The organism is Pseudoalteromonas sp. T1lg48, from assembly GCF_002964785.1.
GTDB lineage: Bacteria > Pseudomonadota > Gammaproteobacteria > Enterobacterales > Alteromonadaceae > Pseudoalteromonas.
Genome location: NZ_PQCC01000018.1, coordinates 346,029 through 461,371 on the forward strand (window position 1 = coordinate 346,029; position 115,343 = coordinate 461,371).

Sequence of the window (115,343 nt, forward strand, 5' to 3'; positions counted from 1 at the left end):
TTTAAGCCACTGGCTAAGTAATGCAGAACTCATTCTTATATATAGCCTAATGGGGATTGCAGGGGCGTTGAGCGCAATTTTGTTGCCTCGGCTGTGAATATCTTGCAACCTAATAATTATTAAATAATAACTGACGCTTGCCAGTGTTTAAGGTGAGCCCAGTGAAGGACCTAAATTGCCATGTCAGCAAAGTTGCCGCCACCACATTTCTATCGCCTCGACGACACCTGTTTGGTCATTGATTGTCAACACATTAGTCAGTTAGACCATAAACAAAAGCAACGCCTTATCAATTACGTCGCAATGCATCATCACGCTCGCAATGAGGTGATAGACGCTGTCAGTGCAGACGAGAGCCTCACCTTGTACTGCCAAATAGGCACAGACTTAGCCCACCTTGAAGCGCACTGTGCCACTCTGTGGTCGCAGTTTGATGACGGGCATTTGGTGTCACGCCATCACGTCATTCCTGTACGTTATGGTGCTGAACAAGGTATTGATTTAGCGCGCGTTGCAGAGCAATGCAATTTAACCGAGCAACAAGTGATAGATGCCCACTGCGCTGGTGATTACGACGTCGATTTTCTTGGCTTTCAACCGGGATTTGCCTATATCAGTGGTTTGGACTCGCGCCTGCATCTGCCGCGCTTGGCCACACCGCGCACCCAGGTTCCCAAAGGTAGCGTCGCCATTGCCGGTGATAAAACCGCTATCTACCCTGCCAATTCCCCGGGAGGATGGCACATTATTGGCCATACCGAGCTCACTCTGTTTGATCCACTGAGTCAGCCGCCGGCCTTATTCGCCCCTGGCGACACCCTGCGTTTTGTGGAGGCCTAACCATGCTGACTGTAATTAAGCCCGGACCCCAGCTAACCATTCAGGATCTTGGCCGCTTTGGCCAAAGGCACTTAGGGGTATCCCGTTGTGGTGCGCTCGATAGTGATGCTCTGCGCGTCGCCAATTTACTGGTCGGCAATGACGAAAATGCCGCCGCGCTGGAAATCACGCTGGGCATGGCTAAGGTACGTTTTGAGCGGCCAGCCTGCTTTGCCCTTAGTGGCGCAGATATGAGCGCCAATCTAGACGGCCGGCGAATAGAGCCAGGCTGGTGTTACCAGGCCAAAGCGGGACAAACGCTGACCTTTGCCTCCTCGTCCCTTAACCTGCGCTGTTATATGGCCGTCAGCGGTGGTTTTGCGTTAGATCCGGCCTTGGGCAGTTGCAGTACGGATTGCATGGCCGGGTTTGGAGGCCTTGATGGGCAAGCGCTGCAAGAGGGACAACAAATTGCCTTCGCCACCAGCGATTTTCAGTGGCTTAATTGGGGCGCCAAGCTGCCCAAACGCCAAGGCGCAATTCACTATATCGCCGAGCCCAGGGAATTTGGCTTAGCACCGCAATTGAAACTCGCGTTTAGCGAAGCAGAGTGGCAGGTGTCGGCGCAAAGCAACCGCATGGGGTTGCGTCTGCAGGCAGAGCAAAACAGTACAGATCTTAGCCATTCGCTTAGCATCAAAAGCACCGCGGTGGCACCGGGCAGTATACAACTGCCACCGAGTGGCGAGCCCATTGTCCTGTTAAATGACTGCCAAACCACCGGCGGTTATCCGCTGCTCGGCCAGGTTATCGCCGCCGACCTGCCGCGCCTAGGGCAACTCAGGGGAGGCCACAGCGTCTCCTTTACGCCGGTGACCCTGGCCCAGGCGCGACACTTAAATCAGCAACATAGCAATGAGCTTAACCGCCTGCGCCTGGCGATGCGCTATCGCCGCGCGCATAAATAGCAGGTTCAAATCTGATGTTAGAGTCGGCTTTCTCGTACCATGACATTGAGCGCCGACTCCAGCCCTTCGCCAGCTAGGCTGATTAGCTTCTTTCACTCTCTCGTCAAAATGCCTGGCAAACGGGCCTGACCTGACCGTTCTATTTTTGTGATTAATTTAATCAAATAAAACTATTTTACCTATGATTTGTTATGACAAATAATGTTCTGACTGGAACTGGAGAATTGGAACAATAATCATGAAAAAGACAGTCACCTTTGCAACCATGCACTTCGCCATTGCCTTTGGCGTTACCTACCTATTAACCGGTAGCCTGGTGCTCGGCGGCCTGGTCGCCATTGTCGAGCCGGCGGTTAATACCGTGGCATTTTACCTCCATGAAAAGGCCTGGGGACTGGTTGAGCGTAAGCACGCGATGAATGTAGAAGACACAAGTGTACTGCTTGCTTAAAGCAGCGTCTCTATGTCTAGTGAATTTAAATAAAACACTCAATCCTCAGGATTTGAAACACAGGAAGCGTAGGTAGTAAAGCTCGGGAATAAGTGGGGGTTGTCGCTCGTGCTGTTCGGTTCACTGGTGCTCACATAGCCATAACCGAGATCCACATCGTAATAGTAAGAATCATCAGCTGTCACCGACCAGTAAGTGCCATCGGTTGGCCAACCGCGTGCGCTAAACATATTACCGTAACTGTCGTATAACCCCATTAACTCTTCTCGCGTTGGTAAGCGCCAGTTGGTTCGCCCTCCGAGACTTTGGGAATTATAGGTATTACACAGTGCCTTTGCATTATTCCAATTGAATAGGTAGAAAATGCCGGATGGTCCCCGTGTGCCATCCACAGTCCAAGTTGGGTGTGTTGGATGTGTTGGACTTCCTCCAATACTGTCTAGGTAAGCCACTGATGGTGAGTTAGTAAACAATTTTCCACTGCCCGCATCGAAGACATCAATACACCTATTTGCGAGAGAAGCGCAATTGCTGGAGCCACTGGCTGTAGTACTCAATGCAAGTGCTATTACTGCGATTAATTTAAGTTTCATGTGTCTCTGAATTTAGTTAGTCCAGCACAACGCTGTTTATTCTCTATCTAATTAAACATTGCCGCAGCCAATTCAGGCTTAACGCCATGGTAAGCAGCGTCTATACGTGCAGCGAATAGATGCCGATTGCTTGTTCTTTATTTGGGATGTCCAATGTATTTGGCACTTTCCTCAAAAGCCTTGCCCCGGCACGTTCGACTATTTTAATGCTGGCAAAATTGTTTTCTAAACACTGGAATTCAATGGTGCTGATACCCTGCTCGGTCGCTAAGTAGGGGATCATCACCCCTAAGATCTGCCCAACCACCCTATTACCTCGGGCGTTGTCGGCAAGCCAGTAACCGAGCTCACAAACACCCTTATCAGGGTCAATGGATTTAACCCCAAAGACACCACTGAATTGGTTGTTAAACTGTATCGAGAACCACTGCGCCCCATCTAGGCCACTATTTAAGCGACTTTCTATATAGGCTTGAGCACCGGCAACATCTAGGACGCTTTTTTCCCACGCCATATATTGCGATAGGTTTGCTCTACTTAGCTCAACCGCCTCATAAAGTCGTGGCGCATCTGCAATATGTAAATGATCAAGGTGTATGTTATTCGATATCTTAAGGAACATAGGGCCTCTTTTTAAGAATATTACGCCCGCCTATGGAGCAAATTGAGTGGGCTAAACTTGAGCGAAGCGAGGAGCCCGCGAAAATTTGTCCCAGCGAGTTTACGAGCAACAAAAGGCGCTTGTTATGAAACACATTGATCTAGTTTTTCATTATATTTTTGTTTAGTTGCTCAAATTCTTGCATTAATTTGTCGCAAGCAGCTTTTTTGGCCTGACATAGCGCCGACATTTGAATATAAACTTTTCCATCTCGCTCTAAAACTTTACGTTTAACTGCTGCTGGATATGCCGGGTGTGCACTTGGAGTAAACGACCATAAAACCATATTCGACTCTTCTTTATCTTCTACGATAGTCCAGCCGCCTTGAACGCTTAATTTTGTGCCTTGCTTATTTTTTAATGCTTCGAGTGCCAACTCAACGGTTTTATAGCCTATCGAACTCTGTTCATTGGCATAAGCATAAAAGCCAAATAGAGAAAATATTAATACGAGGGTTCCGATTTTCATTTAACTCTCCATGTTTCATAACATGTTTATAAAGAGCAAATTGCGCGTTTTTCTACCACAGCTTGCTCGTTGTTATCCTTTCTCTATTGATAACAAATTCTTATAGCCCTTACTAGTGTGGAACTCAAAGCTGGTAGCTTAAAATAGCAGTCCGACAAAAAGAAGCGATTGGGTCGTTTTCTTGACTATACACGCAACCCAATAATAACTGCATTTAACTGTATTTATATACAGCACACGATTGCTCAAGATGAAAACACCTTCTCCCTACTTAAATAACATCTCAGATTATCTGCTGACTCGCAGTATTTATTGACAACAATTACGACAGAGCAATAAATTCCCAAGCGGTGAAATGCGCCTTCTTATCCCGCCAATAACCAGTTAAATAAAACCAAATACCCCCATCTATAGCCTGCGATTATTTGGTGCAAGCAAACCACCACCAGCGCAATGGGCACAAAGAGTACGGCGCGTAATAAGACCGCTTTTCCCATAAAATTGCGATCGCAGGTCGGAGATTGACCGCCCAAAACCCACCTTAGTGCATAGGGGTGAAATCGCGCACTGAATTGGCGCATAAAAAATCCTCGCATCTCCATATATCTCGGGTGACTTGGCATATTTTTTCTGCTACAACAAAAGCTCGAGAAAGGAATGAGGAAAACAAATATGTGTTCAATTTTTGCGGTGCTCGATATCAAGTCCAGTATTGCGCAATTGCGCGAGCAAGCCATCGACATGTCGAAACTGTTGCGCCACCGCGGCCCGGACTGGTCCGGCGTTTATACCGGCGATAATGCCATTTTAGTGCATGAGCGTCTGGCGATCGTTGGCGTACAAAGCGGTGCCCAGCCGCTGTTTAATAAAGCCGGCAACCATGTGTTGGCGGTCAATGGCGAAATCTATAACCATCAGCAACTCGCCGATGCCCTGACCATAGACTACGAATTTCAAACCCAGAGCGATTGTGAGGTGATCCTCGCCCTGTATGAAGAAAAAGGCAGTGCCTTTCTCGATGAGCTCAACGGCATTTTTGCCTTTTGTCTGTACGATGAAGAAAAGGATAAGTACCTGATTGGCCGCGACCACATTGGCATTATCCCCCTTTATACCGGCCGCGATGAATACGGCAATTTTTATGTGGCCAGCGAGCTCAAGGCGCTGACGCCAATTTGTAACCACATTGAGGAGTTCCCTCCGGGTCATTTCCTTGATAGCGAGGTGGGCGAATACCAGCGCTATTATCACCGCGACTGGCAGGAATTTACGGCGGTTAAAGACAATGATGCCGAGCCGGAAACCCTTAAACATGCCTTGGAAGCCGCGGTAAAACGCCAGCTGATGTGCGATGTGCCCTACGGTGTTTTATTGTCAGGGGGGCTGGACTCTTCGCTTATCTCCGCCATTACCCAAAAATATGCCGCCAAGCGCATCGAGGATAACGATGCCAGCGATGCCTGGTGGCCAAAGTTGCACTCCTTTTCCATCGGCCTTGAAGGCTCGCCGGACTTGGCCGCCGCCGCTAAGGTTGCCGAGCATATCGGCACCATTCACCACCCTATTCACTTTACCGTGCAGCAAGGGATAGACGCCATTAAAGAGGTCATTTACCATCTGGAGACCTATGATGTCACCACAGTGCGCGCCTCTACCCCCATGTACCTGATGGCCCGTCACATTAAGGCCATGGGCATTAAAATGGTGCTTTCCGGCGAAGGCGCCGATGAGCTCTTTGGCGGCTATCTGTATTTCCATAAGGCGCCCAATGCCGAGGAATTCCATGACGAATTAAACCGTAAGGTGGCCAAGCTGCATATGTTCGATTGTCTGCGCGCCAATAAATCCATGGCCGCCTGGGGCGTCGAGGCACGGGTGCCGTTTTTGGACAAGGAGTTTATCGATATCGCCATGCGCATTAACCCAGAGGCAAAAATGTGTAAGGACGGGCGCATCGAAAAGCACATTATTCGCGAAGCCTTTGACGGCTATCTGCCGGACGAAGTGCTGTGGCGACAAAAAGAGCAGTTCTCTGATGGCGTTGGCTATAACTGGATAGACTCGCTTAAAGCCTATGTGGAAGAGCAGGTATCGGACCGGGATATGCAAAACGCCCACTTTAAATTCCCTCTCAACACCCCGGACAGCAAAGAGGCATATTTTTATCGCAATATCTTCGAGCAGCACTTCCCCGGCGGGGTTGCGACCTTGTGTGTGCCCCACGGTAAATCGGTGGCCTGCTCAACACCACAGGCGCTGGCCTGGGATGCGTCATTCCAAACCAATGCTGACCCATCCGGGCGCGCCGCCAATACGCACCAAGCCGCCTACACAGCCGAGGCTGCACTCAAGGAATAACACCTACCCGGCGCAGTCTCGACTGCGCCACCTTCTTGTTGCCCGGACCGCTCTGATGGTTGGAAACATTTTGTAAACGTAAAAAGTTGCACCTAACCCTTTGCTGCGCGACACTGCGTCGCGAAAATATAACAACTAGGATGAAACTATGCGTTTATCTCTTATTGGCGCCGCCCTATTGGCGACGGCCATCAACCCTGCGCTTGCCGACGAAGGCATGTGGCAACCGCATCAATTGCCGCAACTGGAGTCGGTATTAAAGGCAAAAGGCCTGGAAATCGACCCCAAGAGCATTTCTAAGCTGACCGAATTCCCCATGAATGCGGTGATCAGCCTTGGCGGCTGCACCGCCTCTTTTGTTTCCCCTAAAGGTTTGGTGGTGACCAACCACCACTGTGCCTACGGCTCGATTCAATATAATTCGACGCCAGAAAACAATATCCTGCAAAACGGCTTCCTCGCCAAGACCTATGGCGAAGAGTTGCCGGCCTCGCCGGGTTCGCGTGTCTATGTGACCGAAGAAGTCACCAATGTGACCACTAAGGTCAACGCCCAGCTAAACGATTCTATGGATGGTAATGAGCGCTATAAGGCCATTGAGCAGGCACAAAAGGCCTTGGTTGCCGAGTGTGAGCAAGACGGTGGCTATCGCTGTAATGTATATAGCTTCCACGGCGGTTTAGAGTATTACCTGATTAAGTCCCTGGAAATTCAAGACGTACGCCTGGTTTACAACCCGGCACAAGGCATAGGTAAATACGGCGGTGATATTGATAACTGGATGTGGCCACGCCATACCGGTGACTACTCTTTCTACCGCGCCTACGTGGGTAAAGACGGTAAACCGGCCCCATTCAGTGAAGACAATGTACCTTTTAGCTCAGATTCCTTCCTAAAGGTCAGCGCCAAGGGCGTAAAAGAAGGTGATTTTGTGATGGTCACCGGCTACCCCGGTCGCACCAACCGCTACCGTACCAATGCCGAAGTAGAGCACCAATTTACCGATGTCTACCCTAAAGCCAAGGCCTATCGCGAGCAGTCCATGGACATCATTAAGGCCACCGCCGAAGAAGGCTCTAAAGCCCGCATCGCCTATGAAAGCACGCTAGCCGGTCTGGCCAACTACGCGAAAAACTACGGCGGTATGGTCAACTCGTACCAAAAAACCGATATGCAAGCGCGCAAGGACAAGTTGGCTACCGAGCTAAGCGCTTGGATCAACGCCGATAAAGCGCGTAAAAAGCAATATGCCCACGTACTTAAAGAACTTGATGGCTTGATTGCCAAGTCACAAGCCACCAGCGAGCTAGACCTAATTTTAGGTTACATGGGTCGCAGCGCCATGATGTCCACCGCAACTCGCCTATATCGCCTGGCGAATGAGCAACAGTTGCCGGACGCTGAACGAGAGCCTGGCTATCAAGAACGTGATATGACCCGTTTCAAAGCCGGTATGACCAGCTTGTCTCGCCGTTATGACGATGCTGTCGATAAGGCGTTATTTGCGCACTTTGTTGATCTATATGCTCAACTTGAACCAAAGGCACGTATTAGCTCGCTTGATAAGGCCCTTGGCCTGGATAAGGGCTATGATCAGGATGCCATGCTGGCACGCCTGACGAAGATGTACGAACAAACTGCGCTCAATGAAGAACAAGTGCGCCTGGAATGGATGGCAAAATCGGTTGCCGATTTCAAACAAAGCGACGACCCTTTCATCGCCCTTGCCGTTGCAACATACGACGATTTCCAAGCCCGTGAACAAGAGAAGAAAATGCTCAGTGGTGAGTTAAACCGTGTTCGCCCTCAATACATGGCTGCCATCATTGCCTATAACCAAGAGCAAGGCCTGCCGGTATACGCCGATGCCAATAGCACACTGCGTGTAACCTATGGCACGGTGAAAGGCTACAGCCCTCGCGATGCCTTGACCTATACGCCGTTTACCCGACTTGAAGGGATCACCGAGAAATACACGGGTATAGCGCCTTTCGATGCACCACAAGCGCAAATGCAGCAGATTGCTGCCAAGAACTATGGCGAATACGAAATGGCCAGCCTGGGCTCTGTGCCGGTTAACTTCTTAAGTACCGTGGATACCACGGGCGGTAACTCAGGTTCACCGACCCTCAACGGCAATGCTGAGCTGGTGGGTTTGTTGTTCGACGGTGTAAGCGAAAGCATCATCGGTGACTGGGACTATGATGCCAACTTAAACCGTTCTATTCATGTCGATAGCCGTTATATGTTATGGGTCATGCGCCACGTCGATAAGGCCGACAACCTATTGAAAGAAATGGTGATCGTCAAATAAAACTAATTCCACCGCGAATTATTCTATGTATATCAAAGCGCCATCCGGCGCTTTTTTTTATGCTCTAAAAACACCCAAATACTTATCATTTATGGCATTTAACGCGCTTACAATTTACATTTATATTTTAATCTCTAAACTATTGTACATATGTAGGGGTCTAATTTAGTTAGTCTACAAATCATTGGTTTACGTGGACTCACTCAACTAGGCCTTGGCTCTAACGGTCATAACAACTCGAGGTAGGCATGAGTGATTATCATGACAAATACAGTATAGAAAATACCGATTACACCGTCGGCCAGGATAATGTGCAAAAGTGGGGGTTCGATGTCCACAACCCCGTATTCGGCATCAGCGCAGGCCTTATTATCATCTTCTTGGTGGCGATTCTGGTTACCGATCCCGCCATCGCGAAAAAGACCCTGGACGGCATAAAGTGGGACATCATAGGCAATTTTGATGTGTTATTTATGTGGGCGGCCAACCTCTTTGTGTTGTTTTGTTTGGCTTTGATCGTCTCCCCCTACGGCAAAATCAGGCTCGGTGGCGAGTCAGCCACCCCCTCCCACTCACGCATTTCCTGGCTGGCCATGCTGTTTGCCGCCGGCATGGGCATCGGCTTGATGTTCTGGGGGGTCGCCGAACCGGTGGCCTATTACACCGGCTGGTATGAAACCCCGCTCGGCGTCGAAGCCAATACCCCAGAAGCGGCAAAAACCGCCATGGGGGCCACCATGTTCCATTGGGGCCTGCACCCTTGGGCCATTTATGCGGTGGTCGCGCTGTCGCTGGCCTTCTTTGCCTATAACAAGGGATTGCCGCTATCGATACGCTCTATCTTCTACCCTATCCTAGGCGATCGCGCCTGGGGCTGGCCGGGCCATATTATTGACATTCTCGCGGTGTTGGCGACACTGTTCGGTTTAGCAACTTCCTTGGGCTTAGGTGCGCAACAGGCATCGGCAGGCTTTAATCATGTCTTTGGTACCGACGGCGGTGTTGGCCTGCAAATCGGCGTGATCATAGGTGTGACCCTACTGGCCATTATCTCGGTAATTCGCGGCATTGAAGGCGGGGTGAAGGTGCTAAGCAATGTCAATATGGTCTTGGCCTTTGCACTGCTATTGTTCGTTGCCCTCGTGGGCTTTGCCGCAGCCCTAGGCAACTTACCCAATACCCTGCTTGGCTATATCGAGAATATTATTCCGCTAAGCAACCCACATGGCCGTGAGGACGAGGCCTGGATGCACGGTTGGACCGTGTTCTATTGGGCCTGGTGGATTTCCTGGTCGCCTTTTGTTGGTATGTTTATCGCGCGGGTTTCTAAAGGCCGTACCATTCGCGAATTCTTAATTGCCGTGCTGCTCATCCCCACTCTGGTGACCGCGCTGTGGATGTCAATTTATGGCGGTATCGCCATAGATCAAGTGGCCTCGGGCCTGGGCTCGTTAGGCGAAAAGGGCCTTACAGAGGTGCCGCTAGCCATGTTCCAAATGTTCGAACAGCTGCCTATGACCAAGGTACTTTCCTTTATCGCTATTGTGCTGGTACTGGTGTTCTTTATCACCTCGTCGGACTCGGGTTCCTTGGTTATCGACTCGATCACCGCCGGCGGTAAGGTCGACGCCCCGGTACCACAGCGCGTATTTTGGGCCTCCATCGAAGGCGCGATTGCCGCCGCCCTGCTCTGGATTGGCGGTAAGGAAGCCATGGAAGCGCTGCAAGCGGGTGCCGTTTCCACCGGCCTGCCTTTCACCATAGTGCTGTTGCTAATGTGTGTGAGCTTGATTTTAGGCCTGCGCACCGAGCCCAGAAGCTCATAGCCCTGGTTCCACTAAAACAAAACGCCGCATCTGCGGCGTTTTTTTATTGCTTAAGATAGCGTGCTTATCACATCCACAACCGGTTAAGGGGCGTATCGGTACGATAGTGGTAACGCAGCTGTGCCTGTAGCAACTCTGCGGTGGCCAATGCATCCGTCATGGCGTTATGTACGCCATAAGGAGGCAGGTTGTAACGGGCTCGGCAGTCGGCCAAACGTAGGGAGCCTATTTTCTCACCTAGTAAACGACCAATAAAACCACGGCGCGCTAACAGTGCTTGGCGCTCAATGGCCATGGTATCAATCAGCGCAAACTCGATGCGTTCACTGATGCGCCGGAGCAGGCTATTGGCTAAAAACGGCCTCTCTATGGCATGATAGTGCACCACCACCACGCGCCGCTCTAATGCCGCTAATAAGGGCGGTAAAACGGTGATCAAATCCGGCGCATCTTCTACCTCTGAGTGGGTAATACCATGGATAACGATGGACTGCTCGGCCAGGTTGCGCTTGGGCTGGACCAGCCAATGACGCGCCTGACGACAATAAATACGCTGCCAGGTAAAAGGGACCAGGCCAATGCTGACAATTTCATCGCGCTCACTATCGAGCCCCGTGGTCTCAAAGTCCATGGCAACAAACTGGGTTTCGCCGAGCGTTTGTTCGCCCTTAACCATACCGGCCTGATAAAAGCGTTGTAACAGAGGATGTTGAGCCTCACGGGCCAATTGCTGGTAGCGTGCTGGCCAGTCTAGGGAGTTATTTTGCAGCACTAATTCAACCCATTACCGCTTTGATACCGGAATTTTAAAAAGCTTTGTGCTTTTTCTAATATAGCGAATGCTTCTTTTAAATTACGCTGCTCGAACGGCGATAACAGGCTGGGATCTAGGTTGTTATCCGGTTTTTCACCTTGCTCGATTTGCCAGGCCTGATGACGAATTCGGGTCATGGCAATGTACTCTAGGGCATCGCGAAGGTCCTGAGCCCTTCCCGGCGGCAATAACTTGGCATCTATGATGTCTTCTAAACGCTCGAATGAGTTTTGCTTGCGTGAGCCTACCGCCAAGGCGTGCACACGAATTACATCGGACAAGGGTGCCGTGCCGCGTCGTTTGAGGTTCATCGAATGCTTGTGTTCACCTGAGTGCTCCAAAACGAACCCCTTGAAGAAGCCAAGCGGAGGCGTACGGTTACGGGCATTGGCCGCTAGGTTTGCCAGGAAGCGACGGTTAGCCCGGCCTTCTTTGGCGATATAGGACTTAAGTTCATCCGCCCACTTGGTTTTACCCCAGACACCATCCAAATCGAAAAAGATCGAACTATGCAACAGCGCCTGTGGTTTGGGCTCGGCTATCCAGGAGGCGAATTGTTCGCGCCATTGACTACGGGTCAGGCGCCACTTTTTAAAAGAGGCCATGATCTCGCCATCACAATAGGTATAGCCACACGCCGCCAGGCCATCGCTGACAAAATCTGCCAAGGCCTGAAAATAGGCATCGTGTTTATGCTCATCAAATGCATCGTCGAGAATGATGGCATTATCCTGATCCGTAACGATTAGTTGCTCATCCCGCGCCATGGAGCCCAAGGCAATAAAACAATAAGGAACCGGAGGTGGCCCATATTTCTCCTCGGCCAGGGCCAGCAGACGCTGCTTAAAGGTGCGGCCGATCACCGCCATGGCCGTGCCTATCATATGTGAATTGGCGTCCTCGTTGACCATGCGCACAAAGACATTGGGCAATTGCTGGGCAAAATGGGTGAGGTCTTCCACCGTTTGTTGGGCAAGAATACCGCGAACCAGTAGCAAGCTGCTCTGTGATTCGTAGCGCAAGATATCGGACAAGGAGATCACACCTATGGGCTTGCGCTTATGCAAGATAGGCAAATGGTGTACATTGTCCCTGAGCATGGCCAGGACCGCTTCAAATACATAGGCATTGGCATCGAGTAAGGTCAAATTACTGGACATCACCTCATGCGCCGGGGTATCCAGGCTTTTGCCCAAGGCCACCACCTGAGAGCGAATATCGCGGTCGGTAATAATCCCCACCACCTGCCCATCATCTTCTTCTGGGTCGTCGCTAATAGGCTTGTTGGGATCGGTCACCAGCACACTGGAAATATGCTCACCGCTCATCAGCAAGGCCACCTCCTGAATGCTGCTATCCAAGGTCACGGTCACCACATCGCGATGTAGCAAAGCCTTAACCTTAGCCGTGGTTAAATCATTGCTGTCGGCTTGCTCGACGATAGCCTGGTGTAAGCGCACATTACCATCGGCCTCAAAGTAATCGGCAAAGACCTCGAACTTATCGCAGTACTCGGTAAACAGGTCTACATCTATGCAATACACCAGGGTGTCTTCCATGGCGGTCACAGGAAAGCGCACCTTACGATTCATCAGCAGGCCCATTTGCCCGAAAATGCCGCCGCTATCCATGCGATTGTAAAGCTCTCCGCTGCGACGATAGGATTCCACCGCACCGGAGCGGATCACATAAAGATCGGCAATATCATCACCGTAATGAAGAATATCCGTACCGGCACGAAAGTAAGCAACCTCCACTTCCTGGGCAAGGTGGGCCAAGGCGTCTTCGGGAAGTTCGTCGAAGGGCGAATGACTACTGAGGAACTGGGCTATTTCTAGCTGTTCAGCTTGCATGGTGCAACCTCAAAACTGGTGCTAATAGGCTGAAGCTTAATATAAATGACCTTAAAAAAAAATGTCCGCGGGAAATCGCGGACATTTTCTTCATGAGGCTTGTTCTAGCTCGGCGGCCAATTGTTTACTCTCATCGGCCCTGGGTTTGGTAAACCGAGCCAGTCCCAAATACACCACAGGAGTAAGGAATAAGGTAAAGAGCACGGCTAAGGCCAAGCCACCAAAGACCACCCAGCCAATGGCATTACGCGCCTCGGCACCGGCGCCGGAGGACAGGATCAATGGCAAGGCTCCAAGCAGGGTTGATACCAGGGTCATGGTAATAGGACGCAAGCGCACCAAGGCTGCCCGTTCCACCGCTTCACGCACCTGATATCCCTTATCTCGTAACTGGTCGGCAAATTCCACCAGCAAAATGGCATTTTTAGCGATTAAGCCTATCAGCATTACCAAACCAATTTGCGAGAAAATATTCAGGGATGTACCGGTCAAATACAAAGCCAGAATCGCCGAGCTAATACCGAAAGGTACTGTGATCATGACCACAACCGCACTATTAACGCTTTCGAATTGGGCTGCCAGCACCAAAAGTACGATCACGAAGGCCAGTACATAGGTCAGCATTACCTCGTTGGCAGTTTCCTCAAAGGTCAGCGCCTCGCCCTTGAATGCCAAGGTAACACTGCTTGGCAGGGTGTCTTCGCCTATGTCGCGAAGCTGGTTTACCAACTCAGCCATGGCCACATTCTCGGGCAACTGCATATCCACTTCTATCGCTCGGCGCTGAGCATGACGCTCTAATTCCGCGGCGACGCCCTCTTCGCTTATGGTGGCCACCGAGCTCAGTGGTACCAATTGTCCGTTGCTGCCACCCACATAAAGGTTAGCCAGATCACTGGGCGAGTTTATGGTGAGGTTTTGTGCCTGCAGCATAATGGGGATAGACTGGTCGCCCACATTTAAATCGGCCACATCATCACCATTGATCGCCGCCCGTAAAGTCACCGCGATATCGCTGAGCTCGACGCCTAGCTCCTGAGCACGACGACGGTCGATATTAACCCTTAATTGCGGCTGCGATGGTTGATAAGAAATACGCACCGGTGCTACACCTGGGATCGCTTGTTCAACGGCCTTGGCATAGTCTTGCGCAGCGCCGTAGATGGCCTTGTAATCCTGGCCTAATAACGCCAGCCAACACCGCCGCCCTGACCACGCAGATTAAGGCTGTTGGAGCCAAAAGCCCGAGCCGGGGCTCCCGGAATATCACCCAGAGGAGCACGTAATTTGGCAATGATCTCTTGCTGACTAAAGTGGCGCTCATCCCAATGCTTTAAGGGTACCGTGATAAAGGTGATATTTGGGTCCCACTGACCGACCACGGTATAAATCGACTCGATTTCACCGCTTTGCACATAAGGGAGCAATATGTCTTCCATTTGCTTGGCTTGGCGGTCCATAAAGTTCAGGCCAACGCCGTCAGGGCCACGGGCGAAAATACGGATTTTGCCCCTGTCCTCGCTGGGCAATAGTTCGTTTTCAAGCTGCTGATATAAGGCGGCAGAGCTGGCGGCGACAAGTAACGATATCACAAAGGTCATCCAGGCATGATCCAATACCTTGTGAATACACCACTGGTAAGCTTGCGCGAGGGCCTGACCGAATTTAGCAAAGGGGTGACGACCGCCGGACTTCAATTTTAACTTAGAAGTCAAGGCCGGCACTAACGACAAAGCGACAAAGCTGGAAATGATCACCGCGCCGGCGAGCACACCACCAAATTCCCGGAATAGACGTCCGGCGGTTGAAGGCAAAAAGGCGATGGGCACGAACACCGCAGCGAGTACCGCGGTGGTGGCAACCACGGCAAAGAAGACTTCACGGGTGCCGATAACGGCGGCGGCACGGCGTCCTAAGCCCATGCTGCGTTGACGCTGAATGTTCTCACTGACGACAATGGCATCATCAACGATTAAACCCGTGGCCAGAACCAGCGCCAACAGGGTAAGAATATTGATCGAGAAGCCAAGTGCCCAAATAAGCGCTAGCGAGCCAATCAAGGCCACTGGAATGGCAAAGGCAGGCACTAAGGTGGCGCGCCATGAGCCGATAAACACCCACAGAGTGAACACCACCAGCACTATGGTCAGCACCAGGGAGTTAAGCACTTCATCGACGGAACTGCGAATAAACTGGGCATCATCTGACGTGAGGGTAAATTCCATTTGCGGAAAACGCTCACGCATGCGCTCCAATAGCAGCAGCACTTCATCTGAGATTTCTATGGTATTAGACTGCGCCTGACGAATCACTTCCATGCCGATCACCGGCTTGCCGTCTAGGCGTACCATAGAACGCGGATCCGCCGGGCCAAAATACACCGCGGCGATATCGGCAATGCGGGTATCTCCACGAACGATAATGTCGCCCACCTGCTCGGCACTGATGGAGGTAGCATCGGCACGCACGATGAGTTGTTGGTCATCGGATTTTAAGCTGCCCGCCGGCACATCGAACGGAGCCTGGCGCAGCGCTGCGGCGACATCGGGCACGGTGAGGTTAAAACTGCTGAGTTTTAAAGGATTAATACGAACCCGCATCACCCGCTCACGGTCGCCATTAAGGCGCACATCGGCAACCCCTGGGATGGTCAAAAATTGCGGGGCCAGGTCGGTTTCAACCCGCTCGGTGAGAGCTTCAAGGGACAAGCTTTCGCTGCTTACGGTAAGTGATACCACGGCTTCGGCATCATTATCGGCCTTGATAATGGATACTCGCTCTACCTCTTCCGGTAGTTCCCGTTGCACCCTGGAGACGGACTCTCGGGTTTCGTTGGCGGCATCATCCAGGTTTACGCCGGGACGAAATTCAACAACGATACGGGCGCTGCCTTCTTCACTTTGCGCACGAATAGACTTTACACCGCTAACACGGGCCACCGCCCCTTCTAGCTTGCTGGTGACCTCGGTGTCCACGGTTTCCGGCGAGCCGCCGGGGAATGATGCCGAAACGGTAATACGGGGCCTGTCAACGTCCGGTAACTCTCGCACCTCAACGCCTGCAATCGCGGCGATGCCGGCTATGATGATCAAGAGGTTAAGCACCACGATCAGCACCGGGCGGCGTATAGCCATAGATGGCAAATCCTGAATCTGCGTATTGATTTGCTCACTCATGGCTTAGTTCCTTTCCGCCAGTTGGGTTTGCTCGAAACGCACGCTCTGATCTGGACGCAGCCGTTGGACCCCCTCCACAATCAGTAATTCACCTTCATCCAAGGCTCCACTCACCAGGAGGCGTCCAGATAATCGCTGAGCAATTTGGACATCAACACGGGTGGCGATATTATCGACACTTTTCCACACATAAGGGCCCGTCGCTCCCCACAGTAAGGCCGCCTCAGGCACCACCGCATAGGCGTCACCCTGCATACTTAACTGCACGCGAAAACTCATGCCTGGAATAAACTGGGCCTGCGGATTGGCAATTTGAGCCTTAACCCGCAAGGTGCGCGTATCTGCGTCGATGCGCGAGTCTAGCTGTGCTATTTTGGCCTTAATAGCCTGTTGTTGCTGCCATGGCTGGACACTGACCTCGGCGCCAGCTCTGAGCATGGTTAGTGCCGCCTCGGGTGCATTGAAATTAATATACAGTGAGCTGATGTCATCGATGCTGGCAATGGCGGTCTGAGCACTAATGCGATCACCCACTTCGACGTCGGTTAAGCCCATGACCCCGGCAAAAGGCGCCCTCACCTGACGGTCTTCAAGCTCGGCGGAGGCCTTTGTCAATGCTACCTTGGCGAGATCCCGCGCCGTTAATGCATCATCGCGATCGCTTTTTGGAATAGCTCCCTTAGCAAAACTATTTTGCAGGCGCTCCAAGGTTCGCTCAGCGTCGGCTAAACGGATTTTTGCCTCGTCAACGGCGGCTCTTTGCAAACGTGAGTCTAGCTCAAGCAAAAGCTCCCCTGCCTCCACCTGCTGTCCTGGGGTAAAATGAACCGCGGTGACCCTATCGCCCACCGCCGGGTATAACACCACCGAGTGAATCGCTTCGGCACTGCCTACCGCTTGAACCTGTTGTTGGGAGCGCTCCAAACTTACGCTTTCAACCACCACCTTGGTGGCTTTAGCGAACGCTGGCATAGTGATTACTAAACTACAAATAATTGCACTGAAAAGCTGTCGCAACTTGAACCTTCCTTCTCGTTATAAATACGCGTGTCGGCTATAAGGGGTAACTATACTGTTGCATCAGTGTAACAGCCGTTTAGCACTGAGCTCACCCTGACCTCGGTCAACGCCCGTTCTGCCGCGACTAATTACATTAACACATTAAAATACGTACCAATTGCTAGCATTAGATCACAAATCACCGGCCTTGAAAGCTGGTTTTACATAACTTTACTTTCGCTGAACAATGCTCTGGCATTGAGAAGGAAAGAGTATTTTCGCCCGCGATGGCGAAAAGAGAATTAAAAAAGGGGCACAGCCCCTTATCTCGAACAGTTACATTTTCTTGGTCAATAACACGCCATCGACCACCATTTGCCATTGGCCGTTCACTTGATGGGGTGCCTGGGTAACCTCGAAGCGGGTATTAAAAAAGCCCAGACCGACAACAAAGTCATCGCCTTCAAACTCTTGCAAAGGCGCGTTGATGGAGGTTGTGCCACCATTTTTAAGCCGTTTATAATCGACCGTGCCATCGGCGAGTATCAGTAACCTCATCTCAGGACTTTCCCATACACCTACATAAGCTTGCCTATCCGAAGGTAATGGCTTGCTGCATCCAAATAGCAGCACGGCTAAAAAAGCAATCACGAGTCCTTTTTTCACTATTTATCTTCCTTTTTGTTTAGTATTTCGTTAAATACCTTGTCCCTAATTTCTTTATAAGCACTAAAGACATTGTCGTTAGAGACATCATTGCACATCAATGCAAATGACAATTTTAATTGCGGATATCGTGCAAAATAGGTGGTAGTTCCAAGCCACCCCCCAGAGTGAGCAAACTCCCTGTACCCTTTAAATTCACTGATAAACTGACCATTGGCATAGCTCGATGCAGCTGAGGGACCAATATTGGAGTTAGGCGTGTTCATCATGGCTATCAACTGTTCTGGATCCTGACCCAAGCTTGGCGTAGTAAATTGATTATTCCAGATTAATAAATCGTCCAGAGTGGTATGCAGGCCACCATCCCCGACCCAGAATAGGTTGGTCATGTCGGTTACATACGTACCGTCTTGCGCTTGTTTGTAACCCGAAGCTCGGTTTTTTACCACCTCGACGGGGTTATCACTAAAAAAAGTGTGTTTCATTCCCAAAGGGATAAACATCTGCTCTGAAGAAAACTGACGCAGTGATTTGCCAGAAACCTTTTCGACGAGCATAGAAAGAAGAAAATAAGCCAGGTTCGAATATTTGAATTCCTTGCCGGGTTCCTGCGCTAACGGTACGGTTTTTACAACATTATAGAATTCATCAATGGTTAGATAATCTTCATTACCGAGACGAAATTGCCCTCCGGCCGCGGATCTTAACTCTATTGCCTTATCACTTATCTCCCCTTCATAGGAAGGCGCAATAAGGTCATAATCTCCCATTCCCGCGGTGTGCCCTAACATTTGGCGAATACTGACCTTGTTTTGATACTCCCTTAGCGCTGGCAGATAAGTTCGAATGCCTTGATCTAAGTCGATCTTTCCTTGCTGTACCAAGAGCAACACAGCCATAGCAGTAAACTGTTTAGAAACCGATGCCATTCGGTGAACCTGGTTTCCATCCAAAGGAACTTCCAACTCGAGATTAGCCAATCCATATCCGCGTTTGTGAATAAATTGGCCCTGATGGCTTATTCCTAAATTACATCCTGGTGCGTGCTTGTCGATAGCAGCGTCCATGATGCTATCAATCTCTGTGCTAAGCGACGCGCTGGCAGTGTTTAAATTCAATGAAAGTAATATGGCAAGTGGCGTGCGTTTCATTTCGTCCCTCTACCGATAATGCGGTTTACGCTATGCAAACAGAAGCTGCTAACCTTCTGTTAATACGAATCCTTTTCGTAGACTCTAAGCCTTAGCCATAAAAAAAGGAAGCGATAGTCGCTTCCTTTTTTAAGTATATAAAATTAAATTATTTATTCGCTGCGCGTTGCTGCTCTTTAAGTTGCTGCTTAAGCTCTTTACGCTTTTGCAGCATTTCCTGCGCTGCGTGACCGATGTGGCCTTCACCGCGCTCTTTAGCCAGCTCAATCTGCTTTTGACGCTCGGCAAAACGCGCACGCTGCTCATCGGTCAGGCTGCCGTGACAATGATGACAAGAAACGCCCTGCATATACTCCGGCTTTTCTTTATCTTCTTCGGTAATTGGCATACGGCAGGCATGACATTGATCGTACTGACCCTTGTTCAAGTCATGATCAACGGCAACACGGTTGTCGAATACAAAACACTCACCCTGCCACATGGTTTCTTCTTTCGGCACTTCTTCTAAATACTTTAGGATTCCGCCTTCAAGGTGGTATACCTCTTCAAAACCCTGCTCTTTCATGTAGGCGGTAGACTTTTCACAGCGGATACCACCGGTGCAGAACATGGCCACTTTTTTGTGTTTTTTAGGGTCAAGGTTTTGCTCGGCCCAGGCAGGAAATTCACGGAAGGTCTTGGTTTTTGGATCAACCGCGTTTTCAAAAGTACCGATTTCAATTTCATAATCGTTACGGGTATCAACCAGCACCACATCTGGGTCGCTGATCAGGGCGTTCCAGTCTTTAGGCTTGACATAGGTGCCCACCACTTCACGTGGGTCGATACCTTCAACGCCCATGGTGACGATTTCCTTTTTAAGCTTAACCTTGGTGCGATAGAACGGACATTCATCATCGAATGATTCTTTAGACACGATATTATCAAGGTTTGGTTGCTTATCTAACCAGGCTAACAAGGCATCGATGCCTTCGCGTTTTGCCGCGACCGTGCCGTTAATACCTTCATTGGCAAGCAACAATGTACCACGTACATCATTAGCCAGCATGACATCTAAAAGCGGTTGACGAATTTGTTCAAAATTTGGAAGCGCTACAAACTTGTAAAGCGCACACACGACGTACTGTTGTGACATTAAGACACCTTTTCTCTGCTTTAAACTATACCGAATCGCAAATCCGGCGCATTTGGGACGGGTATTTTACTCATAATGGTTCAAAACGCAAAATTAGCTGCCAGCCAAGGGATGCAATACGTTATAATAGCGCTGTATTAACTGTATTTATTGTTGGAGAGTAAATTTGCAATTCAGTGATTTGGGTATCGATACGCGCCTGTGCACACAAATAATGCATCAGGGCATTACCACCCCTACCGATATTCAAGCCCAGGCCATCCCTTTGGCATTAGCAGGGCACGATTTATTTGCGCAATCAAAAACCGGCTCGGGGAAGACGCTGGCGTTTTTATTGCCTGCGGTACAAAGGGTAATGAAGCAAAAAGCGTTATCGAAGCGCGATCCGCGAGTGTTAATCGTAACACCAACCCGCGAACTTGCGACCCAAGTCTATTCCCAATTGCGTTTGCTTATAGCTGGCACCGCCCTAAGCGCGGTGAAGGTACTCGGCGGCGAGAACTACAACGACCAGGTGAAAGCCCTGCGCAAAGACCCCCATTTCGTTGTGGGTACTCCAGGGCGTATCGCCGACCACCTCGAAGACCGCTCTCTGCACTTATCCGGCCTCGAAATGCTCATTTTTGATGAAGCAGACCGTATACTCGATTTAGGCTTTAGTGATCAGGTCGAGCTTATCAATAAAAGCGCCGACCACCGCCTGCGCCAGAGTCTGTTGTTTTCGGCTACCTTGGAGCACGCTCAAGTAGGTGCCCTATCACGCAATTTATTGAAGAACCCTAAGGGAGTGAGCATCAGTGCCGCCACCGACGAGCATGGTGATATCGCTCAACGTCTCTACTTAGCCGATCACTTAGACCATAAAGAAGCACTACTTGACCACCTCCTCGCTAACGAAGAAGGCTTAGGTCAGTGCATTATATTTACCGCCACCCGCGAAGACACGCAACGCTTGTGTGATAAAATCAGCAAGCAGGGTTTTAAGGCTGTAGCGCTTGAGGGTACCCTGGCACAAAATAAGCGCCTGGATATCATGGATAGCTTCAGTCGTGGTCTCTATCAGGTTCTTATCACCACGGATGTGGCCTCTCGGGGTCTTGACCTGTTAAATGTGACCCATGTCATTAACTTCGATTTGCCAAAAAATGCGGAGGAATATATTCACCGTATCGGTCGGACTGGTCGTGCTGGATTTAAAGGCTTCGCTATCTCCTTAGTGGGTCCAAAAGATTGGCAAAGCTATTTGGCAATTAATCAATTTATGCGCCGTCCTCTGCCTTTTAGCGAAATCGACGGTTTGGTTGGTAAATTCAAAGGCTTTACTCAGCCCAAACCTACGGCCAACAAACCTAAAAAAGCAGATAAAGCCGTCTCTCAGGGTGGCAAGCCTGCGAGAGCGAAGCCGCGTAAAGCCGGTATAGGAAAACCGAGAAAGCCTGTCGCGGCTCCCTTTGATCCCAATGCCATGGGTTCACTAAAACGCAAGCCAAAACCGATGCAGGATGAGGAAGAATAATGAGTAGCTTAGGACAATGGCAAACACTGTTTGTTGATGAAGTGGCCGGTGAAGGCCTGTATTTACATAGCCCAGACCTTGGTGAAGTATTCCTACCCGCCGAGCAGGCTCCGGATGAAGTGGAACGCGGTGACAGCCTTAGCGTTTTCGTCTACCTAGACAACATGGGTCACCCAACGGCGACCCGCACTAAACCAAGAGCCCAGGTTGGTGACTTTGCCCTGTTACAAGTTAAGCAGGTGAATAAAGTCGGCGCCTTTATGGACTGGGGTCTGGAAAAAGATCTACTGGTGCCCTTTAATGAGCAAAAGCCGCGCATGCAACCCGAGCGCAGCTACCTGGTAAAGCTTTACCTGGATAACGCCTCAAAGCGTATTTGTGCATCAAGTAACCTCAATAAGTTTGTCGGCCGTACTCAGCCGGATTACAAAACCGGCGATGTGGTCGATATTATCGTCGCTACGAAAACCGACCTTGGCTTTAAGGTGATTGTTGATGAACTGCACTGGGGCCTTATTTTCCACAACCGTGTACACCGCAGTCTGTTTGTTGGTCAACGCCTGAAAGCCTATGTGCAGCAGTGCCGCGAAGACGGCAAAATTGATATCGTGCTGGAAGCTCCGGGGATGGCGAAAATAGATCCGCTAAAACAACAGATCCTCGATGAACTCAATGCCAAAGGTGGCATGTTACCTTTCGGTGATAAGTCGGCCCCGGAGGCAATCAAACGTCAGTTTGGCACCTCGAAGGCAAACTTTAAAAAGGCCATCGGTGGCCTATTTAAAGAAGGGATCATCGATATTGAAGCCTCTCAAATAAAACTAAAAACGCGACCATAAGGTCGCGTTTTTTATACCAGTTACATTAATAAAATGATTGTTATCTAATTGGCTGGTAGGTTAGGTCTTCGTATGGCAAGGCACAGCGTACATAACGCTTAGCATAGTCGACGACCTCATCGCTATCGGTAATGGTAAGCGGTGCCAAACGAAAAACAGCTTCATCACATTGCATATGTTTACTGTCATGGAGATCTTCACAATCGCCAACCGAACGATCGCTTTCCAACAACATGGTAGAGTTGTTGTCACAAATGGCATAAACATGTTTTGTTAGTGCCGCTTTTAGTTCAAAGAGGTCAACCTCACCCTGTCGCTTGGACTCGGCGATGACTAAGGCCAGCGCCTCTGCGTTACTTTGCGCCCGAGTGCGCTCAAGGTAGTAATACCCCGCCGCAGCGAGTGCGACTATCAGCACTAAATATTTCACCTTAGTCTCCTAAACTCTCATTAATAGCCTTGAGCACCGCAACCGGATCTTCGGCTTGGGTAATGGGACGCCCAATAACCAGGTAGTCGCTGCCGCTTTCGATCGCCTGCTTGGGCGTCATAATGCGTTTTTGGTCGCCAGCATCGCTGCCCGCCGGTCGAATGCCCGGAGTGACTAGTTTAAAATCGGCGCCCAGTTGTTGTTTTAGTTCGTGCGCTTCTTGTGCCGAACACACTACACCGTCAAGGCCAGCCTGTTTGGTTAATTGCGCTAAATACAATACTTGTTCTTGCGGGGTCTTTTCAATACCTAATTGTTTTAACTGCATTTCGTCCATACTGGTCAGCACGGTAACGGCGATTAACAAAGGTGCTTTGTCACCATATGGAAGCAAGATTTCCTTGGCCTTTTGCATCATTTCCACCCCGCCGCTAGCATGGACATTCACCATCCAAACGCCTAGGTCTGCCGCCGCCTTGACTGCTTTAGCAACCGTGTTAGGAATATCGTGAAACTTCAAATCCAGGAATACATCAAAGCCCAACTCAACCAATTGCTTGACAAAATCCGGACCAAAATGAGTAAACATTTCTTTGCCTACTTTAAGACGGCAGCTATCCGGTGAAAGTTGTTGTACAAATGCCAATGCCTTGGCTTTATCATCGTAGTCTAAAGCGATAAGTACTTTTTTAGAGTCAACAGCGTTCATGTTTTTCCTGTTTAAAAACCATCAAGCCCGCGGCTTGGTTGCATAGATTCCCAATGGCGACAAGACGGACACAACCAATAATGACTGTGGCTTTGAAAGCCGCAATGCTGACATTGAAAATCTGCTTTGGTATCTATGTATGATTGAATAAGTTTATCTATGGGGTTCAGCGCTTCATCTAGTTGCGCATTTTGCCCGGCAAGTAATTGTAGCAAAAAACGAAAGCCACGAATATTAGGTTGTTTCTTTAAACTCTTAGTAATGAATTCAACCGCCTGCTTACGCTGCCCTGCCTTAACCAGATGCTGGCAATAGTGGATTTTTAGCCCTATGCCGCCTTTGTCGACCAACTCGGCCAACAAGTGTTCGAACTGATGTTCGAGATGCAGATGGGCATAGCTGATGCTTAAACGTTCCAGCACGAGCGGTGAGCAATAAGTAAATTGGCAGATCAAATCACGCCAGTAGTGAATGGCCTGTACATAATCCTCCCGCTGATAGGCCAGTTGCCCAAGCTCATAGAGAGGTCGCACGCTTGGCTCACCAACCCCTAACGCCTGAGACATAAGCTCAGGTGCATTGTCAGCTGCGCCCGCTTCACAATAAAAATTAGCAATAGCAATTCTTTGCTGGCGCTGGGTGAATAAATGGGCGTAACGCTGATGTAGCGCTATGCCCTTGTGCCATTCACGGGTTTGCGAATACAGGGTGATCAGTGGCTCTAAAGCCTGCGGACGTTTTTGCTTAATTAAAATAAGCAGGTGTTCTTCGGCACTGTCTAGTAACCCGGTGAGAATATAGTCCTGGGCTAATTCCAAACGGCAGGTAGTAAGCTGGTCATCGTTAAGATTGGGGTGCTCGAGTAATAATTCATGAATTTTAATGGCGCGGTCAAGCTCGCCGCGACGGCGAAACAAGGTCGCCAAAGTCAGATAATGTTCTACCGAGTCAGCAGATACTTCGAGAATTTGAATCAGGTGCTCTAGACCCTGATCGTCTTCCCTATCGAGAAGAAATTTCAGGCCTTTACTGTATTCTGCGGTGATTTTGCGGCTTTGCTGGTGAGCTTGATTCTTGGCACTGTTTTTACCCATGATCCAGCCGTAACCGGCGGCAACGGGCAAGAGTAAAAACAACAGCTCCAGCATATCTAGTTATCTTTTAGAGGCGCCAGAGCGGTACTTTGTGCTTGCTCTTGGGCGTTACGGGAAAGTTGCTCGTTGCGTTTTTGCAACCGATAATTTTGCCACTTTAACTTTGAAAATAGACGGAAGCTGACAAAGCAGCCGAATATTAATCCAACAATAAAGCAAAAGCTCATTAGCGCGGCTAAAGGCAGGGTGGCGCTGGCTATAAGGTAATTAACCTGGACTAGCTGTGGATTTTGCGAGCCTAATACGAAGGCGATAAAAACACACAGTACAAACAGAATGAACTTTACAACCTTCACTCAGCGGTTACTCCATCCGTGATTATTGAATGCTGGCGTTAACGCGATCGCGTAATTCCTTGCCAGGTTTAAAGTGCGGTACGTACTTTCCGTCTAGTTCAACGGTTTCCCCTGTTTTAGGGTTACGACCAGTGCGCGGAGCGCGGAAGTGAAGAGAGAAACTACCAAAGCCACGAATCTCGATGCGTTCAGCTTCAGACAATGAACCGGCCATCTGTTCTAGAATTTCTTTAACGGCATTCTCGACATCGCGGGCTTGGATATGAGAGTGGCTTTGTGCAAGTTGTTCTATTAATTCTGACTTGGTCATAATGTTTCCTTAAGGGCTTACAAAGGAAGGGCTTGCGCCCTTCCTAAGACTAGACTAACTCTTAGTCTTTCTGTGCATTTTTAAATGCAGCAGCCATTGCATTTTCGAACTGAGGCTCGTCCGCCTTCAATTTTTCTAATGCTTCTTTTTCTTCAGCTTCGAAGATCGCTTTAACAGACAGGCTGATAGCGCGGTTCTTACGATCTACGCCAACAAACTTGGCTTCGATCTCGTCGCCTTCAGAAACAACGGCAGTTGCATCTTCAACACGTTCTTGAGCGATGTCAGCTACACGGATGTAACCTTCAACGCCTTCAGCAAGCTCTACAGTTGCGCCTTTCGCGTCAACAGCAGTCACTTTACCTTTAACAATAGCACCTTTTTTGTTTGCGTCTAGGTAGTTATTGAAAGGATCAGCTTCGATTTGCTTCACGCCTAGAGAGATACGCTCACGCTCTGGGTCAACCTGAAGTACGATAGCAGTGATTTCGTCGCCTTTCTTGTACTCACGTACAGCTTCTTCGCCTGGAGTGTTCCAAGAGATGTCTGAAAGGTGTACAAGACCGTCGATGCCACCGTCAAGGCCGATGAAGATACCGAAGTCAGTGATTGACTTGATCTTACCAGTAACTTGGTCGCCTTTGTTTTGTAGACGAGCAAATTCTTGCCAAGGGTTAGCTTTACATTGCTTAAGACCTAGAGAAATACGACGACGCTCTTCGTCGATTTCTAGAACCATTACTTCTACGTTGTCACCTAGTGAAACAACTTTAGATGGGTGGATGTTTTTGTTAGTCCAATCCATCTCAGAAACGTGTACTAGACCTTCTACGCCTTCTTCGATTTCAACGAAACAGCCGTAGTCAGTTAGGTTAGTTACACGACCAGATAGCTTAGCGCCTTCTGGGTAACGGTTAGCAATTTCTTGCCATGGATCTTCGCCAAGCTGCTTAAGACCTAGAGAAACACGTGTCTTCTCTTTGTCGAACTTAAGAACTTTAACGTTGATTTCGTCGCCAACATTCACGATTTCTGAAGGGTGCTTAACACGCTTCCACGCCATGTCAGTGATGTGTAGTAGACCGTCAACACCACCTAGGTCAACGAACGCACCGTAGTCTGTAAGGTTCTTAACGATACCTTTAACTTCTTGACCTTCAACAAGGTTCTGAAGAAGTTCTTCACGCTCTTGTGAGTTCTCTGATTCGATAACTGCACGGCGAGAAACAACAACGTTGTTACGCTTCTGGTCAAGCTTGATTACTTTGAACTCAAGCTCTTTGCCTTCAAGGTGAGTTGTGTCACGTACTGGACGAACGTCAACAAGTGAACCAGGTAGGAAGGCACGGATAGAATCAACTTCAACAGTGAAACCACCTTTAACCTTACCGTTGATAACACCAGTAACAGTTTCGTTTTCTTCACATGCTTTCTCAAGACGGATCCACGCTTCGTGACGCTTCGCTTTCTCACGAGAAAGGATAGTTTCACCGAAACCGTCTTCGATTGCATCTAGAGCAACATCTACTTCGTCACCAACAGCAACTTCTAGTTCACCAGCAGTATTTTTGAACTGCTCTGCAGGGATAGCACTTTCTGACTTAAGGCCAGCGTCAACAAGAACAATGTTGTTCTCGATTGAGATTACAGTACCTTTAACGATTGAGCCCTGTTGAGCTTCAAAACCCTGTAGGCTTTCTTCAAATAACTGCGCAAAATTTTCTGACATACTTAATACGTCTCTATAAGTTAAATTCTCCACGTCGCGTCACTGCTCAGCGGGGTTATTAATTAAGCACGGGCGTCCTGCTCATGCGTAGGGAATTATTTACTGCTTAGGTTTGCCAATTTACCGTTCATCACGGCATCGTCGAGAATAGACATGACTTTGGCAAATACTTGCTCGGCATTGAGCTCGGTGGTATCTAAGCTGACCGCGTCCTCAGCAGGAACCAACGGCGCTACAGCACGATTCATATCGCGCTCGTCACGAGCTTGAATGTCTACAAGTAGACCACTTAGTGTAACATCCAGACCCTTGGCCTTCAACTCTTTAAAGCGTCGTTCGGCGCGCTCTTCTGCGCTGGCGGTCAGGAAAATTTTCACGTTGGCATCGGGGAACACCACTGTACCCATATCACGACCATCGGCAATCAGCCCGGCATCACCGCGAAAGGCGCGTTGGCGACGCAATAACGCCTCACGTACGCGTGGTAGCGCCGCTACTTTTGATGCCGCAGCGCCCACTTCTTCATTACGAATACCGTGGGTCACTTCCTCGCCCTCGAGGATAATCTTACTGCTTTCACTTTCAGCATCGAAGCTAAATTGCACATCTAAATTTGCTGCAAGCGGGACTAAGGCTTCTTCATTGTCGAGTGCGATCTGGTGATGAAGCGCCGCAAGCGCTAAAACACGATATATCGCGCCACTGTCGAGCACGTCCCAGCCCAACTTTTGCGCGAGTAAACGACACACTGTACCTTTGCCCGAACCACTGGGTCCGTCAATGGTGATCACCGGCATAGATGCCTGCATTTAAACCTCCTGCATGCACAGCAAACATTTTAAAACCGACGTATTATACGTGAACTTTTTTGTAAATTCGCGTTAATAGGTCAGATTTTTACGATTGTTTTGTAACAGATCAATAAATGTATGAATGGATATGCCCGCCTAACCTAGGCCGTAAGCGGGCATGGGGATTAGCCGTGACTGACGCTGGCTAAGGTATCAAAGTAGGTTGGAAACGTCTTAGCGGTACAACCTGGGTCGTTAATGGTTACCGGCCAGCCTCCGACGGCTACCATGGAAAAACACATGGCAATTCGGTGGTCGTTATAAGTATCAATGGCCACATCGTTTAGCTGCGCCGGCGGCGTGATCTCAATATAATCATGCCCCTCCACCACTTCGGCACCGAGCTTTTTCAACTCCGTTGCCATGGCATACAAACGGTCGGTTTCTTTAACGCGCCAGTTGTAAATGTTGCGGATTGCGGTTTTACCCTTGGCAAACAGAGCTACGGTCGCAAGCGTCATGGCTGCATCGGGAATCGCGTTGGCATCGATATCGACACCATTGAGCTGCCCTTTGCGTACCACCAGCTTGTTGTCGTACCAATCGATGTCGGCGCCTACGCGTTTCATCACCTCGGCAAAACCTATGTCACCCTGCACCGACGCCTTACCGACACCGTGAATGGTGATCTCGCCACCATTAATTGCAGCCGCGGCGATAAAATAGGAAGCCGAAGACGCATCCCCTTCTACCATGATTTCACCAGGAGAGACGTACTGCTGCCCACCCTTAACATGAAAACTCTGATACTGGTTGTTGCTGACCTCAACGCCGAACTTTCGCATGACACCCAGGGTGATATCTATATAGGGCTTTGATACCAGCTCGCCCTTAATGGTGATACTTGTGTCACCACTAAACAAAGGCGCGGCCATTAATAACGCGGTTAGAAATTGGCTGGAAATACTGCCATCTATGCTCACTTCACCACCGGTCAGGGTTTGGCCTTTTATGGCCAAAGGCGGGTAATCCTGCGCTTTTAGGTATTCTATGTCGGCACCCAAGGCACGCAAGGCATCGACCAAGTGCCCGATTGGGCGCTCTTCCATGCGCGGCTCACCACCTAATTCAAACTCACCCTGGGTGGCTGCAAGTACCGCGGTTAATGGCCTGTATGCGGTACCGGCATTACCCAAAAATAACGGCTCTTCGGGCGTGTCCAGCGTGCCACCTTGGCCATGTACCAGGGCCTGAGTTTTGTCCTCACTCAGCTCAACGTTCACTCCCATCAATGCGAGCGCACCCAACATATGACGAATATCGTCGCTATCAAGCAGATTCGTTACCTTGGTGCTGCCTTGACATAAGGCGGCCAACAAGAGAATACGGTTGGACAAGCTCTTCGAGCCGGGTAACACCACTTCGCCTTGCACCTTGTTAATGGGCTCTAAGCGTAATGATTCCATTAACTGTGCTCCTGAGCGAATTGCTCCATAAAGGTCACTAAGGCCTCAATACCCGCCACCGGCATAGCGTTATAGATGCTGGCACGCATCCCACCAACAAAGCGATGCCCTTCTAGTGCAAGTAAGCCCGCCTGTTGAGAAAGAGCAAGGAAGCGCTCATTGAGGCTCTCATCATTGAGCCAAAATGGCACATTCATTAGTGAGCGACAGTCTTTTGCAACCTTGTTGCTGTAGAAATCCGACGCATCAATGTAGTCGTATAAAACTGCCGCCTTGTTCTTATTATGACGTTGCATCGCTGGCACGCCGCCTTGCTCTTCAAGCCATTTAAACACCACATCGGCCAGGTACCAGGCAAAGGTAGGTGGCGTATTATACATGCTGCCCTGCTCGGCCTCGACGGCGTAGTCTAGAATACCGGGACGCGGCACACCTGCACGCTCAAACAGAGTCTTGCGTACAATAACTATGGCCAAGCCCGATGGGCCGATGTTTTTCTGTGCCCCGGCGTAAATCACATCGAACTGATTTACATCGATTTCACGGGACAGGATCATGGACGACATATCGGCGACAATCGGTGCCGTTGGGTGGCTTGGCACATCAAATAGCTCTACCCCGTCTATGGTTTCATTAGGACAATAATGAATATAGCTGGCCTTTTCCGGCAAAGGCCATTGCGATACGGGAAGTACACCGAATTGCCCGTCTTTATCATCACGGACGTTTATTTCAACCACATCGGTGTATTTTTTAGCTTCTTTAGCGGCACCGTCGGACCAGATACCGGTATTGATATACACAGCCGGCGCATCATCGAGATGCAGATTCATGGGCACCGCGGCAAACTGGCCGCGGCCACCACCATGCATAAAGAGCACGGCAAATTCATCACTAATATTCATTAGTCGGCGCAAACGTGCCTCACACTGCTGAGCCATAGTCAAAAAAGGTTCGGCACGATGGCTTACTTCCATGACCGAGACACCCAAACCTTGCCAGTCGAGAAACTCTTGTTGTGCTTTTTGCATAACCGCCGGAGGTAACATGGCAGGACCGGCACAAAAGTTATATACGCTCATTACTTCTTCCTCATTCCACTTCGCGTACCCACACAATACTCATTGTGTGGGCTATTTAAATTGAAAATATTTTATACAGGGATTAAAAAAGCGGCCGAAGCCGCTTTTTAGAGATTACTCAGAATCTTGGTCGGGGTTGTCAACAACGACATCTGGCGTTTGCTCGCCCTGCCCTTGCTCTTCCCCCTGATCCAAAGTAACCAACTCATCTTCATCGATTTCTTCGATACGTTGTAAACCAACGACCTGCTCGCCGTCAACCGTACGGATCAAAATAACCCCTTGGGTATTACGGCCCACGGTAGAAACTTCGTTCACACGGGTACGTACCAGGGTACCACGATTCGAAATAATCATGATTTCGTCGTTATCATCCACCTGCACGGCACCGACCACAGAACCATTACGTTCGCTTACCTTAATAGATACCACACCCTGAGTCGCGCGACTCTTGGATGGGTAGTCCTCCAAGGCGGTACGCTTACCATACCCGTTTTCGGTTACGGTAAGAATGGCACCATCTGACTTAGGCACGATTAACGACACCACGCGCTGGTCGTCGGCCATCTTAATACCACGTACACCGGTGGCGGTACGACCCATTGGACGCACACCCTTGAACTTGATTTCCGGGTTGCCCTCTTCATCAAGCACAGGGTTACCGTTTTCATCAACCACTGCAGACTCTTCTGCTTCTTTGAAGCGTACAACCTTACCGGCGTCGGTAAAGAGCATGATCTCATTGCTGCCATCGGTGATATCAACACCGATCAGGCTATCGCCTTCATTGAGGTTCACGGCAATAATGCCGCTTGCACGCTGACGGCTGTAGGCGGTTAGTGGCGTCTTCTTCACGGTACCAAAGGCGGTGGCCATAAAGACAAACTTATCTTCTTCGTACTCGCGCACTGGCAAGATGGCGGTAATACGCTCATCGGCTTCCAGCGGCAACAAGTTGACGATCGGCTTACCACGTGCTGCACGGCTCGCTAGCGGCAACTGATAGACCTTCAACCAGTACAGGCGACCGGCGGTCGAGAAACACAGGATGGTGTCGTGGGTGTTCGCGACCAACAGACGCTCAATAAAGTCTTCGTCTTTCATCTTGGTAGCGGATTTACCCTTACCACCACGGCGCTGCGCTTCATAATCGCTCAGCGGTTGATACTTCACATAACCTTCGTGAGAAAGGGTTACCACCACATTTTCTTCGGTGATCAAGTCTTCCAGGCTGATATCATGAGCCGCAGCACTGATTTCCGTGCGGCGCTCATCGCCATAGGTTTCCTTGATGGTAACCAATTCATCGCGGATCACTTCCATTAAGCGCTCTGGAGAGCCTAAGATGTGCAATAGTTCCGCGATAAGCTCAAGTAGCTCTTGATATTCATCAAGGATCTTCTCGTGCTCTAAGCCAGTTAGTTTATGCAGGCGTAACTCTAGGATTGCCTGAGCCTGCTGCTCGGATAAATAGTACTGGCCATCGCGAATACCTAAGTCATCCGCCAACCAGTCTGGACGTGCAGCGTTGTCACCAGCTTTTTCCAGCATGGCTTTAACATTACCTAGTTCCCACGGGCGAGCAACAAGCGCTTGCTTGGCTTCCGCTGGTGTAGGCGACTTACGGATCAGTTCGATAATCGGGTCAATGTTGGCCAGGGCAATGGCTAAACCTTCAAGGGTATGAGCACGCTCACGAGCTTTACGCAAGTCGAATACGGTACGACGAGTCACCACTTCGCGACGGTGCAAGATGAAGGCTTCCAGCATTTCCTTGATGTTGAAACACTTCGGTTGATTACCGTCCAAGGCTACCATGTTGATACCAAAGACAGTTTGCATCTGGGTTTGGGCGTACAGGTTGTTCAGTACAACTTCACCCACTTCACCGCGCTTGATTTCAATAACAATGCGCATGCCGTCTTTATCAGACTCATCGCGCAGCGCACTGATGCCTTCGATCTTCTTATCTTTAACCAGCTCGGCGATTTTCTCGATAAGGCGTGCTTTATTCACCTGATATGGAATTTCGTGAACAATAATGGTCTCTCGACCTGTTTTTTCATCGACTTCCACTTCCGCGCGAGCACGGATATAAATCTTGCCGCGACCGGTTTTATACGCCTGTTCGATGCCTTTTTTACCATTGATAATGGCCGCCGTTGGGAAATCGGGGCCTGGTATGTATTCCATCAACTCTTCAATGGTGGTTTCTGGCTCTTTGATCAAGGCTAAGCAACCGTTGACCACCTCGGTGAGGTTATGAGGCGGGATATTGGTTGCCATACCTACGGCGATACCCGATGAACCATTGACCAACAGGTTAGGTACCTTAGTTGGCAGCACATCTGGGATCTGCTCGGTGCCATCATAGTTAGGCACATAATCAACGGTTTCTTTTTCTAGGTCGGCTAATAACTCTTGGGAAAGTTTTGCCATGCGTACTTCGGTGTAACGCATCGCCGCCGCCGAGTCACCATCCACGGAACCAAAATTACCTTGGCCATCAACCAACATATAACGCAGTGAAAACGGCTGCGCCATACGTACTATGGTGTCGTATACGGCACTGTCGCCGTGCGGGTGGTATTTACCGATGACGTCGCCCACTACACGGGCAGATTTTTTATACGGTTTGTTCCAGTCATTGCGGAGTTCATTCATGGCGAACAATACACGACGGTGCACCGGCTTTAAGCCGTCACGAACGTCGGGAAGCGCACGCCCTACGATTACACTCATGGCGTAATCCAGGTAGGAATTTTTTAACTCATCTTCAATATTAACCGGAAGGACTTCATTGGCGAGATCAGTCATTGATATCCACTTTCCTTCTTATTTGCGACAGGGTGTAATCTGCACGGACTCAGCCGAGTTTATCACCTGCCCCATTGTCGTTATTATCTCAGCCCATGCTATCACATAATTTTTATTTTTACAGGCGCTAAATCTTTGCGATTTCACAAAATCCCCCCGTATAATGGCCTCAGACAAACGAGGAAGTTTTTTATGACCGAACATCAAAATGTAGATACGGATGAAATTGCCAAATTTGAAGCCATTGCACAGCGCTGGTGGGATCTTGATGGTGAGTTTAAGCCCTTGCACGAGATCAACCCCCTGCGCCTAGACTTTATCGCTCAACATGCCAATGGCCTGGCCGACAAAGAAACACTCGACATAGGTTGTGGTGGTGGCATTCTCGCCGAGAGCATGGCCAAGCTCGGCGCTAAGGTCACGGGTATCGATATGGGTCGTGAGCCTCTTAATGTCGCGAAACTGCATAGCCTGGAGTCGGGAGTTAAGGTTGACTATCAACAAATCACCGCCGAACAGTTTGCCGCCGAGCATCCTGAGCGCTTCGATGTGGTTACCTGCATGGAAATGCTCGAGCATGTTCCGGACCCACAGTCTGTTATTGCCAGCGCCGCCGCCCTGGCCAAACCCGGTGCTCAGGTTTACTTCTCTACATTGAACAAAACCGCCAAGGCTTACTTATTTGCGATTGTTGGCGCCGAGAAGTTGCTTAAGCTGGTGCCGGAAGGTACTCACGACCATAAAAAGTTTATCCGCCCATCGCAGCTTATCCAATGGGCAGAACAAGCCGGCTTAAAAGTGCGTCACAGTGCCGGACTAAGCTATAACCCGCTAAGCAAGCAATACACCCTCGGCCGGGACTTGGATGTTAATTACCTTTTGCACTTTGAAAAGCTGGCGTAAATAAAGCGTAGTAAATCCGACTGGTGTTTTTCAAAAGTACGCATACACTATATCTGGTGGTTTGTTATTTTTTAAACACCAGATATAGTGAAAATGTGAAATTCATATGATGAAAAGATGGTCGACTTGATGATAAAAAACCCAGTCGGTTAGACTTGGAAAAAATCATTAAATTTGTGTTTTTTGACGTTGATTTTCGCCGACCGACAGCGTTAAAAATGTTTGAAGGTTAACGGTTACTAACTGCGGCAACTTATCCACAGATTGTCACAGTTTGAGCCTCTTGCAAATACACGCAGACCCCACTATCTTGTGAATCACAGTGATGAAAACACCATATCTAGTGTTTAAATCTTACACAGCTATAAATGCTTGGTAGCCGTGGGCGATGGCGCAAAGCGAAGGTATGCTTAGACGTAGTAAATACATCGCCTGCTATAGCTGAAAAAGACATCTTTAACAGCTGTGCGCTAATACAATTAATTATAATTACGGGCAATAACTATGACTCAACAGTTATCTGTTAGCAAACGCGATGGACGTAAGGAAGCGTTGGATTTAGATAAAATTCATCGTGTCATTACTTGGGCTGCCGAAGGGCTCAATAATGTATCTGTATCTCAGGTAGAACTTAAGTCCCATATTCAATTCTATGACGGCATTCGCACCGAAGATATTCACGAAACGATTATCAAGTCGGCGGCGGATTTGATCTCAAAAGATACGCCTGACTATCAGTATTTGGCAGCGCGTCTGGCTATTTTCCATCTGCGTAAAAAAGCCTATGGCCGTTTTGAGCCACCTAAGCTGTATGATCATGTTGTTAAGCTCGTTGAAGATAAGCGTTACGACCAGCATTTACTTACCGACTACACTCAGTCTGAATTTGAGCAGATGGATCAGTTTATCGACCATAGCCGCGATTTAAACTTCAGCTATGCCGCCGTTAAGCAGCTAGAAGGTAAGTACCTGGTACAAAACCGCGTCACCGGCGATATCTATGAAAGCGCGCAGTTCCTGTATATGTTGGTAGCGGCCAGCCTATTCTCGGATTACCCAAAAGAAACGCGTCTTGATTATGTGAAGCGTTTTTACGACGCTGTTTCTCAATTTAAGATCTCACTACCAACGCCTATTATGTCTGGCGTACGGACGCCGACGCGTCAGTTTAGCTCGTGCGTCCTAATCGAATGTGCCGACAGCCTAGACTCGATTAACGCCACCTCTTCGGCGATCGTTAAATACGTATCGCAACGCGCGGGTATCGGTATCAATGCCGGTCGTATTCGCGCCTTAGGCAGCCCAATTCGCAATGGTGAAGCATATCACACCGGTTGTGTGCCATTTTATAAGCACTTCCAAACCGCGGTTAAAAGCTGCTCACAGGGCGGTGTGCGTGGTGGTGCCGCTACCCTGTTCTACCCACTTTGGCACCTAGAGGTTGAAAACCTGCTGGTACTTAAGAATAACCGGGGTGTTGAAGACAACCGTGTTCGTCATCTCGATTACGGTGTGCAGTTTAACAAGCTGATGTATACCCGTTTGATCAAAGACGGTTTCATTACCCTGTTTAGTCCCTCAGATGTACCGGGTTTGTATGATGCCTTCTTCGAAGATCAGGAACTGTTCGAGCAGCTTTATGTGAAATACGAGCAGGACGAGTCGATTCGTAAGAAGCGCATTAAGGCCGTTGAACTGTTCTCAATGTTCTTGCAAGAACGAGCCAGCACAGGTCGTATTTACCTGCAAAACGTTGACCACTGTAACACCCATAGCCCGTTTGATGCCAAGGTAGCGCCGATCCGTCAGTCTAACCTGTGCCTGGAAATAGCCCTACCTACCAAGCCGTTAAACGATGTTAACGACGACAGCGGTGAAATTGCACTGTGTACCTTGTCGGCCTTCAACCTAGGTGCCATCAAGTCACTGGATGAGCTTGAAGAACTTGCCGAGCTGGCGGTACGCGCCCTTGATAATCTATTAGATTACCAAGAGTACCCGGTACCGGCCGCCTTCAATGCCACCATGGGCCGTCGTACCCTGGGTGTGGGCGTGATTAACTTTGCCTATTACCTTGCTAAAAACGGCAAGCGTTATTCAGACGGCAGCGCTAATGCTCTTACACATAAAACCTTTGAAGCGATTCAGTACTATCTGATGAAAGCATCAAACGAGTTGGCCAAAGAAAAAGGCGCCTGTCCTAAGTTTAACGAGACCACTTATGCGCAGGGTATTATGCCTATCGATACCTATAAGAAGGATCTTGATAGCGTCTGTGATGAACCGCTGCACCTGGATTGGGATGGCCTGCGCGAGAGCATTAAAGCTTATGGTATGCGCAACTCGACGCTGTCTGCACTTATGCCGTCGGAAACCTCGTCGCAAATTTCTAACGCGACTAACGGTATTGAACCACCGCGCGGCCATATCAGCGTTAAGGCGTCTAAAGACGGTATCCTTAAGCAGGTTGTGCCCGAGTATGAGCGCCTGAAAGATCAATACGAGTTGCTGTGGGACATTCCATCGAACGATGGCTACCTGCAACTAGTGGGCATTATGCAAAAATTCGTTGACCAGACGATTTCGGCCAACACCAATTATGATCCGAACAAGTTCGAAGGCGGCAAGGTGCCGATGAAGCTCTTGCTCAAAGATCTACTCACCGCCTACAAACTGGGTGTGAAGACCCTGTACTATCACAATACCCGTGATGGCGCAGCCGACGCCCAAGACGAGTTTAAGCCCCAGGCCGATGATGGCTGTGAAGGCGGCGCTTGTAAGATATAATAATTAAGCGGGCGGCTTTCTAGCCGCTTCGCTTTGTTGTTCGACCCTGATTTGAGATCCCACGACTATGTCATACTCCACCTTTAGCCGTAATCGTAATGACCAATTAAAAGAACCTATGTTCTTTGGACAAACGGTGAACGTATCGCGCTATGACCAGCAAAAATACCCTATTTTCGAAAAGCTAATCGAAAAGCAACTGTCTTTCTTTTGGCGCCCTGAGGAAGTGGATGTCAGCAAAGACCGCGTTGACTTTCAATCTCTGCCCGAGCATGAGCGTCATATCTTCTTGAGCAACCTGAAGTACCAGACTTTGCTCGACAGTGTGCAAGGCCGTTCACCGAACGTGGCCCTGCTGCCCATCGTTTCTCTACCTGAGCTAGAAACCTGGATTGAAACCTGGGCCTTTAGTGAAACCATTCACAGTCGCTCGTACACCCATATTATTCGTAACGTAACCCAATCTCCGGAAGTCATTTTCGACGATATCGTCACCAATGATAAAATCAACGAGCGCGCAGAAGAAGTAACCCGTTATTATGACGACCTTATTCATCTAACGTCGCTTTATAACCTCTATGGCGAAGGTCAACACACGGTCAATGGCGAGGTGATTGATGTCTCCTTGTACGAACTGAAAAAGCGTTTGTACCTGGCCATAATGTCGGTGAATATCCTCGAAGCGATCCGTTTTTATGTGTCCTTTGCCTGCTCCTTCGCCTTTGCCGAGCGCGAATTGATGGAAGGCAATGCTAAAATCATCAAGTTGATCGCTCGTGACGAAGCCCTGCATCTGTCGGGTACTCAGCATATGCTCAACATTATGCAAGAAGGCAAGGACGACCCACAAATGGCCGAAATAGCAGCCGAATGCCGCGAGCAAGCCATTCAAATGTTCGTCGATGCCGCCGAGCAGGAAAAGGAATGGGCCGAATACCTGTTTAAAGACGGTTCCATGATAGGTCTGAATAAGGACATTCTGTGCCAATACGTGGAATACATCACTAATGTGCGCATGAGCGCGGTAGGTCTGCCGGCTAAGTTTGCTACTCAGAGTAACCCTATTCCGTGGATCAACTCTTGGTTGGTGTCTGATAACGTTCAGGTCGCACCACAAGAGGCAGAGATAAGCTCTTACCTAGTCGGTCAAATCGACTCCGAGGTGGATGCCAACGACTTTGGCGACTTCGACCTGTAAACATATCAGGGCTCGTTTTGAGCCCACTTTTCCTCATACCAATAAGCCCGTGTGCAAAACAACAGCCTCAAACATTATCTTTAACGGCAAAACGCTCAGTCACAGCGCGGATAGCCCGTCTATCCTGCACAGCCTGGAGCGCCAAGGTGAAACCCCTGCCTACCAGTGCCGCGAGGGTTTTTGTGGTGCCTGTCGCGCGACCCTAAAACAAGGCGCAGTCCAATATAGCCATGAGCCTTTAGCCTTTGTTCGCGATGGCGAAATTCTGCTGTGTTGCAGCACGCCCGATGGCGATGTGGTTATTTCCAGCGACGACTTATAGCAAAAATAAACCTCATTATATTAAACCGGGCTTTATGGCCAACTGATCTGCACTTGCGAGCTCACATAGCAATCCGCGGTAGTGATACTGAGCTGATCACGGTCAACACACACATCCCAATGTAAAGAGCGCGCTAAGACCACTTCTAAGGCATTCACAAAGGCCGATTCCAAGGCAATAATTTCAGCACTACCATGACTTAATTGCCAGGCACTGAGCTCATCGGAAATGGGAATGGTGGTGATCACATACAGGGTTTGAGCACGGTTAAAAATCTTCGTTAATTCATCGCAATTGTCATTAAAAACCTCAATGACCAGTTCATAATCGTCATGGAGATCATAGGCGACAATATCGACTTGCGGTTTTTGCTTGCTCTCACACAACACCAGATCATGGCGATAAGCGAATAAGCAAAAGCCGATTAAACGCAGAATAAAATGGTCAAGCAGTTCTTCGTCTCTGCGTGCAGTAGTAAAGTGCTCGTTAAGCTGACAATGATGGACATTGTCGACAATCGCAAAATGAGCTTTAAATACCCGTCCTCTGTCGCTCATGATAAAGCTGCTTACGCTGGCTACTCAATAGCAATAAGTATAGTGTAATCTTCGTCATTCATTTTTTAATTAAGTTATACTATAACATTATTGTGCTGCATTATTTTATAATGTTATAGTATCACCATTGTTAGTTAACGGATTTTAATTATGTTTAAACCAGCCGCATTATCCTGTGCCATCGCCGCCCTACTAGGCTCGGCGAATGCCTTCGCTGGCACTGTTTCTGGCCGCATCATCGACGAGCAACAGCAACCCTTAAGTGACGTGGTCATTCACTACCATGGTAAGCAACATAGTGTACGCAGCGACCTGCAAGGCCGTTTCACCATCGAGTTAGACCAAGCCGGACAATTACATTTCAGCAAAGAAAACTACATAGATAAACACCTGGACGTTAGCAGCGATACGCAGCAACTGGATATCATGCTCAGTGCTGCTGCGATTGAAACCGTGGTGATCTACGCATCCGGTTTAGACAAAAACAACCTCGACATGGTGTCGCCTGTTTCCGTGCTCAGCGGCGATGAACTGCGCGATCGCGCACAACCGACCTTAGGCGAAACACTCAAAGGCTTGCCGGGCATTAATGCCAGCTATTTTGGCCCTGTGTCATCCAGCCCTGTGATCCGAGGCTTAGACGGCCCACGAGTTAAAATCACTCAAAACGGCCTGGACAGTGGTGATGCTTCTCGGGTCGGACCGGATCATGCAGTGGCCACCGAGTCCATCGTGGCCGAACAGATCGAGGTATTACGAGGCCCGGCCACTCTACTGTATGGTTCAGGTGCCATCGGTGGTGTGGTCAATGTGGTCGATAACCGCATTCCTACGGATCGCATCAACGGCTATCAAGGTGCGGCAGAATACAGCCATGACACGGTTTCCAACACCAACACCTATGCCGGTAAATTCACCTCAGGTTATGATGGCTTTAATTTCCATGTCGATGGCAGCGATCGCGTTGGCCATGACTACGAGACGCCAACCTTCACCCTTGAAGAAGATGGCGAACTAGAGCGCCATGACACGGTTGCCAACACCTTTATCGACAGCGCCACCGTTAATATCGGTAGCAGCTATGTCAGCGAGCACTGGACCCTAGGCCTTTCCTACGGGACCATAGAGAGTGACTACGGTGTTCCCGCCCATGCCCATGATCACGGCCACGAAGACGAGCACGCCCATGAAGGTGAGCTTGATGGCCATGATGAAGGGGAGCATGAAGGCGAAGAAAGAGTATTTGCCCGCATGCAGCAAGATCGTTGGCAGGCCCTGGCTAGCTATTCCTTCCATGACAGCTTTGTTGAAGCCCTGACCCTTCGTGCCGGATACAGCGATTATGAGCATGGCGAAATCGAAGGCGCAGATGTAGGCACACTTTTTAGCAATACCAGCCGTGAAGCACGACTAAATGCCAAACATCGCCTTGGTCTGTGGCATGGTACCCTTGGCTATCATTACAGTGATTCCGATTATCGCGCCGATGGTGAAGAAGCTTTCACTCCAGCAACAAAAACCAAGGTGCACGCCCTATATCTATTGGAAGAGCGCGAATTTGCACGCTGGACTCTGGAATTGGGTGCGCGTATCGAAGATTATCAGTTAGACAGTGAGATAAGTGACGAAGCCGGCCATCACGACCATGAAGAAGAAGTGGGCCATGAAGAGTCAACGACCACCTATGAGTACAGCGACACCAACTTAAGCCTGTCACTTGGTGGTATTTGGAATTACCAGGATGGTTACGCTCTGGCATTAAGCCTATCGCGTTCAGAGCGGGCACCTTTAACCGGTGAGCTCCTTGCCAACGGCACCCATATTGCGACCGGCACCTATGAGCTGGGTCTGGCCTATCACATTGAAGATGGCGAAGCCCATTTTAAAGGCGATGATATCGCCCAAGAAACCGCGACCAATATCGATTTTAGCTGGCGTAAGTTTGTTGGCGACTTTGGTTTTAACTTCAGCGCATTCTACAACGATGTAGACAATTTCTATTATCAGGAAAATACTGGGCTAGTGTTCGACCATGACGGTGGATTTATCGACGCAGCTCTCGCCGATGACGATGCCCTTGCCGTGTATCAGTATCGCAGTGGTGATGCCGAGCTATATGGTTTTGAATTCGATGCCCACTATGCCTTATCGGCAAACTGGCAAATCAAGGGTTTTGCCGACTCGGTTACAGCCAAACTCAAAGATGGCGACCACCTGCCACGTATCCCGGCGGCAAAAATCGGCTCCCAGTTAAGTTATCAATTTGAGGATTGGGACTTCGCTCTGGTAGCTACACATTACCTGAAACAAAACGACATCAGTGCGTTCGAAACTGAAACCGATGCTTACACCTTGGTCGACTTTAAGGTGAACTATAACTTTAGCCTTGGCCAGTTCGATGGTGTGGCCTATTTACAAGCACAAAACCTCGGAGATGAGCTCGGCTTTGTGCATACGTCCTTTATCAAGGATGAGGCCCCTTTACCCGGGCGCAACTTCCGCCTAGGGATCAGAGCCTACTTCTAACTAGGCTCACCACCGTTAAAAGCGGATGGTATAAGCGTAACAACAAAAAGGCCCTGTCGAAACAGGGCCTTTTTATTTATGATGCTGATTACTTGAAGCGGCGTCTCAGTGCCAATAAAGGTAGAGTCAATAGGGCCAACCAGCCGAGCGAGCCGCTTTGGCGCTCATAGGTATCAGCCGCTTCCGGCGGACATTCTTCAATTTCGCCACCGGCAATCGGGCTTAGTTTCACCGGCGTGGCCACACTTTCATACAGTACCTTACCCGAATCATCCACTTCGACTTCACCACGAGCATTCAGCTTTTCTTTGGTTTTAGTGGCAACACCGTAGATGATGCCGTCATCATCGATGGCGGTGGCTTCAGCAAAGTTATAAGGGTAGTTACTTTCGCCATCGATATCATAACAAGGCAATAGGTCATTGATATTGGCAATCTTGTCATCACCCACACTATAGATAAAGCCTTCACGACGACGACTGGTTGAGTTCACAACATCAACTTCACCTTCCCCTATAATCACGCCATTGGCATTGATGGCACGGGCTACCGAGCTGGAGCTAACAAAGTAATCACTTGGGAACACCGTTTGACCCGTATTGATATCATGGTAGAAGAACTTGGTCGTGGCACGCCCTTCAATGCGTTTAGAACCAAACCCGGTAATGATCCCTTCGTCATTGATGGCTACTGCTTTACCGTCGAACCAATCATCTTTCTGATCTAATAGCTCTATTACCTCACCATCTTTAAACAATACCGGTAAGGTACTAATTCTATCTTCATTATCGTATTTTCGTACATGAGAATAACCGACGGCAATACCTTGGCTATTTACCGCTAAGGCCATAGAAACAAACGCATTGTCATCATCTTCTTTAGGTACCAAGCCGAGGCCAAGCTCCTTGGTTTCAACCGTGTTCAAATCGGCATCCAGCGTCCAAATTACTGCTCTGCGGTCATACATACCATTAAGAGTGTTACCTGACGCTACATTCTCCAGACGCCATACACACACGGCAATGGGCTCGTCTTCACCATCGCAACGATCATCGTAGTCTTCCTGGCGATCAGCGGGGACACCGATAGAAGAACTACCAACCACATAGTAACCCCCATCCGGGCGTTGCACTATGTCGGAAGCCGTACTGGTGCCACCGTAAAGGTCCGAGATGGGTTGTAACGTGCGTACTTCGCCACTAGGTGAAACTACCACACCACGCGAGCGATAATCTCGAACAAAGAAGGTTTCCGGCTCGTCTTCACCCTGAGGCGTAAACTCGATTTTTTCATAAGGTGCCGAGCCACTGCCGACACGCACACCATCTTCGCTAATAGCATTATATAAATTACTAACACTGCGGGTATAGCCATCGTAATCAGTAGAAGGCTGATCCAGTAATACCTGCTCAACCGCCGGGCTCGGAGTAAAATTTACCGCAACCACATCGGCAAGCTTCTGCCAATTCTCATCGCCATTGGCATTTGCCAAAAAGTTCAGCATAAAAGTTAAGGCATCGGCGTTTAAATCACCCGCAGCGATATCATCCAGGGTAAAAGTAATTTCCTTGTCAATAGCATCGAATTCACGTTTTTCCCAGTTGTCATAGGCGCGCGTAATCGCGCTCTCGGTAAAATCAATATAACTAACGTCGATGGGGAGATTATAAAGACCACGGGCCTGGCCGATAACTTCGCCGTTATTATTGGCATCAACAATGTAGTGGTGTTTTGCACTCGCCAAGGTACTGAGTTCTTCTAGTTGATATACCGCGGCTTGCGCGCTGGCACTGAGGCCGGCAACTATGCTCAATGCAACTAAGGATTTTTTCATCTTCTTCCCTACTACTGATTTTGTAATTCTTCGAGTTCTTCCCAACGGGCGAACGCAGCTTCAAGCTTCGACTCAAGCTCTGCCAATAGGTTCAATTTGGCAGTAGTTATTTCATTGTCTTGCTTAAAAAAGTCACTACTATTGACCTCTTGCTGCAAGCTGTCAATAGCTTCTTCGAGTTCTTCTACCTGATTAGGCAATTGTTCTAACTCGCGTTTGTGCTTGTACGAGAGTTTATTGGCTGATTTTTGTTTAACCGCCTTGGGCGCCTCAACGGCGGCTTTCTGAGCTTGTTTTTTCTCTGCTTCTTGTGCCGCTGTCACCTGCTGTCTGTACGCTTCGTAATCGCTGTAACCACCGACGACCTCGGTAATTTTACCATTGCCATCGAAACCCCAGACACTGGAGCAGGTGTTATCGATAAACTCCCGGTCGTGACTGACGATCAATACGGTGCCTTGATACTGGTTTACGATTTCTTCCAATAATTCAAGTGTCTCAATATCGAGGTCATTGGTCGGTTCATCGAGTACCAATACATTAGAAGGCTTTAAGAAGATTTTGGCTAACAACAAGCGGTTTTTCTCACCGCCGGAAAGCGCCTTAACCGGGGTTCGAGCCCGTTTAGGCGGAAATAAAAAGTCTTGTAAATAGCCCAGCACATGGCGGCTGCGACCACCAATCTGCACCTCTTGCTTCCCATCGGCCACGTTGTCTTGGACACTGGCTTCTTCATCAAGCTTGGCGCGATACTGATCGAAATAAGCAATTTCGAGGTTTACCCCCTGCTTAAGCTTACCGCTATTGGGTTGTAACTGACCGAATAATAGTTTTAACAAGGTCGTTTTACCAACACCATTGGGCCCGACTAAACCGACTCGGTCACCACGCATTAGTAAGGTCGAGAAATCATCTACAATCACCTTATCGCCAAAGGCGTGGCAAAGGTGCTGAGCCTCGGCCACCAGTTTACCGGAGCGGGTCGCGGTTTCGATGTTTAAGTCCACCTTACCCACTTGCTCGATACGCTGTTTGCGCTCTTGGCGCAATGATTTTAGTGCCCTGACTCGCCCCTCATTACGGGTACGACGGGCTTTAATGCCCTGGCGTATCCAGGCTTCTTCTTCGGCGAGCTTTTTATCAAACTCGGCGTTTTGCTGCTCTTCCACCTTTAAATCATGAGCCTTTCGCTCTAAGTAGGTGGCATAGTCGCCTGGGTAAGAGACCAGTAGACCTCGGTCTAAATCAAGAATACGGGTTGCCAAGGCACGTATAAAAGCACGGTCGTGGGAAATAAAGACGATGGCGCCCTTAAATTCTTTTAAAAACTGCTCTAACCACTGCACCGAGGCCACATCCAGATGGTTGGTGGGCTCATCAAGCAGCAATAAGTCTGGCTCACCTACAAGAGCCTTGGCCAGTGCAACCTTACGCAGCCAACCGCCGGATAAGGTAGCAAGCATGGCATCGGCTTCCAGTTGCAATTGCCCCAGTACCAGCTTAATTTTGGACTCAAAACGCCAGCCATCTTTGGCCTCGATTTCTGCGGAAATGCTAGCTAAACGCGCCAACGCTTTTTCATCCTCGGCGTCGTCTGCTAAGGCGGCGTTGAGATTGTGAAATTCCTTAAGCAAACGCGCTAAGGCAGGCAATCCATCGGCGACGTAATCGAATACGGTACCGTCGCTGTCACGAGGGGGATCTTGCTCTAAGCGGGCAATTTTAAGCTCGCCTACCTGGTTAATATCACCATCATCAAGCAATACATCACCGCTAAGCACCTTTAAAAATGTTGACTTACCGGCGCCATTGCGGCCCACCACACATACTCGCTCGCCTTGCTCGATAACGGCGTTGGCGCCGTCGAGTAAAGGATGTGTACCATAGGCTAGTTGCCCGTTTGTTATTCTAATTAGATCCATACTGCTTAATCAATTCGCTGATTGCCTGCTGGTCGAAAGGCCACCCCAGCTCGGCCTGTGGTTCATGTGCCAAAGCCAGCACCGGGATGCGTACCTGATACGCTTCAAGCCATTGTGGCTGATCGATAATATCGCGCAGCTCTATGACGTCGACATCCGGGTGCTGTTGTAATAAGGCCTGCGCCTGCTCGCACAGGTGGCAGCCATCGGTATGATACAACACCACCTTAGCCATGGCGGATCACCCAGGCATTGTGAATATGTTTATTACGTGCAAAATCAGGCGACTGAGTCTGCTCAGTGATGTTTTCACATACTAAACCTTGCAACGCCAAGGCATCGACATCCATCTTAAAGCCGCGCTTATTATTTGAAAATAGCAAGGTGCCCTGCTTGGCAAGCAGCTTAGCCGCATCCTTGATCAGCGTCACATGGTCTCGCTGAACATCAAAACTATCGCGCATGCGTTTTGAGTTAGAGAAGGTGGGCGGGTCTAAGAAGATCAGGTCGTACTCGCCTCGGGTGCGCTTTAGCCATTCGATACAGTCGCCCTGTTCAAAACGGTAGCGCGGGCTTTTCAAATTATTGAGGGCAAAGTTGCGCTGTGCCCACTGTAAATAGGTTTTCGACATATCTACTGTGGTCACCGACTTGGCACCACCGAGCGCCGCCTGCACCGATGCGGTACCGGTATAGGCAAACAAGTTAAGTACACGTTTACCCTGGCTGAGTTCGCGTACCCGCTTACGGGCAAGGCGATGATCGAGGAAGATGCCGGTATCGAGGTAATCAAATAGGTTCACCTCAAATTTAGCGCCATATTCACTGATCACCTGGGTCTTCCCTTGGGAGCCCTGGGTTTGATACTGGCTGTCGCCTTTTTGTTTACGGCGCTCCTTTAGAGCAACCTGCGCAGGGGCAATGTCTAAGGTCTCACAGGTGAGCATAAGCACATCCTGAAGACGCTTTTGCGCGACATTGGGGTCAATATTTTTCGGCGCCGCGTATTCATAAATTACCGCGCTGTGCTGATAAACATCGACGGCCACATTGTATTCCGGGATATCGGCATCGTAGAGACGATAGGCACTGATCTCATCGCTTTTCAGCCACTTCTTTAGGGCCTGACGGTTTTTCTTAAGGCGGTTGGCAAAGGCCACCGACTCTTCAAAATGCAAGGGTGTTTTGCTCTCGCTTTGCCCCTGGGTTTGTTGCTCGGTAATGTCATACAGTGCCAACAAGGTATCGAGTGGGCCGTTTTTAAACTTGTATTGCTTGTGTTTAACCAGTTTGAACAGCTTGAGCATTTCCGGCTCGCTGATCAAAAGCGCCGCACGCCAGTGGCAAAAGTGTTGTTTTAACTGGTGACCCATTTGGCGATACAGAGCGACTATCTCCGCCATTGAGCCCAGGCGTTCGCCGTAAGGCAGGTTAGCCAACAACACCCCAGGACGTTTAGCCGGAGCCTTCATATCGGCCAGATCGCCGACGGCAAAGTCGATGCATTCGCTAACGCCGGCGTTAACGGCGTTCTCTTGCGCCTTTTTAATCACCTGAGGGTTGATATCACGACCGATTAGCCAAGGTTTTACGTCGTCGTTAACTTGATCTTTTATGCTTTGTTTAAGCTCTTTGAATTAGCGAGGCGGAAGCTTGGCAGGCGCTCGAAGGCAAAGCCTTGACGGCTTAAGCCCGGTGCTTTGTTTTGCGCCATGAGCGCCGCTTCGATAAGCAAGGTACCCGAACCACAGGTCGGATCGAATAAGGGCTTGCTGGTGTCTTCCAGCCAACCGCTGCGCATTACTAATGCGGCGGCCAGGTGTTCTTTTAACGGTGCCTTACCCTGGGCACTACGATAACCACGCTGCGACAGGCGCGGGCCTGAATAGTCGATATACAGGGTGAGCTTATCGCGATTAAGTTTGGCAACCATGCGTACGTCCGGCGTTTCTTTGCTAACGCTGGGACGGCGCTCATAGAGGTCATAGAAATAGTCACAAATGGCGTCTTTGATCACCAAGGCACCGAACTGAGTGTTTTTTAACTGGCGGTTGGTGCCGCTGAATTCAACCGCAAACGATTGATCCGGACCGAAAAACTCCTGCCATGGCTGAAAACGAGCAAAGTTATACAGGGCTGTTTTATCTTCGATGTCGCTTCCTTGTTGCAACACCAGCATGACTCGGGTGGCCAAGCGTGTGCACAAGCAAATCTTTTGCGCCGTTAAACTATCGGCGGTGAACTCGACGGCTCCGACCCGCTGTTTATTAACCTCAGCACCTAGATCGGTGAGTTCTTGTTGTAGAAGTTGTTCGATGCCAATGGATGTAGAAGCGACAAATTGCAAGGTGACTTTCCTATCTCGTAAATTCCCCGAGATTGTATCACAGCCCCTTTACGTTAGGCGCTTTTTTGTTGTCCCTGGGCTGAGAAAATCGGTGTGATACGGTCGTTTAGCACCTTGATCACTGCAAACTGTTGCAACTGTAAGTTTTCATCCAGGTCGAACGTTGGCTCTAGGCATAAACACACGCTGGCGTGCTCAGCACAGTCGACGATAAGGAATTGCCCACTCTGCTTTGAAGAGGTCAATTGCACCACGGCTTCATGATTAATTAGGTCGCCACTGTAGGGGGCGAAAAACCAGCTTTTTGCCAGCATGGGCTTAAGGTAGTGCTTCACCGCGGTGGCATTGAGGGCGATTTGACAGATATGGGCATCGCTCCACAGCGAGAAACCACTCAGGTACTGACACACCTGCTGATAAAACTCGGCATCTCGCAGATTAAACTTTGGCTGGGTAAAGGCTTCATCAATCAGCTGGCGGCTTTTGTACGGCGTGCAAAACTGCATGTCACCCATGTCGAGTAACAGTGTATTGCGCTCGTCGCATACTTGCCATTGCCATTCTTGCTGTGCCTGTAACATCCCTTCCTCGATTTAATCTTAATTAAAGTCAATAAAATCAATGCTTATAACTTTGGATTATAGCTCTTGGCGATCCCCTGTAAAATAAATTCTAATAATATTTTACGAGGGATCGTTCGTATCAATAGCGGATCCTTATAAGCCGCTAATGATCCGTTTTACTAACGCCGGCCCTTCGTAGATAAATCCGGTATAGATCTGAACCAAATCCGCGCCGGCATTGAGCTTCTCCTTAGCCGCCTCGGCACTGTCGATACCGCCGACACCGATAATCGGCAATTGACCATTAGAGATACGCTTGATTTCCTTAATCACTTCAAGCGATTTGGCGCGCACAGGACGACCAGACAAGCCACCGGCTTCGTCGGCATACTGCAAGCCCTGTACGGCCGTGCGGTCTAAGGTCGTATTAGTGGCGATCACACCGTCAATCTTGTTATTTAATAGTGAGTGAGTGACCTGCTCTACCTGCACCTGATCAAGATCCGGCGCCACCTTCACCAGCATAGGCACCTGCTTATTGTGCTTAGCGATAAGATCCAGTTGCTCGTTTTTCAAGCTCGACAATAGATCGTCCAGCGCTTCGCCGTATTGTAAGTCACGCAGACCCGGGGTGTTTGGCGAAGAAATATTCACCGTAATATAGGAGGCGTGCTCGAACACCTTACGCATACAATGGATGTAGTCGTCCTTGCCCTGCTCGTTTGGCGTATCCTTGTTCTTACCAATATTGATCCCTAAAATACCGCTGTAGTTGGATGCTTTTACATTGGCAACCAGGTTATCAACACCCTTGTTATTAAAACCCATGCGATTGATCACCGCATGCTGCTCCGGCAAACGGAAGATACGTGGTTTATCGTTACCCGCTTGCGGGCGCGGCGTAACCGTCCCTACCTCGATAAAGCCAAAGCCCATTTGTGCAAAGGCGTCGATGCATTCGGCATTTTTATCCAGACCGGCGGCTAGACCCACCGGGTTTTTAAATTCCAAACCAAGAAACTCGGTTGGCTTATCGGCCACATTTTGCGACCAGGCCATGGACAATGGCGTGTTAGCAAAGCGACGCAGGTTGTTAAGTGCAAAGTCATGCGCCCATTCCGCGTCCTTGGTAAACATAAAACGGCGTGCTAATTCGTAAAACATGGATCCCCCTAGAAAAAAATACCCCAGCCAAAAGCTGGGGTATTCTACAGAGTTTTACTGCTTATTAACAGTGAGCTTAGTTACGTTGATCACAGTTATGTGCAAGTAACATCAATTCACGCAATGCCACAGAGAACTTCGCAAAATCATGACTTTGTGAGGTCTTGAATTCGCTTAGCATTTGCTGCCAGCGGTGCAATAAGGCATCGTGATCTTCCATCCAGGCGTCGATCTGAGCATCAACATCCTGTTCCTTGTCATCGAAGCTACGCAGTACAACATCCGTTAGGGTACGTTGCTGCCAATCCAGCTCTTCACGGTACGATGCACGTGCTAGCGCTTGCCAGTGGTTTTGTACCGGCTGATTGGTAATTTGCGTTAGGAACCAGTGTAGGCCCATACGCGCACCCAACTTGAAGTATGTGCTTGAAACGATAGCCGTTGAACGCTTGCTTTGTGTCGCCACTTCCGCCAGGTCCATTGCCGAGAACAAGCTCGAAAGTGAAACGATACGCATAGCCAGTTGAGCTGGTACGCCCTTGCCGGCCAAGGCGGTCGCGTTTTTACGGATCTGCTCGCTCTCTGCGCTCACCATATAGCTGTGCAGATTGTCGGTAAGATCTTTAAAGCAAGGTGCAAAGTGCTCAATGCTCTGCTCGATGGTCAATGCTTTATTGCGATGGCGTAAGAACCAGCGTGTCGCACGACGTACGGTACGGCGCAGCTGATACAACATTTCCGTCTGTACTTCTGCATCAACCTGATTGTCTAGCGCACTGATCTCGTTCCAGGTAGCCGGCAAGGCGAAGATTTCGCGGGCAATACTGTAACACAAGGCGATTTCAGCGTCCGAGGCTCCGGTTTCTTCGTGCATGCGCACCATGAAGTTCAGACCCATGTCGTTGACTATGTTGTTAGCCAACTTGGTCGCGATAATTTCGCTGCGTAGCGGGTGGTTGTCCATGGCGGCATTAAAGCGCTCGCGCAGCGGCACAGGGAATGATTGCACCAATAGTTGACGGTAGTATGGGTTTTCCGATACTTCGTCCGTTACTAACGTCTCTTTAAGCACCATTTTCGCGTAAGACACTAACACAGATAGCTCTGGACGAGTCAGGTCCTTACCTGCCGCAGCGCGCTCAGCCAGCTCTTCATCGCTTGGTAAGAATTCGATAACGCGATCCAGCTTGCCTTCTTTTTCCAAGGCGTGGATAAAGCGGATCTTCTCTTTAAGCGTTGATGTGCCTTTAGATTGCGTCACAGAAATGGTCTGTGTTTGACGGTAACAGTCTTTCAGCACCAACTCAGATACTTCATCCGTCATCGCATACAGCAATTCATCACGTTGTTTCTTGGTCAGGTCGCCTTCACTCACTAATGAGTTAAGCAAGATCTTGATGTTAACTTCGTTATCCGAACAGGCTACACCACCTACGTTATCGATAAAGTCGGTGTTGATACGACCACCCTTGGCCGCAAACTCGATACGACCCAGTTGCGTCGCACCCAGGTTACCACCTTCACCAAAGATCTTGGCGCCCAGCTCGCCGCCGTTAATACGCAGTGCGTCATTGGCACGGTCACCCACGTCGGTGTCGGTTTCTGACTTAGCCTTGATGTAGGTACCGATACCACCGTTCCATAACAGGTCTACCGGCATCATCAGTAGTGCTTTGATCAGCTCGTTTGGTGTCATGGCCGCTTTCTTGGTGCCAATCATCTTCTTGATCTCAGGGGTCAAAGTGATTGACTTGGCGCTACGGTTAAAGATACCACCGCCTTTAGAGATCAATTCGCTGTTGTAGTCTTCCCAGCTTGAACGCGGCAGCTCGAATAAGCGCTTGCGCTCTTCCCAAGACTTGGCAGCGTCCGGATTCGGGTCGATAAAGATATGCATATGGTTAAATGCCGCTTGTAAGCGAGTGTGCTTAGAAAGCAACATACCGTTACCGAATACGTCACCGGCCATGTCACCGATAGCTATTGCGGTAAAATCAGTGTTCTGACAGTCAATACCGATTTCACGGAAGTGACGCTTAACCGACTCCCAAGCACCCTTGGCGGTAATACCCATCTTCTTATGGTCATAACCGATAGAACCACCTGAGGCAAAGGCGTCGCCTAACCAAAAGCCGTACTCTTGAGCGATACCGTTAGCGATATCTGAGAAGGTTGCGGTGCCCTTATCGGCGGCTACAACCAGGTACGGGTCGTCTTCGTCATGACGGGTTACATTGTCAGGAGCTTTGATTTCGCCATGAACAATGTTATCGGTGATATCAAGTAGGCCACGGATGAAGATCTTGTAGCACTCTTGACCTTCAGTAAAGAAGGCTTCGCGCTCGCTAGGTAGCTGCTTACAAACGAAACCACCTTTAGAACCCACCGGAACGATAACCGTGTTCTTAACCTGCTGTGCCTTAACCAGACCCAGTACTTCGGTACGGAAATCTTCACGACGATCTGACCAACGCAGACCGCCACGGGCTACCTTACCACCGCGTAGGTGAACACCTTCTACGCGCGGTGAATACACGAAAATTTCAAACGCAGGCAGCGGCAGTGGTACATCCGGGATCAGGCTTGGCTTGATCTTAAATGAGATATACGACTTAAACAGGCCGTCTTCTGCTTTTTGGTAGTAGTTAGTACGCAGCGTCGCCTTGATCATATCAACGTACAAACGAATGATGCGGTCATCGTCTAGGTTAGCTACGTTTTCAAGGGCTTCATAAATTTGCGTAACCAGCTTATCCAGCGCCTTTTCGGTGCCAGGGGCTTTAACCGAGAATTTTTTGGCAAATAGTTTAACGATCTGCGTGGCAATGTCCGGATAGTTTGCAAACGTGCTTTCGATATAACTTTGCGAGAAGGTTACACCGATCTGACGCATATATTTGGCGTAGGCACGTAGGATTGACGCTTCACGACCTGTTAGGCCGCCAACCAAGACCAAGCGGTTAAAGCCATCGTCTTCCAGGCGGTTGTTCCACACATCGGTCAGGGCTTTTTGGAAACGTGCCGATACCTTGTCAAAATCAGCCACTTCTTTGCTGCTTAGCAACATAGAGAAGTCCATGATCCAGTTTACCTGGCCGTCGGATGTTTTCACCGCGTACGGCGTTTCGCCGATAACGCGCAGACCAAAGTTCTCTAACATCGGCATCACGTCTGACAGGTGAATTGGCTCGTCTTTATGGAACAAGGACAGACGAACTATGTTTGAGCTTACTTCTTCTTGTGGACGGTAGAACAGCATTTCCAGCTTGTTGTCATCATCAAGTAGCTCTAATTTTTCGATATCAACCACGGCGGCACTTGGCAATACCTGATCTTTATAGGCACTGGCAAAAGCGTTGGCGTATTTGCGGTTTAGTTCGTTACCACGGGCTTCGCCATTATTGGCCAGTAAGGCCGATTGTAGTTTGTCTTCCCATGTGCGGGCAGCTTCTACTAAATTGTTTTCGATTTCTTTCACGTCGTAATCTACGTTGTCTTCTTGCACACGCACTATGTAGTGGGTACGGGCAAGATTTGATTCTGAGAAGTATGTGGTAAAGGCCACTTTGTCTGTCGAGCCAAAGGCTTCAGCTAAGATTTGCTGGGTTTCGCGGCGCAGCGCAGTGTTATAGCGCTCACGCGGCACATACACCATGCAAGAGAAGAAACGACCATAGGTGTCTTTACGCACGAATAGACGACACATATCACGCTCTTGGATATGCAACACGCCCATAGCAACATCAAGCAGCTCGCTTTCGCGGGCTTGTACTAACTCATCACGAGGATAGGTTTCAAGAATATTGAGCACCGCTTTATAGGCATGTGTACCCACGGCGAAATCACTCATTTCCAAGACGCGGCGGATTTTTGTCTTCAACACAGGCACATCGGCGGCACTGTTGTTATAGAAGCTCGATGAGAACAAACCAATAAAGCGATCCTCACCCACCACGTTACCGTCTTTATCGAAACGTTTGATACCGATGTAATCGGTGTGCGCCGGACGGTGTACGCGAGAAACAGAGTTGGTTTTAGTAAGTACTAAAAGGTTGTCACTGCGCGCTTCTTTGCGTGCAGTTTCCGGCATGGTTGATAACAAGCGGATCTGGCCTTCTTCTGAGTTCTTCATCAGACCCAGGCTGGTACCTTCCACGCCCTTCAACTGGTGGTCGCCTTTTACCGGCGTAAGCTGGTATTGACGGTAACCCATGAAGGTAAAGTTGTCGCTTGCCAACCACTCAAGAAACTCAATGGTTTCATTAAGCTCAACCTCATCCACATTGTGCGGACGCTTAGGCAAGTCTTTGATCACTTCCAACAGCTTGCTGCGGATTGGCTGCCAGTCTTCAACTGCCAGTGATACATCATTAAGTACCGACTCAAGCTCTGCTTTAAAAGCACTGATTTCCGCTTCATCTGTTTGACGGTCAATCTCAATAAAGAACACGGTTTTAGTCGAGTTTGACTCTTGCTCGGCTTTTAGGTTCGAAAGATTGATAATCGCGCCATTGTTATCGCGCTGGATTTTTAACGGCGTATGTAGCAACAGGTGTGATGCAATGTTGGCACGGTTGAGTGACATGCGCACCGAGTCCACCAAAAATGGCATGTCTTTAGCGATGATTTCAACGATGGTGTGAGAGGATTGCCAACCGTGTTTTGCTACTTCAGGGTTAATTACACGGATCACCGCTTCGTCGCCCTGGTTTCCTTCTAACGAATTCCAAAGGCTAAGCGCGGCCCCGTAGAGGTCACTGTCATTTCTGTGTACTAGGTCTTCAGCCGACATATTGCTATATAACGCTTGGGCGAATTTGTCGACCAGTGACACCTTGTCTGGATTAACTTTGCTCTTAATAAGCTTGCTGACGTTATTCAGAATAACGCTAGCGTGACCGTCATTTTGTGTCATTGTGTGTTCCTTAATCTATACCGCCTTGTGAACGGGTGACTGAATAGCGTGGAGTCGGGCTAAATTCTAACGCTTTTACAGCTAATAAACAGCCTTTTCGTTGAAATCAGACCAATGATTTCAGCGTCTTGGCTAACTATTCACAAAATATAGATAGAAATGGCCGTTCCCGGCCATTTCTGTTAACACACATTCACATTATTTTTTCTGGTCAGACCACAAGAAGGTGCTGATTGCTGGAATTATGAGCAGCGCACCGATCATGTTCACCAGGAACATAAAGGTCAACAAGATACCCATATCGACCTGAAACTTCAGTGCCGAGAAAATCCAGGTACTCACACCTACCGCTAAAGTGATACCGGTAAATAGTACCGCACTGCCTCGTTCAACCAGGGCATTTCGATAAGCCTGGCTCAGGCTGACCCCCTGGTTCAGCTGAATCATCTTAGAGGATAGGATATAAATGCCGTAATCGACACCTATCCCCACACCTAAAGCAATCACCGGCAGGGTTGACACCGTCAGACCGATTTCCAAGGCCACCATCAAGGCCTGAGCCAAGGTCGAGACAATATACAATGGCAACACCACGGCAATGGTTGCGCGCAGCGAGCGGAAGCTGACCAGACACAAGGCAATAACCGCGCCGTAGACATACAGCATCATCGGCGTTTGCGCTTCGGATACCGACTCATTGGTCGCCGCCATTACGCCTATAGGCCCAGAAGCGAGACGGAATTGCAGCTTTTCGGTACCAAACTCAGCGCCCACTTCCTTCACTGCATCAACCACACGGTCGATGCTTTGTGCTTTATGGTCTTCCATAAAGATGATCACCGGCATCACCGAGCAGTCGCCATTAAGCAGGCCTGAGCTGGTTTCCACCCGCGATGACGCCTGCACTAGTGAGGCAGTATTACGTGGCAGGGTTTGCCATTTCAAGTTGCCTTCGTTGTAGCCGGCATTCACTGCCTGCGCAACACTGGCAAGGGAGACACTGCTTTGCACCCCAGGCACGTTTTCGATACGCCACTGGAATTGGCGAATACGTTCCATCACATCGTGCTCAGTACAGGCCGCCGGATACGCCTCCACTATTACCTTAAGGATATCCGACGAGATCTCGTATCTGTCGGAGATCAAGAAGGTATCCTGGTTATAGCGGGCGTCCTCGTGCAGTGCTGGTGCACCGGCGTGCAGGTCGCCGATATGCATCTTTTGCGATTGCCAAAAACCAAAAGCAAACAGCAAGGCCGTGCACACCAGGATGATGGCTGCATATTTTCTATCGGTCGCGCACACCAGCAACTCGCGGATCTTAAACAAGCCGTCCTTGTTTCTGTTATCCGCTGAAAGCACACGTAACTTCTTCACATCTAAATAAGACGCTATCACGGGTAGCAAGACAAGGTTGGTGAAGATGATCACCGCCACACCTAAGCTCGCCGTTATCGCCAGCTCACGGATAATGCCGATATCGATAGCCAGCAAGGTCAAGAAGCCAACCGTGTCCGAAAGCAAGGCGATACCGCCTGGGATCATCAAGGCTTTAAAGCTCGATTCCGCAGCGTTTTTAGCGCTGCTGCCCAGTTGGACTTTTTTGGCGATATCGTTGATCATTTGCACGCCATGACTGACACCGATGGCAAATACCAAAAACGGTACCAAGATAGACATGGGATCAAGACCAAAGCCCAGGCTAGAGAGCAAGCCTAGCTGCCAAACCACGGCAATAAAGGAGCAGACAATAGGCAACAGGGTAAGCTTAAAGCTCTTACAGAACAGCCACACCATAATGAAGGTGATCACTATGGCAATGGCAAAGAACAGCAGCACATCTTTAGCGCCATTGGCAATATCACCGGCCATCTTGGCAAAGCCGATAATATGAATGCTGACCTTGTCGGTACTCAGATCATCACGAATTTTGCTTTCAAGCTGTTCGGCAATAGCCAAGGTATCAAGTTTTTCACCTGTTTGCGGGTCAAATTCCATCAATTGAGCGCTGACCATGGCACAGGAATAGTCTGAGGCTACCATGCGCCCTACTACCTTGGCCTTTTCGATGTTTTCTTTAACCCGTGCTAAACCACGCTCATCCGGGCGAAAATTAGCGGGAATAATCGGACCACCGCTAAAGCCATCTTCCACCACCTCAACAAAGCGAGCGCTCGGTGAGAATATGGAGTTGACCAGTGGGCGATTAACACCTGGGATAAAGTAAAGCTGATCGTGCACCGATTTTAGCTGAGTAAAAAATTCTTCATTAAAGATGTCGCCGTCCGCATCGCAGACCGAAATTAAAATACTGTTAGCGCCACCAAATTGTTTTTCGTGTTTGGTGTACACCTTCATATATTCGTGATTAAGAGGGATATTTTTGTTAAATGACGCATCAAGCTTAAGCTTGGTAGCCTGAAAAGCCAGGGCCACTGTGGCTAAAGCAAAGGCCACTATCACCCACATGCGATGGCGGAATAAGCTACGTTCTAATGCTTCCACTATATTATGCATGATCAGTTAAACTCCTTGCTTTGGATCCCAGCTTCGGTGGCCATTATTAATTTATCCTTGAACTGCACCCCATTTAAGATTGCCTTACCATCGCTGAGCTGCTCACTTTGCAGTTGCGTACCGCTGGCATCATCAAGGTGGTAAATTACCGCCGAGTTAGCAAAGATGTACAACTGCTCATCGGCTGTGGTCATCATGCTGTTCATGGTTGCCTGCTCGCTGGCCATCAGCTGTTCCCAACCGGCATCGTCGCTGTAACGAAAGGCATTGCCACGTAATCCGGCCACATAAAGGTTCCCGGCCATTTCGGTGATGTCGAAAAAGGAACCATGATAGATTTCTTCTTCACGCAGCCAGCTTTGGCCGCCATCATTGCTGTGCGCGATTAACCCCATTTCGCCAACTATATATAAGCCCTTGCTGGTATTAGCGATGCGGTTAAAGTGCGGCAAAATGGAGGCGGTTTCCATTTCATAGCCCTCGGGATCTTCGGCCTTGAGCTGATTTAGGTAGTCTCGGTCTTCAGCGAATAACAAGCTATCTAGGAATCGCTTTTGCCAACTTTGGCCACCGTCCTCGGTGACAAAATACATGCCGTATGCTCCCACGGCGATACCCTGTTGCGCATCCATAAAGGTGATATCCAAACAAGGCTTATCAAGCTCGGGGAGAAACTGCTGAATTTGCCAACTTTGTCCGCCGTCTTGGGTATTCAAAATAGTGGCATCATGGCCGCAGGCCCAGCCCTTGTTATTATCAATAAAATAGACCGAAGTGAGCAGTACATCGACTGGAGACTGCGCCTGGCGCCATTGCTGAGTATCTTCACTCAAAACGATGGTGCCATGTTGACCAACGGCAACCACTCGCTCTTCGGTGGCGGTAATATCGGTGAAAAGCGTTTGCGTAGCCTGCTCGGCACGATAAGCGGGCTGAGGTGTTGTTTGAGCCACACTGTGCAGTGACAAAAGCAACGTTGCCCAACTAAGCAAGTACTTCATATAAAATTGCGCCCAAATAGAGAAATAAAATTATGGAGCTAGGCCCACTTTCGCGAGCCTAGCTAAGTGCGAGGATTAACGACGACCTTCGCGACGAAGGGCGTTAGATGTAAACTCGTTGTCATTGAACGACTGTGAGAAGTCATACATCTCTTCTTGGTTATCTAGGCCAATGGCCAGATAACGACGCGAATTAAGGTCATGGTAAACCTCAAGCGTACTCCATTGAGTCGGTACTTCGTAATAGTTTAGACCATGGGCCATAGCGACGCGGTAGAGTTGATCGCGGTTGTCATACAAGTCGGCAACCGAGATCTGCCAGCTGTCTTCATCGATGTAGAAGGTACGCTTCTTGTAGGTGTGACGAGTGCCCTCTTTCAACGTGGCTTCAACAACCCATACACGGTGCTTTTCATAGCGCACGTGCTCAGGATTCACATGGCCCGGTTTGATGATGTCATCATAGCTTAGTGAGTCACTGTGAAGCTTGTAGCTGTTGTAAGGGATCAACAACTCTTGTTTACCTTTTAGCTCCCAGTTGTAACGGTTCGGTGAGCCATTAAACATATCGAAGTCATCGGTAGTACGCAGGTTGTCCGACGCCGTTCCCGGTGCATCATAAGCAACGTTAGGAGCACGACGCACGCGACGCTGACCCGTATTGTAGGTCCATGCCTGACGTGGCGTCAGAATCTGGTCCATGGTTTCATGCACCAGCAAAGCGGTACCGGCAAGGCGCGCCGGCTCGGTGACACGCTGCTTAAATTTGAAAAGAATATTAGACTCTTCCAATTGCTCTGGGGTGGCATCATTATCGGCGTATTTAATCAATAGCTGCTCGTCGAAACCGATCAGGTTATAGGCACCTGAAGCGGTAGGCATTGCCTGACCACCAAAACGTGAGATCGACTGACCACGATAGCGCAACAGGTGGTTCCAAATCGCTTCAAGGCCGTTTTCAGGCATTGGGAATGGAATACCAATAGCCGTGTTCTTAATACCGTTACCGCCTTCGATCAATTCGGCCTGGGTGGCGTACTTTTTCGTTGCATCGTAGAAGAACTGCGGGTAAGAGGCACTACGACGAGTTGGGTACACCTGCATCTTAAAGGTATCAGGATAGGCTTCAAACAAGGCTATCTGACCAGGGCTTAACAGGCTCTTGTACTGCTCCAGATTTGATTTATCTATGGTGTACAACACCTGATCTGCGGCAAACGGATCCGGGTGGTGCATGCCTGGCTTGTAGTTTGCCGGCACTTCGGTGATACCACCATTCCATTCTGGAATGGAGCCATCTTCGTTACCCGCCTTTACGGCGCCAATTGGCGTCAGATCCGCGCCTAAGCGAGCCGCCTGCTCCGGCGAAATTTTAGCCTGTACTGCAGTGGTGGCAAATAAACCACAGAATGCTGCTGCAATGAGGGTAGGTTTAGTCAACATACGGATACCCTTTTAAATTGAATATTTGATATTAAAGGAAACAAAATCACGATCGGCAAAAGTATTGGTGGCGCCGCCGCCCCAGAATGAGTTGTAACCTAAATCAAAAGACCAAGTATTTTGATAGTTAAAATTCATATTAATTCCCAATGATTTTCTGTCTTCAATAAACAGGAACATGGGATCTGGGGTAATACCATTGACATCGTGTGAGAATACGAAGCGTGGCGAGAAGTTAACGCCGGAGAACAAGTCATAATAATCGCCTTTGGCGACTAGACGATAACCCCAGGCCGACGCCGTTGGGAATGGGTTAGTTTCTGGACCGTTAGACAGCGCCATATGTAATGCCGAATAATCATCCGCCAGTGGACCTTGAATAACGCCGCTGCGACCAGTACCGGATACGTTTAGGCGTAATTCGTCATAGGCCGGCATATTATTGATACGCACACCACCTACTTCACCAAGCACCGCCCAGCTATCGGCACCGAGTGCTGGGCCAAACAGATGCGTTGCGGTAAATTGCACTTGTGCTGTATTACGCAAAATATAGCCTTGAGCCGTACCACCTGGGCCAACTACCGCAGTGGAATCGCCTGGGCTTAGCTGAGAAATACCCGCAAATTCAGGACGTAATCCCGCCAATGCTAATTGCTCTGGCATACCCGCGTACAGCAGTTCCACGTCATCAACCTGGAATGGCTCGTCTTCACGGAAAGCGAATTCACCGGCCAACGCGGTTTCGCCGATAGAGGTGTTAAAGCTTAAACCATAGAGTTTAATGTCTTCTGGGTAATCCAGTTTAGCCTTGGTAAAGGCCTTCAGATCGTTAACATTATCGCTATTGATCTCTGTGCTCATGATCATCGCCAAGTCTTCACCAATGGCGGTGAAGTCAGACACCTGACCTGAGATCACCGGACGACGGCTATGGTAATTGATGTAATACAAGGCCAGCTCGGTGTCGTTCAATTCAGGCATAAACATGCCTAAGCGTAAACCGTATTGACCGCCATCGCTGGGCTCTGTTTTACCGCGCTTACCCTCGCCCTTGAGGGCCACCTTGGTTGGATAAGCCAGGTACATGTTTGCAAGCAGTTGCTGGCCTGCTGCAGAAGTCGGGTCGATGCCCTGCGCCGCCGCAGCAGCCTGCCAATCTGAAGTGAGGTTGTTCAGGCTGTCGGTCAAAAACGCCAGGTCTATATCCGGGTTGGAGGTAAAACCCAACTGAACGTTTTGGTTAAAGCCGTTTTCCGAGGCGAAATCATTGGTAGAGAAATAACTACCAGTGGCTGGTAAACGGGTTTCGTGCCACTCATATTGATAGAAACCTTCAAGGAAAAGGTTTTCTGTGATCCCCAGCGAGGCCCAAAACATACCCACAGGGATAAAGGCTTCTTTTAACTCAGCGCCCGGCGCTTTTAAACGGTCGATATCAACCGGGTTCACGTTGATGCCGTGTGAAATCAGGGTACTTTCACCCCAGTTTACAACCTGCTGGCCTAAACGCAGTGATAGCGGGTTTTGACCATCATTAAAATCGAAGTCGGCCCACACAAAGGCATCAAGAAGGCGGAAGTCGGCACACACCTGCTCTTTGGTTTCGTCGTAATCGCATGGGTCAACGCTTTCGCCGGATACCGGGTTGGTATAGGCATAGTCGCCATCCATCAGCGCAAAATCATAGAAATACATGAAACGGGTGAATAAACCGTAAGATTCGCCGTTGATCGCTAGTTCATGAGTCCCTTTTAACAATTGCGAAAATGTATCGCCCTTGTCGAAATTCAGGTTACCGGCGTCACCATTGTTGGAATAGGCACCGGGTTGGCTCCAGACATCGCTGGAACTATAGATGGGATTAAGCGCGGCGTTGTAATTGCTCCAGTCGAAACGTGGGTGATTACTCTTACCCACGTACTGGTCGAAATCACGGTTTTCGGTACGAATGCTCTGTCCGTATGAAAAAGTCGAATCAAAATTGATATCGAAATCACCAACCGTAAAGCTGGCACTGTGTGCGGCGCTACTCATGCCTAACATCGCTGCGCCGACGCTGAGCGCTAATCGATGCTTTGCAAATAGTGGCTGTCTTATCATTGTTGCTTCCCCCTTAGCGCGGGTAATTTTTAGATCAAGTTATTGTTTTTAGTGTAGTCTTGTGCATTTGAAAGGATACGCTACAGTTACAAACAGTCTACATGAATGTGTTGTACCTGGCGTTAAATTTCCTTTTCATCTGCTAATGGTATGACATCCTACCACTATTTTTATACATGACAATAACGTTAACGACAAATGCAATTTACATTAACGTAAAACAATCTAAAAAGTTTTTGTTTTTAAATTCGCTCCAGGGCAACGAATTTATTTTCCGGGGTCAGGGTAAGGCGAAACCGGCCACGAATGCCCAGCTGGGACATATGCGGTAATATTTTGGCGGCGGGAAAACGGATGCGACGACGATTATCGTCGCATACCTGAATGGCAGTGACTTGGCCCCGGTAATAGGCCAAGCACTGCTCATAGGTTAACGATAAGGTAAAGTAATAGGTTTTATTGCTCATTCACCTAACGCTTTTTCTACCTTTTCATAGAGATCTTTACTCAGTTTCGGCAATGCCATCAAACGTTGCAATTGAGCACGCATCTGTTGCTGGCGACCTGAATCATAACGACGCCATGCCAACAGCGGCGTTATTAAACGCGATGCAGTTTGCGGGTTGATCTCGTTTAACTTCACCAGTGCATCACCAAGTAACTCATAGCCACGGCCATCTTTATGATGAAAAACACTGGGGTTACTCATGGTCAATGGCCCCAACAAGGCTCTTACCCGGTTAGGGTTTTGCCAAGAGAAATGTGGATGCTCAAACAAGGTGCTAATTTCAGCCAATGCGTGCTCACCGCGCTTCAAAGCCTGCAGATTAAACCACTTATCCAATACCAGTACGTCATTGGCCCAACGTGTTGCAAAAGCAGCCAATAAGGTATTTTGCTGCTCATGTTCAGCCAATACCAAGGCCTTTAGTGCCGCCAGCGATAAGGTCATAGACCCCGTATTGGCCTGCTCGGCAATATAGTCTGTGGCACCATCAATTCGGGCTAGATAGTACATGCAAGCACCAAGCAAGGCGCGTACCGCTGCACTGTGTGCATTTTGCTGCTTATCATCGTTAAAGTGCACTAACACCGCTTGCAAGTGTTCTTGTAAATGCGTCGCTATCTCGGCTTCAAAAGCATCAATAATAGTGTTGAGCGCATCGACCGGTATCTCGCTGTGGCTGCTGCTTAGGGTTTCAAAGCTAGGTAAATACAATAACTCGGCAATCAGAGCCAAATCGGCTTCACTGCCAGATAAAACACCATTTAACAGTTCGCTCATGGTGTCTAGCACTGCCTTGGGTAACTCAGGCTTGGCTTCACCCTTTACCAACGCCTGGTTAACACAATGACTTAATGCCGCTTGCTGCGCATCCCAACGGCTAAAGTCGCTGCTGGCATGGCGGACAATATGAAGCTGATCCGCCAAAGCCTGATCAAACTGCACCTGCACCGGCGCCGAAAAGTCTTCAAAAAGTACGGCTACCGGACGTTCGTCAACTTGCTCAAAAACGAAGTCCTGACGCTCATCAGTGAGGTGCAAAACTTTATCCAGGACCCTGCCGTCGCGCATCAGCGTCATGGGCTGTCCCTGTTGGTCCAACAGTTCGATCGCCACCGGAATTAACAAGTTTTCCTTGTGGGGCTGTTCTGCGGTCGGCTTATGGGTTTGCGTTAAAGTCAGGGTATAGCGTTTGGTCGCGCTGTCATATTCTTCCTGCACCGACACCAAGGGCGTGCCCGCTTGTCCATACCAGCGCGAAAACTGGGATAAATCCGTGTCATTGGCATCATGCATCGCCGCAACAAAGTCATCACAGGTCACCGCTTGTCCGTCATGACGCTGAAAATACAGCTTCATGCCTTTTTGAAAACCCGTTTCACCAAGCAAGGTATGCAGCATGCGGATCACTTCGGCGCCCTTGTCATACACGGTCACGGTGTAAAAGTTATTCATTTCGATAACTTTTTCTGGACGAATGGGGTGCGCCATAGGACCTGCATCTTCAGCAAACTGGTGGGTGCGCATCACCTTCACCGCATCAATACGGTTCAGGGCCCGCGAACCAAGATCGCTACTGAATTCCTGATCGCGAAATACGGTTAAGCCTTCTTTTAAGGAGAGCTGGAACCAATCACGGCAGGTTACTCGGTTGCCGGTCCAGTTGTGGAAATACTCATGACCGACAATCGATTCGATCAGGTGGAAATCTCTGTCTGTGCTGGTATCACTATTGGCCAATACGCACTTGGAGTTAAAGATATTAAGGCCCTTGTTCTCCATGGCGCCCATATTGAAAAAGTCGACCGCCACTATCATGTAAACGTCCAGATCATATTCCAGGTCAAAGCGTTGCTCATCCCATTGCATGGCACGCTTAAGTGACGCCATGGCATGGGGGGCTTTAGAGAGATTCCCCTTATCGACATAAAGCTCCAGTGCCACCTCGCGCCCTGAAGCTGTGATATAGGTATCGCGCAGCACATCGAAGTCGCCTGCTACCAGGGCAAAGAGATAACTGGGTTTTTTAAACGGGTCTTGCCAGGTTGCGAAATGCTTGCCGTCAGCTAAATCACCGCTATCAATTTTATTACCGTTTGATAAAAGGTGAGGAAATTGTGCCTTGTCAGCGACGATAGTCACTTTATAGCTGGCCATCACATCTGGGCGGTCAAGGAAATAAGTGATTTTACGAAAGCCTTGCGCTTCACACTGAGTGCAATAAGCACCATCGGACAAATACAGGCCTTCCAGTGAGGTGTTACTTTGCGGCGCGCATTCGGTGGTGATTTCAAGCGTAAAGGGTTGCTGCGGGAGTTGTTCAATCACCAGCTGCTCATCTTCTAGGTGATAAGCAGAATGTATTTGCTCATTAATGCGAACCTTGAGCAAGGTTAAATCTATGCCATCAAGTACCAATTGAGCGCTGGGGTTGTCGGCGTTGGCACGCACCAATGAGCGGGCCACCACTTGTGTGTTAAGTGGCGCTAATTGTACTTCCAGCTCAAGTTCATCGATAAAAAAAGCAGGCGCTTGGTAATCGCGCAAATATTGGGCATGAGGTTGGGTCGTGGTCATAAGTTGACTGTCTCCTGAAACTTAAAGCGGGCATCATTTGATGCCCGAACTACAATTAATCGCTGTGTTTGGCTTACGCCTGGCTTTGCTCTTTTACCTCAGGCTGCAGGTGCTTGGGTTCAATACGAAGAATTTTGATGCCTAGGTAGGCGTAGATCACAGCAAGTACCGGATTGATTAAATTAAAGAAGGCATACAAGGCATAATCAAACGGATTGATCAAAAGTACGCTTTGCATATAGGCACCACACGTATTCCAAGGGATCAAGGGGCTGGTAATGGTACCGCCATCTTCAAGGGTACGAGACAAGTTGACCGGTTGTAAGCCGCGCTTTTTATATTCTTCTTTAAACATGCGCCCGGGCACAACAATGGCGATATATTGGTCCGCTGCCACCAGGTTGGTACCGATACATGTACAGATGGTGGCCGCCACCAAGGAGCCGGTGGACTTGGCTACCTTTAAGATACTCCGAACAAACACCTCAAGGAGACCGGTTTTTTCCATAATGGCACCAAACATCAGCGCCATCATGATTAACCAAGTGGTGTTGAGCATGCCCGACATGCCACCACCGGAAAGCAGGTCGTTCATTTTCGCATCCCCGGTACTAATAGCAAAGCCATCGAAGAAGGTTGCCCACACCAGTTTAAAGTAGCCGACCAACTGACCCTGGCTGACATCTACCTGAGTCGCGAGTAAATCACTTTGAAATAGCAGCGCCCATACCGCACCTAACACGGCACCGATAGAAATAGCAGGGAATGCCGGCATCTTGCGAATTGCCAAGACCAACAGCACCAGTAAAGGCACCAGATTAAGAATATTAATATTAAAATTCGCCGCCAGCAGATTTACCATGGTATCGATACTGGTCGCGTCACTGCTCACATCGGCATTAAAGCCCATAAAAATAAAGATAATAACGGCAATCACAAAGCTTGGTACCGTGGTCCAGAGCATGTGGTGAATATGGGTAAAGAGATCGGCACCGGCTACCGCAGGCGCCAGATTAGTGGTTTCAGAGAGCGGACTCAGCTTATCACCAAAGTAGGCGCCCGAAATAACCGCACCAGCCGTCACAACCGGGTCTAGCGCCAAGCCGTTGGCCACACCCAGCAAGGCCACACCTATGGTCGCCGCCGTAGTCCAGGAGCTGCCGATACTCATGGCAACCACGCCGCAGATAATACAGCTTGCAGCATAAAACCAATGAGGGTTGATGATCTGTAGACCATAATAGATCAAGGTTGGAACGGTTCCTGAAAGCAGCCAGGTACCAATTAGCGCCCCCACCATAAGGAGGATCAAAATAGCGCCTAAAGAAATGGTGATACCCTTGATCATCGCCTCTTCAAGGGTCTTCCAGGTGTAGCCATTTTTCAGGCCAACCAAGGCCGCCGTAAAGGTAGCGAAAAGTAAGGCTATTTGGTTTGGACCCGATGATGAATTATCACCGTAGAGATACACTGCCGCGCCCAATAAGCAAATCAACACCGTAATGGGGATCATTGCATCGAGTAATTTAGCTTGTTTTGTTGTCGTCAAAATCGCTCTCCTGCCCTCACCTCTTAGCACAACGCGGCAAGGGTTATTTTTATTATAAGCGCAAAGATTACCAGAGCAGCGCAGATTTAGCAGCGCTTAATCAATAAAAAAGGCGCTTAACGCGCCTTTTGTCTTTGTAATTGTTTACTTATTATTCTTTACCAAACGCCCTTGCTTAATAAAGTCTTGGGTGATTAATGCCGCTTCTTCGAGATACGGGTCAAAATCGTCCAACACCTCAGGAGCGTCATCGATATCGGTCACCTTATCCAGACCCAATCGGGCTAAACGTTCGTTCGTGCGTTGTAGCGCCAATTGCTCACGCTCATCACGCTCACTAAGGCGTTCTTTTTCATTGAGCGAAATAAACTTACGGTCTTTCTCTTCTTTATAGGTGGCGATGTCTTGCATTACATAGCCGAATTCAGGCTCTTTGGCTATGCGCTTGTCATGCTCGGCATTAAGGTAACCAATGGTGTCACCTAAACTATCAACCATGGCGTATTTAGCACGAATAATGCTGTCCCAAGGAAGCGCATTGTCTTCTTGGCTCTCGCCCCACTCCGCCGGATTAATAGGCGATGGCAATTTAATGTCCGGGATCACCCCTTTGTGCTGCGTGCTACCGCCATCGATGCGGTAAAACTTAGCAATGGTGTATTGCACACTGCCTAGCGGGTTATCGTAAAGGTCATAGTTGCGGCCTAGACCACGGTGTTGCTGGACCGTGCCCTTACCAAAGGTTTGTTCGCCGATGATCACCGCGCGGCCATAATCTTGCATTGCTGCGGCGAAGATTTCCGACGCCGATGCACTGTAGCGATCAACAAGTACCGTCATCGGGCCGTCATAATAGGTTACGCCATCACTGTCTTTTTGCTGTTCGATACGACCATTGAGGGTGTGAATTTGCACCACAGGGCCCTGGTCGATAAACAGGCCGGATAATTTGGTTGCTTCATACAAAGAGCCACCGCCATTTTGACGTAAGTCGATGATGATACCGTCGACCTTTTGCTCTTTAAGCTTCACCAGTTCGCCTTTAACATCCTCAGAGAGGTTGTTATAAAAACCTGGAATTTCAATCACGCCTATCTTGCTGCTCATTGGTGAGTAGCTGGCATCAAAAACATGCGACTTCGCCGCTCTGTCTTCAAGGCGTACCTTATCACGGGTGATCTCCACCACTTTGGGAGTGCCGTGATCATCCTTACCGCGTAGGTACTGTAAGCGTACCAAGGTACCTTTCGGGCCCTTGATAAGATCGACGACATCATCAAGACGCCAACCGATCACATCAACAAAATCATCGTCGCCCTGGGCGACACCAATTACACGGTCTTCCGGTTTAATGGCGCCGGTTTTGTCTGCTGGACCACCGGGTACCAATGAACGGATCACTGTATAATCTTCATCGTAACTGAGCACCGCACCTATGCCCTCGAGCTCAAGATCCATGTCCATTTTGAATTGCTCGGCACGACGTGGCGAAAGATAGGAGGTGTGCGCCTCAATAGAGCGGGCAAAGGCATTCATAATGATCTGGAACGCATCTTCACTTTTGGTTTGCACCAAACGCTTCAGGGTGTAGGTATAACGTTTTTCCAACACCTCTTTGATGCCATCCCAATCCTTACCCGTCAATTTCAGACGTAACGCGTCATACTTAACCTTTTGACGCCATAGCTCGTTAAGCTCGGCTTCGGTGCTGGCATAAGGAGCATCTTCACGATCAAAATAGTACTTATCGTCTTTACTGAAATCGAATGGCTTGTCGAGTAAGGACAAAGAATACTGATAACGCTCAAACCGGCGCTTCATGCTGAGGTTAAATAGGTCATAGGCAAAGTCTAACTTGCCTGACTTGAGGGCGTTATCGAACTTTTCACGGTATTGCTCAAACTGGGCGACATCGCCAGCAAGAAAAATACTGCGATTAAAATCCAAGGATTCGATATAACGATCGAACATCTGCGCCGAGAGCTCGTCGTTAAATCGAATCGGTTTGTAGTGTGCACGGGTAAAGAGGTTGGTTACTCGCTTACTGGCAGTACTATGTTGCGACTCTTGCTGCAACACAGGTAAGTCAGCAATGGTGACCTTGTCCAACGAGGCCAAGGCCGGTGCCGCGATAAGGGCAGCAACCAGGGGGATGAGTGAAAACGTCTTACTCATGCACAACTCCTTTTATTAAACCAGGTAGAGGCTATCGGCTTTTGTCTTAACTTGCATGCCGGTTACCAGCTCAACATGGATGTCATCTTTATTAACTTCCGTGATGGTACCGTTCACCAATGCCTGACCTAGTTTTACTTTAACTTTGGTATTAGCCTTGACCTGTTCGCTTGGCAAAGGTTCAACTTTATTGCTGCGACGAGGCTCGGCGGCTGGGGCTTTTTTGACTTTAGCGCCTTTTGCACCAGGTTTACCACTGCCCTGCGGGCGTTTTTTGTAACCCTTTGTGTCACCTTCTTTGGCACCACGTGCTGGCTTTTTACGCTTAGCCATTTTTGCACGGCTTTGCTCAAGTGCAGTCTGTGCGTGCTCAACATGCTCTTGCTCAACCTTTTCGGCCTGGTTGCCGTCAAGGTCAACACGGAATTCATTATTAACCACCGCCTCTAGGTAGCGCCAGTGCGAGGTATACTTTCTTAGCGCCTGACGAACCTGCGTTTTGCTGACCTTTTCATTGCCTTCAATACGCTCAGCGATGTCTTTAAAGATACCTACTTTAAGAGGCTTAATGCCGTCTTTTTGTTTAAAACAGTTTGGAAATTCCTCGTAAAGGAATGCCAATACTTCGTTAATGTCTTTTAGCTTGTTCGTGGTTTCCATTTCTAAACCTTTAATTACATCTGCTCATCTTGAGCCGAGTCAATATAGTGTTCAACCCAGTCAAGTAACTCTTCTAACTCGGCATCTACCAATGCCAGGTCACCGCGAAGATGTTCCCATATTCCGGAAATAATACTGTCAATTTGTTCACAGCCTAAATCATCGGGTAGTCGCGCCCAAGCGTGGTGGATAAGCTCATTCAAGCGTTCACACACCAGCTCTTCATCGCCTTCCCAATCACCTACATCGGCTATGGAAAATAGGTAGTCTTGTACGTTTAGTAGATCTTTCATGCAATATGCTTTTCCAAACATTCGACCAGCAGCTCTAGGCCGGCTTTATCATGCTCGTCAAAGCGTCCAACCGTTGGGCTGTCGATATCCAATACGCCAATGGCCTCGCCGTTTTTCTTAACCACAAGAACAATTTCTGAATTGGATGCCGCATCACAAGCAATATGGCCAGGGAATTGATGAACGTCTGTGACCAGCTGAGTTTGATCCGCAGCGATGGCAGTGCCGCACACCCCTTTACCAACTTCAATACGCACACATGCAGGTTTTCCCTGAAATGGCCCAAGCACCAATTGCTCCGGCGACTCCAATAAATAGAACCCAGCCCAATTGATATCGTCCATCGACATATACAACAAGGCACTAATGTTAGCTAAATTGGCAATTAAGTTGGGCTCGTCACAAATAAGTGCTTTTGCCTGCTCCGTCACAGAGCGATAAAATTCCGCTTTGCTCATTTAAATACTACTTCACATAGAATACGCAGTGTTTAAGGTACTCTTTGTGGCGTGCAAATGAAACCTTTTATCTTGAAAAAAGTGCTGTGAACACCTGAAAAATAGTCGGTTGCCTAAATTTAAATCACTCGTTACAAAGCGGTTAAGCGATTTTGGCGCGTCCGCGACGTAAACCGAACAGGAATAGACCACTGCCAAGAGCGGCCATCAGCGCATTGACTATGAGTAAAAAACCGGCACCGGCGCCGAAAAGGAAGCTAAACAAGGCCCCACCGAGTAAGCCCAGGGTTAAAATGCCGCTGTAATGCACTTTGTTGTGTTTGTACATCAACAAATAGCCGGGCACCACCAAAACCGCCATGGCTAAGCCGACGATGTGAGCATTAGCCAATGCCGATAATAACACGGTGAAAAATATGGCCGAACCATTTTCCTGCACTGACAAAGCATAATAGATGCCAAGCACGACCCCCACCAACACCGGAGCGAGTAATGAATAAAGTACGGCCTTCGCCAAATGTTGTTTCATAGGAATGTCTTAGTTCAATAGAGCGTTATTGCAGAGTGACAAAGATTGTCGCCCTTGCCAATTACGACCTTAGTCGCATCACTCCAGCTTATACCCGCTGCAATTTTTGCTTATAAAGAGACGACGTGCCCACCTGGACGGCAAGCACAAAAAAGGGCTGCTTTTTCAAGCAGCCCTTTCTTATATGGCGGAGAGATAGGGATTTGAACCCTAGATAGGCTATTAACCTATGCCGGTTTTCAAGACCGGTGCTTTCAACCACTCAGCCATCTCTCCGCAGCGGGGCGAATATTAGAGAAATGAATTGCGTTTGTGAAGTGTTATTTTCATTTTTTTGTTTAACCGCTTAATTTTTGACTGCTTTGTGTAAGTTTACAACAAACGAGGTTATTTCCCCGCCATTGAAAGTGAAAGGTTTGCCCATATTTATAAGACTTGATAATCTTGAACCTGGATGTAAGTTGCATCCGAGGATTGATTAATTTGAAGGAGTTTAACAATGGCGTTTAATAACTCGTACAGCACGGCTAAGCCGATGATGTCGACCATTGAGACAAATAAGGTTTTAAAGAACACTTACTTTTTACTCGCGATGACGTTGGCATTCAGTGCTGTGACTGCGGGTATTTCTATGGCGCTTAACCCTCCGTTCTTTACGGGGATCATTTGCTCGTTAGTAGGTTTGGGTCTGCTTTTTGTTGTAAACAAGAAAGCCGAAACAGCATCAGGCGTCATGTGGGTATTTGCCTTTACTGGCATTATGGGTTTCGGCCTAGGTCCACTACTTAACCACTACGCGGCAATGCCCAGTGGCCCGTTCTTGATTATGCAAGCTTTGGGTTCTACGGCGCTAATCTTCTTTGGTCTTTCTGCCTATGCACTTACTACCAAAAAAGACTTTTCTTTTATGGGTGGTTTTCTGACCGTCGGTCTATTGGTGGTGATCGTTGCCAGTATCGTTAATATCTTTATCGGCAGCTCAATTGCCTTCATGGCGATTAATGCGGCAGTGGTGTTTATCATGTCGGGTCTGATCCTGTTCGATACCAGCCGTATTATCAATGGTGGCGAAACCAACTATGTTCGCGCAACCGTTGCCCTATACCTGAACGTCTACAACCTGTTTACGTCACTTCTGCACCTACTTGGCGCAACAGATGACTAATGAATAGAATTTGTTAGAATAAGCCCCATTCATTGGGGCTTTTTTTTTGGATTGAATTTGGCCAGTTTCGTACTTTCACTACACAGTGCGCCGAGCGATACCGACACGCTCAATGCCCTGCAACGCTTTGCCACATCAGCGCTGGTGCAGGGGCACGAGATACGCTGTATTTTCCTGTATCAGGATGGGGTCTATCACGCCTCCCCTTGCTTCGATTTGGGCAGCGATGAATTTGACCCAGCTAAAGTATGGCAAGGCTTGCATGAACAGGGCATCGCGCTGCACCTGTGTGTTACCGCCGCCAGCAAGCGGGGTATTGACCTTGACCGTTGCGGGGTGTTTAACGTATCCGGCCTGGCGGAGTTCGCCATGGAAGCGGCGCAGGCAGATAGGTGGGTGCAGTTCAAATGAAACATATAGTCGTTATTAGCCAGCGGGCTCCCTATCATCACCAAAGCCTTAAAGAGGCGCTCGACTTAGTGCTTATCTTTGCCGCCATCGACCAGGAAGTGTCCTGGCTGCTCGAAGGCGATGCGGTGCTCGCCCTGAGTGCTCAGCAGCAACCTAAGCTGCTTGGCCAGAAAGACTTTACCAAGGCCCTGAAGATGCTTGAACTCTATGATATCGACAGCATTTACGTATGCGCCGAGTCTCTGGCTGCCCGAGGTTTAGATGACACGTCCCTCATTCTGGAGGTAAAAAGTGCACATGCTCAAGATAAACAAGCCCTATTGGCGCAAGCAAGTCAGGTGGTCGTGCTATGAATAACAATAACTTATTTATACTGCACCGCCCTTTTGCGCCGCAGTCACTGTTAGCAAGCAAGCTCAGCAAAAACGATGCGCTCTTGCTGCGTGGCGATGCCTGCTACAACCCGGCGGCCTTTAGCTCGTTTGAGGTGCCCGTTTATGCCCTGAAAACGGATGTGGATGCCCGCGGTGCGCAGGCATACTGTACCGGTGTACACCTTATCGATGACCTAGAGTGGGTCACATTAACCCTTCAGTATCAAAGATGTATTAGTGAGTAACCATGATTGAATTTAACGGCCAACAACTTGAGACCGACAAAGAGGGTTATCTGCTTGATAGCAGCCTGTGGAGCCGTGAACTGGCCCCTATTATTGCCGCAACGGAAAACATCGAGCTCAGTGACGCCCATTGGGAAGTGGTGTTTTTTGTCCGTGAGTTTTATGAAGAATTCGACACCAGCCCGGCGATACGCATGCTGGTAAAGGCCATGGCCAAAAAGCTTGGCGAGGATAAGGGTAACAGCAAGTACCTGTATAAGCTGTTCCCCAAGGGCCCGGCGAAACAAGCCACGAAAATTGCCGGCCTGCCTAAACCGGCCCGCTGCATTTAATACCACGTTAAAGTAAAAAAGGAGCCATTGGCTCCTTTTTTTCTATGCATCAGCAATTACTTGGTGTAACCACGCGGCATATCCGAAGGCGTGGTATAGCGCTCTCGTAGCTTGTCTTGACGGGCCTCGGTCGACACCTTCTCACCGTCAATCCAGATACCTTCAATCTTAGCATTCAGCTCAAACGGATCGGCACTCCAAAGCACCATATCTGCCGCTTTACCTACACTAATGGCACCAGCATCAATCTTGAACACCTCAGCCACATTGCTGCTGATAGCCGCCAAAGCACCTTGCTGGCTCATGCCATAAGACACCGCATTACCGGCATCGAAACGCAGCTGATACAGGTTATGAGCGCTGTCACCAGCGATAGTCAGGATCACCTTAACGCCTGCTTTTTCAAGCTTACCGGCATTAGCCAAATCCGCATGCATGGAATCAAAGTTGCCTGGCAGGTTGTCCATGGCGCTGATGATCACAGGCGTGTCGCTGGCCGCAAGTTGATCGGCAATCAATACCGCATCATGGGCACCGGCAAACACCATATTGATGTCGTACTTGGCCTTAAGCTTCAAAAGCTCTAGCATTTCTGCGGCGCGTGATACGCCGATTAGCAGCGGCATGTCTTTAGCGAATACGGCGTCCAATACTTGGATTTCACGGTTGTGGGCGTCGCTGTCTTTCTTTTCGCGCTGTAGATGACCGTCTAGTTTTTGGATAAGGGTCTGCATTGATAAAGCTCGCGAGCCCTTGCTATTTTGCCCAAGCTCAATGGCCAAGGCCACATGCTTTTGGCTCACACTGTCGAATTCACCACTGAGTGATACTACCGACGCCAGACCGTTAAAAATATCTTCGCTGCCGCCTGGCACTATCACGTCACGGGTAATACCGCCCTTGCGCGCGTATGGGATCAATGATGAGCGCGGATTAAAGGCTAGGCTTGGATCGAAGGTAATAGAAGCTTTTTTATCGCTGCCATCACGTGAGCCGTCCACGGCCCCTACTTCAACCAAACCCAGGTGATTGAGTGAGCCGATAAAGCCCGGGGTTAAAATCTTGCCTTGTGCGTCAATCACTTCATCCGCGTCGACTTGCGCAGGATTAACGGCGACAATTTTACCGTCTTTGATTAATACGGACGCATCTTTGAGTACGCCTTGCTCGGTGGCGGTGTGAATGGTGGCGTTGGTGATCGCCAATGTTTGCGCGCCAGCGGATGCACTCATTACTAAGGCCGCGGCAACCGATGTCATTGTAAACAGTTTCATCTTGTTCTCCTAGCGTTGGCCTAACATAAAGTCACTTTGTGCTTGGTATTTTTCGTCATGGCGGTCATAGACCTTGGCGCCATCGATAAATACTTGCTCGGCTTTAGCGTAAACACTAAACGGATTGTTGTCCCACAACACCATGTCGGCTTGCTTGCCGCTGGCAAGTGAACCGATTTTGTCATCGACCCCCAGAGCCTTGGCCGCATTCGAGGTAATCCACTTAATGGCGTGCGCTTCATCGATATCGAAACCGTTTTCGTTGGCACGGTACATCACCTTGCCAGCTTCCTGGTTAAGACGCTGGATGGTGGTGTCCGAGTCAGAGTGAACAATGGCACAGGAGTTTTTCACCGCATCGACGATGGCTACGTTTTCCTGAACCATGTCATAGGCTTCCATTTTAAAGCCCCACCAATCCGGCCACAGCGCCGCACAGTTACGGTTTTCTGCAAGTAAATCGGCAACCTTATAAGCTTCGATGCCGTGATGGAAGGTACCTGCGTGATAACCAAACTCTTTAGAAAGATCGATCATCATCGCCATTTCCTCTGCCTTATAGCAGTGGTTGTGTATAAGAATGTCGCCATCCAATACGCCGCGCAGGGTATCCAGGGTCAAGTCACGCTCGGGGGCCTGAACATTCTTACCGGCAGCATAGTCGGCATCGTACTTTTCCCAGGCACGCTTATATTCAGTGGCATCAATCCAGGCATTACGATATCCGGCCATATTACCCATGCGGGTAGAGGGCAACACACCTTTGCTTCCGTAAACACGTTTAGGGTTTTCACCACAGGCCATTTTCAAACCATAGGGTGCTTCCGGGAACTTCATCGCCTGCATGGTGTGCGCGGGTACGTTTTTCAAGGTCACGCCGCGGCCACCAATCAGGTTGGCTGAGCCAGGCAAGATTTGTAAGGTCGTAATACCGCCTTCACGAGCACGGTTAAAGCCTGGGTCCTGTGGCCATACCGAGTGTTCAACCCACACTTCCGCAGTCACTGGGCTAGTCATTTCATTGCCGTCTTGGTGCGATGCCACTGCTGGGTTAGGGTAAGCGCCTAAATGTGAGTGCACGTCGATAAGGCCCGGCGTTAGCCACTTTCCTTGGGCATCGAATGTTACATCCGCCTGAACTTGCAAATCGGTACCAATTTGTTGGATTTTACCGTCGACCACATACACGTCACCGCCATCAATACGCTGGCCGTCACCGGTCAATACGGTGGCATTGGTGATCAGCGTCGATTGACGAGGAAGTGGTTGATAGGTACTAGGGTAAGGATTTTTATTAATGGTTACCTTTTCGCCTTGAGGGCCTTCATTTTGTTGGCACCCGGCGAGCGTGATAGCTAAGGCTAACACGCTGAGGCTTGGTGTTTTAGTTAGCATTGTTTTTGTTACTCCTATTTTTCGCCTAACTGTATCGAATAGCGCTACGAATTGCGAAGAAAAAAGGTTAATAGACGGTAAATCGAGATAAACGTCAAAGTGCCCTAGTCCTTCCCCCCCTCCTAGCTTTAGCTTGGTACTGTTTTGAGGGCAAATGTTACAAGGTCAATCAAAAGCGCCCGGATTAATAGGTACAAGGGCACCCTGTACAAAAAAAATGCATTTTTTTTGCCTTCAATGTAAACAAATGAAATTGTAAAAATGAGAAAAATGAAACGCTTAAGCCTGGGTGTTCACAATTGAAATAGGTTCTTACATTCTGACTTATCCTGTTCATCCCATAACAACAAACACGGTTCATACTTAAACAGCACCCAACGCACCAATAAGGAGAAAATCCATGAAACGCACAACTCTGTTAGGCTCTGCTGGCGCCCTTATACTTGGAGCGCTTTCATCACACGCTATGGCCAATGAACAATTTGTTGCTGCTGACAACACAGTTGGTACGCAATTGTGTATGGCAATTACAAAGGATAATCCTTTAAAACTGGATCGGGAAATGACAAAACACCGTATTCAGCGTCATATTATGAACAAAAGATTATCATGCAACGACCTAAGCGTACGTGAGTTTGCAAGCCTTTATGGTTTTGAACGTAGCCTTAAAAAGTTACGTCTAACTCCACTAACCGAGACATCTATTCACGACTTAGCCCAAGTACATGGCGACACCATTTTGGTGGTATCAGGTTCTAAATAAATAGCCTCAGTATTCTCAGAAGCCCGCACATGCGGGCTTCTTCTATTTTAGCGCTTAATCAATGGCCGATGCCGCATTAGCAGCATCTACTCCTTGTTATATCACCAGAATTGCCGTGTATTCCAGATTGCATGATTGACTAACCCAGGAATATTTTTGCAGTGAATCAGAACTTTGCCATACTTTAGGTACCCCTGAAATTTAGCGGTTTGTGGTTATGTGGAATACCTTGACTCAGTTACTAAGCGAGACACTCAACAGCCCCTTTACCCTGGTGCACAAACAGCAATTAACGAATTCTTCAGCCGATCACCTGTTTAAAATCTCCGATGGCCAGCATCAGTTTTTTGTTAAGGTTGCACCTTTAGCGTCCTTGGAGCGACTCGAATGCGAAGCCGCAGATCTAGAGCTGTTAACCAAGGAGTCGCTGTTTATGGTGCCCGATTGCTTGCTCACCGGCACCACCTTAGAGTACTGCTTTAATGTACTCGAGTGGCTCGATTTAGAACCTCATACAGATCAAGCCAAACAGCTTGGATGGACCCATATGGGCGAGTATCTGGCACAACTTCATGCCAAACATGAGCAAGGCATGTTTGGCAATGAAAGGGATAATTTTATCGGCATCACCGCACAACCCAATCGCTGGCATAAAAAGTGGGATGTGTTCTTCAGTGAAGACCGCATTGGCTGGCAATTACAGCTATTGGCAGAAAAAGGCTTCTATTTTTGCGACATCGATGAATTTGTTTCCCAGGTTAAAGACACCCTGCACCACCATCATATACAACCTTCGTTGTTGCATGGCGATTTTTGGCGTGGCAATGTCGGCTTTCATGGCGGCGTTCCCTGCGTCTACGATCCGGCCTGTTATTATGGTGATCGGGAAGTGGATATCGCCATGAGCCGCTTTTTTGGTGCCTTCCCCGATACCTTTTATGACGCCTATCAAAGCGTTTACCCATTAGCCGAAGGCTATGAACAGAGGGAACGTATCTACAATCTCTATCATCTGTTGAATCATGCCAACATCTTCGCTGGTCACTACCTAACTCAGGCCAAAGAGACCATAGACAGTGTGATTAAAGAGTACGATTAAGATGGAAATTTTCCCAAAGCGCAGGGAAAACATAACTATACTTTAAGTGATGTCATTAGACTGTCACACGAGGTAGTTATGAAAGACTACAGCTTACAAAGGGTGCGATGCCCCCATTGCGGTCACCACATTTTTGTCGACGTCGACACCAGCTCGGGCGATCAGGATTACTATGAAGATTGCGCCGCCTGCTGCAACCCGATTCATGTGAATATGCACATAGACCATGCGCTGAACACGGTGCAGTTGCGGATTGATGCCGACGACGAACAAATTTTTTAATGCTGCTGACGCAAATAACGCTGCACCGTTTGTACTATGGTGTAGGTTTGCTGATCGACCTCAATATTTATCGCGGCGCCGAGCGCCATCTGACCTAGGTTAGTGATAGCCAGGGTCTCTGGAATAAGATGCAACCAAAACCCCTGCTCGGACAATTCCCCTACCGTGAGGCTCGCGCCATTGACGCTAATAAAGCCCTTATACAGAACATATTCACGCCACTTAGCATCCAGAGCAATGTGCATGCGGCAGTTATCCTCGGTGTCGATACGCTCTAACAGGCTACCAACACAATGAATATGCCCGGACACGATATGCCCGCCCAATTCACTGCCAAAGGTCATGGAGCGCTCAAAGTTTACCTTATCGCCACATTCCAGTTGACCGAGATTGGTGAGCGCCAGGGTTTCATCAATCACATCGAATTGCACGCTTCCTAAAGGGTTTGTATCGGCAGTGTATTCAACCACGGTTAAACAACAGCCGTTTACGGCAATGCTGGCGCCCAACTCCAGGTTTTCTAGGTACCTAGGCGACACAGCCAAAACTAATCGCTGTACGCCGTTTATGAGTGTTTTACTTTGCACCTGAGCCTGGCATTGCACTATACCGGTAAACATCGTATTTCCTTTTTAAGTTGAAACCAACAAGATAGAATAGCGCTTTATCTTATCTGATGTTTTTTCACTTATGAAGTTTTGTACTTGGGAAGCAAGCCGCCTGTTGCGCCTTGCTGCACCGGTGTTTTTTGCCCAGGTGACGCTGGTATTAATGTCTGTCGTTGACACCATTATGGCCGGTCAGGTCAGCGCCACCGACTTAGCGGCTTTGTCTATCGCTACCGGTTTATGGAACCCTGTGGTATTTGCGCTACTTGGAATTTTGATTGCGCTGACCTCGCTGGTCGCGCACAGCTTTGGTGCCGACGATGAAAAGGCCATCGCCGGGCATTTCCAACAAGCCTGTTATCTTGCGGTGCTCTTATGTTTACTCGGCTTTGTCCTCGCCTATTTCGCAGATGGGGTAATTGCCCTGCTCGACACCGGTGAAAAGGTTAAGTCACTGGCAGGGGATTACATCACCTACGTACAATTTGGCTTGCCGGGCTTTATCATTTACTCCTTGTTTCGCAATGTCGCCGAGGGTAAGGCCTACACTACCCCCGCCTTTTATATTTCTATTATCGGTCTGCTGGTCAATATCCCCGCCAACTATATTTTTATCCATGGCAAGTTGGGCGCTCCAGCCCTCGGTGGGGCCGGCTGCGGTGTGGCCACGGCCATCGTTTTGAGTGCCATGGGCATTTCCTTGTTGGTCTACAGCATGATGAGCAAGCGCATAAACGGGCGCTACCTTATGACGGCGTTTGCCGCTCCCAGCGCTAAGGCGATGTGGCAGCAATTTAAGCTGGGTGTGCCCATTTCCCTGGCGATTTTCTTTGAGGTCACCCTGTTCGCCTGTATCCCTTTGTTTATCGCCTCTCTCGGTGCCGTGGTTGTCGCCGGACACCAGGTCGCCGCGTCGGTCACCACCTTGTTGTTTATGCTGCCCTATAGCCTGTCCATGGCGGTGGCAATTCGTTTTGGCAACCTTTATGGGCAAAATGACTACCAAGCCTTGCGCCGTTGTATGAGCACCAGCTTTATCCTCGCCATCGCCATTGCCGCATTCGTTGCGCTCATAACCTACCTGCTGCGTGAAGATATTAGCGCCTTATACAGCGATAACCCAGAGGTACTGGCCCTGGCCACGGCCATTATGGTTCTGGCGTGTTTCTATCAATTGCCGGATGCGCTGCAGGTGGTGACCAGCGGCATGCTGCGCGGCATTAAACACACCGCCCCCATCTCTTATATCACCTTTGTGTCTTACTGGCTGGTGGGCTTTGCCTTGGGCTATGTCTTGGGACGAACAGACTTGATTGTGCCCGCCATGGGCGCACAAGGGTTTTGGCTCGGCATCATAGTTGGGCTATCCTGTGCTGCAGTACTGTTAATTTACGTGCTGCGGAGGCGTCTTGCACAAGCTCCTTTTAATTTTTAGCACACTGGTAATACTCGGGGGATGCAGCGACGCCCCGAGCGCCCGCTATAACGAATACCAGTATCGACTTGGTAAGTATTTAGCCATAGACCAACAAAGCCAAGTCCGCTTATCGCCCTGGGAGCGCTTTCGCAGCGTTCCCCTTTCCCCAAGCCAGAACATCAGCGTACTGGCGCTGGCAGATATTAATCACTGTCGCCTGGCTGCGCATATTGCGCTCATAATAACCAGCTCGGTAAAGTCGCCAGTGCGTCCGAACGCTTAAAATACCATATTCGCTTTATCCAACTGGTCGACCCCTGCTTGGCACATGCTCAAAGCACCAACTTGTCATCGCAGTTGCGCAGTGCCCTGGAAGCGGAAAAAACGTTTAAGATCGCCAGCGCCAAAGACGCATTTAACCTGATGCTTAGCCAGGAGCCTGAGCTCACCCGACTGTTCACACTTGCCGCCCGTGAACTGGATTATGATGAGCAAGCGGGCCGAGCAGCGAGCGCCGAAGCCTTAGCCACATTGGCTGATGTTGCCAATGCCGTGGCCAAAGAAGATTGGCAAGCGATAGATGCCGATGCAATTACCCTGGCGCTGGCCAAACTCAACGGCAATGATTATGTGCGTAAACTTTTAACCGCAACCCGCCAACAAATAATCCTAAATAATCAACTGACATCCCAGTTGCAACCCATTACCTTAACCAACGAGGTGTGCCCGCCTGGACGCCACAGTGAAGCGGCGACCATATTGCACAATATTTTTAACCTGTTTTATATAAAGGAATTGCAGGGGTATCAGGCGCAACTAAGTGGCGCTTTAGAAGAATTTACCCCCTTGTTGGCGCAGGTGTGGCAATTTGCCGATGGCAAAACCGATGCTAAAAGGGCTATTGTCGGCACCGAAGAGCAAGAGAGCCTATTGGCGCGCCTCAAAGCATCAAGTCGGGATCATGTTCGCTGGTGGCAAGGGTTTTATAAGCGGTGCAATATTAGTCCGGTATGAATAAAAAAAAAGCAAACAATCAGGAAATTAGCCAATTGCACTTGCTAAGGTCCTAGACACACTATATATTACACGGCGTTGCCAAGGGTTAACGTTTTGGCACGAAAATTAGATTGTACGACCGTAGCTCAGTTGGTTAGAGCACCACCTTGACATGGTGGGGGTCGGTGGTTCGAATCCACTCGGTCGTACCAATTCTCTAAAAATACTTCTCGTATGCAGTACGACCGTAGCTCAGTTGGTTAGAGCACCACCTTGACATGGTGGGGGTCGGTGGTTCGAATCCACTCGGTCGTACCAATTCATTCCAAAAAATAAAACTATAAATAATTAGTTTAGCTGGTTAGAGCACCACCCGCTCTCTATGGCCCGGCCCAAGGGTCGGTGGTTCGAATCCACTCGGTCGTACCAATTCATTTCAAAAAATAAAACTATAAGTAACTAGTTTAGCTGGTTAGAGCACCACCCGCTCTCTATGACCCGGCCAAGCGTCGGTGGTTCGAATCCACTCGGTCGTACCAATTCTCAAAAACACCCCCCAATCCTATTACAGATGAGCTCAGTTAGTTGCTTAGCGCACTACCAATAACCAGTACCTAGGGTCGGTCTCGATATGCGCGTTATTAATTCACTGTGCATAAAAAAGCCCCCGAAAACGAGGGCTGTTTAAGTACTTATTTTTAAAGTTTAAATTGACTCACAGTGCCATTTAATGACGTGGCTAGGACATTCAGCTCGCTGGCTTCATGGGCAAGCACGTCCGCATGACTGGCGGTGCTATTCACTAGCTCGTTTATGGCATTCAGGCTGGTATTGATATCCTCGGCAACTATGCTTTGCTGCTCTGTGCTGGTGGCAATTTGATGACTCTGGTCGAGCACATGGGCCACCGCCTCACTGATCTGTTGCAACGACTCAAGCACCGCTTCGGTTTGTGTGACCGAGCTTTGCGCGCGCTCCTGGCCTTGTTGCATCATATCGGAAGCCTGCTCGGCAATGCGCTGCAGCTTGTCTATCATGGTCCGAATATCATCGGTAGACTCCTGGGTGCGGCTGGCCAAGGAGCGCACTTCATCGGCAACCACAGCAAAACCGCGACCTTGTTCGCCGGCACGGGCCGCTTCAATAGCGGCATTCAGTGCCAGCAGATTGGTTTGCTCGGCGATGCCATTGATCACATCGATAACGGCGCCGATATTGTTACTTTCGCGCGCCAGACCGGATACCACCTCGGCCGCTGCGCCAATATGCAATGCCAGCTCGCTCATCACTCTTTGCGAGTCTCCAGACTGTTGTCTTCCCTGCTCGCTTATCGCCTGTACCGATTCGGCGGCAGCATTTGTGTGCTGGGCGTTGCGTGAAATTTCGGTGACCGTCGTGGCCATTTCCGTAACCGCGGTACTGACACTGTCGACCTGTAATTTTTCTTTTTGGATCTCGGTGTTGGTTTCGCTTGAGACGCTTTGCAAATGATTGGCTGCATGACTGAGTTGCTGGGCCTGCTCTGCGGTTTGCACCATCAAGGCCCGCAACTTATCGATAAAGGTATTCACATGATGAGCAAGTTGCCCCACTTCATCGTTACTATTTACTTCGATACGGCGAGTCAGATCGCCCTCACCGGTGGCAATATCGCGCATCACGGTGCTCAGAGAACTAATGGGCTGTATCACCAGATGCGTTACCCAGAAGATCATCGCCACGATCACCGCAAGGATCACCACCACGGCCACCGATGCCGACATCACCGCAGCATTAACCGGCTCTTCAATAAGACTTACCGGCACTAGCACCCCAACATGCCAATCGATCATTGGCTTATCAAGTTGTAAGGCATTAAAAAGCGCATAATATTTGACGCCTTTCAAGGTCACCTCAACGATGCCGGTTGACTGCTCCGCCATCGCCTTATTTAAAGCACTAAAGCCTTGGGTGTCGGAAAATTGTTGCTCCAGCGCACTGAGGTTATCTTTGCCACCATTCTCGTCGGTGATGGAGAGTTGGTGCTCGGTGCGCGCGGATAAATGCACCACGTTTAGCTCGCTGTCGAGCAAAAAGCCGTAACCCTGACCCTGGAAGGAAATATTCTCGACCATCTCTTTGATGGCGTTGATTTGCAAATCGACACCGCCTACACCCACCAATTTGGCAGCATCGTTATAGACGGGTTGTTGCACCACAGCCGATACATCACCGGTACTGATGTCCACGGAGATGGCACCGACATACAGGCCCCCTTTATTCATGGCATCTTGCCACCAGGGGCGCTCATAAGCGTAATAGGGACGGCCATCGGCATAACTGGACGTGCGCTCATTTTCCTTAAAATATTCGCCGGTGTTAGCAGAGGCGAAAAACGCCGATAAAATATTGCTATCGCGACCACTAATACGCTGAAAATCTTCATTGATAAGATTATAACCTGGCATTCTATCCAGGTTGGCGCCGCGCTGCTGATAGCCTTCAAAAAAGGCAACTAAAGAGGGGTTGGTAATATAGGTTTCAACCACCTTACCATACTGGGCGAAGAAAGAGCGCATGGACATTTGCTCGGCTTGCAGATAATTCTGCGCCTCGCGCTCCACACTATTGCGCGATAGTTCGGCAATATGGTTGATAAAAAACGCAGCCACTAGCACCATAAGCACGCTTAAGGTGCCGCCAATCAACAGGAGTATCTTTTTCCGAAGGGACAGATTATTAAGCATAATACGAAGGTTATTATTGTTTTCTTGTCATCAAAACACATCCGCCGCCACGACGCTACCCCTATATGATGACTTTATGAACGTTAGGCTGTTTTTTGAGCAACCTTTTATTGCAAAGATTGCCCTGCTTAATATCGTTTATCTGGGAGTCTCTTGATATTCGCGCCTATTGCGGCTCGGACCATACCGCGAATTCATTGCCACTGGGATCGATAAAGTGAAAACGTCGACCACCAGGAAACGAAAATATCGGCTTGCATATAACCCCGCCCGCGGCTTCTATTTTTTGCTGCGTTTGCTCCAATGCCTTGGAATAAAATACCATCAACGCCGAGCCGTTTTGAGTGTTTGCACACTGCTCGCTGGCATAAAAGCCACCGTCCAGGCCGGCACCGCTAAAGGCACTGTACTCAGGACCGTAGTCGGTAAATTGCCAGTTAAACACTGCGGTAAAAAAATCCTTGGTAGCGCGTAAATCACGTGCCGGATACTCGATGTAATTAAACTTTTCGTGACTGGTTGAGGCCATGGTGAACTCATTAATCTGGGTCGGTACTTTTACGCTAGCACAAAAAAACGGATACCTAAAAAGTATCCGTTTTCAATTAACTCAGTAATTAGTTAAGTGTTCAGCGTATCGCTTAGTCTTGTTGCTCAATCTTGGCCCAGGAATCACGCAAACCCACGGTTTGGTTAAATACCAGGTGCTCAAAATGATCGTCACGACAGAAGTAGCCAGTACGCTCAAACTGGTAACCCACAAGTGCTTTTGCATCCGCCAGACTTGGTTCAAGTTTGGCATTGCTGACAATGGTGAGTGACTCAGGGTTCAGGGCATCGGCAATATCATCCGCTGAGCCCGGATTTGGCACATTAAACAAGCGGTCATAAAGACGCACTTCGGCATCGATACAGTGGCTTGCGCTCACCCAGTGAATAACGCCTTTCACTTTACGACCATCGGCCGGGTTTTTACCTAGGGTATCGGCATCGTACGTACAGTAGATGGTGGTTATATTACCATCACCGTCTTCCTCAATACGCTCGGCCTTGATCACGTAAGCATTACGTAAACGCACTTCTTTACCCAGGACAAGGCGCTTAAACTTCTTATTCGCTTCAACACGGAAGTCGTCACGCTCAATAAATACTTCGCGCGTAAATGGCAATTGACGCGAACCCATTTCTTCCTTGTTTGGATGATTCGGTGCATCCAGCATTTCTACCTGATCTTCCGGGTAGTTCTCAATCACGATGCGCACCGGGTCAAGCACGGCCATAGCACGGGCGGCGTTGTCGTTCAGGTCATCACGGATACAGGCTTCAAGCATGCCCATTTCAACCATGTTATCCTGTTTTGTCACGCCGATACGCTTACAAAATTCACGAATAGAAGCCGGCGTATAACCACGACGACGTAAGCCGGCAATGGTCGGCATACGTGGGTCGTCCCAGCCATCGACATGACCGTCAACCACCAATTGATTAAGCTTACGCTTACTCATCATGGTGTATTCCAGGTTCAAGCGTGAGAACTCGATTTGCTGTGGGTGACACCCAATACTGATGTTATCAAGCACCCAGTCGTATAGGCGACGGTTGTCTTGGAACTCTAGTGTACACAATGAGTGGGTAATGCCCTCTAACGCATCACTGATACAATGCGTAAAGTCGTACATAGGATAGATGCACCACTTATCACCTGTTTGGTGGTGATGTGCAAAGCGAATACGGTAGATAATAGGGTCACGCAGCACCATAAAAGAGCTGGCCATATCTATCTTGGCGCGCAGTACACATTCGCCTTCTTTGAACTCACCGTTTTTCATCTTTTCGAATAACGCCAGGTTTTCTTCTACCGGCGTATCACGGTACGGGCTATTTTTACCCGGTTCGGTAAGCGTGCCACGGTACTCACGAGCCTGCTCAGGTGTTAGGAAGCACACATAAGCCAAGCCCTTGGTGATCAGCTCAACGGCATACTCATAAAGCTTATCGAAATAGTTTGAAGAGTATTGAATCTCGCCATCCCAATGGAAACCAAGCCAACTCACGTCTTCTTTGATTGAGTTAACATAGTTGATGTCTTCTTTTTCCGGGTTGGTGTCATCAAAACGCAGGTTGCACAGGCCTTGGTAATCCTCGGCAATACCGAAGTTTAAGCAAATTGATTTAGCGTGGCCAATGTGCAGGAAACCATTTGGCTCAGGCGGAAAACGGGTGTGTGTTTTTTGATGTTTACCCGACGCCAAATCTGCATCGATAATATTACGAATAAAGTTCGTTGGGCGATTTTCAATCTCCGCCATTGGGATACTTTCCTCTGAATTTTACGTGGCTTTTAACCAAAGCATTATTACAAAATCTGCGCTTAACATACAGCTTTTAGTAGGGTCAAACCAGTTTTAATTCAAGGGTGTTACCGTCCGGGTCATGAATGTATAAAGAACGACCAAAACCGGTTGCCCCATAGCGAGTGGCAAACGCTAATGTCTCCATCACCCCTTTTCGCTTTAGAGTACGGATCAGTGCTTGTTCGCTTGGTGCACTCACTTGCAAACAAATATGTGCAATGGGAGAGGTACGCACATCCGGCGGTGCCCCGCTATCTAGGCTGCCACCGGTACAAAGTAAGTCAATGAGCGCCGTACCGGCACGTAATTGATACAAGCCTTCGTCCTCAAGCACCCGCTCGAGCGTAGCGCCAAGCACCTGCTGGTAAAACGCCAGTAGCTGCTCTACCTTTGAAGTACGAATGACCACATGATCTAAGCCCTGTAATTGCATACGCTACCTTTTTTGATTGAGATCTAAACTTTTTCCTATAGTTAAGGGTAGCGTTAAAAGCACAAAATCCGAAAGAGATAAGGAACCAGTATGTCTAATTCGACCGAGTCTAAAGCAACGGCCACTGAGCCGAGCGCTCCCATGCAATGTGCTGCGGATTTGATGACGGCCTCTCCCGTCACTACCAGTGCGGATGCCTCTTTGTATGACGTTCATCAACTGATGCGTGAGTACAATATTCGCCATATCCCGGTAACCGATGATAAACAACACTTGGTGGGCATGCTAACGCAAAAGGTGATCATCGCCCAGGTAATGAAAATTATCTCGGTATTTGGCGCCGATGCCCTGGAGCGCAAAGAAAAGCAAACGCCTGTTAGTGAGATCATGTTGACTCGCTTTGACACCGTCGATTCAAGCGACCAGCTAATTGATATTGCCAAGTTTTTCTTGAATAACCGTCATGGCTGTATGCCGGTGATTGAAGCTGGAAAATTAGTCGGGGTGCTGACCTCATCTGATTTTGTCAGGCTCAGTATCGCCCTGATAGAAAAGTCATAAAAGTTTAATCTAGCGCAACATCGCTGACATTTATCAGCACTAGAATGAAGCCAATGAACATACCAAGGAATAAGGAACAACCATGGCTTCACAAAATCAACACCGGGTCTATATACCCACCAACGCCCGAGCTAACCAGTATATCCTCGCCGAGTTCAAACCCGACGAGGATTTTTATGCCTGTTTTAGCGACTATGCCAGCGCCCATCAGCGCATCGTACGCCAGCTCTTTGCCCTGTGTGACGATGCCGAACTGCATAATGTGCACGTATTAGTTAATGACAAGCTGCCTATCGTACGCTTCCACGAAGAAGCCTATTGCTTAGAAACCAAACGTCAGCAGATGTTTTTCTACAACCCGCGCTATCACGAAGCCCATACCCTGCATGGCGACGCAACACAAAAAGCACGCAAAATACGCTTGTTGTTTTTGGCCACCGGCGAGGATATTCGCGCCCACAGTGCCGACTTTCACTCTCGCGTCGCCAAGGTTTTAACCACACTGCAAGAACAGTTACCAAACCAGGCCCAGCCATTTAGGGTTCGCGACCACCAGCATCTAACCTATGATATTTTCGCCCGCGCCAAAGGCTATAAAGAAAGCTATGGCTACAAGCTCAGGGCCCTTGACTCACGTTATGAGGCCCGCGGTTGTCCACTGCCGGAGCACAGAGATCTCACCTATGCACGCTTTACGCTGCCGTTAACCCGTCAGGTCAAAACCCAGTTATTGGACCACGACGCCACCGATTTTGCCCCGTTTTACGCCCGTATCGCCGATGCCTTTGTCACCGCCTGTGAAGCCAAGCGCCTGCCACGACGCGCCATGGTGGCCAATGGCCGCACGCCGCTCATTCGCCACCGCGACATAGACACCAGTGCCCACAATGAAGAGCTGGAAAAACTGAGCTTCTTACCCTGCGTCGACAGCACCCAGAATTACCTGCTTTATGACGGCAGCCAATTGGTGCAAAGTATCGACTTCGTTATCGTCGCCGGCACCGAAGACAGGCATGATATGGGTTATGGTCGCTTTATGAATCAGGTAGAAAGTGTAATCAAATCCCTGTGTATGGAGCTGCATGTTAACCCCGAACGTCAAGACATCAATACCCGCTTCTATCAGCACCTAAGTTACGCCCTCTAAGGCAAAAACTGCCTTCATCTGCGCCGCCTTCCCAACCGGATTGGCGGCCACCCTGACACAAAAAAAACCTAAAAACCACATTCTAATACCAAGTTTATTAGCTTCAGTTACAATGAGTTACGTGTAAACGGAATAGTTTACCTTGCTTACATACGTTCATGTATGTATATTTGCGCTCTATATGATCGATTTGTTGTTCTTAGAAGGTAGGATATGAAAGCAAAAACCCTGGTCGCCTTGACCATAGTTGCGACGCTTGGCCTTAGCGGCTGTGAACAGTCGAGCGCTCAAGCTCAACCCCAAAGCGCGCCACGCGCGGTGGAAATCGAAGCGTATGAGTTGCAACCACAAACAGTGATGCAACACACCGAGTTAGTGGGCCGCACCGTGGACTACCGTCAGGCTGAAATTCGCCCTCAGGTAAGTGGTATTTTGCAGTCTCGTCTCTTTGAAGAAGGACAAATGGTCGAAAAAGGGGATGTGCTTTATCGCATCGACCCGGCTCCTTTTGAAGCCGCTCTGGCCAGTGCCAAGGCGAGCTTGGCAAAAGCCGAAGCCGCGGTTAAAAATAGCACAGCGCGCGCTAAACGTATTAAAAGCCTGCTTGGTAGCAACTCGGTTAGCCAACAGGATTTTGACGATGCCGATGCCCAGCGTCTTCAGGCACAAGCTGACTTAGCCGCCGCCAAAGCCGCGGTCCTCAGCGCCCAAATTAACCTGGACTACACAGGCATTCGTGCCCCGATCAGCGGTCAAATCGGTCGCTCTTTGGTCACCGAAGGTGCCCTACTCACCGCCAATCAAGGTAATGCCTTGGCCACCATTCGTCAGTTAGACCCCATCTATGTGGACATGACCAAGGCAGCGTCAAAACTTGCGTCTTTACGTCAGGCCATAACCACCAATGCCAGTAACAAAGAGGTTGCCCCGGCGGTACAACTCAAGCTTGATGAAGAGCTTTGGTATAGCCACCCCGGCGAGTTGCAATTCTCCGAGGTCAGCGTTGATCCATCGACGTCCATGGTCACCATGCGTGCGGTATTCCCAAATCCAGATGGTGAACTGCTGCCTGGTATGTTCGTACGTGCCCAGCTTGAGCTGGGTAATACGGATAACGGCCTTTTGGTGCCGCAAAAGTCGGTAGTGCGCACGCCTAAGGGCGAAGCCACCGTGATGGTGGTGAATGCCGAAAACACCATTGAGGTGCGCGTGGTCGAGCTGGCACAGCAGGTTGATCAAAGCTGGCTAGTCAGTAAGGGCCTTAAAGCAGGCGATATGGTTGTGACCTCGGGTTTACAAAAAATCCGTCCAGGGGCGCTGGTTAAAGTTACCACTAACCCATCGGAGGCATAAGCATGGCGAATTTCTTTATTAGCCGGCCAATCTTTGCATGGGTGATAGCCATTGTCATCATGCTGGCCGGTCTGCTATCAATTAAACAACTGCCGGTGGAGCAGTACCCCCAGGTGGCGCCACCTGCGGTGACCATCACCGCCAGCTACCCGGGTGCAACGGCGAAAACCGCCGAAGACGCCATTACCCAGGTTATCGAGCAAGCCATGAACGGCATCGACAACCTGATGTATATGTCGGCGCAGAGTGACTCTTTGGGTAATGTGACCCTGACCCTCACCTTTGAAACCGGCACCGATCCGGACATCGCTCAGGTTCAGGTACAAAACAAGTTACAGCGTGCGATCCCGTTGTTGCCACAAGAAGTGCAACAACAAGGTGTGGCGGTTGCTAAATCAAGCGGTAGCTTCTTAATGGTGATCGGCTTTATTTCCGAAGACGGTTCGATGACCCGTGAAGACCTCTCCGATTACGTTGTGTCTAACATTAAAGATCCGATCAGCCGCACGCCCGGTGTTGGTAACCTCACCGTGTTCGGTAGCCAATATGCCATGCGTATCTGGTTGGATGCAGACAAACTGAACGAGTTTCAGCTAACACCCACGGATGTGACCAGCGCCATTCGGGTGCAAAACAACCAAGTGACGGCAGGTCAGCTAGGTGGTGCACCGGCTTTACCGGGTCAGCAGTATAACGCTGCAATTACGGCACAAAGCCGTCTCAGCAGCCCAGAAGAGTTTGGACAGATATTGCTGCGCGTTAATGCCGACGGCTCTCGCGTTTTACTCAGCGACGTTGCCCGTATAGAGCTTGGTGGTGAAAATTATGCGGTCGTGGGTCGATATAACGGCATGCCAGCCACCGGTTTTGCCATTGAGCTGGCCACGGGTGCTAATGCGCTGGATACGGCCAAGGCGGTTAAAGCGCGTTTGGCAGAGCTGGAAGCCTACTTCCCGGCGGGCGTGAAGATCACCATCCCATACGACACCACGCCATTCGTTGAGGTGTCTATCAGCGCCGTGGTGCAGACCCTGTTTGAAGCCGTGATCCTGGTATTCGTGGTCATGTATTTGTTCATGCAAAACTTCCGCGCCACGCTGATCCCAACCCTGGCTATCCCTGTGGTGCTGCTGGGCACCTTCGGCATCATGTCGGCCATGGGCTTCTCTATCAACACCTTGACCATGTTCGGTATGGTGCTGGCCATCGGCCTGTTGGTGGACGATGCCATCGTCGTGGTCGAAAACGTTGAACGGGTTATGAGTGAAGAGGGCCTGGGGCCGATTGAAGCCACACGTAAGTCCATGGGCCAGATCACCGGCGCCCTGGTGGGTATCGGTCTGGTATTGTCGGCGGTATTCGTACCCATGGCGTTCTTCGGTGGTGCCACCGGTGCCATCTATAAACAGTTCTCTATTACCATTGTATCGGCCATGGCGCTGTCGGTGCTCGTTGCTATCGTCTTTACTCCGGCCCTGTGTGCCACCATTTTGAAGCCGTTACATGGCGATCATCACAACAAAGGCGGCTTCTTTGGCTGGTTTAACCGCACCTTTGACCGCGGTAATGACAAATACGGTAAGGCCGTAGGTGGGCTGTTGAAACGCCCTGTTCGCTCTATGGCGCTGTACGGTGTGATAGTGGCGGTAATGGCACTGATGTTTGCCCGCCTGCCGTCATCCTTCCTGCCGGAAGAAGATCAGGGTATCTTCCTGACCATGGTGCAATTACCCAGTGGCGCCAGCCAGGAGCGTACCGAAGCGATCATGACCCAGGTGTCCGATCACTACGGCAGCGAAGAAGCGGTGCAATCCGTGTTTACCGTAAGCGGCTTTAGCTTTGCCGGTCAGGGTCAAAACGTGGGTCTTGCCTTCACCCGGCTAAAAGACTGGAGCGAGCGCGACGAAAACCAAAGCGTACAGGCGATTATTGGCCGTGCCATGGGCAAATTCTCGACCATCAAAGAAGCTCAAATTTTCGCCTTTAACCTGCCACCCATCGTTGAACTGGGTCAGGCCACCGGCTTTAACATGTTCTTGCAAGACCGTGGGGGTCTGGGCCACGAAGCCCTGCTCCAGGCACGTAACCAGTTCCTTGGCATGGCCGCTCAGCGTCCAGAGCTGATGGCAGTACGTCCAAATGGCATGGAAGATGCGGCGCAGCTGCAAGTGGATATCGACCAACTTAAGGCTCAGGCTTTGGGTGTGCCGATCAGCGAGATCAACAACGCCTTATCTATCGGCTGGGGTTCGACCTATGTGAACGACTTCGTAGACCGCGGCCGCGTTAAGAAGGTATACGTGCAGGCGGATGCGCAATTTCGGATGACGCCGGAAGACCTAAGCCACTGGTATGTGCGTAATAACCAAGGCGAGATGGTATCGTTCGACAGCTTCGCCAGCAGCCGTTGGGTGTATGGCCCGCAACGTTTGGAGCGTTATAACGGCATCTCGGCGATGGAGATATTAGGTCAACCGGCACCGGGATACAGCTCGGGTACGGCCATGAATGTGGTTGCCGAGTTGGTAGAGCAACTACCGGAAGGTATCGACTTCGAGTGGACCAGTACCTCATACCAAGAGAAGATGTCTGGCTCACAGGCGCCCTTCTTGTATGCCCTGTCGATCCTCGTGGTATTCCTGTGCTTAGCAGCACTGTATGAAAGCTGGTCTATTCCATTCTCGGTGATCATGGTGGTGCCTTTGGGCATTGTCGGTGCCCTGGGTGCGGCCTTTATCTTCGGTTTGGAAAACGACGTCTACTTCCAGGTAGGTCTGTTGACCACCATGGGTCTGGCCTCGAAAAACGCCATCTTAATAGTAGAGTTTGCTAAAGACCTGCAACAACAAGGCCTGGATGTGATCAAGGCGACGCTTGAGGCTATCCGCCTGCGTCTACGCCCTATCATCATGACGTCACTGGCCTTCTCACTGGGCGTATTGCCGCTGGCGATCAGCACAGGTGCGGGCTCGGCAAGTCGTAACGCCATTGGTATTGGTGTACTGGGCGGGATGGCAACGGCCACCTTCCTGGCAATCTTCCTCGTCCCTGTGTTCTATTTGGTGGTACAAAAAATCTTTGTACGCAACAAATAACCAGGGGGCACTGCAAGCCGGGCTAAATTAGCCCGGCTTTTTTAGGCCTACAAATAAGGTATCGAGTAAGGGCTCAACCTGTTTGGTCAGGTTCATGCAGCCCGGGTGCTGCAGATACTGGCTCAGCAAACCGACGAATAAGGCGTTGAGCGATATGGCTGCATCTTCGGGGCGAATACAGGGATTTAATTCGCCATTATCCAGGGCACGGTTAAAGGCCAAGGTTAATGTGGCAATCACTTCCTGATTCAACTCTTTTTGCTGCGCCACCACTGGATTTAACTCTTCGACGTATTCACAGCGATGGAACACCACGGTGAGCACCCGATAATATTGAGGCTGCTGCTCCACCAGCAACATGGAGCGGCAAATCACATCCTTCACCTGAGCCAGGGTGCTTTGCTCATTGGCCTGTTGCAGCTCACTGAGCATCATGCGAAACGGCAAGCGAATGCGCTCAAGCATGGCGTTAAAAAGGTCATTCTTGTTGGCAAAATGCCAATAAATGGCACCGCGCGTCACCCCCGCCGCGGCGGCAATATGCGCCAAGGTGGTACAGGACACCCCATGCTCAAAAAACTGATGTTCGGCGGCATCTAAAATTGCCGCCCGAGTCTGCTCTGCATCGGCCTTACTACGCCTTGCCATTATGCTTGTCCCATAATTTTACTTGCTGATTATATTAACATATTTGTTACCAAGTGTGACTAGCAAGAACGGGCTTAGGGCATAATTTCCATATAAGAAAAGGGGCTATTTGCCCCCCAATTGCTAAGGTAACTCAACTTATTACTCGGTCACCACAAAGGGTAGATTAATGTTTGCGGCATTGACCTCGGACAACCACAGATACTTGCCTGGCGCCAAATCGACGCTGACATAGCCATGGTTACCGACGCCCATCTGTTCAATACCGCCTAAAAAGGTCACCGGCGCCGGCGCCCGCAAGCCACCGACATTGGTCCAGTCCATCCAAAAATACACCTGCTGTAAATCCGTGCCCTCTTCGAGCTTGGCCAGGTGTAAGTCATAGGGTAAAGAACCCGGCGGGTTTTCGCCGATATCAATACGAAAGGTGTGTTTACCCGCTTTCACCACCTCAGGTCCACTAATGCCCGAGTTGGCAATAATCAGGTTATGGGTGGCACTGGGTAGTTGCTGCTCTGTGGGCCCAGGATAGACCTGTATCTGATGCAACATCCCCATCAGCGTGTGCCATTGACCGTCCGGCGCTTTCACATAGCATTCGAGCAAATAGATGCCCGGTTTATCGATATTAAAGGTGGCCTCGACGCTGTGGCCGTTGGACAAGAGTCCTGCCCCCCCTACCCAGGTCATTTGCAGCCCCCAGTCCGGAACGTTGTGCTCCAGAAATGGACCTATATCCGCTTTGGTCATTTCGCCGCTGCGCAGCCCCTGCATGATTGGGTCAAACGCCGGCGCCACCTCCCGCAGCTGATCCTTTATGGTCTTGCCTTCAACCAAGCGGTACATGGCCACAAAGTGCTCCTGGCCACCGCGGTTGGTAAATGCAAAGGTAGTCCAACCGGTGGGTAAATAATCCGGCGCCAAAATGGCATATTCTGTGGTGGTAACATCCACCTTATTGACCGGTATTTGCACATCCTGTGGCAACGCCTGTGGCGCCATATTTCCTTGGTCATTGGCCCGCGCCTCTCTCTGGGGCGCTTCACAAGCCGATAACGTCAAGAGCAGAATACATGCCAATATAGGCTTAATAAGATTTAACCCAGACACATAAACCTCCTTGGTTTCATTAACGTTTAAGGTTAAAGCCTAGTTAAAAAGGCGGGTTTAGCAACATACCATGATCTCTCTGGTGTAGATTGATCATAGAGGTACATATTGGAGTTTTCTGTGAGCGAAATTCCTTTTAAGGGAGCAGACACAAAATACAGGTGTTTTTGTAAAGCACATTAAACACCAAGCTCAACGCAAACTAAACATGCATAGCAAACACTTTATTAGGCAAATTTTAACCTGCCTACTTTCTTCCAGGTTCGTGGCTCTGGTGGCGTGGGAATTAGGCATTTAAGTCTTCCCAGTTAGCTTTTGAGGTAACAAAATTGTGTGAAAGTGGTCGTCCTGATATGTCACTCTCTATGCCCCCAAACGAAGTCGATACCTTTCTGAAGACTGATCATTTGAGCTCTAGATGGGTAAACCACAGTTTTTACAAAAGTACTTTCGTTCACCTTCACTACGTTCGTAAAACGTAAGAGAGCTATCTTTATCTCTTAACTTAAGATCTTCTGCATTGATGAAGCCATTGGTAGCGTAGGCACTTCCACTGGCCTTACGACACAACGAATAATGGCAGTGAATGATTATAAGATACACTACCGTCTAGTGAGAGCTGGATTGAACCGCACAAGCAACTTCCTTTGTACATCTTTACTCCTTAACTAAATTTAAGCTTATTCGCTTAACACCTTACCAATGGGGCTAAATGTTTGGCTAAATTTAACCACGAAAGAGTACAAGAGCAGCTGAACTTTATATTGATAGATGGGCTCGAAATCTATTCTTTCTAAAGCCATATGGTTCCAAATTTCATATAGACTAATTGTGGCAGGGGGACTTACCACCTTCTGCTTCCAGGTTGTAATCAACAGATTCGACGACATTCCTGACGATTCCGTCGCAGAAGAATGCTGACTCAGCAGTCTCTTTTGAAATTTGTCTATATTTGACTCAAGACTCTAAAATGCCAGCTCTGCAAACTCCAATGACTGCGCGGGGAGGTCTTTATAAACTTAACGCCGCGCTATGCGGCGTATATTAGTTGGCTAAATTTAGCACCGGACCAACACCAGCCAACTTTCATACATCCGGATAAGCAACTTGCTAAATTCAATCAATTACGAGGCCTGTATCTTTTAGCTATTGTAGAAAAGTTAATAAGTCTAAAAATTAGGGGTATGAGCCCAAATAACATCAGGTCAAAAAAAGCGCCACCGCTTTTAGCCTTATTGTCTTCATTACCACCTATCTGAGAGGGCTTTATTACATTAACCGCGAAAGGGACTTCGATATTATTAACTCCATCGAATACGATTAGCGTAAATTGTGCATTAACATCTGAAATTGTGGGAGTGCCTTTTAAGGACTTTTCGGCAAAAGTTAGCCACGACGGTAATGTTCCGTTGACTTCATAATCCAAAGTATCGTTATCGACATCTTCAAACAATTCATCAAAATTAATGTTAATCTCTTCATTTACATGTACGTTATATGATGACGTTGAACCAATGAATTTAGGCTCAGTGTTAATCACTTCAATACTAATTTCAGTACTTATTTGGTTCACACCGTCTGAAACTTCTATCTGAAAAGTTGCACCCAAATCTCTTGAACCTGGAGTGCCTTGTAAGGACCTTTCATCAAAAGTCAGCCACGACGGTAATGTTCCGTTGACTTCATAATCCAAAGTATCGTTATCGACATCTTCAAACAATTCATCAAAATTAATGTTAATCTCTTCATTTACATGTACGTTATATGATGACGTTGAACCAATAAACTTAGGCTCAGTGTTAATCACTTCAATACTAATTTCGGTACTTATTTTGTCCACACCATCTGACACATTTAACTCTAAAGTTGCACCAAGATCAGTTGAACCGGGAGTACCATCAATATATGAAGCTCCCACATTCATCCAGTCAGAAGTGTTTCCAATGACTTCAAATATTAATGGATCATTATCGTAATCTGAAAAATGATTTTCAAAATCAATTAGTAGATACTCCCCAACATGCGCTTTGAAGTCTAGCGTACCTCCATTGAACTCGGGAGGTGTGTTTTTTCTAAACAAACTCACACTCTGATTAAAGGAATCTGTGCTAACAATATACTTGCCATCGTGAAAGGTGTTTACCAATATTGGCTGCCCCTGCTCTTTTAAGACGGTTCCTTTAAGCTTTATTTCTTCTATAAATGACAGTTCTTTTGTAGCATCATTTATACGCAAGGCTATGAAAGAATCACCATAATCCTTAGTTAAATAAATGCGGCCAATAAGAGAGTCAAGTGTAATTTCGGTTATCCCTTGCAACCACTCGCGTGATTGTTCGTTACTACTGTATCTATGTATTTGAGATATCATACTGGATTCAGGGTTCAACTCGGCAACAACTATACCAGAGTCAACTATCCAGGAATAATCATTACGTGTATCATAAGGCAAATAAAGCGTATTGCCATAAACCCCTATAGATGAAGTGGCTATTCCACTTTTTGAAACGCCAAAAAGCTCGTTTTCCATCAACTGTTTCAAGGTCAGTTTCCCAGTTGACCGTTCAATCGAAAACAGTGCCAAATCATAATTATTTGAATATAAAATCAAGTGTTTATTATCAGGCATAATAGTTATGTATACTGCACCCTGAAATTCGGAAATGCCTTCTGTATTCCCATAAATATTATTTTGAAATCTTTCAACCAGTGTTAGATCACCTGTAACTGGATCCCGAGCAAGTACAGTTAACAACCAGTTACTGTTGGAATGAGAAGCGTACATATAATTACCATCAGCGCTCATCACAAATGAGGTAGCCTCATCAAAATCATTTATCCAATTTTGTTCAGCGTTAAAGGTTTTAATTAGCGTTACCTTACCCGTCTCACTTGATCGTTCAAATAAATGAACTTTCGGATAAGTTCCATTTTCAGGTAAATAGATATGTTTGCCATCAGGGCTTAGCACAAGGCTGGTATCGAATTTTCTTGCTTCTACATTGTATGGTGAGTTGTTCTGTATAAATTTTAGTGACTCCAACTGTTCAGAAAACTCAAACACTGAAATACCCGAGATTCTATCAGAAACATATAAAAACTTATCATCATCACTAGCCGTTATATTTAGCGGGCTTGTTATGCCTCTTACGCCGTCCTCTGCATTCGTCACCGTATGGTAAGACAGGTTTCCGTTCGCCTCGTCTGGTGTAAAAGCTAACAAAGTCCCACTCAAATAAGATGGCACATAGGCATGTTCACCTGAGGCAGTGAACTCTATATCCATGGGACCATGCATTAATTCAACATCAACACCGTTAAAAATCGCATCATTCTGTGTTAAAAAACCAGAATCACCATCTATATCAAATTGAATAACCCCATTTTTATCAAACGAACCATAATTATTATCTTCCCCAACCACTAAATAAAGCTGGCTATTATTTATTTCTATTTTACGGGGGTTAATTAATGTTGCGTTCAAGGCCGCAATTTCAACGTGCTGCTTCAACTGTAATTGACCGGAGACTAAGTTGTTGCTAAAAACGTGAAGGCCTGATTTTGAAGCAAGATAAACATCGTTGGTTACCTCATTAACAGCTACTTCCCAACTTGATTGAATGGTGCTCAATGTCTCGTCGTTATAACCGTTTGCGGTCCACAAATGTGAAATATCACCATTTGACTCGTTAAAACTAAATACTGCTATTCCTGACGGCCCAGCGATATAGAAAAAATTATTGGATGATGAAAATTTAAGATCCCGAACTTCATAGCTAAAAGAAACATCGGGGCCGATTTCGTATAAATTGACAAATTCAAGTACACCTGTATCTAACTGTCTTTTAAATACGGATATACTAAGAGCACCACCGCTTACCAGTATATATTTACCATCATTACTCTCTGCCAAAACTGTTGTGTTAGAGAGATTAGCTTCAGGAAAATCAAAAGAACTAATGTTTTGGATTTCACTTAGCATACCTGTTTCATTATCACGGGTAAGAACGGATAGTTGATCGCCGTCTTCTTCCAGTGCATAAACATTTTTTTGATCACGACTTAACAATAGCTCGTAAACTCTTAGAAGCGAGAATGAGTCCGGGACAGATTGGACTGCACTTAGAGTGCCGTTGGTTAAATCTCTTTTAAATACAACAAGATCGTTTTTGCTATCACTATTAGAGAAACCGGCCACATAGACGAATCGATCATCATTACTAATTGCTACATCAATTGCTTTATCGATTTTCCCATCAGTTTTTGTTGTAATATGATTAATGCTTTTTGAGTAAGTATTAAAAGATAGAATTAGCAAAGTGATAAAACAAGCTCTTGTAAACATTAAACTCTCCCTTTTTGATTTACTTTTTAATATATTTCCTGGTCGCTATAGTGCCCCAAACAGGGGCGGCTTTTAAGCTAACTAAAATTAGACGCGAAGCGTCGGGAGCCAGCTTAAAACTGTCCCGTAACCTGGCTTGTTAAATGCGCTAGTTACTCGTAACTTCACTTTTAACTTTTCGATTTAACTCCATAAAGTCTTTGACTAACGAGTCACAAGCAACTCTCGAAGCACTACACTTTACTTGAGTTGTAATACCAATTTGTCCACCCCTTTCTACTGCAGCTCGACGAACTACTGACGGATAGGAAGGGTGATCTTTTGGGGCAAATGACCAGAGGGTTTTATTGGTGTTGTCATTTATAATTACCCACCCGTCAGATTCTCTAATTTCAACATTGGGATCTGATTTTAGAGCCTCAAGTGCCTCGAGTACTGTTTTAAATCCAAAAACTTGCCCACCTTTTCCTTGATAACCCAATTCAGATTCAGCGGCATAAGTTAAGTTAGAAATACCTATTAGAACCAGGAAAAATACCCGATGCATACACAATCCTTCTTGAGCACCTAACAGCTTATTAGTGCGAATTCCCAGTTAAGGAAGTTACCCACAACCCAAACTTGTCCCACTAATAAAATTTTTACTTAATACTAACACCAAGCTATCAGGTGTTTTTCTCATAAGCAATCAAGAAACAAGCCAGAAAAAACGTACCTTCACTTATTCGGGCCTTATGTGGCTCGCTATATAATTTTTTTATCATTAAATATCAGTAGATTATCTATTATCATCACATAACCGAGCCGGATCTGTGTATTACATAGCGTGCCAAAACAACCATAATCGACGCGTTTTTACCTATCCGTATTTTTAAGGATAAGAAGCACGGGTGTGCGATTGGCGCTGAGCCGAGAGCCCGGCCACCCCACCAATAGTGTGGGTATGACACTTTCTTTCTCTTCGAGAGCAGACCTAATCTCAGGTAAAAAGAGCAGCCGGTGGCTGCTCTTTTTACATTGCTAAGCTTAATTTTGCTGGAACGGATACACGGAGCCAATGGACAGTATCTGAGTCAGTTCATCGAGCGCTGATTGGCTTTCAGTCATCAGGGTGGGATCGGCCAAATCCGTCTCAGAGACTCTGTCACGGTAGTGTTTTTTAACCCAGTCAGACAAAACAGCGTAAAGGCCGTCATCCAACAGGCAGGAGGGATTAACCGCTGCCAGCTCCTGCTGTGACAGTGCGACACGCAAACGCAGACAAGCCGGTCCGCCACCATTTTGCATACTTTGCTTCAGGTCCATATAGATCACCTCATTAATCGGGTTACTGGCCTTGCAAAGCAGTGACAGATAGCGTTCTACCCTGCCTAGGGTCTGACATTCGCTTGGGGCGATAATGGCCATGCCCCCATTTGGCAGGCTCACTAATTGACTGTTGAATATATAGCTTTTGATCGCGTCGTCGACTGTAACGTCTGTTGTTTTTACTTCTATCAGGTGTAAAGGACGTGAGCCTGAATACCGGTTGCGGATCTGCTCTATGACCGCCTGCTGTTGATAAAACGCCTGCTCATGAAACAAAAACACGTTCTCATTGCCAATGGCTATCACATCGTTGTGAAATACCCCCTGATCGATAACGTCGGGGTTTTGCTGAATAAACAAGGTGCGCTTCGGGTCGAGCTGATGACTACGTGCTATCGCCTCACTCGCCTGACGGGTTTGTCTGGCGGGAAACGCGGAGGGCCTAACATTAGCATTCATGTCTTCGCCATAGACAAACAAGGCAAGTCCATGGTGACCATAACTGTCGACCAGCCTGGTGTAGTTTGCCGCCCCCTCATCACCAAAGAGTGAGTGCTGGGGCAAAGGCGGATGATGCACAAAATGCGTATCATCATTAAAGGTGGCACGCAAAATTTGCCCCGTGGTTTTAGCCTCTATCGCTCGGTGCAGCTTGTTATTCAGGTTGGCCGGCGTAAAGTGCACCTTAGCGTCTTGCGTATCACACCCGGGCGAGACGGTAGCGGCGTTGGCGGCCCACATGGATGACGCCGAATAACAGGCCTTCAATAACGTGGGCTCGGTTTTCGCTGCCTTGTTGATCACCGCCGCATCCGAGCCACTGAAGCCCAAGGCTCTTAGCATCGCTAAGTCAGGACGCGCATTGGGCGCCAGCACCCCTTGATACAGCCCGAGCTGTACTAAAGACCACATTTTTTCCAGGCCCTGCAGCGCCGCTTGCCTGGGGTTGGCCACCTTATTGGCATTGGATTTAGATGCAATATTGCCATACGACAAGCCTGCATAGTTGTGTGTAGGCCCTACCAGACCATCAAAATTAACCTCGTAATAGCTCACTGCTGCCCCCTTTTGGTGCGTAGCGCACTGCATTGGTTTTGTTTATTTCCGAATTGTCACCTTACGTTTGCCAACGAATAACCCTTCTCCCCCTTTAAACCAACGGAGCTGGGTATATGTGAAGTAAAACGTATTGATGCAACGAAGGGGAAGTAATCAAGTCCTGTGCCAACAAGGTGACACAAAATAAGCAACCGTGGTTTTGCATAATAAGCACCGACAAAAAACATGGCTAAGCTCATTAAGCCTAGTGGACTTTACCAGCGATGTGCTCAATTTCCTGTTTCAGGTTTTTATATAGGCCGAGCATAAACAGTAGCTCTAGGACAACAAACAGCGGGCCGATCACCAAGCCGGTTACGTCCTCAAGAAACGCCGGTTTTTTACCTTCAAAATAGTGACCGATAAATTGAAATACCCAGCCAATTAGGAAGAGCCCGACTCCCCATGCCAGCCATTGTGGCCAGGGCAAGGCCACTAAAGGTGCCGCGCCCACCAGAGCGGCGGCCATCAGCATCGTCATTACTAACCCCAGGGACAGGGAAAGAAACAAATAATAAACACAGCTAATAGCAACAATGAGCACTGCGGGAGTGACTGTGAGCTCGGGAGTGGGCGTAAAACTTGGTCGCGACAACAACACCGCCAAGGCATACACTATCAGCGGGATGCCAATAAAGTGGGTGCAGATATTACGCTTATCCCTATGATAGTGGGCGTAGTTAGCCAATTGGCTGACAAGTGATTTCATCGTCTCTACCCTGCTTTACGTATAGTAAAAACCAGTTTAGAGTAAAAAACCTAATCTGCCTACGCGTTTTCCGTCTGGCCGCGATTCACCTGCTCTTTGAAGGTAAAATAACTTCTAATAAGCATAAAGATAAGCGTCGCACCAATAAAGGCGGCCATCATATGGTGCACAAGCAGGTGGCTGGCGATAAACATGGGCACGTCCTCCCATGACTCAAGCAGCAGGAGCTTAACCAGCAGCAAGGCGTACACAAGGCAATGCAGCCCAAGTGCCAGCTTAAATATTTTCGCCGCCCGCCGGTGCGCCCAGGGCTGAGGTTTACCCAGACCTAAACGCAGCAGTAATAAACCCAGCAAGGCCAGCACTATTGAAAGCATACCCAAGCCTAAGAGTGACGTTTTTACCAGGATCAGGCATAGAATAATGTAAGGCCACATACGCGCTTTATCCTTGTAGCCGCTGGTAGAGCCCGGAAGCACGACGAATGGGCTGGTTAATGGCAAAGGACAAGGTGCGCATATCGCATATAAGCTCAATGTGCTGCTTAGCCCGGGTAATGCCGGTGTAAACCAGTTGTCGGTTAAGGCGCTGGCCGCCACGGCCCAAAGGCGGTAACACCATGGCGGTATGGGCAAATTCAGAGCCTTGCGACTTATGTATGGTCATGGCAAAGACCTTATCGAATCCGGGCAGGCGCCCCGGATCAATGGCGCGGATGGTGCCATCACTGCCGATAAACATGGCCTTCAGGGCCCCGTCTTCACCTGGTAACACAATGCCGATATCGCCATTAAACAGCCGCAACTGGTAGTCGTTCTGGTTAATCATCAAGGGCATACCAAGATAAAAACGCTGCCTCAGGTCGATCAACCCCTGTTGCGCCAGACGCTGTTCAATGCGTTGATTAAGTTGTTGCACGCCAAAGGGACCCTCGCGCAGCGCCGCCAGCAATTGATACTGGGCAAATGCCTGATGCACCGTCTTGGCATCCATCCCCTCGCCGGCCAAGGTTAAATACGCGCTATATTGGTGTGCAGCACGGTCGATGAGCTGGGAATAAAAGCCCTCTTGCAGATCAAAGTAACTGATGTCATGGGCGCCACTGTGCAGCAGTTGTTTTGCGGTGTTTTGCTCGGCGCGATTAACCGCATAGGCCAGGCGGCCGATACCGCTGCCCTGGGCAAAGCGATAACTGTGCTGCAAAAAGGCGATATTGTCGCGCAACAGGTAGGGGGTTTCCTGCTGGCTGTGATACTGATGCTCCCCACACAGACTCGCCAATTGCTGCGCCCAGGTTGCGCTGTAATTGGGTAACTGGCCAAGCTGACATTGGCAACACAGGTCGGCCATAATATTGCCGCTGTCGACCGAGCTCAACTGATCCTTATCGCCAAGCAGTATAAGTCTGGTGTGCGGTGCCAAGGCATCCACCAGCTTGGCCATCAAACTGATGTCTATCATCGAGGCCTCGTCGACTACGACTAAGTCCGCATGCACCGGGTTGGCGCGGTTATGACGGAACTGGTTGGAGTATGGCAAGGTACCGAGCAAACGGTGCAGGGTTTGTGCCTGCTCAGGAATGAGCGCCGCCACACCCTGACCAGCATCTGGCAGGGCCAGTTTCGCCCCTTGAATCGACTCACTTAAGCGTGCCGCGGCCTTACCCGTGGGTGCTACCAGCTCAATATGCAATGGTGCCTCACAATACAGGGACTGCAAAATGGCCAGTAGCCGGGTCACTGTGGTTGTTTTACCTGTGCCCGGACCGCCGCTGATCACACAAAATTTGCGCGTGGCCGCGGTGGCACAAGCCACCTTTTGCCAGTTCGGGCTTTGCTCGTCATCGGCACCAAAATACAGTTCGATTAACGCTGTCAGGCGCTCATTATCCAAAGTGATGGGCGCCTCGGCCAGACTGCTAAAGCGCTGTGCCAGCAGGGCCTCGTAGTCATCATAACGGGCCAGATACAAGGCCTGATCGCGCAAGCGCAGCGGTTGCTGCTCGCCAATGCAATGTAACTGTGAAAGACCCAGCTCGATATCCACGGAGGGCACAAGGTCTGTCTCTAAGGCACGGAGATCTAGTTCGAAGGGGTTAGCCCTATCCAGGGTGCTTAAGTCCAAACAAGAGTGTTGCTCATTCATGGCCTTAAGCAGCAATAGAATCACATAAAATCCCATTTCATTGCCGCCGTGCAAGGGCTCGCCCACCAGCAGCTTAGCCAGCTCTATGTCCACGGTACGCACCTTTTTGTGCGCTTGTAATAACTCAATCACCACGCTCTCCTTGGGCGAATAAGGCATCCAGTTGCTTAATTTCATCGATGCTAAAGGCTTTGCAATACACCCCTTGTTGCTCGGGCATGGCGCGCATAAAGGTGTAGATCATCCCGCCTAAGTGATGCTCTGGATCATAATCCGGCAAACGTTTTTGCAACAGACGATGCAGGGCCACCATATAAATAGCCCCTTGCACATGATAGCTGTGCGCATTCATGGCATGAGTGAGCGCATTCTGATCATAATCAAGGGCGCTATCGCCCAGATAATTTGATTTATAATCAAGTACATAATAACGACCTTCATGGCAAAAAATAAGGTCGATAAAACCCTTTAAGACACCCTTCACACGGTCAAAATCAAAATCGAAATCGTAGCCGAACAGACTTAACATGGTGTGGTTAAAGGCCGTTGGCTCGAGCTCAACAAGGGGTAAATGAAATTCCATTTCCACCAGACAATGCTCATCGGCAAGCGCTCCCAGGCTTAAGCCTCTGTCGTTGAGTGGACAACGCACTATGTCTGCCATCCACTGCTGTAACAGCGGCAGCCAGCGTTCGTCCAGGGCGTATTTGTGTAAACTTTGCTGACACACCTGTTCAAGCTGCGCCAGGGCTTGTGACTCACCATTGGCAACCCCGGCAAAGGAGATTTGCTCGAGGATATCGTGCAAACAGCTGCCCGGCCCAGGTCCCTTAGGAAACTCATAGCTGCTGAGCACTGCCTCTTCGGCCGAGCTGGCCGGATATAAGTACTGCTCCATGCGATGGTCTTCATCATCATCACCACCGCCGGCGCCAAAACTCGGCGCCTCATGGCGTTTATAGCTTAAGGCACTAAAGCTGGTAGCCCGCCAATGGCGCTCTATTCCCGCCGGTGGCGTGGCAACCTCGAGGACGACCTCGCTGCTGTGCGCCAGCACGTCAGTGGACTCAAACACTTGCTCTGTGTTCATCAGCGCCATATTGGGGTTAGCGCCGACCTTGTCCGCCAGTAAGGCATAGAAGTCCGCCTGTGGCTCCGAATCACTAAACAGCAAGTAACCCAAGGCACAACTGTGCATCTGTGAGCGTCCCCATTGGCCTATGCCGTACATTCCCAAAGCGCAGTGATAAATGGCGCGAGTCAGCGCCACATAGAGCAGACGCAGGTCTTCGGCCAAGCGTTCACGTTCGGCGGCTATCATGGCCTGCTCGCCCTGAGCCAGATCCAGGCGCAATTGACCGTCACTATGATAATAGGCCAAGGCGGCGCTGCGGTAACTTTGCGCAAACGGCATAAAAACAATGGGGTATTGCAGGCCCTTGGAGGCGTGCATGGTAACGATTTGCACCAGCTCCGCATCGGTTTCCAGGCGCAGCTGGGCGCTGTCGCCCTCACCGTTTTCGCTGCTCAGTTGCTGGTGAAAATAACTGAGCAGGCGTGTGGTGCCATCAAGTTCAATTTGCTTATGTTGCAGGATTTCGCCGAGATGACGAAAATCCGTAAGCGCCCGCTGCACATCCCACCCCAGTTCATGCCAGCGCTGGGGCAATTGGTTTTGCCACAGTAGCTGCTCAAGCATGGCCAGGGCACCATCGGCATACCAGCGGCGTCTTAACTCGGCAAATTCGTTTAATAATTCGCTCCAGCGCTGCTGATCATCACCAAGGGCGTGTACTTGAGCCGCCGAAAAGTTATAAAAAGGTCCGCTCAACATGCCCCTTAGCAAGCGCTCGTCGTAAGGGCCATGCAACACGCTTAACAGGCGATACAAGTGCTGCGCCAAGGGCTGCTTAAAGACACTCTCACGAGCCAGATAGACACTGGCCACCCCAGCCTCGGCCAGGGCTGTTTTCATCAGGGCCGCCTCACGACGGTCGCGCACCAGAATGCAAAAATCACCGGCACAGGGAGACGTCTCACCCAGGGTTAAACGCCCCTGCTGCGCCTCGGCCAGCAGATAATGGATACGCTTGGCAAAACTTTCCGCCAAGGCTCCCTGCCCCTGCTCCTTAGAGAGGACCTCTGCGCCGCCGCCATGCCAGATAAATTCCATCGCCGCCAATGGCTTGCCATCAAGGCATAACTGCTCTTTCTTGCCCTTGGCTTTAACCTTGAAAAAAGGAATTTCATCATTGTAAATAAAGCTCTGTGGATGACCGCTGAAAAGGTAGTTCACACAGCCCACCAGCTCTGTGCTGGATCTGTGATTGACCGCCAGGGTATACAAACGCTGCTTATCGAGTTGTCGCTTGGCATCGATATAGGTAAAGATATCGGCGCCACGGAAGCCATAAATGGCCTGCTTGGGATCGCCTATCATGGTCAGGCCGCTCATGGCCGACCTCAGGGGGCGATAGAGGGTATTAAAAATGCCGTACTGCACCGGATCGGTATCCTGGAACTCATCGATCATCGCCACCGGATACTGGCTGCGTATTTGTCGCGCCAGCTCACCCTCGCTGTCGTTACCTAAGGCCTGATAGAGACCGCTCAGCAGATCGTCCGGAGCCAATAATTGCTGGCGTTTTTTTGCCGTTTGCACATGGCTGCGTACATAGTCTAATGCGTAAATACATAACAACTGAGCTAAAGAACTGCCAAAGCCGGCGCTGAGTTCACTCAAGCGCTCAAACTCGCTCACCAGCTCATGCGAGAAGACGCTGCCATTTTTCTTGTAAATACTCGGGTCCTGCAAGGATGCACTGGACCACAGCTCAAAGGACTGCTTGGCCTTACCCAGCGCCAGCTCAAGGTCGTCGCTGTGGGCGAAAGCATGCAGACCGGCGACATTGGCCTTGTGTTTGGGTTTGGCATTACCCTTGATATCGCTGGCGGCCAGGGCACTGAAGAAATCGCCGCTTCGCAGTTGCTGCTTAAACGGCTCCAGGGCCTCAAGGTATTGCGCTTGCTGCTGCCAAACCTGTGCTAATGCCTGTTTCGGCTCGTCAAAGGCGGGCTCCAATACCAATTGCTCGCGGTTGATCAGCGGGCTCAGGGTTTTTAGCAGGGTGTAAGGCGAAGGGTAATGAGCCAGCACAGCTTGTACCTGTTGCGCTGATAAGGGATAAACAAATTGACGCCAAAAGTCGAACACAGCTTGTTGTTGCAGCTCACTTTCATCCAAGACGAAATGCAGGTTAAAGGCCATATTGGAGGCAAAGGCGTGCTGTTTTAACATCCGCTGACAAAAGCCATGAATGGTGAAAATGGCGCTGTCATCCAGGGATTTTGCCGCCGCATCCAAAAGGTTATAGGCCTGCTGCTTCTGCTCTACCTGAGCCAATAATTGCTGTACCAGCTCATCGCTACTTGCTTTGCCTAGCAGCACTTCCTTAGCCTCGGTGATGCGCGCACGCACCCTGTCTTTTATCTCACTGGTGGCCGCCTCTGTAAAGGTCACCACCAGGATTTGTTCAACGCTTAAGGGCTCGCCTTGACTACCGTCTGTCTGCTGGTACATACCCAACAAGTAACGCAGGTATAAGCCGGTAATGGTGTAAGTTTTACCCGTCCCGGCGCTGGCTTCAATCAGCTGCTGCCCGACCAAGGGCAAACTGAGGGGATCAAGAATCTGCATATTTTTCTTCCTCAGCCAATTCATTGATGGGGGCTAATAACTGCTGCGCCCAGTCGCAAAATTCCTGCTCGCATTGATATAAATCCCGGTAGTCGGCGCTGATATAGGGATCGGCGCGCTCTGGCACGCCGATATAGGCTCCGACAAATTTTGTATTGGCCTTGCTTATTTCACCCTGTTGCAACCATTCCCAGGCGCTGATCGGAAAAAACGCTGGGCTGCGTGTGTGTGCCTCGCGGTATAGCGCCAGCCAGGGCAATAGCAGTTGTTCGGCATGATCTGCAGTGAGCGGGGCAAAACGCACCTGCTCGTCCAGACCCATCACAACCGTGCTAACGGCATGGCCACTTAATTGCGCCAGTAGGTGATAAATAAAGCCCTTGATGCGGTCTTTAGGCTTAATACTGGCGCTGCGATAAAAGACCTGCTCGTTGGCATAGATATGACTCAGCCAGCCCTGTATCTGGTGACCGCCGACGTTGACATCCACTTCCACCAGCAGCGGTGATTGTTCGCCGAGGCGCATGCGCACTTGCTGCGCTAACGCTGTGATGCGGGTTTTTAATTGCCCCAGGGTCACCTCAGCCATGATCCCCTGAGGTAACACGCCGCGTTGAATTAGCTCGGCATCATCTACTTCTTTATCATTAACGGCACATTCGAGCAGCTCATCAAGCAATTGATAACGGGCCAGCGCCTCAAGGGTAAAATGTTCGTTATCATCGCTACCTTCATCGATATCGGCGATGCGCACCGCCAACACCTGTTGATAGAAAAATTGCTGGGCGCGAGTGGCGCAGTGTAACAAGGCATCAAGCTCAATAATTGCCTCTGGGTGCGCCTCTAAGGCAGGTTGTTCGCCTTGCTCTTGCCCATCTTCATAGGTCAAAGCCCAGATGGGGTTAAAACTTTGCCAGCTTCCTTCACTTTGATAGTAATCGCTGTGAAATGGCTGCAAATGATGCACCGCGGTAAGCACGGCGCTCACTGGCATGGCCTTGTCCGGATAATAAAAGCAACGGTCGATATATTCGCATAACTCACTTAACAAAATAGAGGGCATGCGCTCGCTGTTATCGCGGCTTGAACGGCCAATATAGCTAAGGTACACGCTGTCACGGGCACTCAGAAGCGCCTCTAAAAACAGGTATCTGTCATCCAGGCGCCGCGAGCGATCGCCCTTTCGGCGTTTGCTAAAGGGCACCAGGTCGAAGCCAATAGGCTGGACGTTGCGAGGATAATCGGCATCGTTTAAACCAAGAATGCAGACCTTTTTAAAGGGCACAGCCCGCATTGGCATCAGGGTACAAAAGTTCACCTGCCCCATTAAGAAACGCTGGCCCACGCCCTTATCGTCAATGCCCTGTTGCAGCAGGTTCACAAACACCCGCTGCGAGATGGGGCCAAGATAATCGCCGTTGAAATAGTGCTTATCGATACTGGTAAACAGGGTGTCTATGGTCGCAAGATCCACGGCGCTTAAACTGTCATCAGCAAATATATGCTCCAACACCTGGCGCATGGCGGCCACCTTTTGTGCCAGGTCGACGTCTGGGCTCAGCAAGGCCTTCGCCTCCAGCAACGCATTAATAAAGCAAAGCAATTTGCTCAGTATGTCACTGTTCATCCCCTCGACCGCATCGGCGGGGTATAAGCCCCGATAGGGTTGCGACTTGGTTGCCATGCCAAGCAACAAGCGTTGCAAACCCAGCTGCCAGGTATTCAGTGCCAGCGTAGGCAGCGCAAATTCGCTTTTATGCTCGCCATCGATACCCCACTTCACCCCGACTTGCTCAAGCCACACATGGCATTGCTGCAATTCCTGCTCGGATAAGGAAAAACGCTGACTGATGGCACCAATTTGCAGCAGGTCCATCAGTTCGCTGACGCCGAAACGGCTAAATGGCAGGTTCGCCAGCACCAAGATGGCATTGAGCAGCGGCCGCTCCTGGGCGATGGATAAGTCGGCGATGGCATAGGGAATATGACGAGCGCCCTTGGCGCCGCCGAAGACCGCTTCGATAAAGGGGCTGTACTGGCCGACATCCGGCATCATCACGATAATGTCTTTGGGTGTAAGGCTTGGATCTTTGGCAAATTCCCGCAGCAAGTGGTCGTGCAAACATTCCACCTCCCGTAATTGGGTATGACAATTGGCCAGTTGCACCGAGGTGTCGTCATCACGCAGCGGCATTTTGCCTTCGTCGCTCACAAACCACTGAGTGTCCTCGGCCAGGCTCTGACCCTTAAAGGCCAGCTCATACACTTCTTTTTGTAACTGGCCAAGCAAATGCGGCGCAAATTCGTCGTCAAAGCCATCAATCCATTTGCCATCAAGTTGTATAAGTTGCTCAAGGTAATCCCGTCCCAGCTTGCCCCAGGAGGCCAGCAAGGGGTTGCCAACAATATAATAATGGGCGCCCTCGGCGGCTGCATCAAGCTGGGGTTTTACCTGATAGCGGCTGTTGATCTTAGCCAGGGTTTTCTCATCGACCAGATCGCCCCAATAATGCTCGCTGGGGTTAAATAAGAAAATCAGCACCTGGGTGTGTTGTGCCAAGGCATTAAACACCTCTAGTTGCGACTGAGCCAGGGCCGAGATCCCAAATAAACAGATGCGTGGCGGCAATTGCACTTTGGCACCGTCGAGTGCCGCCAACAAGGCTTCATGCATATTGGCGCGGTGATAAGGGCTTTGCCCACGCTCGGCTACGGCAGCGACCAGGCTGCGCCATAAATCCGGCTGCCAGGGCGCATGGGCGATGTCCACTTCATCCAGTTCATCCTCGCCCTGCTCCCATATTTGCAGCCACTGCGGCCGGTACATTAAATAATGGTCAAAGACGTCGGCAATTTTTTCGCACAGGGCATGGCGTTTACTGCCATCGATATCATCCTCTAAGTAGCTGGCGAGTGCCTCATAATTAGGCAAAGGCAACTTTTGCTCGAGTAACTCATAGAGTTTCCAGGCCATATTGGCTTTATTAAAGGCCGACTCTTCGGGGACGCCGGGCAGCACTTGCTGGTACAAAGACCAGACAAAGCTCGATGGTAAGGGAAAGTCAACCTGAGCACACACGCCCAGTTGCTTTGTGAGCTCAAGCTTGAGCCACTGCGACATACCCGGCGAGTGCACCAAAACCAGCTCCCGAGCGAAAATATCCTCGCTACTGGGGGTTGCTAGCAGCGCACATAGTTGCGCGCTGAGGATCTCCATGCGATTAGACTGAATGATATGCAGCATGCGTAATGGCTGTTAAGGGATAAAGGCCCAGTGTACGCAATTTTTTATCGATACTCTAGGCCACTGTAACATAAGGTGAATTGGTCCCTTCGGTTTGCAAAAAACGCGATTATGCAGTACCTTTCAAGCTTTCTCGGATGAAATTTTCACAGGGTGTGAATATGCGTTTAATCGTCTCCAGTTTACTGTGTGCCGGCATCTTGGCCTGTGCCTTTTTATTTTTTACGCAAGCCAACTCCAGTCGCACGCCGTTGTCGCAACTCCTGCTCCAGGCACAAACCTTATCACCGCAAATTCAAGGGCGAATCGCCATGGGTGATACCCGCCTTGCCAATGTCAAAGTTACCCGCACCTTATCCATAGGCGAGCAGCATTTTGTCAGCCAGGCGATCACCGACGAGCAAGGCCAGTTTAGTTTTGCCGCCCTCACTTCGGATGAACCCCTTTTAGGGCGCTCAACAGACAGACTGTGGCAGGACATTAGTCTTTATTATCAGGGCCAGCAATATGTGCTCTGGTACACCGCCATCGACCATGAAATGGATAATTTTGTTGTTCAAGAAACCCTGTCACAGCTTGATTGCAACCTGTTGTGGGGAGAGGATGAGTTCAGCATTAATGACAAGCGCCGCCTAGGTTTGCCGGTCAATGTGTATTCTATCTGCGACTTAGCGCCGGAGCAGGTACAAAAAAAGCCGCTCATTTGAGCGGCTAAGTCAGGGTTGTCTAATCAGAATTCAAGCAACAAGCAGGTCATTACTTGCCGAGTAGCTTAAGTAATTGATATTGCAGTTTAATGACATCCGTCATAAAAATGAGACTTAAATCACCACCGCTTTATACCCGTTACTTAAGATCGATTTGCCACACGCTTACCGAACCGGAAATTTCATTGCCCACCACCAATAGCGGCATACCATTAGGGCTGTGCTCGGCGCTGATAAAACGCATACCCTCCGGGGCCAGATCACCGGTGATATCGGCGCCTTCAACCAGGCCGCGGTTGCTGACGTAGTTTTTAAACTTTACGTCGAATGGGTTGGTGATGTCATACACCATAATGCCACTCATGCGCTCCAGGCCGACAAAGGCATAGGTACGACCCTGCACTTGACCCACGGCCAGGGCTTCGGGCTCCGCGCCTTTGGCGTCTGAGCGCGTATCCCCTTCGTTTTCGTCTTCATTGTTGTTAAAGGCACTGCCGTGAATCGCCGCAGTAATACGACCGACATCGTCACCTGAGTCATACACCAGGCCGGTATTGGCATCCCAGATAGAGAATGAACGGGCACCATAGGCATACAGTTGCTCATAACGACCATCCATGTCGGCATCACCGCGCACCGTGGTCACCAGCAAACGACCAATGTCGTCATCATCGTTATTTACATAGGCAAAATTATCCGCCAGATCTAAGTCTTCAACACGGGACTCATCGATATAGGCCAAACAGCCATCGTCTTCATCAAACTCTAAACCGCCCTCTGCCAAACAGCTGGCTGCATCGGCAGAATCAAAGAAGTATTCGCGACCATCGCCCTCATTTGCCGAGACCACAAAATCGGCGCCCTGCCACTGGTAGGTGGCAATGGTATCCGGTTGATACATGCCATACAGGCCCGGGTATTGTTGGAAGTTAATGCCGCCGTCTTTATCCGAGGCATCAATTAACAAGTTACCCCAGTCCTTAAAGCCCAGAGCACGTACTTCCAATGTCATATTTTCAAGGTCCAACACGGCCAAGGCATTGTTTTCCTGCAAGGACACATAAGCGGTTTTACTGTCGGCGCTCACGGCCACGTATTCTGGCTCCAGATCCATGGCCACCGTGGTATTGATCAACTGTCCTTTGATGGTGCGCCCGGTTGGGTTGGCAAACACCACACCTTGGGCTTCAAGTTCCGCTTGTTGGTCATTGAATTGACTAAAGCCTAACATGCTGGCCTGCTCGGCAGGTTTACCGGCCTCGATGGCGATCACTGAGATTGAGCCCTCGGGGTCGATGCTATAATCGCCCGCCGGCTACCTTCGTTGGCCACCACCACCTTGGTGCCATCCGGTGTAAAGGTCACCATGTCCGGCAGGTAACCCACCTCAACATTGTGCAAAAACTGCGGCGCATCACCGCTGATATCATAAAAGGCCACCTGACCCTTTACCCCGGTCTCGCCGGCCATGGCCACGGCCAATAAATCGTTATTGGCGTCGATGGCAATGCTGTTGGCATCACCCGGTGTATTCGCCGAGACATCCAAGGTGGTGGTGATGTCCAAATTGGTGTTACTGATCACCCCTTCGTTATCGGCCACCAAGGCAGCGGTATCGAAGTTATCGGCGGCGATGATTTCCACCGTGGCCTTATCCCCAGAACTGTTAATAGCGTAAATATGCTGAGTCCGTGCATGGTAAGCGACGATCTCCGCAGCCCCTTCCGGCGACTCGGCGTTCAAAACCGCACGACCCACCAGGGTTAACTCTATATCACCGCTAATGCTCACGCCTGACTCGCCCTGATCACCCTGTGGCCCTTGCGGCCCGGTTGCCCCCACGCTGCCATCATCACCATCGAGTGAACAGCCGGCCAACACGCTGGCCAAAGTTAATGCTATAAATGTTTTTTTCATAACCCTGTCTCAATTGTTGTAAGAAATGGAAAGGGCTAAGTAAATAGTCGCAAGGTGACAAAACAATGGCATCGCCATGAAAGGAGGATGACGATTTTATGGCAACGCCTGAACGCTCAGGCGTTGCCAGTGGGGGTTAGATTAGTTTAGCAAGCATGTCTTCACTGTATGGGGTCAGCGCCTGCTGGCCCTTGACCTTGGCGATCAAATCCGGATTGGCGATAAAGGGGCGGCCTATGGCCAACAAGTCAAAACGCTCGTTTGCTATGGCCTCGGCCCCCTGCTCCGGGGTATAACTGCCGACGCCCACCAAGGTGCCTTTATAGCGTTTGCGTAAATAATCCGATGCACGACCACCGAGATAATCAAATTCCATGGCATCATCGAAAATACCCAGATGCAAAAACGCCAGCTCCCGTTGATTGAGCTCCTGCAACAGATGATCAAAGGTCTTGGTGTCTTCGCTGTCGCCCGGATCAAGCAGGAAGTAGGCACCGGGAGAAAGGCGCAAACCAACACGCTCGCCACCAATACGGGCGCTAATGGCATCAACCACTTCTAAGGCAAAGCGAGCGCGATTTTCGGCGCTGCCGCCGTAGCGGTCGTCGCGTTGGTTAACGCTGTGATGCAAAAACTGATCGATCAGATAGCCGTTGGCGCCATGGATCTCGACACCGTCGAAACCTGCGGCAATGGCGTTTTCTGCGGCTTGGGCGTAGTCGTTAACAAGTTCCGCTATTTGCTCCAGGGTAGCCGCTTTCGGAGTCTGGTAGCTAAGCTCGCGCATTCTTGGTACCGTGCCTTCAATCCCGATGGCGCTGGCACTTAACACCTCGCCATCAAAAAAGTGCGGGTGGGCAACGCGGCCAACATGCCATAATTGACAGAAGATCTTGCCGCCCTTGGCATGCACCTTGTCGGTGACCTTGCGCCACCCTGCTATTTGCGCCTCACTGAATATTCCCGGTACATTCGGATAACCCTGACCATCGGGACGAATAATGGTGGCTTCACTGATGATCAATCCCGCATCGGCACGGCGCCCATAATACTCAGCCATCGCCTGAGTAGGAACCAGGTCGGCATCAGCCATACAACGCGTAAGCGGTGCCATCAAGACACGATTATTAAGGATGGTGCCTGAAGATAAGGCATAGGGTTGCAACAATAAGTCCGTCATAAAATACTCAATTTAACTTTGAATGTGCAATCAAGATAAGGACTCTTGAATGAACATTCAAGTATATCCAAAAAATAAATGATACTATCTTATGCATCATAAAAATAAGGGACCTCAACACCCATGCGCAGTGCCGAGTTCGACCGCTCCCATGTCTTAGAGCAAGCCATGCACACTTTTATGGAGCATGGCTACGCCAAAGCGAGTATGCAGAAATTAACCCAGGCAACCGGATTACACCCGGGCTCTATTTACTGCGCCTTTGGTAGTAAAAAAGGGTTGTTTATCGAGGCGGTCAGCTATTACCACCAGCAAAAATTGCTGGCCTTTGAAGCTCTTTTTAGTGATGACCAAGCGGTGCTGTCGAGCCTAAAACAATTACTCGCTAATACGGTGCAGGAATGTGTGCAAAACACCTGTGCCAAGGTGTGCCTGTTAACCCGCTCGCTTAATGAGATTGAAGGGCAAGACCCAGAAATCGCGCAATTGCTCGCCACTAACTTGCAACAAATTGAGCACAGCCTTGGCGAGCAAATTGCCCGCGCACAGCGTCAAGGTGAGGCCATTAGCGACGAAGCACCCTTAGCCCTGGCGCGCTTTATCACCATGGGTATTTACGGTATGCGCACCTATGCCTTTACCAACGCCGATCAAAACATTTTAGAGCAGATGTCGGCTCAGCTACTGCGAGCCATTCAAAAACACTGACTTGATATCAGCGTGATGCGCCCTTATTGCTATACTAAGGGGTAAGCGCATATCCACGGAGTCAACTCCAAGGCTATTCACTTAATCAAGCGCCGACCTTGCTCGGCGCCCCACCCGATTCCCCATAAAGGCGATCGGAAGCCTCTTCACAGTGACGTTAATAACAACAGTAGAGGATGAAACGCATGATAAATTCTGCATTGGTTGCCGAAGGTGGTGGTCAAAAAGGTATTTTTACCGCCGGTGTGTTAGATGCA

The 115,343-nt window shown here is 49.2% G+C and carries 88 protein-coding genes, 3 tRNA genes and 4 pseudogenes (2 of these 95 cut by a window edge); 34 read left to right on the plus strand and 61 right to left on the minus strand.

Annotated features, from left to right (window positions below):
* The 4 genes from C2M29_RS10870 to C2M29_RS10885 form a co-directional block, all read left to right on the plus strand.
* Positions 1–97, plus strand: the end of a protein-coding gene (locus C2M29_RS10870) for an MFS transporter (protein ID WP_105189794.1). 1,205 nt of this gene lie to the left of the window's left edge; only the last 97 of its 1,302 coding nucleotides appear in the window; its start codon lies off the left edge, out of view; its stop codon occupies positions 95–97.
* A gap of 83 nt (positions 98–180) precedes the next feature.
* Positions 181–840 (plus strand): 5-oxoprolinase subunit PxpB, encoded by a 660-nt coding sequence (gene pxpB / locus C2M29_RS10875; RefSeq protein WP_105189795.1) that lies wholly within the window; start codon positions 181–183, stop codon positions 838–840.
* 2 nt (positions 841–842) lie between these two features.
* The gene (locus C2M29_RS10880; protein ID WP_105189796.1) at positions 843–1,787 is read left to right on the plus strand and encodes a biotin-dependent carboxyltransferase family protein; all 945 of its coding nucleotides are present in this window, start codon (positions 843–845) and stop codon (positions 1,785–1,787) included.
* A gap of 238 nt (positions 1,788–2,025) precedes the next feature.
* Positions 2,026–2,238, plus strand: coding sequence for a DUF2061 domain-containing protein (locus C2M29_RS10885; RefSeq protein WP_105189797.1), 213 nt, complete (start codon positions 2,026–2,028; stop codon positions 2,236–2,238).
* Between the two features lie 38 nt (positions 2,239–2,276).
* Here the strand turns inward: C2M29_RS10885 and C2M29_RS10890 are convergent, their stop codons facing one another.
* The 3 genes from C2M29_RS10890 to C2M29_RS10900 form a co-directional block, all read right to left on the minus strand.
* On the minus strand, positions 2,277–2,831 hold the full coding sequence (locus C2M29_RS10890; protein ID WP_105189798.1) for an Lcl C-terminal domain-containing protein: 555 nt from the start codon (positions 2,829–2,831) through the stop codon (positions 2,277–2,279).
* A 100-nt stretch (positions 2,832–2,931) separates the two neighbouring features.
* A complete protein-coding gene (locus tag C2M29_RS10895; protein WP_105189799.1) occupies positions 2,932–3,453 on the minus strand; it encodes a GNAT family N-acetyltransferase in 522 nt (173 codons plus the stop codon).
* A gap of 139 nt (positions 3,454–3,592) precedes the next feature.
* Positions 3,593–3,961, minus strand: coding sequence for a molecular chaperone DnaJ (locus C2M29_RS10900; protein ID WP_105189800.1), 369 nt, complete (start codon positions 3,959–3,961; stop codon positions 3,593–3,595).
* Positions 3,962–4,633: 672 nt separating this feature from the next.
* Here C2M29_RS10900 and asnB point away from each other — a divergent pair.
* The 3 genes from asnB (at position 4,634) to C2M29_RS10915 (ending at position 10,459) form a co-directional block, all read left to right on the plus strand.
* Positions 4,634–6,319, plus strand: a complete 1,686-nt coding sequence (gene asnB / locus C2M29_RS10905) for an asparagine synthase B (protein WP_105189801.1) — start codon at positions 4,634–4,636, stop codon at positions 6,317–6,319.
* A gap of 148 nt (positions 6,320–6,467) precedes the next feature.
* Positions 6,468–8,633: a S46 family peptidase gene (locus tag C2M29_RS10910; protein ID WP_105189802.1), complete on the plus strand. Its 2,166-nt coding sequence runs from the start codon at positions 6,468–6,470 to the stop codon at positions 8,631–8,633.
* A 248-nt stretch (positions 8,634–8,881) separates the two neighbouring features.
* Positions 8,882–10,459, plus strand: a complete 1,578-nt coding sequence (locus C2M29_RS10915) for a BCCT family transporter (RefSeq protein WP_105189803.1) — start codon at positions 8,882–8,884, stop codon at positions 10,457–10,459.
* A 67-nt stretch (positions 10,460–10,526) separates the two neighbouring features.
* On the opposite strand, the gene C2M29_RS10920 is transcribed toward C2M29_RS10915, so the two are convergent.
* From C2M29_RS10920 to trhO, 7 genes and pseudogenes are all read right to left on the minus strand, one after another.
* The gene (locus C2M29_RS10920) at positions 10,527–11,231 is read right to left on the minus strand and encodes a 3'-5' exonuclease (protein ID WP_442792552.1); all 705 of its coding nucleotides are present in this window, start codon (positions 11,229–11,231) and stop codon (positions 10,527–10,529) included.
* The gene (locus C2M29_RS10925) at positions 11,231–13,126 is read right to left on the minus strand and encodes a DUF294 nucleotidyltransferase-like domain-containing protein (RefSeq protein ID WP_105189804.1); all 1,896 of its coding nucleotides are present in this window, start codon (positions 13,124–13,126) and stop codon (positions 11,231–11,233) included. The genes C2M29_RS10920 and C2M29_RS10925 overlap by 1 nt, the downstream gene beginning before the upstream one ends.
* Positions 13,127–13,216: 90 nt before the next feature.
* Positions 13,217–16,302, minus strand: a pseudogene (locus C2M29_RS10930) (efflux RND transporter permease subunit).
* A gap of 3 nt (positions 16,303–16,305) precedes the next feature.
* Positions 16,306–17,274, minus strand: a complete 969-nt coding sequence (locus tag C2M29_RS10935) for an efflux RND transporter periplasmic adaptor subunit (protein ID WP_105189805.1) — start codon at positions 17,272–17,274, stop codon at positions 16,306–16,308.
* Between the two features lie 363 nt (positions 17,275–17,637).
* Positions 17,638–17,859, minus strand: coding sequence for a hypothetical protein (locus C2M29_RS10940; protein WP_233998408.1), 222 nt, complete (start codon positions 17,857–17,859; stop codon positions 17,638–17,640).
* Positions 17,860–17,966: 107 nt separating this feature from the next.
* The gene (locus C2M29_RS10945; protein WP_105189807.1) at positions 17,967–19,118 is read right to left on the minus strand and encodes a serine hydrolase domain-containing protein; all 1,152 of its coding nucleotides are present in this window, start codon (positions 19,116–19,118) and stop codon (positions 17,967–17,969) included.
* Positions 19,119–19,266: 148 nt separating this feature from the next.
* Positions 19,267–20,253: an oxygen-dependent tRNA uridine(34) hydroxylase TrhO gene (trhO, locus tag C2M29_RS10950; RefSeq protein WP_105189808.1), complete on the minus strand. Its 987-nt coding sequence runs from the start codon at positions 20,251–20,253 to the stop codon at positions 19,267–19,269.
* Positions 20,254–20,419: 166 nt separating this feature from the next.
* Between trhO and C2M29_RS10955 the strand changes: the two genes are divergently transcribed.
* Together C2M29_RS10955 and C2M29_RS10960 are read left to right on the plus strand one after the other, a co-directional pair.
* Positions 20,420–21,769, plus strand: coding sequence for a DEAD/DEAH box helicase (locus C2M29_RS10955; RefSeq protein ID WP_105189809.1), 1,350 nt, complete (start codon positions 20,420–20,422; stop codon positions 21,767–21,769).
* On the plus strand, positions 21,769–22,608 hold the full coding sequence (locus C2M29_RS10960; RefSeq protein ID WP_105189810.1) for a CvfB family protein: 840 nt from the start codon (positions 21,769–21,771) through the stop codon (positions 22,606–22,608). The genes C2M29_RS10955 and C2M29_RS10960 overlap by 1 nt, the downstream gene beginning before the upstream one ends.
* A 40-nt stretch (positions 22,609–22,648) precedes the next feature.
* Here the strand turns inward: C2M29_RS10960 and C2M29_RS10965 are convergent, their stop codons facing one another.
* From C2M29_RS10965 to gyrA, 10 genes are all read right to left on the minus strand, one after another.
* Positions 22,649–23,038 (minus strand): hypothetical protein, encoded by a 390-nt coding sequence (locus C2M29_RS10965; RefSeq protein ID WP_105189811.1) that lies wholly within the window; start codon positions 23,036–23,038, stop codon positions 22,649–22,651.
* Position 23,039: 1 nt separating this feature from the next.
* Positions 23,040–23,747 (minus strand): orotidine-5'-phosphate decarboxylase, encoded by a 708-nt coding sequence (pyrF, locus tag C2M29_RS10970; RefSeq protein ID WP_105189812.1) that lies wholly within the window; start codon positions 23,745–23,747, stop codon positions 23,040–23,042.
* Positions 23,748–23,758: 11 nt separating this feature from the next.
* Positions 23,759–24,895, minus strand: coding sequence for a lipopolysaccharide assembly protein LapB (lapB, locus tag C2M29_RS10975; RefSeq protein ID WP_105189813.1), 1,137 nt, complete (start codon positions 24,893–24,895; stop codon positions 23,759–23,761).
* Between the two features lie 2 nt (positions 24,896–24,897).
* Positions 24,898–25,197, minus strand: coding sequence for a lipopolysaccharide assembly protein LapA domain-containing protein (locus C2M29_RS10980; RefSeq protein WP_105189814.1), 300 nt, complete (start codon positions 25,195–25,197; stop codon positions 24,898–24,900).
* A gap of 22 nt (positions 25,198–25,219) precedes the next feature.
* Positions 25,220–25,507: an integration host factor subunit beta gene (gene ihfB, locus C2M29_RS10985; RefSeq protein ID WP_105189815.1), complete on the minus strand. Its 288-nt coding sequence runs from the start codon at positions 25,505–25,507 to the stop codon at positions 25,220–25,222.
* A gap of 61 nt (positions 25,508–25,568) precedes the next feature.
* Positions 25,569–27,236, minus strand: a complete 1,668-nt coding sequence (gene rpsA, locus C2M29_RS10990; protein WP_105189816.1) for a 30S ribosomal protein S1 — start codon at positions 27,234–27,236, stop codon at positions 25,569–25,571.
* A gap of 95 nt (positions 27,237–27,331) precedes the next feature.
* Positions 27,332–28,045 carry a (d)CMP kinase gene (gene cmk / locus C2M29_RS10995; protein WP_105189817.1) on the minus strand — a complete coding sequence of 238 codons (714 nt, stop codon included), beginning with the start codon at positions 28,043–28,045 and terminating at the stop codon, positions 27,332–27,334.
* A 167-nt stretch (positions 28,046–28,212) separates the two neighbouring features.
* Positions 28,213–29,493 (minus strand): 3-phosphoshikimate 1-carboxyvinyltransferase, encoded by a 1,281-nt coding sequence (gene aroA, locus C2M29_RS11000; protein WP_105189818.1) that lies wholly within the window; start codon positions 29,491–29,493, stop codon positions 28,213–28,215.
* Positions 29,493–30,575 (minus strand): 3-phosphoserine/phosphohydroxythreonine transaminase, encoded by a 1,083-nt coding sequence (gene serC, locus C2M29_RS11005; protein WP_105189819.1) that lies wholly within the window; start codon positions 30,573–30,575, stop codon positions 29,493–29,495. Before serC ends, aroA begins: the two co-directional genes overlap by 1 nt.
* Before the next feature lie 114 nt (positions 30,576–30,689).
* Entirely contained in the window at positions 30,690–33,392 is a 2,703-nt protein-coding gene (gene gyrA, locus C2M29_RS11010; RefSeq protein WP_105189820.1) for a DNA topoisomerase (ATP-hydrolyzing) subunit A, read from the minus strand.
* Positions 33,393–33,584: 192 nt separating this feature from the next.
* Between gyrA and ubiG the strand changes: the two genes are divergently transcribed.
* The 4 genes from ubiG (at position 33,585) to yfaE (ending at position 38,602) form a co-directional block, all read left to right on the plus strand.
* Positions 33,585–34,295 (plus strand): bifunctional 2-polyprenyl-6-hydroxyphenol methylase/3-demethylubiquinol 3-O-methyltransferase UbiG, encoded by a 711-nt coding sequence (gene ubiG / locus C2M29_RS11015; RefSeq protein ID WP_105189821.1) that lies wholly within the window; start codon positions 33,585–33,587, stop codon positions 34,293–34,295.
* Positions 34,296–34,799: 504 nt separating this feature from the next.
* Entirely contained in the window at positions 34,800–37,082 is a 2,283-nt protein-coding gene (nrdA, locus tag C2M29_RS11020; RefSeq protein WP_105189822.1) for a class 1a ribonucleoside-diphosphate reductase subunit alpha, read from the plus strand.
* Between the two features lie 67 nt (positions 37,083–37,149).
* Positions 37,150–38,280 (plus strand): class Ia ribonucleoside-diphosphate reductase subunit beta, encoded by a 1,131-nt coding sequence (gene nrdB, locus C2M29_RS11025; RefSeq protein WP_105189823.1) that lies wholly within the window; start codon positions 37,150–37,152, stop codon positions 38,278–38,280.
* 49 nt (positions 38,281–38,329) lie between these two features.
* Entirely contained in the window at positions 38,330–38,602 is a 273-nt protein-coding gene (gene yfaE / locus C2M29_RS11030; RefSeq protein ID WP_233998409.1) for a class I ribonucleotide reductase maintenance protein YfaE, read from the plus strand.
* 32 nt (positions 38,603–38,634) lie between these two features.
* On the opposite strand, the gene C2M29_RS11035 is transcribed toward yfaE, so the two are convergent.
* Positions 38,635–39,159, minus strand: coding sequence for a YaeQ family protein (locus C2M29_RS11035; RefSeq protein WP_105189825.1), 525 nt, complete (start codon positions 39,157–39,159; stop codon positions 38,635–38,637).
* 150 nt (positions 39,160–39,309) lie between these two features.
* Here C2M29_RS11035 and C2M29_RS11040 point away from each other — a divergent pair, with 150 nt between their 5' ends.
* Positions 39,310–41,685 carry a TonB-dependent receptor gene (locus C2M29_RS11040; RefSeq protein WP_105189826.1) on the plus strand — a complete coding sequence of 792 codons (2,376 nt, stop codon included), beginning with the start codon at positions 39,310–39,312 and terminating at the stop codon, positions 41,683–41,685.
* An 88-nt stretch (positions 41,686–41,773) separates the two neighbouring features.
* Here C2M29_RS11040 and C2M29_RS11045 read toward each other — a convergent pair whose 3' ends face one another.
* The 20 genes and pseudogenes from C2M29_RS11045 to C2M29_RS11140 form a co-directional block, all read right to left on the minus strand.
* The gene (locus tag C2M29_RS11045) at positions 41,774–43,519 is read right to left on the minus strand and encodes a DUF3466 family protein (protein ID WP_105189827.1); all 1,746 of its coding nucleotides are present in this window, start codon (positions 43,517–43,519) and stop codon (positions 41,774–41,776) included.
* A gap of 11 nt (positions 43,520–43,530) precedes the next feature.
* On the minus strand, positions 43,531–45,441 hold the full coding sequence (gene uup / locus C2M29_RS11050; protein WP_105189828.1) for an ATP-binding cassette ATPase Uup: 1,911 nt from the start codon (positions 45,439–45,441) through the stop codon (positions 43,531–43,533).
* Positions 45,428–45,676 carry a glutaredoxin family protein gene (locus C2M29_RS11055; protein ID WP_105189829.1) on the minus strand — a complete coding sequence of 83 codons (249 nt, stop codon included), beginning with the start codon at positions 45,674–45,676 and terminating at the stop codon, positions 45,428–45,430. Before C2M29_RS11055 ends, uup begins: the two co-directional genes overlap by 14 nt.
* Positions 45,669–47,788 (minus strand): annotated as a pseudogene (rlmKL, locus tag C2M29_RS11060) (bifunctional 23S rRNA (guanine(2069)-N(7))-methyltransferase RlmK/23S rRNA (guanine(2445)-N(2))-methyltransferase RlmL). The gene C2M29_RS11055 and the pseudogene rlmKL overlap by 8 nt, the downstream one beginning before the upstream one ends.
* Positions 47,789–47,841: 53 nt before the next feature.
* A complete protein-coding gene (locus C2M29_RS11065; RefSeq protein WP_105189830.1) occupies positions 47,842–48,369 on the minus strand; it encodes a cell division protein ZapC domain-containing protein in 528 nt (175 codons plus the stop codon).
* Between the two features lie 135 nt (positions 48,370–48,504).
* Positions 48,505–49,515, minus strand: coding sequence for a quinone-dependent dihydroorotate dehydrogenase (gene pyrD, locus C2M29_RS11070; RefSeq protein WP_105189831.1), 1,011 nt, complete (start codon positions 49,513–49,515; stop codon positions 48,505–48,507).
* 76 nt (positions 49,516–49,591) lie between these two features.
* The gene (locus C2M29_RS11075; protein WP_105189832.1) at positions 49,592–54,430 is read right to left on the minus strand and encodes an NAD-glutamate dehydrogenase; all 4,839 of its coding nucleotides are present in this window, start codon (positions 54,428–54,430) and stop codon (positions 49,592–49,594) included.
* Positions 54,431–54,628: 198 nt separating this feature from the next.
* Positions 54,629–56,947, minus strand: a complete 2,319-nt coding sequence (locus C2M29_RS11080) for an efflux RND transporter permease subunit (RefSeq protein WP_105189833.1) — start codon at positions 56,945–56,947, stop codon at positions 54,629–54,631.
* Between the two features lie 2 nt (positions 56,948–56,949).
* Complete coding sequence (locus C2M29_RS11085; RefSeq protein ID WP_105189834.1) at positions 56,950–57,948, minus strand: WD40/YVTN/BNR-like repeat-containing protein; 999 nt, start codon at positions 57,946–57,948, stop codon at positions 56,950–56,952.
* Between the two features lie 75 nt (positions 57,949–58,023).
* Positions 58,024–59,391, minus strand: a complete 1,368-nt coding sequence (locus C2M29_RS11090; RefSeq protein WP_105189835.1) for a DUF1329 domain-containing protein — start codon at positions 59,389–59,391, stop codon at positions 58,024–58,026.
* A 12-nt stretch (positions 59,392–59,403) separates the two neighbouring features.
* Entirely contained in the window at positions 59,404–61,494 is a 2,091-nt protein-coding gene (locus C2M29_RS11095; protein WP_105189836.1) for a DUF1302 domain-containing protein, read from the minus strand.
* A gap of 242 nt (positions 61,495–61,736) precedes the next feature.
* Positions 61,737–61,961: a DUF2835 domain-containing protein gene (locus tag C2M29_RS11100; RefSeq protein ID WP_105189837.1), complete on the minus strand. Its 225-nt coding sequence runs from the start codon at positions 61,959–61,961 to the stop codon at positions 61,737–61,739.
* A complete protein-coding gene (gene pepN, locus C2M29_RS11105) occupies positions 61,958–64,576 on the minus strand; it encodes an aminopeptidase N (RefSeq protein WP_105189838.1) in 2,619 nt (872 codons plus the stop codon). Before pepN ends, C2M29_RS11100 begins: the two co-directional genes overlap by 4 nt.
* Before the next feature lie 73 nt (positions 64,577–64,649).
* Positions 64,650–66,125, minus strand: coding sequence for a Na+/H+ antiporter NhaC (nhaC, locus tag C2M29_RS11110; RefSeq protein ID WP_267894152.1), 1,476 nt, complete (start codon positions 66,123–66,125; stop codon positions 64,650–64,652).
* Between the two features lie 144 nt (positions 66,126–66,269).
* On the minus strand, positions 66,270–68,300 hold the full coding sequence (prc, locus tag C2M29_RS11115; protein ID WP_105189840.1) for a carboxy terminal-processing peptidase: 2,031 nt from the start codon (positions 68,298–68,300) through the stop codon (positions 66,270–66,272).
* A 15-nt stretch (positions 68,301–68,315) separates the two neighbouring features.
* Positions 68,316–68,960, minus strand: a complete 645-nt coding sequence (gene proQ, locus C2M29_RS11120) for an RNA chaperone ProQ (protein ID WP_105189841.1) — start codon at positions 68,958–68,960, stop codon at positions 68,316–68,318.
* A gap of 14 nt (positions 68,961–68,974) precedes the next feature.
* The gene (locus C2M29_RS11125; protein ID WP_105189842.1) at positions 68,975–69,253 is read right to left on the minus strand and encodes a hypothetical protein; all 279 of its coding nucleotides are present in this window, start codon (positions 69,251–69,253) and stop codon (positions 68,975–68,977) included.
* A complete protein-coding gene (locus C2M29_RS11130) occupies positions 69,250–69,711 on the minus strand; it encodes a GAF domain-containing protein (protein WP_105189843.1) in 462 nt (153 codons plus the stop codon). The genes C2M29_RS11125 and C2M29_RS11130 overlap by 4 nt, the downstream gene beginning before the upstream one ends.
* Positions 69,712–69,853: 142 nt before the next feature.
* Entirely contained in the window at positions 69,854–70,240 is a 387-nt protein-coding gene (locus C2M29_RS11135; RefSeq protein WP_105189844.1) for a hypothetical protein, read from the minus strand.
* 185 nt (positions 70,241–70,425) lie between these two features.
* Positions 70,426–70,516: transfer RNA gene (locus C2M29_RS11140), tRNA-Ser, on the minus strand.
* Positions 70,517–70,739: 223 nt separating this feature from the next.
* Between C2M29_RS11140 and C2M29_RS11145 the strand changes: the two genes are divergently transcribed.
* From C2M29_RS11145 to C2M29_RS11165, 5 genes are read left to right on the plus strand one after another with little or no spacing between them, the layout of a single operon-like run.
* Positions 70,740–71,405 (plus strand): Bax inhibitor-1/YccA family protein, encoded by a 666-nt coding sequence (locus tag C2M29_RS11145; RefSeq protein WP_105189845.1) that lies wholly within the window; start codon positions 70,740–70,742, stop codon positions 71,403–71,405.
* Positions 71,406–71,462: 57 nt separating this feature from the next.
* Positions 71,463–71,816 (plus strand): sulfurtransferase complex subunit TusD, encoded by a 354-nt coding sequence (gene tusD / locus C2M29_RS11150; protein WP_105189846.1) that lies wholly within the window; start codon positions 71,463–71,465, stop codon positions 71,814–71,816.
* Positions 71,813–72,169, plus strand: coding sequence for a sulfurtransferase complex subunit TusC (tusC, locus tag C2M29_RS11155; RefSeq protein ID WP_105189847.1), 357 nt, complete (start codon positions 71,813–71,815; stop codon positions 72,167–72,169). The genes tusD and tusC overlap by 4 nt, the downstream gene beginning before the upstream one ends.
* Positions 72,166–72,435: a DsrH/TusB family sulfur relay protein gene (locus tag C2M29_RS11160; RefSeq protein WP_105189848.1), complete on the plus strand. Its 270-nt coding sequence runs from the start codon at positions 72,166–72,168 to the stop codon at positions 72,433–72,435. The genes tusC and C2M29_RS11160 overlap by 4 nt, the downstream gene beginning before the upstream one ends.
* Positions 72,436–72,437: 2 nt before the next feature.
* A complete protein-coding gene (locus C2M29_RS11165) occupies positions 72,438–72,767 on the plus strand; it encodes a TusE/DsrC/DsvC family sulfur relay protein (protein ID WP_105189849.1) in 330 nt (109 codons plus the stop codon).
* A gap of 56 nt (positions 72,768–72,823) precedes the next feature.
* Here C2M29_RS11165 and C2M29_RS11170 read toward each other — a convergent pair whose 3' ends face one another.
* Together C2M29_RS11170 and C2M29_RS11175 are read right to left on the minus strand one after the other, a co-directional pair.
* On the minus strand, positions 72,824–74,041 hold the full coding sequence (locus tag C2M29_RS11170; RefSeq protein ID WP_105189850.1) for an amidohydrolase family protein: 1,218 nt from the start codon (positions 74,039–74,041) through the stop codon (positions 72,824–72,826).
* A 9-nt stretch (positions 74,042–74,050) separates the two neighbouring features.
* A complete protein-coding gene (locus C2M29_RS11175) occupies positions 74,051–75,436 on the minus strand; it encodes an amidohydrolase (protein ID WP_105189851.1) in 1,386 nt (461 codons plus the stop codon).
* A gap of 400 nt (positions 75,437–75,836) precedes the next feature.
* Between C2M29_RS11175 and C2M29_RS11180 the strand changes: the two genes are divergently transcribed.
* From C2M29_RS11180 to C2M29_RS11190, 3 genes are all read left to right on the plus strand, one after another.
* Complete coding sequence (locus tag C2M29_RS11180) at positions 75,837–76,199, plus strand: DUF3718 domain-containing protein (protein ID WP_105189852.1); 363 nt, start codon at positions 75,837–75,839, stop codon at positions 76,197–76,199.
* 217 nt (positions 76,200–76,416) lie between these two features.
* Complete coding sequence (locus C2M29_RS11185) at positions 76,417–77,298, plus strand: fructosamine kinase family protein (protein ID WP_105189853.1); 882 nt, start codon at positions 76,417–76,419, stop codon at positions 77,296–77,298.
* Positions 77,299–77,376: 78 nt separating this feature from the next.
* Complete coding sequence (locus C2M29_RS11190) at positions 77,377–77,580, plus strand: CPXCG motif-containing cysteine-rich protein (RefSeq protein WP_105189854.1); 204 nt, start codon at positions 77,377–77,379, stop codon at positions 77,578–77,580.
* On the opposite strand, the gene C2M29_RS11195 is transcribed toward C2M29_RS11190, so the two are convergent.
* The gene (locus C2M29_RS11195; protein ID WP_105189855.1) at positions 77,577–78,200 is read right to left on the minus strand and encodes a riboflavin synthase subunit alpha; all 624 of its coding nucleotides are present in this window, start codon (positions 78,198–78,200) and stop codon (positions 77,577–77,579) included. The genes C2M29_RS11190 and C2M29_RS11195 overlap by 4 nt on opposite strands.
* 70 nt (positions 78,201–78,270) lie before the next feature.
* On the opposite strand from C2M29_RS11195, the gene C2M29_RS11200 reads away from it, so the two are divergent.
* From C2M29_RS11200 to C2M29_RS11215, 5 genes are all read left to right on the plus strand, one after another.
* Positions 78,271–79,623, plus strand: coding sequence for an MATE family efflux transporter (locus C2M29_RS11200; RefSeq protein ID WP_105189856.1), 1,353 nt, complete (start codon positions 78,271–78,273; stop codon positions 79,621–79,623).
* Positions 79,598–79,888, plus strand: a complete 291-nt coding sequence (locus C2M29_RS16605; protein WP_158684717.1) for a hypothetical protein — start codon at positions 79,598–79,600, stop codon at positions 79,886–79,888. Before C2M29_RS11200 ends, C2M29_RS16605 begins: the two co-directional genes overlap by 26 nt.
* Before the next feature lie 8 nt (positions 79,889–79,896).
* The gene (locus C2M29_RS11205; protein WP_233998432.1) at positions 79,897–80,619 is read left to right on the plus strand and encodes a DUF3080 family protein; all 723 of its coding nucleotides are present in this window, start codon (positions 79,897–79,899) and stop codon (positions 80,617–80,619) included.
* A 117-nt stretch (positions 80,620–80,736) separates the two neighbouring features.
* A tRNA-Val gene (locus C2M29_RS11210) sits at positions 80,737–80,813 on the plus strand.
* Between the two features lie 29 nt (positions 80,814–80,842).
* Positions 80,843–80,919: transfer RNA gene (locus C2M29_RS11215), tRNA-Val, on the plus strand.
* Positions 80,920–81,299: 380 nt separating this feature from the next.
* On the opposite strand, the gene C2M29_RS11220 is transcribed toward C2M29_RS11215, so the two are convergent.
* The 4 genes from C2M29_RS11220 to C2M29_RS11235 form a co-directional block, all read right to left on the minus strand.
* Positions 81,300–83,327, minus strand: coding sequence for a methyl-accepting chemotaxis protein (locus tag C2M29_RS11220; protein WP_105189858.1), 2,028 nt, complete (start codon positions 83,325–83,327; stop codon positions 81,300–81,302).
* Between the two features lie 166 nt (positions 83,328–83,493).
* A complete protein-coding gene (locus C2M29_RS11225; protein WP_105189859.1) occupies positions 83,494–83,856 on the minus strand; it encodes a VOC family protein in 363 nt (120 codons plus the stop codon).
* A gap of 112 nt (positions 83,857–83,968) precedes the next feature.
* A complete protein-coding gene (glnS, locus tag C2M29_RS11230; protein ID WP_105189860.1) occupies positions 83,969–85,636 on the minus strand; it encodes a glutamine--tRNA ligase in 1,668 nt (555 codons plus the stop codon).
* An 85-nt stretch (positions 85,637–85,721) separates the two neighbouring features.
* On the minus strand, positions 85,722–86,114 hold the full coding sequence (locus tag C2M29_RS11235) for a VOC family protein (protein WP_105189861.1): 393 nt from the start codon (positions 86,112–86,114) through the stop codon (positions 85,722–85,724).
* A gap of 90 nt (positions 86,115–86,204) precedes the next feature.
* On the opposite strand from C2M29_RS11235, the gene C2M29_RS11240 reads away from it, so the two are divergent.
* The 4 genes from C2M29_RS11240 to C2M29_RS11255 all read left to right on the plus strand — a co-directional run bounded on the left by C2M29_RS11240 (position 86,205) and on the right by C2M29_RS11255 (position 92,270).
* Positions 86,205–86,675, plus strand: coding sequence for a CBS domain-containing protein (locus C2M29_RS11240; protein ID WP_442792554.1), 471 nt, complete (start codon positions 86,205–86,207; stop codon positions 86,673–86,675).
* Positions 86,676–86,757: 82 nt separating this feature from the next.
* Positions 86,758–87,822: a DUF3083 family protein gene (locus C2M29_RS11245; protein WP_105189862.1), complete on the plus strand. Its 1,065-nt coding sequence runs from the start codon at positions 86,758–86,760 to the stop codon at positions 87,820–87,822.
* Between the two features lie 213 nt (positions 87,823–88,035).
* Entirely contained in the window at positions 88,036–89,175 is a 1,140-nt protein-coding gene (locus tag C2M29_RS11250; RefSeq protein WP_105189863.1) for an efflux RND transporter periplasmic adaptor subunit, read from the plus strand.
* Positions 89,176–89,177: 2 nt separating this feature from the next.
* Positions 89,178–92,270, plus strand: a complete 3,093-nt coding sequence (locus tag C2M29_RS11255) for an efflux RND transporter permease subunit (RefSeq protein WP_105189864.1) — start codon at positions 89,178–89,180, stop codon at positions 92,268–92,270.
* Positions 92,271–92,297: 27 nt separating this feature from the next.
* On the opposite strand, the gene C2M29_RS11260 is transcribed toward C2M29_RS11255, so the two are convergent.
* The 11 genes and pseudogenes from C2M29_RS11260 to recC all read right to left on the minus strand — a co-directional run bounded on the left by C2M29_RS11260 (position 92,298) and on the right by recC (position 110,574).
* On the minus strand, positions 92,298–92,918 hold the full coding sequence (locus tag C2M29_RS11260; protein ID WP_105189865.1) for a TetR family transcriptional regulator: 621 nt from the start codon (positions 92,916–92,918) through the stop codon (positions 92,298–92,300).
* A gap of 141 nt (positions 92,919–93,059) precedes the next feature.
* The gene (locus C2M29_RS11265) at positions 93,060–94,028 is read right to left on the minus strand and encodes a hypothetical protein (RefSeq protein ID WP_158684718.1); all 969 of its coding nucleotides are present in this window, start codon (positions 94,026–94,028) and stop codon (positions 93,060–93,062) included.
* Between the two features lie 286 nt (positions 94,029–94,314).
* Positions 94,315–94,683 (minus strand): annotated as a pseudogene (locus C2M29_RS11270) (GFA family protein).
* Between the two features lie 465 nt (positions 94,684–95,148).
* Positions 95,149–98,373, minus strand: coding sequence for a beta-propeller fold lactonase family protein (locus tag C2M29_RS11275; RefSeq protein ID WP_105189867.1), 3,225 nt, complete (start codon positions 98,371–98,373; stop codon positions 95,149–95,151).
* Between the two features lie 148 nt (positions 98,374–98,521).
* The gene (locus tag C2M29_RS11280) at positions 98,522–98,920 is read right to left on the minus strand and encodes a molecular chaperone DnaJ (protein ID WP_105189868.1); all 399 of its coding nucleotides are present in this window, start codon (positions 98,918–98,920) and stop codon (positions 98,522–98,524) included.
* 479 nt (positions 98,921–99,399) lie between these two features.
* Positions 99,400–100,737: an N-succinylarginine dihydrolase gene (astB, locus tag C2M29_RS11285; RefSeq protein ID WP_105189869.1), complete on the minus strand. Its 1,338-nt coding sequence runs from the start codon at positions 100,735–100,737 to the stop codon at positions 99,400–99,402.
* 247 nt (positions 100,738–100,984) lie between these two features.
* On the minus strand, positions 100,985–101,488 hold the full coding sequence (locus C2M29_RS11290) for an Mpo1 family 2-hydroxy fatty acid dioxygenase (RefSeq protein ID WP_105189870.1): 504 nt from the start codon (positions 101,486–101,488) through the stop codon (positions 100,985–100,987).
* Positions 101,489–101,547: 59 nt separating this feature from the next.
* On the minus strand, positions 101,548–101,865 hold the full coding sequence (locus C2M29_RS11295; protein ID WP_158684719.1) for a hypothetical protein: 318 nt from the start codon (positions 101,863–101,865) through the stop codon (positions 101,548–101,550).
* 67 nt (positions 101,866–101,932) lie between these two features.
* Positions 101,933–103,765, minus strand: a complete 1,833-nt coding sequence (gene recD / locus C2M29_RS11300) for an exodeoxyribonuclease V subunit alpha (protein WP_233998410.1) — start codon at positions 103,763–103,765, stop codon at positions 101,933–101,935.
* Positions 103,758–107,330: an exodeoxyribonuclease V subunit beta gene (gene recB, locus C2M29_RS11305; protein WP_105189873.1), complete on the minus strand. Its 3,573-nt coding sequence runs from the start codon at positions 107,328–107,330 to the stop codon at positions 103,758–103,760. Before recB ends, recD begins: the two co-directional genes overlap by 8 nt.
* Positions 107,317–110,574, minus strand: coding sequence for an exodeoxyribonuclease V subunit gamma (recC, locus tag C2M29_RS11310; RefSeq protein WP_105189874.1), 3,258 nt, complete (start codon positions 110,572–110,574; stop codon positions 107,317–107,319). The genes recB and recC overlap by 14 nt, the downstream gene beginning before the upstream one ends.
* A gap of 137 nt (positions 110,575–110,711) precedes the next feature.
* On the opposite strand from recC, the gene C2M29_RS11315 reads away from it, so the two are divergent.
* Entirely contained in the window at positions 110,712–111,281 is a 570-nt protein-coding gene (locus tag C2M29_RS11315) for a DUF6795 domain-containing protein (protein WP_105189875.1), read from the plus strand.
* A 139-nt stretch (positions 111,282–111,420) separates the two neighbouring features.
* Here C2M29_RS11315 and C2M29_RS11320 read toward each other — a convergent pair.
* Positions 111,421–113,198 (minus strand): annotated as a pseudogene (locus C2M29_RS11320) (choice-of-anchor I family protein).
* Between the two features lie 136 nt (positions 113,199–113,334).
* Complete coding sequence (locus C2M29_RS11325; RefSeq protein ID WP_105189876.1) at positions 113,335–114,378, minus strand: alkene reductase; 1,044 nt, start codon at positions 114,376–114,378, stop codon at positions 113,335–113,337.
* 123 nt (positions 114,379–114,501) lie between these two features.
* Here C2M29_RS11325 and C2M29_RS11330 point away from each other — a divergent pair, with 123 nt between their 5' ends.
* Together C2M29_RS11330 and C2M29_RS11335 are read left to right on the plus strand one after the other, a co-directional pair.
* Positions 114,502–115,086: a TetR/AcrR family transcriptional regulator gene (locus C2M29_RS11330; protein WP_105189877.1), complete on the plus strand. Its 585-nt coding sequence runs from the start codon at positions 114,502–114,504 to the stop codon at positions 115,084–115,086.
* A gap of 185 nt (positions 115,087–115,271) precedes the next feature.
* Positions 115,272–115,343: the 5' portion of a patatin-like phospholipase family protein gene (locus C2M29_RS11335; protein WP_233998411.1), read on the plus strand. Its footprint extends 798 nt past the window's final position; 72 of the gene's 870 nt are visible here — the first part of the coding sequence; it begins with the start codon at positions 115,272–115,274; its stop codon lies beyond the right edge, outside the window.

What these genes read in the sequence shown, in the direction of transcription:
- pxpB (WP_105189795.1), top strand. Translation starts at nt 181, where the DNA reads ATGTCAGCAAAGTTGCCGCCACCACATTTCTATCGCCTCGACGACACC.
- C2M29_RS10880 (WP_105189796.1), top strand. Translation starts at nt 843, where the DNA reads ATGCTGACTGTAATTAAGCCCGGACCCCAGCTAACCATTCAGGATCTT.
- C2M29_RS10885 (WP_105189797.1), top strand. Translation starts at nt 2,026, where the DNA reads ATGAAAAAGACAGTCACCTTTGCAACCATGCACTTCGCCATTGCCTTT.
- C2M29_RS10890 (WP_105189798.1), bottom strand. Translation starts at nt 2,831, where the DNA reads ATGAAACTTAAATTAATCGCAGTAATAGCACTTGCATTGAGTACTACA.
- C2M29_RS10895 (WP_105189799.1), bottom strand. Translation starts at nt 3,453, where the DNA reads ATGTTCCTTAAGATATCGAATAACATACACCTTGATCATTTACATATT.
- C2M29_RS10900 (WP_105189800.1), bottom strand. Translation starts at nt 3,961, where the DNA reads ATGAAAATCGGAACCCTCGTATTAATATTTTCTCTATTTGGCTTTTAT.
- asnB (WP_105189801.1), top strand. Translation starts at nt 4,634, where the DNA reads ATGTGTTCAATTTTTGCGGTGCTCGATATCAAGTCCAGTATTGCGCAA.
- C2M29_RS10910 (WP_105189802.1), top strand. Translation starts at nt 6,468, where the DNA reads ATGCGTTTATCTCTTATTGGCGCCGCCCTATTGGCGACGGCCATCAAC.
- C2M29_RS10915 (WP_105189803.1), top strand. Translation starts at nt 8,882, where the DNA reads ATGAGTGATTATCATGACAAATACAGTATAGAAAATACCGATTACACC.
- C2M29_RS10925 (WP_105189804.1), bottom strand. Translation starts at nt 13,126, where the DNA reads ATGCAAGCTGAACAGCTAGAAATAGCCCAGTTCCTCAGTAGTCATTCG.
- C2M29_RS10935 (WP_105189805.1), bottom strand. Translation starts at nt 17,274, where the DNA reads ATGCCAGCGTTCGCTAAAGCCACCAAGGTGGTGGTTGAAAGCGTAAGT.
- C2M29_RS10940 (WP_233998408.1), bottom strand. Translation starts at nt 17,859, where the DNA reads ATGAGGTTACTGATACTCGCCGATGGCACGGTCGATTATAAACGGCTT.
- C2M29_RS10945 (WP_105189807.1), bottom strand. Translation starts at nt 19,118, where the DNA reads ATGAAACGCACGCCACTTGCCATATTACTTTCATTGAATTTAAACACT.
- trhO (WP_105189808.1), bottom strand. Translation starts at nt 20,253, where the DNA reads ATGTCACAACAGTACGTCGTGTGTGCGCTTTACAAGTTTGTAGCGCTT.
- C2M29_RS10960 (WP_105189810.1), top strand. Translation starts at nt 21,769, where the DNA reads ATGAGTAGCTTAGGACAATGGCAAACACTGTTTGTTGATGAAGTGGCC.
- pyrF (WP_105189812.1), bottom strand. Translation starts at nt 23,747, where the DNA reads ATGAACGCTGTTGACTCTAAAAAAGTACTTATCGCTTTAGACTACGAT.
- lapB (WP_105189813.1), bottom strand. Translation starts at nt 24,895, where the DNA reads ATGCTGGAGCTGTTGTTTTTACTCTTGCCCGTTGCCGCCGGTTACGGC.
- ihfB (WP_105189815.1), bottom strand. Translation starts at nt 25,507, where the DNA reads ATGACCAAGTCAGAATTAATAGAACAACTTGCACAAAGCCACTCTCAT.
- rpsA (WP_105189816.1), bottom strand. Translation starts at nt 27,236, where the DNA reads ATGTCAGAAAATTTTGCGCAGTTATTTGAAGAAAGCCTACAGGGTTTT.
- cmk (WP_105189817.1), bottom strand. Translation starts at nt 28,045, where the DNA reads ATGCAGGCATCTATGCCGGTGATCACCATTGACGGACCCAGTGGTTCG.
- aroA (WP_105189818.1), bottom strand. Translation starts at nt 29,493, where the DNA reads ATGGAATCATTACGCTTAGAGCCCATTAACAAGGTGCAAGGCGAAGTG.
- serC (WP_105189819.1), bottom strand. Translation starts at nt 30,575, where the DNA reads ATGAGCGTATATAACTTTTGTGCCGGTCCTGCCATGTTACCTCCGGCG.
- gyrA (WP_105189820.1), bottom strand. Translation starts at nt 33,392, where the DNA reads ATGACTGATCTCGCCAATGAAGTCCTTCCGGTTAATATTGAAGATGAG.
- ubiG (WP_105189821.1), top strand. Translation starts at nt 33,585, where the DNA reads ATGACCGAACATCAAAATGTAGATACGGATGAAATTGCCAAATTTGAA.
- nrdA (WP_105189822.1), top strand. Translation starts at nt 34,800, where the DNA reads ATGACTCAACAGTTATCTGTTAGCAAACGCGATGGACGTAAGGAAGCG.
- nrdB (WP_105189823.1), top strand. Translation starts at nt 37,150, where the DNA reads ATGTCATACTCCACCTTTAGCCGTAATCGTAATGACCAATTAAAAGAA.
- C2M29_RS11035 (WP_105189825.1), bottom strand. Translation starts at nt 39,159, where the DNA reads ATGAGCGACAGAGGACGGGTATTTAAAGCTCATTTTGCGATTGTCGAC.
- C2M29_RS11040 (WP_105189826.1), top strand. Translation starts at nt 39,310, where the DNA reads ATGTTTAAACCAGCCGCATTATCCTGTGCCATCGCCGCCCTACTAGGC.
- C2M29_RS11045 (WP_105189827.1), bottom strand. Translation starts at nt 43,519, where the DNA reads ATGAAAAAATCCTTAGTTGCATTGAGCATAGTTGCCGGCCTCAGTGCC.
- uup (WP_105189828.1), bottom strand. Translation starts at nt 45,441, where the DNA reads ATGGATCTAATTAGAATAACAAACGGGCAACTAGCCTATGGTACACAT.
- C2M29_RS11055 (WP_105189829.1), bottom strand. Translation starts at nt 45,676, where the DNA reads ATGGCTAAGGTGGTGTTGTATCATACCGATGGCTGCCACCTGTGCGAG.
- C2M29_RS11065 (WP_105189830.1), bottom strand. Translation starts at nt 48,369, where the DNA reads ATGTTACAGGCACAGCAAGAATGGCAATGGCAAGTATGCGACGAGCGC.
- pyrD (WP_105189831.1), bottom strand. Translation starts at nt 49,515, where the DNA reads ATGTTTTACGAATTAGCACGCCGTTTTATGTTTACCAAGGACGCGGAA.
- C2M29_RS11075 (WP_105189832.1), bottom strand. Translation starts at nt 54,430, where the DNA reads ATGACACAAAATGACGGTCACGCTAGCGTTATTCTGAATAACGTCAGC.
- C2M29_RS11080 (WP_105189833.1), bottom strand. Translation starts at nt 56,947, where the DNA reads ATGCATAATATAGTGGAAGCATTAGAACGTAGCTTATTCCGCCATCGC.
- C2M29_RS11085 (WP_105189834.1), bottom strand. Translation starts at nt 57,948, where the DNA reads ATGAAGTACTTGCTTAGTTGGGCAACGTTGCTTTTGTCACTGCACAGT.
- C2M29_RS11090 (WP_105189835.1), bottom strand. Translation starts at nt 59,391, where the DNA reads ATGTTGACTAAACCTACCCTCATTGCAGCAGCATTCTGTGGTTTATTT.
- C2M29_RS11095 (WP_105189836.1), bottom strand. Translation starts at nt 61,494, where the DNA reads ATGATAAGACAGCCACTATTTGCAAAGCATCGATTAGCGCTCAGCGTC.
- C2M29_RS11100 (WP_105189837.1), bottom strand. Translation starts at nt 61,961, where the DNA reads ATGAGCAATAAAACCTATTACTTTACCTTATCGTTAACCTATGAGCAG.
- pepN (WP_105189838.1), bottom strand. Translation starts at nt 64,576, where the DNA reads ATGACCACGACCCAACCTCATGCCCAATATTTGCGCGATTACCAAGCG.
- prc (WP_105189840.1), bottom strand. Translation starts at nt 68,300, where the DNA reads ATGAGTAAGACGTTTTCACTCATCCCCCTGGTTGCTGCCCTTATCGCG.
- proQ (WP_105189841.1), bottom strand. Translation starts at nt 68,960, where the DNA reads ATGGAAACCACGAACAAGCTAAAAGACATTAACGAAGTATTGGCATTC.
- C2M29_RS11125 (WP_105189842.1), bottom strand. Translation starts at nt 69,253, where the DNA reads ATGAAAGATCTACTAAACGTACAAGACTACCTATTTTCCATAGCCGAT.
- C2M29_RS11130 (WP_105189843.1), bottom strand. Translation starts at nt 69,711, where the DNA reads ATGAGCAAAGCGGAATTTTATCGCTCTGTGACGGAGCAGGCAAAAGCA.
- C2M29_RS11135 (WP_105189844.1), bottom strand. Translation starts at nt 70,240, where the DNA reads ATGAAACAACATTTGGCGAAGGCCGTACTTTATTCATTACTCGCTCCG.
- C2M29_RS11145 (WP_105189845.1), top strand. Translation starts at nt 70,740, where the DNA reads ATGGCGTTTAATAACTCGTACAGCACGGCTAAGCCGATGATGTCGACC.
- tusC (WP_105189847.1), top strand. Translation starts at nt 71,813, where the DNA reads ATGAAACATATAGTCGTTATTAGCCAGCGGGCTCCCTATCATCACCAA.
- C2M29_RS11160 (WP_105189848.1), top strand. Translation starts at nt 72,166, where the DNA reads ATGAATAACAATAACTTATTTATACTGCACCGCCCTTTTGCGCCGCAG.
- C2M29_RS11165 (WP_105189849.1), top strand. Translation starts at nt 72,438, where the DNA reads ATGATTGAATTTAACGGCCAACAACTTGAGACCGACAAAGAGGGTTAT.
- C2M29_RS11170 (WP_105189850.1), bottom strand. Translation starts at nt 74,041, where the DNA reads ATGAAACTGTTTACAATGACATCGGTTGCCGCGGCCTTAGTAATGAGT.
- C2M29_RS11175 (WP_105189851.1), bottom strand. Translation starts at nt 75,436, where the DNA reads ATGCTAACTAAAACACCAAGCCTCAGCGTGTTAGCCTTAGCTATCACG.
- C2M29_RS11180 (WP_105189852.1), top strand. Translation starts at nt 75,837, where the DNA reads ATGAAACGCACAACTCTGTTAGGCTCTGCTGGCGCCCTTATACTTGGA.
- C2M29_RS11185 (WP_105189853.1), top strand. Translation starts at nt 76,417, where the DNA reads ATGTGGAATACCTTGACTCAGTTACTAAGCGAGACACTCAACAGCCCC.
- C2M29_RS11190 (WP_105189854.1), top strand. Translation starts at nt 77,377, where the DNA reads ATGAAAGACTACAGCTTACAAAGGGTGCGATGCCCCCATTGCGGTCAC.
- C2M29_RS11195 (WP_105189855.1), bottom strand. Translation starts at nt 78,200, where the DNA reads ATGTTTACCGGTATAGTGCAATGCCAGGCTCAGGTGCAAAGTAAAACA.
- C2M29_RS11200 (WP_105189856.1), top strand. Translation starts at nt 78,271, where the DNA reads ATGAAGTTTTGTACTTGGGAAGCAAGCCGCCTGTTGCGCCTTGCTGCA.
- C2M29_RS11220 (WP_105189858.1), bottom strand. Translation starts at nt 83,327, where the DNA reads ATGCTTAATAATCTGTCCCTTCGGAAAAAGATACTCCTGTTGATTGGC.
- C2M29_RS11225 (WP_105189859.1), bottom strand. Translation starts at nt 83,856, where the DNA reads ATGGCCTCAACCAGTCACGAAAAGTTTAATTACATCGAGTATCCGGCA.
- glnS (WP_105189860.1), bottom strand. Translation starts at nt 85,636, where the DNA reads ATGGCGGAGATTGAAAATCGCCCAACGAACTTTATTCGTAATATTATC.
- C2M29_RS11235 (WP_105189861.1), bottom strand. Translation starts at nt 86,114, where the DNA reads ATGCAATTACAGGGCTTAGATCATGTGGTCATTCGTACTTCAAAGGTA.
- C2M29_RS11240 (WP_442792554.1), top strand. Translation starts at nt 86,205, where the DNA reads ATGTCTAATTCGACCGAGTCTAAAGCAACGGCCACTGAGCCGAGCGCT.
- C2M29_RS11245 (WP_105189862.1), top strand. Translation starts at nt 86,758, where the DNA reads ATGGCTTCACAAAATCAACACCGGGTCTATATACCCACCAACGCCCGA.
- C2M29_RS11250 (WP_105189863.1), top strand. Translation starts at nt 88,036, where the DNA reads ATGAAAGCAAAAACCCTGGTCGCCTTGACCATAGTTGCGACGCTTGGC.
- C2M29_RS11255 (WP_105189864.1), top strand. Translation starts at nt 89,178, where the DNA reads ATGGCGAATTTCTTTATTAGCCGGCCAATCTTTGCATGGGTGATAGCC.
- C2M29_RS11260 (WP_105189865.1), bottom strand. Translation starts at nt 92,918, where the DNA reads ATGGCAAGGCGTAGTAAGGCCGATGCAGAGCAGACTCGGGCGGCAATT.
- C2M29_RS11275 (WP_105189867.1), bottom strand. Translation starts at nt 98,373, where the DNA reads ATGTTTACAAGAGCTTGTTTTATCACTTTGCTAATTCTATCTTTTAAT.
- C2M29_RS11280 (WP_105189868.1), bottom strand. Translation starts at nt 98,920, where the DNA reads ATGCATCGGGTATTTTTCCTGGTTCTAATAGGTATTTCTAACTTAACT.
- C2M29_RS11290 (WP_105189870.1), bottom strand. Translation starts at nt 101,488, where the DNA reads ATGAAATCACTTGTCAGCCAATTGGCTAACTACGCCCACTATCATAGG.
- C2M29_RS11295 (WP_158684719.1), bottom strand. Translation starts at nt 101,865, where the DNA reads ATGCTTTCAATAGTGCTGGCCTTGCTGGGTTTATTACTGCTGCGTTTA.
- recB (WP_105189873.1), bottom strand. Translation starts at nt 107,330, where the DNA reads ATGCAGATTCTTGATCCCCTCAGTTTGCCCTTGGTCGGGCAGCAGCTG.
- recC (WP_105189874.1), bottom strand. Translation starts at nt 110,574, where the DNA reads ATGCTGCATATCATTCAGTCTAATCGCATGGAGATCCTCAGCGCGCAA.
- C2M29_RS11315 (WP_105189875.1), top strand. Translation starts at nt 110,712, where the DNA reads ATGAAATTTTCACAGGGTGTGAATATGCGTTTAATCGTCTCCAGTTTA.
- C2M29_RS11325 (WP_105189876.1), bottom strand. Translation starts at nt 114,378, where the DNA reads ATGACGGACTTATTGTTGCAACCCTATGCCTTATCTTCAGGCACCATC.
- C2M29_RS11330 (WP_105189877.1), top strand. Translation starts at nt 114,502, where the DNA reads ATGCGCAGTGCCGAGTTCGACCGCTCCCATGTCTTAGAGCAAGCCATG.